The organism is Pseudonocardia sp. Cha107L01 (genome assembly GCF_052566575.1).
Map to the genome: position 1 here is coordinate 1,475,902 of NZ_CP199579.1, position 115,343 is coordinate 1,591,244.

Here is a 115,343-nt window from a genome sequence, read left to right on the forward strand (position 1 = left end):
AACGGCGTGTTGACCCAGACCTCCAGGAAGTCGCCGTCGTCGAACAGCCCGCGCGCGGCTTCCCGGTCACCGCGGAACGGCGACACCAGCGCGACGATCACCACGAGCCCGGCGTCGAACAGCAGTCGCGCCACCTCGGCGACCCGACGGACGTTCTCGGTCCGGTCGGCGGGGGCGAATCCGAGATCGGAGTTCAGCCCGCTCCGCACATTGTCTCCGTCGAGAACGTAGGTGTGCAGGCCGAGTTCGAACAGGCGGCGGTCCAGGGCGTCGGCAATGGTGGACTTGCCGGCTCCGGGCAACCTGGTGAGCCACAGGACGCGCGCCTGTTGGCCCTTCAGTCGACTCCGTGCATCGCGGTCCACGGCATAACCCTGCTCCGTGACGGGGCGCGTGCCGACCCTGTCCATTTCCGCTGGCATGTATTCCTATCAATCGGGCGGTCGAGATTCTCAGCGGATTCGATACGTTCCACGTAGGGCTTTCGCGGCCAGGTAATGGCGGCGTAGCTGCCGCAGTGCGGCGTTTCGCTGGCTGATCCGGATGGCCCTGCGGCGCCACCCGGGCTGTCGTTGCGGGGCGTGGTCACTGGCCCAATGCAGCATGCCGACCAGCGCGTGGACGGCGGTGTCGAGCAGTTCGACATCGCTGACATCGTCCGGGTGCCGTCCCGCGTCCGGCGCCGCCGGTGGGACGAGGTCCGTCAGGTCGCCAATGATCTGATAATCCCGTCGGCTGATGGTGTCAACCATCTGTCGGGACCGCTGACGGACCCAGTCAGATTCACTGTCGGGCAGCCGTAGGGGAGTGCTCGATTCACGTCCACCCATTACCGAGAGGGCCAGGAAGTCTTTCACCAGTACGTCATAGGCTGGCCACTCGAGAGTGTCCCCCATGAGGACGTTGAGCCGCCGGAGCAGATTTGTCTCGGCAATTCCCATGGACCGGTTGGACTCAACTGGCTCCTCGAGCGCGCACGTATTCGCGCCGATACCGGTCGCCCGGCTGAAGCGTGCCCACAACTCGCCGGCCGGTGCGCCGCTCGGCGGCACGGTCACCAGGTGGACCCGGTCGCCGGGGAGCTCGGTGGTCCAGGTGTCGAGTACCCGGGGAACGTCCTGCATCCGCCAGAAGAGGTTGGCGAGATAGTGCGCCGCGGGGCCGGGCGCGGACAGCTCGCGGGTGAACTCGGCGAAGGTGAGTACCTGGCGGTTCTTGATGTCTTCCTGCCACACGGCGGGGAGCTGGCGGGCCAGGTCGCGAGCGGTGAGCACGACGTGTACGTCTGCCCAGGACAGGTGCTCGAGTGCGGTACGCGCCACCGGCCCGTCGACCATGCTGAACAGCTCGTGGGACAGCACCACGTCACCGCGCCAGGCCCTGGCCTGGCCGACCAGCCGCTCCCAGGCGCCGGGGACCGCCGGGTTGAGATGCTCCTGGAAATTCGAGCGCTGCAGATCCATCACCGCGTGGAACTGCGCGTCCTTGCTCAGTCCCGGATAGAGCACGCCGGCTCGGCGGAGCGCGTCCCTGTTATTCCATAACACGTCCTGCAGATACGTGGTTCCGGTCTTCGGCGCCCCGACGTGGAGATAAACCCGCGGTCGGCGCGTGCTTACCTCTGACACAGTCGGCAGATTCCAATAGGCGTCGGACGACGCGGGTGCATCGGGAGCTCCCTCCAACACTAAGAAGGCCCTCAGGGTGACCCGGGCACGCTACCAAACCGTCCGATCCGACGCCGAACGTGGAATGGCCCGATACGGTTGAGGTCGAGGGTGTAGGGGCGACGGACGTGACCCGAGATCGAATGAGTGCTTAGCGCAGTGTTCTTGGAGTCAGATATCCGAAATATGTGCGTAACTTATGAGGATCTTCCAGGCAGCTCAGGCCGCCTACGCTGCGTCACGACACAGCGGATTCCTGTCGAGATTTCCACCGTCTGGACGAACACTGGCGAGAATCTCACACCGTCCGCAATAAAACCTTACCGATTTACTGGAGATGGAGCGGCCGGGAGATCCGTGCCCTGACTCGACCCCATCGTGTCGCCGGCTCAGGGGCTGTCGCTACCCGCCGGGACGGCGAGCCCGACGTCGCCGCCGATGTCCTCCTGTCCGGCGGCAGCCAGTACCGCGTCCAGCAGTTCGGGGTACCGGGAGTCGATGTCATCGCGGCGCAGCCGGACGAAGCAGCGGGTGCCTTCCTCGCGGGTCCAGGTGAGTCCGGCGGCACGCAGTACCCGAAGGTGGTGGCTCAGCGGGGACTTGGCCACCTGCGCGGGGTGGGCGCGGCGCGGCGCCCGGGGTGAGCGGGTTTCCGCGCCTGCGAGGTTCGCCGGTCGCCCGCCGGTGTTCGGCCGCGCCGCGGCACTGGCGGTACGCTGATGGTCGCGTCCGACACGACTTACCGACTTGCTGTGCCCGAATTCGGGCAGGATATTGCCGCAACGGGCCGTGCGATGCCAAACTCGGCAATCGTGAGCGCTCTCGCCGGCCCGGCTGTCGCACAGGACGAGCTGATCCGGCACGTGGTGACATCCACCGGGTTGGCTCCGGAGACCGCCGTCCGACTGGTCGCCGATGTACTCGCCTACTTCGGTGAGACCACCGAGCAGTTCGTTCGGCGGCGGCATTCCGAGCTGCACCGGCGCGGTCACGGCAACGCCGCGATCTGGCCGGTCATCGCCGGTGAGCTGGCGGAACGGCGGGTGGTCGCGGCGAGGCTGTCCGAGCGGCAGCTGCGGCGGGTCGTGTACGGCTGAGGTTCTGTCGGGTCGTCGGGTTCTGAACGATTGAGCCTGGTTCGGCTGAGATTTTGTACTTTGTGCGGTGGAGAGGGACCTATGTGTGGAATCGTCGGCTACATCGGCCATCGGCAGGCCGCCCCGGTACTGCTGGAAGGGTTGCGCCGGCTGGAGTACCGCGGCTACGACTCGGCGGGCCTCGCGCTCGCGGCGAGACGCCGGCTGAAGGTGCACAAGACGGCCGGGCGGGTCGAGGACCTGCGCAGGCTGGTCGATGACGCCGCCCCGGGCGCGGTCGGCATCGCGCACACCCGGTGGGCCACCCACGGCGAGGTGACCGACGTCAACGCGCACCCGCACCTCGACGCGTCCGGCCGGTTCGCGGTGGTCCACAACGGGATCGTGGAGAACGCCGACCGGCTGCGCGCCCAGCTGATCGCCGACGGCGTGGAGCTGGTGTCCGACACCGACACCGAGGCGCTGGTACACCTGATCGCCGCGCGGGCCGAGCACACCGACACGCTCGAGGGCGCGGTGCGCTCCGCGCTGGCCTCCGTCGAGGGCACCTACGGCCTGGTGGTGCTCGACTCGCAGCGCCCCGACGAGCTGGTCGTCGCGCGCAACGGCAGCCCGCTCGTGCTGGGTATCGGCGAGGGGGAGACCTTCGTCGCCTCCGACGTCGCCGCGCTGGTCCGGCACACCCAGCGCGTGGTCTACCTGGAGGACGGCGAGATCGCCACGGTGCGGGCCGACGACTTCCGCACCAGCGGGCGCGCCGAGACGGTCGAGCTGTCCGACGAGGACTACCAGCTCGGCCAGTTCGAGGACTTCATGCGCAAGGAGATGGCCGAGCAGCCCGAGGCGGTCCGCCGGGCCCTGCGCGGTCGGCTCGACTTCCGGTTCAACACGACCCACCTCGGCGGCCTGCGGCTGGACCCCCGCGAGCTGCGCGCGGTGCGCCGGGTGAAGTTCATCGGCTGCGGGTCCGCGTACTACGCAGGGCAGCTCGGTGCGACGCTGGTCGAGGAGCTGGCCCGGATGCCCGCGGACGCCGAGCCGGCCTCGGAGTTCCGCTACCGCAACCCGGTGGTCGACTCCGACACCCTGTACGTGGCGATCAGCCAGTCCGGCGAGACGCTGGACACGTTGGCCGCTGTGCAGGAGCTCAAGCGCAAGGGCGGCAACGTCATCGGCGTGGTGAACGTGGTCGGCAGCGCGGTCGCCAGGGAGTGCGGCAGCGGGGTGTTCCTGCACGCCGGGCCCGAGGTCTCGGTCGCCTCGACCAAGGCGGTCACCAACATGACGGTGACCTTTGCGATGCTCGCGCTGCTGCTCGGGCGGGTCCGCGACCTGTCGGCGGCGCAGGGCGAGCGGCTGGTCGCGGCGTTGCAGGCGTTGCCGGACCAGATCGAGGAGGTGCTGCGGACCAACGACGAGGTGGCCGTTGTGGCCAGCAAGTTCGCCACCGCCGAGCACATGTTCTTCGTCGGCCGGGTGCGGGCCTGGCCGGTGGCCCGTGAAGGCGCGCAGAAGCTGAAGGAGATCTCCTATCTCCATGCCGAGGCGTACCAGGCCGCCGAGCTCAAGCACGGCCCGCTCGCGCTGATCAACCCGGCGATGCCCAGCGTGGTGGTCGTGCCGGACGACGAGCTGCTGGCCAAGAACATCTCGACGATCGAGCAGATCAAGGCCCGCGGTGGCCCGGTGATCGCGGTGACCAACGCGACGCTGCCGGCCGGGCTGGTCGACGCCGAGCTGCGGGTGCCGGTCAACTCCCCGGAGCTGGACCCGATCCTGCTGACCATCCCGCTGCAGATGTTCGCCTACCACGTGGCCAACGCGCTGGGCCGCGACATCGACAAGCCGCGCAACCTGGCCAAGAGCGTCACGGTGGAGTGAGCACGGAGTGAGCACGGAGTGAGCACGGAGTGAGCACGGAGTGAGCGGCGGCGTCCGGGTGCGGCGTGGCGGGCGCGACGGCCGAGGATGGCCGCTGTGATCGAGGACCTGAGCCTGCGCCAGCTGTCCTACTTCGTGGCGGCCGCCGAGACCGGCACGATGACGGCGGCCGCCACCGCGCTGCACGTGTCCCAGTCGGCGGTATCGCTCGGGTTGGCCGACCTGGAGCGCCAGCTCGGTGTCCAGCTGGTGCTGCGCCGCCGGGCCAAGGGGCTGACCCTGACAGCGGCCGGCCGGGAGCTGATCGGGCCGGCGCGGGCGTTGTTGCGGCTGGCCGAGGAACTGCGCGCCGGCGCCGGCGACCTGGGTACCGCGCTGCGCGGCCGGCTGGTGATCGGCTGTTTCCAGACCATCGGGCCGTTCGTGATGCCGGCGCTGCTGGACAGTTTCCAGGAGGCGCACCCCGGCGTGGAGCTGGACTTCGTGGAGGGGTCGCTGGTCGAGCTGCAGGCGATGCTGCTGGACGGCGAGTGCGAGGTGGCGCTGCTCTACGACATGGACCTGAGCCCGGCGGTGCACCGGGAGACGGTCTACCTGACGTCCCCGCACGTGCTGCTCGCCCCGGCGCACCCCTTGGCCGCCCGCTCCGAGATCCACCTCAGCGAGCTCGCCGACCACGACATGATCATGCTCGACTTCCCGCCGAGCGAGCACCACTTCAGCCTGCTGTTGGCGGCGGCCGGGGTGGTGCCCCGGGTGCGGCACCGGACGGTGAACTTCGAGATGGTCCGCTCCCTGGTCGCCCGCGGCCACGGGTTCTCGCTGCTCATCCAGGAGCCCTCGGTCGGGGTCAGCTACGAGGGCCGGCCGCTGGTCGTCCGCCCGCTGGCCGACAGCGTCGAGCCCACGGCGGTTGTGTTGGCCTGGCCGTCCGCCGCGCCACCCACCCGGCGCGCCCGTGCCTTCGCCGACCACTGCCATCAGACACTCCGCCACGGCCCACCCTGACCTGCACCCCCGTACCGCCGTACCGCCATACCGCCGCGGATCGTTCCGGCGAGTCGGGGCTCTCAGCACCCTGAGTCGGGGTTCTCAGCACACTTGAGCAGCGTTCCTGGGTGTGCTGAGGCTCCCGACTCGATGTGCTGAGAGCCCCGACTCGCGGGGGTTTTGGGGGCGGTCACGGGGTATGAGGTTTGCTTATGTGAAACCTCAGGACTGTGCGCTTTACAGTGATTGTGGTCCAGGTCATGCTCGAGGTCGGCGATCGAGGGAGCTGCCGATGACCGCGCCGTCCGCCCGTCCGGCACACGCGAGCTTCAACCCGTTCGACGCGGCCTATCTCGCCGATCCGTACCCCCAGCTGGCCGAGTCTCCGGCCGCGTTCTACGCCCCCGAGCTGGACATGTGGGTACTCACCCGGTTCGACGACCTCGACGCGGTGTTCCGTGACCCGGTGACGTACTCCGCCTCCATCGTCCAGGATCCGCTGTTCCCGCTGAGCCAGGCGGCCCGCGCCGAGCTCGGACCGGACTTCCCGCTGCCCAGGACGATGTCCAACGCCGACCCGCCGGATCACAGCCGGATCCGCCGGATCAACCTGCAGGCGTTCTCCGCCCGGCGCACCGCCGCGCTGGAGCCCCGGGTCCGGGTGGCCGCCGCCGAGCTGATCGACGCGCTGCCGACCACCGGGTCGTTCGACCTCGTCGCCGGCCTGAGCCACCCGCTGCCGGCGTTCATGATCTTCGCTTTGATCGGGTTCCCGGCGGCTGACACCGAGCTGCTGAAGAGCTGGTGTGGAGACCGGATGGCGTTCTCCTGGGGGCACCCTGAGCCGGCCGAGCAACTCGAGATCGCTGGCAAGATGCGCCGCTACTGGGAGTACTGCACGCGGTTCGTGGCCGGTCGGATCGCCGAGCCGTGCGACGACTTCACCAGCGACCTGGTGCGGATCCACCTCGCGGACCCCGGCCAGCTCTCGCCATTGGAGATCACCAGCATCGCCTACGGGCTGAGCTTCGCCGGCCACGAGACGACGACCAACCTGACCAGCAACGCGATCCGCCGGCTGCTGGAGAACCGCGACCAGTGGGACGCACTGTGCGCCGACCCCGCGCTGATCCCGAACGCGGTGGAGGAGGTGCTCCGCTACGACACCAGCGTGATCGCCTGGCGGCGGCGCACCACCCGGGCCGTCCGGGTCGGCGACACCGACATCCCGGCCGGCGCGCGGCTGCTGTTGATGCTCGGTAGTGCCGGGCGCGACGCGGCGAGGTTCCCCGACCCGGAGCGGTTCGACGTGCACCGCGAGGACGCCGGCCGGCACCTGGCGTTCGGCAAGGGCATCCACTTCTGCCTCGGCGCGCCGCTGGCCCGGATGGAGGTCCGGATCGTGCTCGAGCTGCTCACCGCGGCTGCGCCCGACCTCGAGCTGGTGGGAGATCAGCGCCTCGACTTCCCACCGAACGTCTCGTTCCGGGGGCCCAGTCAGCTGTGGCTGCGCCGCGGCGCTCGGGCCTAGAGGCGAGCAGGCTGTTGCGTATGCCTACGCAGAGCAAAGCATTCTGAGGAGGACTCTTCATGACCACCGCGAAGCCGTTCGCATCGTCGGCCGATCTGGCCACCAAGGAGCAGACGCTGGAGGTGCTTGCCGACGGGGTCTACGCGCTGACCGCCGAGGGCGACCCCAACGTCGGCGCCATCGAGGGCGAGGACTTCCTGGTCTGCTTCGAGGCACTCGCCACCCCGGTCGCCGCCCGCGATTGGCTGGCCGTGCTGCGCCAGCACACCGACAAGCCGGTCCGCTATCTGGTACTGAGCCACTACCACGCGGTGCGGGTGCTCGGCGCGTCCGCGTTCGACGCCGAGGTCATCGTGGCGCACGAGAACACCCGGGCGCTGGTCGCCGAGCGCGGCCTGCAGGACTGGGCGAGTGAGTTCGCCCGGATGCCGCGACTGGCCAAGGCCGCCGAGTCCGTCCCCGGGCTGACCTGGCCGACGCTGACCTTCTCCGACAAGCTGACCATCGACCTCGGCGGTGACCGGGGCGACCTGGAGCTGCGCTACTGCGGCCGGGGGCACACCGAGGGCGACCTCGTGGCCTGGCTGCCCCGCCAGCGCATCCTGTTCGCCGGCGATCTGGTGGAAGCCGAGGCAGCGCTCTACACCGGCGACGCGTTCCACCGGGACTGGTCCGCCGGCACGCTGGACGCGGTCGCGGCGCTGGGCGCGGAGTCGCTGGTCGGCGGCCGGGGCGCGGTCAGCCAGGGCCGGCCGGCGGTGGCCGCGGCGATCGCGCAGACCCGCAACTTCCTGGACGTGATGATCCGTGAGGTGTCCGCCGCGCAGGCCAGGGGCGGTGCGCTGAAGGACGCGTTCGAGGCCTGCCACGCGGCGCTGGTCGACGACTACGGACGGTGGCCGATCTTCGAGCACTGCCTGCCGTTCGACGTGTCCCGGCTGTGGGACGAGCTGACCGGGGTCGAGCGGCCGGTGATCTGGACGGCCGAGCGGGACCGCGAGGTCTGGGACCAGCTGCAGTCATGACCGACAAGCACCCCGTGAGTGCGGAGTGGTCTCCCAGGACCACTCCGCGCTCACAACCGGCCGAACTCTGGCCGCTGGACCCGGTGGTGGTATTGGGCAACGGGCCGGTCGGGCAGACCGCCGCGCTCCTGCTCGCCCGTTGGGGGGTGCCGTGCGTCGTGCTCGACCGGCGTCCCGAGCGGGACCTGGTCGGCTCGAAGGCGATCTGCCAGCAGCGCGACGCCATCGACATCTGGGAGTCGGTCGGGGTCGGCGCCCGGATCGCCGCCGAGGGGGCCACCTGGACAACGTCCCGCACGTTCTTCGAGGCCGACGAGCTGTTCAGCGTGGAGTTCGCCGACCCGGGCCGCTCGCCGCTGCCGCCCTTCGTGAACATCTCCCAGTCGCGCACCGAGCAGCTGCTGGACGAGCGCATCGCCGAGGAGCCGCTGATCGAGGTGCGCTGGGGCCACCAGGTCACCTGGATCACCCAGGACCCGGCGGAGGTCACGCTGGGCGGACTGACCGCCGCCGGCCCGTTCCGACTGCGCGCGCCCTACCTGCTGGCCTGCACCGGCGCGCGGTCCGACGCGCTGCGCGAGTCCCTCGGCGTCACGCTCGACGGGCACTCTTTCGAGGACCGGTTCCTGATCTGCGACATCCGCGCCGAGCTGCCCGGCTGGGCGCGGGAGCGGCGGTTCTACTTCGACCCGGCGTGGAACCCCGGCCGGCAGGTGCTGATCCACCCGTGCCCGGACTCCACCTACCGGATCGACTGGCAGGTGCCGCCGGACTACGACCTGGACGCCGAGATGACCTCCGGCGCGCTGGACCGGCGTATCCGGGCGATCGTCGGCGACACCGGGTACGAGCTGCTCTGGCAGTCGGTGTACCGGTTCCACACCCGTTGCGTGAACCGGATGCGGGTCGGCCGGGTGCTAGTGGCCGGCGACGCGGCGCACCTGTACGCGCCGTTCGGTGCCCGCGGCCTCAACTCCGGGGTGGCCGACGCGGAGAACGCCGCGTGGAAGCTCGCCTACGTGGGTCGCGGGTGGGGGGGTCCGTCGCTGCTCGAGAGCTACCACGTCGAGCGGCACGCGGCGGCCCGGGAGAACGTCGAGGTGACGACGGCGACGATGGACTTCCTGGTGCCACAGTCGCCGGCCGCCGCCGCGCACCGCCGGGACGTGCTGACCAGGGCCCGGGACGATCCGGCCGCTCGGGCACTGGTCGACTCCGGGCGGCTGGCCGAGCCGTACTGGTACACCGAGTCGCCACTGACCACGGTCGACCCCCGTCGCCCGTTCACCGGCCGGCCGCTGCGCGGCACGGTGCCGCCGCCGACCCCCGGCGTGCTGCTGCCGGACCTACCGGTGTCCGACCCGGCCCGCTCGGGTGTCCCGGCCAGTTCGCTGCGGCGGCTGAGCAGGGACGGCCTGTTGGTGCTCGCCGCGCCTGGTGCGGGCACGGCGGAGGCGGTGGCGGTGGTCGTCGAGCTGGCGCCGGTCCCGGTCCGGGTGGCCGAGATGGCGGCGCTGAGCGGCGAGCTGGCCGGTCTGCTCGGTGCCCGGCGCGGGGAGTGGTGGGTGGTCCGGCCGGACGGGCACCTGGCGGCGGTGGTCACCGACCTCGCGCAGCTGTACCCGGCGCTGTGTCGAGCGGTCGGGCACACCGCTCCCGCCACCCCCACGGTGCACGCCGCCCCCCGCCACCTCCACCACGCCCGCGAGTCGGGGATTTCGGCAGGGCGAGTCGCGGATATTGGCAGCGTGGGTCGTCCGCTCTACTGAGAGACTGCGCTGCCATGACCGCCCCGATGTACGTGCCGCACTTCTTCGTGCGGCAGAAGATCACCCTGATGGTCAACCGCTACCAGATCTTCGCCGCCAACCCGGACGGCACCGAGGGCGAGCTGCTGGCGTTCGCCCAGCAGAAACGGATGGCGTTCAAGGAGCAGGTGACCTTCTACTCCGACGAGTCGAAGAGCCGGCCGGTGTTCTCGTTCCGGGCCCGGCAGCGGCTTGACGTGCACGCCGAACACGACGTCTACGACCAGGACGGCGTCGAGCTCGGCTACTTCCGGAAGGCGTTCGGGGCGAGCCTGGTGCGGTCGACGTGGCACCTGTCCGCCGGCGGTATCGACGCGGTCGGGCAGGAGCGGCGGCTCAGCGTCGCGATCCTGCGCCGGGTCTGGGACTTCATCCCGTTCCTCGGTGACATCTGGGTGCCGTTCGTCTTCCACTTCGACTTCACCGACAGCGCCACCGGCTCGCCGGTGCTCATCAGTGAGCGGCGCAAGTCCATCCGGGACCGGTACTCGGTGACCGTGTCCGATCCTCGGCTGGACTTCCGGGTGGCCGCCTCGATGGCGGTGGCCCTGGACGCGCTGCAGTCCCGCTGAGTCGTCAGGACTTGGTGAGCAGGTGCTCCACGAACCAGTCGCGGGCGGCGCCGGAGCTGACCTCGAAGCCCGGGCCGGTGTAGGCGTCGAAGTGCCCGCCGGCGACCAGCTGGATCTTCTTCGGCTGCGCGGCGGTCTCGAACGCGGCGGCGGCGATCTCCCCGGCGGCCAGTCGGTCGTTCGGGGCGACGACCATGAGCAGCGGCGTCGGCGAGATCAGCGGCAGGTACTTGCCCGGCTCGTAACCCCGGAAGTACTCCATGGTCAGCAGGGTCACCTCGTTGCGCCAGCCGGGCGCACGCTCCTCGGCGGTCGCGGTGAACCACCGGTAGGAGTCCGGTGTGGGCAGCGCGGACACAGCGCTCGGGTCCTCCGCGACCACCGGGATCATGGTCGGCGCGGCGCCACCGGCGATGGCCGCCCGCTCGGCGGCGAACATGGCGTCCATGCCGGCCCAGTTGTCGATCCGGACCAGCTCCCGGAAGTGCTGTGAGCCGGAGATGGCCGGTACCTGGCCGACGATCGCCTTGATCCGCCGGTCGATCGCGGCGGTCACGTAGGCGTTCGCCGCGCCGTAGCTGGAGCCCCAGAGCCCGATCCGCTCGGCGTCCACATCGGGACGGGACTGCGCGTAGGTGATCGCGTGCTGGATGAAGCGCACCTGCTGCCACGGATCGATCTCCTGGCGCGGCGTACCGGGGATCGCGTCGCTGGCGCCGAAGCCGGGGTGGTCGTACACCAGGCAGCTCAGCCCGGCGGCCGAGAACACGTCGGCGTAGCGGTCCAGCCACATCTCCTTGACCGCCGCGAAGCCGTGCTGCAGCACCACACACGGTGTCTCGCCGCCGCCCGAGCCCACGGTGTCCGCCGCGGGGTAGAACCAGCCGCGCAGAGTTGCCCCCTGCGCGGTGAACTCGATGTCTTCCCGAGCCACGTGATCCTCCTTGATCAGTCCCTGCGTCGGGTCCCATCCTGGCGGGGTGGCGCTCGGTGGGCTTGCACGTGCGTGCCGCGCGCTGGCCGCTGCCTGCCAGCTCGGGCTGGATGTGCTGAGAGCCCCGACTCAGTGTGCTGGGAGCCCCGACTCGCGGAGAAGGTCGGGGTCGGGTCGGCTCGGGGTCGGGTCGGGTCGGGTCAGGTCAGTGCTGGGCTCGGTAGTCGGAGGGGGTGGCGCCGTAGCGGGCCCGGAACGCGCGGGTGAAGTGGCTCGAGTCGGAGAAGCCCCAGCGCCGGGCGATGACCGAGATCGGCTCGCCGCGGCCGGCCAGCTCGGCGCGGGCCCTGGCGAGCCGCCGGGACCGGATCACCGCGCCGACGGTGCGCCCGGTGGACTCGAAGGTCCGGTGCACGGTGCGCACCGAGACACCGTGTGCCGCCGCGATGGATGCCGGGGTGACGGCGGTGTGGTTCGTGGCGGCGAGGTGGCGGTCGATCCAGGCCTCCATGGCGGCGCGCAACACGGGGGTCGGCGCGGTGGCAGCGGGGGAGCCGGCCGGGCGAACCGCGCCGGTGAACAGCTCCAGGGTGGCGTTGCGGGCGGCGGTGACCGCGACCGGCGTGAGCTCGTCGAGGGTGTTCGAGAGCAGGTCCAGGTAACCGGTGAGCAACCGGGTGGCCGGTGCGGACCCGTCCAGCACCACGCCGCCGGCATCCCAGGAGCGCCCGTTGACCTCGTCCAGCGCGGCGCGCGGGATCAGCAGCGTGCGCTTGGTCAGCGGCTCCCACACGGCGAACCGGGCCGGGCGCATGCTGTCCCACACCACGGCGTCGCCGGGACGCATGTCCCGATACATCTCGCCCTGCGCCAGGGTTTCCCGCCCGCGCCGGGTGACCAACACCGCGACGTACTCCTGCGAGCTCGCCGCGATCCGGGACCGCCCGCGCGTTCCGCTGCACGGGTCGCACTCGCAGTCCACCAGCGCGAGGTCGTCGATCCACTGCCGGCGCACCACGGCTCGGTAGTCGGTGCCGGTCGAGGTCACCCGCACCGCCATGTCGACGTGGGTCTCCGAGAGCAGCTCGGCCCAGCGCTCCGGGCGGTCCGGCCTGGGGACGCCGTCGAGCGAGAAGTGCTCCGTCGGTCGGCTCACGTTTCTGGCGACGCGTTGACGATGCGCAGCGCGAACCGGGTGTACTGCTCGGCGACCTCGGCGGCGGTGAAGTCTCCGTCCGGGCGGAACCAGCGCGCGATGCTGACGCACATCTCCCGGATCGCGAAGGACGCGAGTGCCGCCGAGTCCACCGTGTAGATCCCGGCGGCCACCCCGTCGGCGATCAGCCCGCGCATCGCGTGCCCGTGCTCCCGGCGCCGGCGCTGCATCTCGTCGCGGTGAGGCTGGTCGAGGCTGGCGGTGTCCCGGTTGACGACGAGGGCCTCCCGGCGGTGGGTGGCGTGCCGGCGGGCGTAGACCAGGGTGGCCCGGTACAGCCGCTCCCGAGGGTCGGAGGTGTCGGCGATGGCCCGGTGGAAGTCGGTCAGCACACCCGCGGTCGTCTCGTCGACGATGGTGCGCAGCAGTTCGTGCTTCGAGCGCATGTGGTTGTACAGGCTCGGGGTGCGGATGTTCAGCGTCTCGGCGATCTGGCTGAGCGCGGTGCCGTGGTAGCCCCGTTGGGCGAAGAGCGTCAGTGCCGCGTCCAGCACGGCCTCACTGGTCACCGTGACGCGCGTGTCTGTGCTCACTCCACCCCTCCCCCGTCGGCGCCCACCCTAGCGCCCCACTTGCGAAACTAACGCGCGTTAGTTAGCTTGCTTCTCGACTCAACGGCGAGGAGGTGGGCACCGTGATCCGGACCGAGCTGATCCGACCGGTACCCGAGCTGCTCGCCGAGCATGCCGCGCGCCGCCCCGAGCAGATCGCCTTCTTCGACGAGCACCGCCAGGTTAGCTACCGCGAGCTGGCCGCGAACACCGCCCGGCTCGCCGGGCACCTGGCCGACCTCGGCCTGGCTCCGGGCGAGGTCGCGCTGCTCTACCTGGACAACGCGGTGGAGACGGTCGAGGCGTACCTGGCCGTGCCGAGGGCCGCGGCGATCGCCGCCTGCGCCAACCCCCGGTCCGCCCCCGCCGAGGTGGCGCACATCCTGGCCGACAGCGGCGCCACCGTGGTCATCACCGACGCGGCGCACCTGGACACCGTGCGTGCCCTGGTCGCCGTCGCCGACCCGCGCCCGGTGGTCGTCACAATCGGCGGCGCGGACCCCGATACCGACACCGAGCACGACTATGCGAGCTTGCTCGCCACCCCTGAGACGTCCGCTCCCCGCGACTGTCTGGCCCTGGACGATGTGGCCTGGATGCTCTACACATCCGGCACCACCGGCCGCCCGAAGGGCGTGTATCTCACCCAGCGCGGCTGCCTGTGGGTGGTCGCCGCGTGCTGGGCGCCGATCGTCGGCCTCGGCCCGGACGATGTGGTGCTCTCACCGCTGCCGCTGTTCCACTCCTACGCACTGGACCTGTGTGTGCTCGGGGTGCTCGCCGTGGGCGCCACCGAGCGGGTGCTGCCCCGGTTCTCGGTGGACGCCGTGCTGGAGTGCCTGCGTTCCGGGCGGTACACCCTGCTGCCGGGGGTGCCGACGATGTTCCATTACCTGTTGGAGCGGAGCCGGGCGGAGGGCCGCGCCGAGATCGGCGGCCTGCGCCTGTGCGTGTCCGCCGGGGCGATCATGCCGGCCGCGCTGAACGCCGAGTTCGAGCAGGCGTTCGGGGTGCCGTTGCTGGACGGCTACGGCATCACCGAGACGTCGACCATGGTGACCATGAACTGGCCGACCGGCAGTCGGGTGATGGGCTCCTGCGGGCTGCCGCTGCCCGGGCTCACGGTTCGCCTGGTCGACCCCGCGACCGGCACCGACGTGCTACCCGGTGAGGAGGGCGAGCTCTGGGTGCAGGGCCCGAACGTCACGCCGGGGTATCACAACCTGCCGGATGCGACCAAAGCCGTGCTCGCCGACGGTTGGTACCACACCGGTGACCTGGCCCGCCGCGACGAGCACGGGTTCCTTCGGATCAGCGGCCGCACCAAGGAGCTGATCATCCGCGGCGGCGAGAACATCTACCCGGCCGAGGTGGAGGACGCGCTGCTGGCCTGCCCGGGGGTTGCCGACGCAGCCGTGGTCGGCGTGCCGCACGATGGGCTCGGCGAGGTGCCGGTGGCCTTCGTGGTGCCGCGCACCGCGCCGTTGGACTCCGCCGGGGTGCTGGCCGAGTGCGCGCTGCGGCTGTCGCACTTCAAGGTGCCAACCCAGTTGATCGAGATCGACGAGATACCGCGCACCGGGTCGGGCAAGATCCTGCGCTTCCGGTTGCGGGAAAGGCTGGCCGAGTGAAGGTCGGGGACATCGAGATCCTGCCCGTGTTCGACGGCGTCGGGCGCGAGGTGGCCGCCGAGGTACTGACCCGTCCCGGGGTGGACGACCCGTGGGCGTGTCACCCCGGCTGCGTGGACGCGGACGGTGTGCTGCGGCTGCCACTGGGCGGGTTCCTGGTGCGTACCGGGGACCGGGTCGTGCTGGTGGACGCCGGGGTCGGCGGGATCAACAACGGCAAGTACTCCGGCGGTGGCTTCCTCGACTCGCTGCGTGGCCACGGCGTCGGCCCCGAGGACGTCACCGATGTCGTGTTCACCCACCTGCACTTCGACCACGTCGGCTGGTCGACACGCAAGGGCGCCGTCGTGTTCCCGAACGCCACCTACCGCGTGCACGCCGCCGACTGGGCGCACTTCGTCACCGCGTCCGACGCCGAGGCCGGCGCGGTCCGCAAGCTCGGGCCGCTCGGGCCGCAACTGGCGCTGTTCGACGCCGACGGGCCGCTCGCGCCCGGGGTCGACGCCCGGCACACGCCAGGGCACACCCCGGGCTCGACGGTGTACGTCGTCTCCTCCGGTGGTGAGCGCGCGCTGCTGCTCGGCGACGTGGTGCACTCGGTGGTCGAGTTGGCGGAACCGGACTGGGAGGCGGTGTTCGACGTCGACCCGGCGGCCGCCCGCGCGGCCCGCAACGCGCTGGCCGACGAGGTGGCCGACACACCGGACCTGGTGATCGGGGCGCACTTCCCGGAACTGCGGTTCGGCCGGGTGCTCCGGGCCGGTGGCGACCGCCGCTTCCAGGCGATCTGAGGGAGCTGTCATGGATCTGCAACTTGCCGGACTGAACGTGCTGGTCACCGGTGCCGGCCAGGGGCTGGGGCGGGCGCTCGGGATGGGGTTCGCCGCGGAGGGCGCGAACGTGGCGTTCCACTTCAACTCCTCGGCCTCCGGGGCGGAGAAGGCGGCGGCCGAGGCCACCGAACTGGGGGTCAGGGCGATCGCGGTCGGCGGTGACCTGCGGTCGGCGGCCGACGTCGCCGAGCTGGTGGAGCGCACCGAGTCCGAGCTGGGCCCGATCGGCGTGCTGGTGAACAACGCGGCGGCCACCAAGGTGCAGCGCTTCCTCGACTCGACGCCGGCGGACTGGGCACCGCAGATCGACGTCACGGTGACCGGCACCCTGCAGCTCACCCACGCGGTGGCCAAGCGGATGGCCGAGCGCAAGGCCGGCGCGATCGTGAACCTGATGGGCGACTCCGGGCGGGTCGGCGAGTCCGGGCTGCTGGTCACCGCGACCGCGCGGTCGACCACGGTCGGGCTGACCCGGTCGCTGGCCAAGGAGCTGGCCCGGTTCGGCATCCGCACCAACGCGGTGTCCCTGGCTCTGGTGCGCACGGACAACTTCGACGAGCACTCCGGCGGCGCCGACGCCGACGACGAGCGGACCAAGAAGATCCTCGCTCAGTACCCGCTGCGCCGGCTCGGGCGCCCGGACGACATCACGCCGATGGTGCTGCTGCTGGCCTCCCCGCTGTCGTCCTGGACCACGGGTCAAGTGGTCTCGGTCAACGGCGGCTATGCGATGCCATGACCGACACCGCTGAGCCCGTGAGTGGTATTGGTCGTCATGGCGACCAATACCACTCACGGGTGCTGGGGACGAGTCCTCGGCGCAAGGAGGACCAGCGGCTGGTCACCGGGCACGGGCGGTTCGTGGGCGACCTGGTGCTGCCGAGGATGCGGCAGGTGGCGTTCCTGCGCAGCCCGGTCGCGCACGCGGAGATCACCGCGGTGCACACCGAGGCGGCCAGGGAGGCCGGCTACCGGGTGTTCACCGGTGCCGACTTCGCCGCCGTGGCACTGCGCGCGAAGTCCGCACTGCCGTCGTACGTGGAGACCGAGCAGCCGGTGCTCGCGCACACCAGGGTGCGGTTCGCCGGCGAGGCGGTGGCCGCTGTGGTGGCCGCCGACCGGTACCTGGCGGAGGACGGCTGCGAGCTGGTCGAGGTGGACTACGAGCCGCTGCCGGTGACCGTGTGCGCCTGGGCTGAGTCGGCACAGACGCCGGCCGCCCCCCTGCACGCTGACGCACCGGACAACGTGCTGCTGGCCCGCACCTTCGACGCCGGCTCGGTGACCGAGGCGTTCGCCACCGCCCACGTGGTGGTGCGCCGCGAGCTGGTCACCAACCGCCACGCCGGCAACCCGATGGAGTGCCGGGCCGGCGTTGCGCTGTGGGAGCCGGCCGACCGCAAGCTCACGTTCTGGTCGTCCACCCAGGTACCGCACCTGGTCCGCAACATGATCGCCGAGCTGCTCGAGCTCGCCGAGGGCAACGTGCGGGTGATCGCGCCGGACGTCGGCGGCGGCTTCGGGGTGAAGGCCGTGCTCTACCCGGAGGACGTGGCGCTGTGCCTGATCGCCAAGGCCATGCCGAACGTGCCGGTGAAGTGGGTGGAGGACCGGGTCGAGCACCTGGCCGCCGCCACCCACGCCCGCGACCACCGCTACCTGATCAGCGCCGGGTTCGCCGCCGACGGCACGCTGCTGGCCCTCGAGGCGGACGTGACCTGCAACGTCGGCGCCTACTCGGTGTACCCGTGGACGGCCGGCATCGAGCCGCTGATGGCCGGCGGGCTGCTCTGCGGGCCGTACAAGCTGGACAACTACCGGTGCACGGTGCGCGGGGTCGCCACCAACACCGCCCCGTCCGGCCCGTACCGGGGTGTCGCCCGCCCGTCCACGGTGTTCGCGATGGAGACGATCATGGACGAGGGGGCCCGTGCGCTGGGCATCTCCGCCGTGGACGTCCGGCGGCGCAATCTGATCAAGCCGGAGGACATCCCGTACAAGATGCCGTCGCGGCTGGTCGACGACTCCGGGCACTACGAGGAGTGCCTGACCAAGGCCCTCGACGCCCTGGGTTACGACGAGCTTCGCGCCGAGCAGCACCGCCGCCGGTCCTCGGGCGACCCGAGCGCGAAACAGATCGGCATCGGCTTCGCCTGCTACAACGAGCTGACCGGCCTCGGCCGCGCCGCCTCCGCCGGACCCCGGATGCCGTTCCGCACCGGGCACGAGGCGTGCACCGTGCGGATCAACCCGGACGGCCGGGTCACCGTGTTCTCCGGGGTCACCTCGCAGGGCCAGGGCCTGGAGACCACGATCGCGCAGATCGTGGCCGACGGCATCGGGGTGGCCTACGACGACGTCGAGGTGCGCATCGGCGACACCGAGACCGCGCTCTGGGGCTTCGGCGCGTTCTCCAGCCGGCAGGCGGTGATCGGCGGCGGCGCGGCGAACAACACCGCGCTGGCCGTGAAGGAGAAGCTGGTCACGCTGGCCGCCGGCCTGCTCGAGGCGTCCCCGGACGACCTGGTGGTGAACGCCGGACAGGTCAGCGTGGTCGGTGACCCCAGCTCGGGGATCTCGGTCGCCGAGGTCGCCAGGGTGGCCTACCTGGAGTCCAACCGGCTCCCCGACAGCGTCGAACCGGGGCTGGAGGCAACTAAGTTCTACGACCCGGTCCGGGGTGCCTTCGCGGCCGGCGCACAGGTCGCCGCCGTCGAGGTGGACCGCTCCACCGGTGAGATCCGGGTGCTCAGGTGGGCCTGTGTTGAGGACTCCGGGCGGGCGATGAACCCGCAGATCGTGCACGGGCAGATCGCCGGCTCGATCGCCCAGGGCATCGGCGGCGCCATCTATGAGCACCTGGTCTACGACGAGGTGGGCAACCTGATCACCGGCACCCTGCTCGACTACCTGATGCCGACCAGCGCCGAGGTACCCGAGCTGCTGATCGACCACGTGGAACACCCGGCGGCCAACCCGCTCGGTGTGCGCGGTGTCGGCGAAGGCGGCACGCTTGGCCCGAACGCGGTGCTGGCCGGCGCGGTGAGCGACGCGTTGGGCATTCGGATCGACACGCTGCCGCTCACCCCCGGCTCCATCTGGAAGGAACTCCAATGACGCTCGTTTCGGTGAGCTGGCACGGGCGGGTCGCGCTGGTCACCATCGACCGGCAGGCCAAGCGCAACGCGCTGACCACCGAGCTGTGCGTGCAGCTCACGGACGCGGTGCGGGGTGTGCTCGTCGCCGAGGCCCGCGCGCTGGTGCTGACCGGCGCCGGTACCAGCTTCTGCTCCGGCGCCGACCTGGACGGGGTGTACACCGCTGAGTTCCGCGAGGCCCTCTACGAGATGCTGCACACCGTCACCGAGGCGCCGGTACCGGTGCTCGCGGCGGTGAACGGCCCGGCGATCGGCGCCGGCACGCAGCTGGCGCTGGCCGCCGACCTGCGGATCGTCGCGCCGGAGGCGGTGTTCGCGGTGCCGACCGCGCGCATCGGCCTCGCGGTCGACCCGTGGACCATCCGCCGGCTCGCGCTGTTGGCCGGCAACGGGGTGGCCCGGCGGATGCTGCTGGCCTGCGAGCAGCTGTCCGCCCCGGAGGCCGTCGCCGGCGGGTTGGCGGACCGAGCCGGCACCCTCGCCGACGCGCTGGACTGGGCGGCCACCATGACCGATCTCGCGCCGCTGACCATCGCCTACAGCAAGCAGGTGCTCAACCAGGTCTTCGAGCCGGACCTCGACCCGTTCGCCGACAAGGAGCTGTACGACGCCTTCGAGGGCTGCTGGGCCAGCGACGACTTCGCCGAGGGGCGGCTGGCCCGCACGGAGAAGCGCCGACCCCGGTTCGAGGGGCGCTGACCGCCGGATGAGGTCGGGTTCTCTGTGGGTGGGTCGCCGGTGAAGCCGGCGCCGTTCGAGTATCTGCGGGCCGCCTCGGTCGACGAGGCGGTGGCCGCGTTGGCCTCGTGTGGGGCTGACGGCCGCGAAGGCAAGGTCCTGGCCGGCGGGCAGAGCCTGGTGCCGCTGCTCGCGCTGCGGATGGCGCGGCCGGACCTGCTGGTCGACATCAACCGGGTGGCCGACCTGGCCGAGGTCTCGCTCGTCGACGGGGTGCTGCACGTCGGCGCACTGACCAGGCACAGTGCGCTCGCCGGCCAGACCGGGCACCTGCTGCTCGCCGAGGCGGCCCGGTGGATCGGGCACCCGGCGATCCGGAGCAGGGGGACGGCGGCCGGCAGTCTGGCGCACGCCGACCCGTCCGCCGAGCTGCCGGTGGTCGCCGTGGCGTGTGATGCGGTGGTGTCCGTGGTGGGGCCCGCCGGGGTGCGCTCGGTGGCCGCCGCCGACCTGTTCACCGGCCCCCTGATGAGCACGCTGGCCGAGGACGAGCTGATCACCTCGGTGTCCTTCCCGGTGCCGGTGCGCTGGGGTTTCGCCGAGTTCGCCCGCAGGCACGGCGACTTCGCGCTGGTCACGGCGGTGGTGGCGGACGGGGCGATCGCACTGGGCGGGGTGTCGGCGGTACCGATGCGGTCGGCGGCCGGCGAGGACGTGCTGGCCGGCGGTGGCTCGGTCGAGGAGGTGGTGGTTGCGGTGTGTGCCGAGCTGGAACCGACGGGCGACCTGCACGCGTCGGCCCCGTACCGGCGCGCGCTGGCCGCCGAGCTGGTCGGCCGCGCGCTGCGCCAGGCCGGCGTTTCGTGAGCGATCGGAGGTTGGGCATGAAGGTGGAGCTCACGGTGAACGGCGAGCGGGTCCGGCTGGACGTGGAGCCGAGGCGCACACTGGCCGACGCGCTGCGCGAGGACTGCGGGCTCACCGGTACCCACCTGGGCTGCGAGCACGGGGTCTGCGGCGCCTGCACCGTGCTGGTCGACGACGAACCCGCGCGCGCCTGCCTGATGTTCGCGGTCCAGGCGGACGGTGCCTCGGTGACCACGGTGGAGGGGCTCGAGTCGCCGGACGGTCAGCTGGACCCGCTGCAGGAGGCGTTCGTGGCGCACCACGGGTTGCAATGCGGCTTCTGCACCCCGGGCATGTTGATCAGCGCGCTGCACCTGCTGCGCACGCACCGCGACCCGTCCCGGGAGACGATCCGGGCGGAGATGTCCGGCAATATCTGCCGCTGCACCGGTTACGCCGGCATCGTCGACGCCATCCAAGCCGCCGCCGCCCACCCCTGCTCCCGCGAGTCGGGCCTCTCAGCACACTGAGTCGCGCCTCTCAGCACCCATCCCCCGCGAGTCGGGGATTCAGCCCTGCACGGCCTTGGCGAACGCCTCCAGCTCGCGCGGCACGTCCGGTCCGGCCGGCTGGTAGGCGATCTCGGTGGCGCCCTGCTCGGCCAGTCCGGCCACCTTGTCGCGCATCGCCGCGGCGGACACCGCCAGGCCCGCGCCGACCATCACCTCGCCGGTCACGAAGGGCCGGTCCCGCTCGCTGACCACCGCGAGGTGCCCGTCGTGCAGCGCGAGATGACGCGCGTCCGCCGGCACGTCGTCGTAAGCGGCCGCCCATGCGGATCCGTTCGGCAGCCGGTCCGCCTGGCCGAACTCCAGCGCCCAGTGCAGCGCCACGCTGGCCCCGTGGCCGCCGGCGGCGATCGCCCGTTCGCTGCCGGGATCCTCGCCCTCGTCCAGCACCGTGCCGAACAACAGCACGGCGCTCCAGTCGAACCCCGGTATCGGCCTCGGCGCACCGAACACCCCGTCGCCGATGTCCCTGGCCACCGCCGTTCCCTTCGGGCCCTGGGCGCCGACCAGGATCGGGATCTCGATCGGCCGCGCCGTACCGAAGCCGGGGTGCTGCATCATCCGGATCTGGGCGCCCTCCCATTCCGTCTGCTCACCGCGAAGCAGGGCACGCAGCGTGCGGATGTAGTTCGCCACGTAGGTCCACTTCGCCGGGCGCTGACCGAGGGTGAACGCACCGGTGAACCCGGAGCCGACGGTCACCGCGACCCGCTCCCGCCCGGCGATCGAGACCAGCGTGGAGATCGCGGCGGCACTGGCCATCGGATGCCGCAGCGTCGGTACCAGCACGCCCGGGCCGAGCCGGACGCGTTCGGTGCGCTCGGCGGCGCGGCACAGCTGCACCCAGACGTCGGCGTAGAGCGCGGGCGAGTCGTAGAACCAGACGTTGCGGTAGCCCAGCTGCTCGGCGATGCGGGCGTGCTCGTGGCTGTCCAGCGACGTGTTGAAGGCGCACGACATGGTCAGGGCCACCGGGTCCCCCTCGGTACAGGTCCGCGCGACGACCTCGGTGTCGTCGATCGCCGAGCCGACCGTAGTTCCGATTAGCGGATCGCGCTCCGCGAGACGGCGGCGGCATGTCGACACCGGCTTCGCGGGGTGACCGGTCGTCGCTTTGCTCTGCGTAGGAATACGCAACAGCACACCCAGGGCGCCCAGCGACTCGACGCCTGCAAAATCCCGCGACTCGCGGGGACGCGAGCCCGCGATCCAGTGTGCTGGGAGCCCCGACTCAGTGTGCTGGGAGCCCCGACTCGCGGGGACGGAATCCCCGACTCGCCGGTGGGGTGGGCGCGATTTCCCGGTATGCGGGCGCTCGGCGTCAACTGGCTTGACCTGGAGCCCCGTTCAGGTTGCAGTGTGGGGGACATGAGTACGCAGGACGCCGCCCCAGAGACCACGCCGCCGGAGCCCACCTATGTCCGCGCGTCCACCAGCGGCGAACTGTTCGGCCCGGGGCGGCGTTCGATCACGGTCGGCGTGTTGCTGCTGATCAGCATGGTGGCGTTCGAGGCAATGGGCGTCGGTACCGCGATGCCGGCGTTGGTCGCGAGCCTCGGTGCGCTGTCGCTGTACGCCTGGCCGTTCGTGGCGTTCATGGCCGCCGGGGTGTTCGGCACCGTGCTCGGCGGACGCTGGTGCGACCTGGCCGGCCCGAGGTTGCCCTTGATCGTGGCGCCCGTGCTGTTCTCCGCCGGCCTGCTCACCGCGGCGAGCGCGGCCGGCATGCCGCAGCTCCTGGTCGGCCGGACGCTGCAGGGCCTGGGTGCGGGCAGTGTGACGGTGGCGATCTATGTGCTGGTCGCGCAGGTGTACCCGGAGCGGGTCCGGCCGGCGATGTTCGGCCTGATGTCCTCGGCCTGGGTGCTGCCCTCGTTGATCGGTCCGCCGATCTCCGGCCTGGTCACCGAGCGGCTCTCCTGGCGGTGGGTGTTCTTCGGCCTGGTGCCGGTCGCTGTGCTGGCGTTGGTGCTGGTGGTGCCGGCGGTCCGCCGGCTGGGCGCGCCGGACCCGAACCGGGCGGCCGCGCCGAAGCGCCGGGGCCTGCTCCTCGCCGCGTTCGGGGCCGCCGCCGGGGTGTCCGCGTTGACCTGGGCCGGCCAGAAACCGGACGCCACCGCTGCCATCGTGCTGGTCGTCGCACTGCTGGTACTGGTGCCGGCGACGCGGCGGCTGCTGCCGACCGGGGTGTTCCGGGCGCGGCGGGGCATCTCCACCGTGGTGGCCTGTCGAGGGCTGTGCGCGGCGCTGTTCTTCACCACGGGTTCCTACCTGCCGCTGATCCTGACCAGCACGCACCACTGGTCGCTGGCCGCCGCCGGTACCCCGCTGGTGGTCGGCGCGCTGGGCTGGTCGTCGGCGTCCTGGTGGCAGGGACGGCACCCCGACCTGTCCCGGCCTCGGCTGCTGCGCATCGGGTTCTGCCTGCTCGCGGGCGGAGCGCTGGCACTGCTGCTCGTCGCGCCGAGCTGGGGCGTGGGGTGGCTGGCGCTGCCGGTGTGGGCGTGCGCCGGTGTCGGGATGGGGCTGTCCTTCCCGTCGATCGCGTTCCTGCTGCTGCGCCAGTCCGCGCCCGGTGAGATCGGGTTCCACACCTCGGCGGCGCAGATGGCCGACCAGCTCAGCACCGCCACCATGATCGGCGCGGGTGGTGCGCTGCTTGCGCTGCTGGGTACGCCGGCGACGGCGATGCCGGTGCTGCTCGCGGTGCTCGCCGCGCTCGGCGTGCTGGGCGTGGTGCTGGCTCCCCGGACCGCGGTGCCGAACTAACGGCTCAGCCCGCGGCCGCCGAACTGACCCCGGTGCCGAACCAAGGACTCAGCCGGCGGCGAAGGGCTCGATCCAGGAGCCCGGGTGCGTCGCGGAGTCCTGGCGCGACACCGTCAGCCCGGCCGGCCACGGCACGGTGAGCGCGGTGGTCTCGCCGGGCGGGATGGTCACCAGCTGCGTCGGCACCCAGTTGCGCGAGCCGAGGCTGCCGAACGAGCCGTCCTGGTCCGACAGCACCACCAACCGCGCCGACGCGCTGGCACCCGGTTGCAGCCGCATGTCCTTGATGCCGGACTGCTGCCGGAACAGCGTGTACACCGGGCCGTTGGGATCGGCGGGTCCGTGCAGGTCGGCGCCGGGCACCCCGCGCAGCAGGCACGCCTGGCGCGAGGTGTTGGTGTAGATCAGCGGCAGGTAACCCTGCGCTGGGTCGGAGCCGACGCGCGGGCCGAGCCGCGCGGACAGCTGCGCGGTATGACAGCGGGCGACAGCCTGCGTGCTCGCGTCCGCTCCGTCCCCAGCCGCGACGGACCCGGCAGACCCGCTGGCGGACGGGCCGGCGGCGGACGAGCTGGGCGGCGCGGCGGCGGACGAGGACGGGGGCGCCACCGTGGGCGCGGGGCCGCCGCACCCGGCGAGCACGACGGTGACCAGCAACGACATCCCGATGAGCGTGCGCATGGATCCCCCAGACGAGTCGCCGCGCACGGTACTGGATCACGTACCGCGCGCGGCGGCCAACACGTCGGGGACGGGCTACTCCACGCCTTCCGGTGACGCGCCGGTGATCGACACGCCCTCGGCGACGATCTTCTCGATGTCGGCCAGGTCCGCCTCGGTGAGGTCGACGTCCGCGGCGGCCAGGCTGTTCTCGATGTTGCGCGCACTGCGGGCCCCGACGATGGCCACGTGGACCCCCGGCTGGGCGAGCACCCAGGCGGTGGCGAGCTGGCCGATGGACAGTCCGCGCGAGCCGGCGAGCTCGGCCAGCTTGTCGACCACGGCGAGGTTGCGGCGCAGCGTGTCGCCCCGGAATGCGGTCGACTTCGAGCGCCAGTCGTCGCTGTCGAAGGTGCTGTCCGGGGTGAGCTGGCCGGTCAGCAGGCCGCTGCCCAGTGGGCTGTAGGCGAGCACGCCCACGTTGTGCTTCCTCGCGTAGGGCAGCACGTCGTTCTCGATGTCGCGGCGGAACAGGTGGTACGGCGGCTGCACGGTCTCGACCGGGCGGGTCTTGTCGAAGGCGGCCATCTGCTCGTCGGTGTAGTTGGACACGCCGACGTGGCGGACCTTGCCCTCGTCGATGAGCTCCTGCAGCGCCGTGGCGGTCTCCTCGGCCGGCGTGTCCGAGTCCGGCCAGTGCACCTGGTAGAGGTCGATGTAGTCGACGTTCAGCGCGCGCAGGCTGGCTTCGACGCCGCTGCGCAGCCAGTCCCGGCGCGCGTCGCGCGGCCGGGCGGAACCCGGGTTGATGCCGCCCTTGGTGGCGATGACCAGCTGGTCCCGGTTGCTGTCCAGCTCGCTGCGCAATGCCTTGCCGAGGACCTCCTCGGACCGGCCGAAGCCGTATGCCTGCGCCGTGTCGAAGATGTTGACCCCGAGCGAGCGGGCGTGCCGGATGGCGCCGATCGCGGCGTCCTCGTCGAACGAGCCCCAGTCCCCGCCGAGCTGCCAGGTACCGAACGCGACCCGCGACACGTCCAGACCGCTCTTGCCCAGCACAATATTCCGCATCCGACTATCCCATCCTTCGACACGTAGGCGCTTACGCGAACCTGTCATGTCAGGATAACTTCTGCTGCCCCCGACCTCTCTCAGTCAGGCGGTGCTAGCGCCTGATCAGCGGTTCTTGGCCGCGTTGATGCCGAGCCAGAGTGTGTAGCCGAGCAGTCCGGCGAGGCCGGCGGTGCGCAGTGTCCGGTTGCGGTTGCGCAGGGCCAGGCCGAGCGCCAACTCGGTGGCGCCGTTGCGGTAGATCCAGGACCGGGTGTCGTCGGGGAACACCGGGGCGGTGATCGGCTCGTACAGGCCGGGCGCGACGAAGTGGCTGGCTCCGACGCCGGCGAGCAGGGTTCCGGCGGTCCGTAGTGACAGCAGTGCCATGGTGGAGTCGACTCCTTAGCGGAGCGAGCCCCGCGTCATTGCGACAAGCGTCATTGCGACAATTTCGATGAAGTGTGGCACAGGCGTCGGCATGCGACAAGGCCGCTCAGCGGCCGTCCAGGAGCGGTTGCCTGGGGTCCCAGGTGGTGCCGTCGGCGGCGTCCTTGCGGCGGCGGGCGATGCCGGACAGCGTTTCGAGGACCACGCGGTTCGCCAGGAACGAGGTGATGTCGGCGTGGTCGTAGGGCGGCGACACCTCCACCACGTCCACACCGACGACGGGCAGCTCGTAGGCGATGCGCCGGACCGAGTCGAGCAGCTCGCGGGCGGTGAGGCCGCCGGGCTCGGGGGTGCCGGTGCCGGGGGCGTGCCCGGGGTCGCAGACGTCGATGTCGACCGAGAGGAACACCCCGTCGCAGTCGTCGGTGGCGATGCCGAACGCCTCGGTGAGGCACTCGGGCAGGCCGCGGGCGACGATCTCGGTCATTTCGTAGGAACGCATTCGCTGCTCAGCCATCCAGGCGAGGGTTGCGGGTTCGGGCCAGTAGCCGCGCAGGCCGATCTGCAGGAAGCGGTCGCCGCGCAGCGCACCGGACTCGATCAGCCGGCGCATCGGCTGGCCGTGCCCGACCAGGGAGCCGAACGCGATGTCGCCGGTGTCCGCGTGCGCGTCGAAGTGGATCATCGAGATGCGGCCCTGGCCGTGGTGTTGGGCGACACCGGCGGCGTCCGGCCAGGCGATGGTGTGGTCGCCGCCGAGGATCAGTGGGATGGCCCCGGTGCGGGTCACCGCGTACACCGCCTCCTGCAGGTCGCGCACCGAGCGCTCGGCGTCGCCGGAGTACAGCTCGACGTCGCCGGCGTCGTAGACCTTCAGGTCGGCGCCCAGCCCGTCGACCCGCAGTGCCAGGGACGGGCGGGAGCCGTCGTGCGGCAGGTAGCAGGTCTGGCGGATGAACTGCGGGCCGAACCGGGTACCGGAGCGGTGCGAGGTGCCGCCGTCGAACGGGGCGCCGAGGATGACCACGTCGGCGTCGGCGTAGGTCTCCGGCTCGGCCCAGTCGCAGCGGTCCACGCCGAGGAAGGTGATGTCCGGACCGAACTGGGCGCCGTAGCGGCTCATTGCCTGACCTTTCGGACTGAGGCTCTTCCGGGGTGCGACCGGGTGGACCGCACTCGGAGGTAAGTGTCGATGATGTCGTGCAGCCTGGCGCCGTCGAAACTCGAATCGTGGCCGGCGTGCACGGTGTGCACCGGAAGCTCACGCAACCGGCGCATGGTGGCCAGGTAGGCCTCGATGTCGGAGCCGTCGAGCTCGTCCAGCAACTCGCCGTCGTAGACCACGTCGCCGCTGAACAGGGTGCCGGTGCGCTCCTCGAACAGGGCGATACCGCCGGGGCTGTGCCCGGGCAGGTGCAGCACGGTGAAGGCCCGGTCGCCGAGGTCGACGGTGTCGCCGTCGCCCAGTGCCCTGGTGACCCGGGCCGGGCGCAGCCGGTAGTCGGCGGGGTCGAAGTCCGGGTGTGGGCGCGCGGTGATCAGCAGCTCCGGGAGTGGCTCGCCCGCCGCGTCACGGTCGCGTAGACGGCCACGGCGACCCCCGGCCCGACGATCGTGGACAGGTCGGCGCCGCCCAGCGCCGCGGCGACGGGGCCGGTGAACGCGGTGCTGTTCACGCACAGCAGGGCCGCCGCGCTGCCCAGCAGCTGGGCACCGACCCCGGCCCAGTTGACGCCGTGGCGGTACCAGAACCGGCTGCCCGGCGACTCGTCGTGCAGCTCGGGGCCGTCGTAGCGGTTGCGGCGCAGCACGATGTCGGTGGCGTAGATCGCGATGCTCGGCGCCAGCAGCACGACGCTGAGCTCTAGCACGCTGCTCAGGGTGTCGATGAAGTTGGACACGAACAGCGCGTACCCGGTCAGCGCGACCCCCATCACGCCGTCCAGCAGCACGGTGCGGGCGCGGCTGGCTTTGATGCCGACCGCCTGCAGCTGCAGCCCCGAGCTGTACGCGGTGAGCACGTTGTTGGTGATCGAACCGAGCACGATGACCAGCAGGAACACCGGGTAGAACCACCGGGGCAGCAGGTGTCCGAGCGCGGTCTGCGGGTCGGTCATGTCCACCGCGGTGGCGGCCAGTACGCCCACCCCGCCGAGCACCACGGACGGCAGGAAGCCGCCGAGCGCGGTCCAGCCGGCGACGGCCTTCGGCGAGGTGTCCGCAGGCAGGTAGCGGGCGTAGTCGGCGCCGGTGCCCCAGGACAGCGGGCCGGAGGCGATGATCGTGAGCCCGGTGAACGCGGCCGCCCAGATCCCGGCGCCGTGCAGCGCGGCGCCGTCGACCACGGGCACGAACGACAGGTCGGCGTGGCGCAGGACGAACACCGCCAGCACCAGCATGCAGACCAGCAGCAGCACGGTGAACGCGCCGCTGGCCCGCACGATGGTGGCGTGCCCGTAGACGCTGATCGCCAGCGTGACCACCGCGGTGACCGCGACGATGGCGATCTTGACGCCGGTACCGGCGGGCAGGCCCAGCTGCTCGACCAGCGCGAACCCGGCCAGCGCGCCGATGGACAGGTTGATCGCCTCGTACGCGATGCAGATCAGCCAGCCCGCGACCGCCACGTTGACCCGGTTGCCCCGCACTCCGAACATGGCGCGGGTGACCACGCTGCTCGGCGTCCCGGAGCGGGAGCCGCTGATCGACAGCAGCCCGATCAGCGCCCAGAACAGGTTGCCGGCGACCACCACCAGCATCGCCTGCCAAGCGTTCAGTCCGAGCAACACCAGCGTGCCGCCGAGCACCAGATACAGATAGTTGATGTTGGACGCGGCCCAGACCACAAAAAGTTCCCGGGCGCGGCCGTGCCGCTCGGTGTCGGGCACGAAGTCGATACCCCGGGTCTCGATCTGGCCGGCCCGGTCCTGCCCGGGAGCGTTCGACCCGGTCAGGGGGTCCGCCGCCGGCGCCGTCGCGCTGTCCGATGTGGTCTGTAGCTGGGCCATGGCGGCCTCCGGAGCTGGGTGATCACGACCTTATTGGCCGCCTGAACAATTGCTTATTGGTCGGGCAGTCAATACTGTTGGGGGCGTGACGTCAAGAGCCGTGGCCGGGCACCGCCGTAAACCAGCCGAACAGCGCAAGGCCGAGATAGTCGCCGTGGCCGCCGAGCTGGCGCTGGCGAACGGGCTGGAGGCTCTGACGCTGCGCCGGGTGGCCGAGGCGCTCGGGGTGTTCCCCGGCCTGGTCAACCACTACTTCCCGGCCGTCGACGAGCTGGTCGCCGCCGCCTTCGCCGACGTCGCCGAGGCCGAGCTGCGGGACGTGTTCGAGCTGGTCGAGGTGGCCGGCCCGCCACTGGCTCAGATGCGGGCCCTGATCGGGCAGCTGGTCAGCGAGGAGCAGGACAAGGTCAGCCTGCTGTGGCTGGACGCGTGGCACACGGCGCGGCGGCGGCCGGCCCTGCACGTCGAGGTGAGCAGGCTGATGGAGGCCTGGCGGGACCGGGTCGTCGAGGTGATCGAGCGCGGTCGGGACGGCGGCGTGTTCCGGGTCGACGACCCGGCGGCCTCCGCCACCATGATCATGGCCGCGATCGACGGGATGAGCGTGCAGGCGGCCATGCGCGCGAGCCTGGACTACTCGGTGGTGCGCCGCTGGGTGGTCAGCACCGCCGAGCGTGAGCTGGGCCTACCCCCGGGAGCCCTGGCCGGCTGAGTGCGGCAGGCGCTGGTGGATCCGACCTCACGGCACGTCATGGCCAGCGGCGCTCGGCCTCCGGACCGGGCCCTCGACCGGGCCATTCGCCGCGCCACCGTACGCGCCGGCGGGGGGTGGGCTGTCCCTACTTCAGGTGTAGGGGGCCCACCGCGGGGAGTAGGGCTGGCTCGATCGTGCCGCACCGAGATCTGGCGCAGGCTTCTCACCAGCCGGAAAGACATTCCGGGATGTGCCAGGACAACGAGGCGAGGTTCCAATGTTCAGCAGCTTGTACGCCTACAAGTCGGACTCGGACAGCTACGAGGAGAGCTACGACGAGGACAGCTACGAGGAGAGCTACGACGAGAGCGACGACTCCAGCGATGACTCGTACGACGACAGCGACGACAGCGACGACTCGTACGACGACAGCGACGACGACTCGTACGACGACAGCGACTCGTAGCGACCCGCCGTGGCCCCGCGATGCGGGGTCATGAGCTCCAGAGGCCCGGCCCTGTGCGGCACGCACCAGTTCGAACGAGGAGTAAGAGATGGACGCCGCGCAGGAGCCGAGCCAGGACATCAGCACCCGGGCACGTGAGTTGCTCGAGCACACGCTTAAAGGTGCGAAGGCCAACAGCCGTCCCGACCTGATCAGCCGGTTGAAGCGGGCTCGACGCATGCTCGAGGCCGCCTCTGGTGCCGCTGACCAGGTCGGGGCGGTTCGCCAGGTGGCGGCGGAGGCGTTGCGTTCGCTGGACTCGCTCGGTGTCGACCTGCGGAGCCGCGCCGCGACCCTCGGCGACCCGGCCCGCACCGCCCAGCTGCGGGCCGAACTGGCGGACGTGCAGGCCCGCTCCGAGAGGTTCAAACTGCTGTCCCGGGAGTGGCCGCACAACATGGCGTACGGATTCGCCACGGTGAGCGCCGACGCCGAGTTCGACCTGCGTACCCGGATTCGCACCGTGGTCGGCGACACCGAGGAGACGATCGACGCCGGTGACCCCGCCAAGAACCGCGACCAGCTCGACGCGGAACTGCGCGTGCGCCTGGTCGCCGAAGCTCACCTCAGCTACCGGCGGCTGGACCGAGGTACCCGTGAGGTGGCCGCCGACCTTGCCGCCCAACTCGCGCTGCCCGCGCCGCACCGGCTACCGGCACTGCCGGTCACCCCGCCCCACCGGCTGGTCGCCGAGCTCCCGGACCGGCGCCGGCCCAGCCCGGACCGCCCACTGCAGGCGCGGCTGCTCGCCGTCCTGTTGCCGGGCTACTCCGGGATCGTGATCACCCTGGTGCTGTCCCGGCTGCTCGGCCTGCACCTGCCGGGTTGGGTGATCGGATTGGGCGCTTTGGTCGGCGCGGTGGCGCTCAGTGCCGCCAAGTCCAGCGTGGAACGGAAACGTCAGCTGGACAAGCGGCGGGCCGACGCCGCCAAGGCCGTGCGCGGGCTCACCGACGAGTTCCAGCTCGTGCTGACCAAGCAGATCCGCGACGCTGTCCGCACCGTGCAACACGAGCTCCGCCGTGTCACCGCCGCCGCCGTCGCCGAGCGCACCCCGGCACTCGCCGAGGAGCTCGAGACGGTCCGCGCCTCGGTCGAGACCGCCCGGCGCGCGCCCACCGAGCTCGTCGCCATCGCCGAGGACCTCGACGCGGTCGCCGACCTGCGTGAGCGGGCGCTGGAACTGCGGCGGCTGACCGACGGCGAACCAGGCGCCGACCTGGGCCGCCGCTCACCGCTGACCGTGGTGGCCTGACCAGCCTGCCTGTTGTTACCGAGCTGCACACCAGGCACGTTCCACGCGCCCAGAACCTGCCTCCTGTGCAGTTCGGTAACAGGAGCCGCCGGACCTCAGCCTTGGATGGCCGCAGCGGAGAGCATGGACTTGCCGGGTGCGGAGCAGGCCTGCTCGGGGAACTCGACGTACATCGCCGCGGTGTCGTCGGGGGCGTAGACGCGCAGACCGCGAGCCTGCACCGGCTTGCACTCCTCGGGCGGGTACGCGGCGGCGTTGGTGATGTTGAGCTCGCTGGTCACGTGCCTGCCGGGGGTGAGGGTGACCCGCTGCGCGCCGCTCTTCGGCTGCCGGCTCGCGGGGTCGCCGACCTGCTGGCCGTCGTCCCCGCTCACGAACGACACCCCCGGTGACCCCTGCAGCGTGCACGTCTGCTGGGACTTGTTCGTGAACTGCAGGTTGACCCCGAGGTGGCTCATGCCGGCGCCGCTGCCCGAGACGACCGCGAGCGCCAGGTCCGCGGCCTTGCACTCCTTCGGCCCGGCCGCCACCCCCGGCGTGCTCGCGTCGGGCGCGGCCGAGTCCCCGCTGCCCGGCGAGGAGGCGGACGGGGGCGGGGCGGTGGCTGACTGACCATCTCCGCAGGCGCCCAGCGTCGCCGCGACACCCACCGCGGCCACCGCGAGGATGGCTCGGCGGACGGCGATCACGAACTGTGTCGAGTTCATCCCGCCATGATCTCGGACGTCCCTCGGGCCGATGCGCGGGGACTCACCAGCCGGTCACCGAGGCCGCGGGCGCGGCCTTCTCCCAGCCTCATCGCCCCCGGCTTCGGCCCGACCAGGTGAGTGGCGAGCCACCCGCGCGGTACCAGTCCAGGGTCGCCCTGATGCCGTCGCGGTACGGCGTCGGAGCGGCGTCGAAGCGCCGAGCGAAGTCGCCGCTGTCCACGATGAACGGCTGCTCGAACTGGTAGAGGATCGCCGCGCCCTCCCTGGCCAGCGACGACACGAGGCCGAGCGCGCGGGCGGTGCGGGCGCTGATCGCGGTGACCCGGCCGGTGGTGCCCGCCTCGTCGAACACCGCGCGGACGAAGTCCCGCCCGGTGGTGGGCCGTTCGGTCGGCACGTGCCAGGCGCGGCCGACGGCGTCCGGGTGTTCGCCGAGGGTGACCAGGCCGCGCCCGAAGTCCTCGATGTAGGTCGGGGTGATCGGCAGGTCGAGGTTGCCGAACCAACGCGCTCGGCGACCGGCGGCGGCCGCGCCGAACAGCCCGCGCGCCAGCACCGACTCGACGGCGGGACCGTACAGCTCGCCGGCTCGCGCGATCGCCACCGGCACGCGGCCCTGGTCGTGCGCGCGCAGCAGTTTCTCCGCCAGCCAGGCCCGCAACACGCCCCGGTCGGACACCGGCCGCGACGGTAGGTCCTCGGTCATAGGCCGGTCGACGGCTCCGTACATCCAGGTGTCGTCAGCGAAGACGAGGCGTGCGCCCGCGGCTTCCGCGCCGGCGAGCACCGCGTCCGTCATCGGTGGGAACAGCCTGCGCCAGTCCCGGAACGGCGGCATCGCGCAGTGGTAGACCACGGTGGCGCCGGCGCAGACCTCGCGCATGCGGTCGGCGTCCGTGGCGTCCGCGCCGACGGTCTCCACGCCCGGCGGCACCGGGAAGCTCCCCCGCCGGCTGACCGCGCGGACATGGACACCCCGCTGCGCGAGCAGTCGCACGACCACCTGCCCGCTGGCTCCGCTGCCGCCGATGACAACGTGCGTCTCAGGTTGCACAGCCGTCGACACTGCCAGCACGGGCTTTCGGTCAGCCGCGGTGGCCCGCCAGCTGTCCGCAAGGTCCACACCGTCGGGTGCTGGGTCAGCGGTGGAGCTGCATGCGTGAGGTGATGTCTCCGGGTTCGCGTGGGCGGCGGTGCGGATCAGCCGCCGATGTAGGACATCTCGATGCGCGGCCCGGCTGGCGCGGGTCGGTCGCGTGGGCTCCGCGCAGCTCGGAGTACCGGTCGGTGCGGGCCCGCCAGCGGCCGGCCTTGAGGTCGGCGAGCTGGCTGTCGGTGACGCCGGAGCGCAACGCGGCGCGCAGGTCGGTGCCCGCGGTGCCCACGTCCATGAACTCGATGAACCGCACGGTGTGCCCGGTTCCGGCTCCCTTTGGTGCGGGCGAGCAGGGGGGACCGGCTGGCCCTCGGAGTCGAGGGCCAGCCGGTGAGACGGCCGGGATGCGTCGTTGCCCGGTACGGCCGCGGCGGATCTACAGACCCGCGGGCTCCGCGATCTTCTCGACGTCGACGAGGTTGTCGGAGTACACGCCCGCGTTCCCGAGCGTGCTGTGCCGGTCCGCGGTGATCGAGTTGACCGTGCTGCCGGAGCTCTTGCTCTGCCAGTGCCCGACGTTGGCCATGATCAGGCCGGGCATGAGTGCCTCGTGCAGCACGGCCGGCCCGCAGAATGTGCCGCGGTCGTTGAACACCCGCACGACCTCGCCCTCGATGATGTCCCGCTCCGCCGCGTCGGCCGGGTGGATGAACACGGTCTGGCTTCCCTGGGCGGCCTGTTTGTCAGCGGCGTTCCCGTACTGGCTGTTGAGGAACGCGTGCGGCTTGGGCGAGACGATGTTGAGTGGGTACTTCTTCGCCAGTTCCGGGTTGGAGCCCGGGGACTCGAACGGCGGCAGGTAGTCCGGCACCGGGTCGACGTAGCCGCCGTCCTGCATGCCCTCGTACATCGACCGCCACACCGGCACGACGAAGTTGCCGCCCTCGGCGAGGCTGGAGCGGAACTCGCATTTGCCCGACGGGGTCGGGAAGTTGCCGTAAGCATGCGGGGCACGTTCCTCGGGAGTGCCCACATTGAGCCGCATCCAGCCGACCTCCTTCAGCTTCTCGAAGGTGATGCCCTGCAGCGCCGGTGCGTCCCAGTCATGAAAGTCGATCAGCATCTCTTCGTCGGTGCGGTCCCAGTAGTCGTCGTCGAAGCCCATGGTCCTGGCCAGGCGACGGAACAGCTCGGAGTTCGGCACGCACTCCCCGGGCGGTTCGATGGCCGGCTGGTTGAGCGAGATGTAGAGGTGACCCCAGGTGACCATGATGTCGAGCTGCTCGGCCTGCATGGTCGCCGGCAGCACCAGGTCGGCGAACTTGGCGGTGTCGTTGATGAAGTGGTCGCTGACCACCGTGAACAGGTCCTCGCGCATGAGGCCCTGCATCGTCTTGGCCTGCGCCGGTCCCTGGGAGACCGGGTTGGAGTTGTAGACGAACAGGGACTTGATCGGTGGGTCGAGCCGCAGCTCGCCGGTCAGCGCCATGCCGAGGTCGAGTTCGTTGACCACCCGGGTGCCCTCGGGGATCCACTGCGGCATGCAGATCTTGTCGAACAGGGTGGGGAACTCCCAGATCGGCATCTCCATCGTGCCGCCGCCGACGTGGCGCCAGGCGCCGACCAGGGCGGGCAGGCAGGTGATCGCGCGAATTGCGTCACCGCCGCCGCGGCTGCGCTCGATCGCCACACCTTGGCGGATCGCGGCGGGCTGGCTGGTGGCGTACTCCCGGGCAAGGGTGCGGATGTCCTCGGCCGGGATGCCGGTGATCTCCGAGACGCGCTCCGGCGGGAAGTTCGCGGCGCGCTCGGCGAGTTCGTCGTACCCGACGGTGTAGTTCTCGACGTAGTCGGTGTCGGTGAGCCCCTGGGCGATGATCTCGTGGATCAGACCCAGGGCCAGTGCACCGTCGGTGCCCGGCCGGATCGGGATGTGCCAGTCGGCCTGCCGCGCGGTGCGGGTGCGCACCGGGTCGATCACCACGATCTTGGCGCCGTTGTCCTTGCGGGCCTTCAGCAGGAATGGCCAGCCGTGCAGGTTCGTGCTGGTCATGTTCATGCCCCACACGATGATGTACTTCGAGTAGGCCATCGACTCCACATCGAGCCCGCCGGTGCCGCCCACGGTCATGTGCCAGGCCGTGGAGGACCCGGACTCGCAGTAGGTCTTCTCCGCCACGGTCGAGCCGAGCCGGTTGAAGAACGCGTCACCGGAGGTCAGGCCGTTGATCACGCCCTGGTGGCCGAGGTAGGCGTGCGGCATGATCGCCTGGCTGCCGTACTCGTCGATGATGGATGTCCAGCGCTGTTTGATCTCAGCGAGCGCCTCGTCCCAGGTGATTCGTTCGAACTGTCCGGCGCCCTTCGGCCCGACCCTGCGCAGCGGGTGCATGAGGCGGTCGGACTGGTAGTGGTGCTCAGGGAAGTTCTTCAGCTTGACGCACAGACCGCCCTTGGTCATCGGGTGGTTCGGGTCGCCTTTGACGTCGACGAGCTTGCCGTCCTCGACGTGGTAGAGCATCGCGCAGGTGTCCGGGCAGTCGTGCGGACACGCGCCGCGGATGATTTTCAGTTCTTTGCCGGTGGGGCTGGCCTCGGGTGTGAGCGTCATCGGGAGAGTCCTCCACAGAGTCCGAGCTGGCGAATAGGTCGACCGGACAGCCGAATAGGGGCCCCAGTGAGCCAAGCCAGCGTTACGGCGATATGACACTCCGATGAAGCTGTGTAACTCTCGCGAAATTGCCGCCGACCATTCGCGATCAACACCTATAAATGCAGGTGCCGTCCGAAAACGGCACGGGTCGATGTTGTGTCGCTCGGGTAAATCCCCTGTTCAGCCACCATGTTGCGGCTCCTGGGCGTTGGGGCATCCATGTTTGCAGGTGTTTTCAATCAGCGCCACCGGATAGAGTTCTCGGGTCGGAAGCGTGAACAAGTTAGCACCGAATCAGGCACCGGCCGACGGCCCGAAATCTTCGAGTTGCACCGACAGAAGAAAGAGTGACGATGACTACCCAAACCGCCGAGTACGCCCGCTCTTTGATCACCGCGGAGGATTTCGAGCCGTTCGTGGTGGGCGGGGAGGCCATCGGTGAGGTCCACTGGATCCGAACCGAGGGCGCTGAGGGCGCGACCCTGGCCGTCGGGCTGTGGCGCTCGGAGCCGCAGAGCTTCCCGTACCCGTTCACCGCCGACGAGACGATCCACGCTCTGGAGGGTGAGCTCGTCATCGATCTGGAGAGCGGGGAGAAGGTCACCCTGCGCCCTGGTGACATCGCGTCGTTCACCAAGGGCACCAAGTCGACGTGGACGGTCACCCAGCCGTTCAAGAAGCTGTTCGTCATCAGCGGCTGACAGTGACCGCATGGTCCGGGTGGCCCTGAGGGGTCGCCGGATCGCGCGGCGTGCGGAGGAGCAACCCCAGTGACATCCACCCCGGCGCGACCCCGAACCGAGACCCCTCAGCCGACGGCCCCCGAGCGTGACCCGTCGTCCGTCGCGGTCGAGCACGTGCGCGCCGATACCGACGCCGTCGCGGCTGAGCCGGTCGGGGAAGCCTTCCGTACCTGGGTGCGCGCGTGTGCCCGCGCCGGCTGGAGCGCGGTCGGGGGTACGGAGACCGTCGCTGTCGCCTCGGCACGGGGTCGGTTGACCGCCGAACCGGTACGCGCACGCTGGTCGGTTCCGGCCTACCGCGCGGCGGCGATGGACGGCATCGCGGTCACCACCGCCAGCATCGACGCGCAGACCCGCGCAGGCGGCGCAATCGCGGCTGATCCCGCGGTGATCAGGCTGTCGCCGGAGCAGTTCGACCACGTCGACACCGGGGACCCGGTACCCGAGGACCGCGACGCGGTCGTCATGCGGGAACTGGTGACGCTCACTCCCAGCGGCCACGCGGAGCTCAGCGCCCCGGCCGACGCCGGCCGCCACATCCGCCCGGTCGGAGAGGACATCGAGGCCGGCGCGGTCGTGCTCCCGGCTGGGCACCGGGTCCGGCCGGCCGATGCGGCCGCCCTCGCCGCCGCCGGGCACGTGAGCATCCTGGTCAGGCGTCGGCCGAATGTCGCGATCCTGCCCACCGGTGACGAAATCCGTCCGGTCGGGGCGACCCTGGCACCAGGACAGATCCTCGACACCAACTCGATCATGCTCGCGGGGCTGGCCGAGGAGGCCGGCTGCCTCACCGAGACGCTGCCCATCGTCCCCGACGTACCGGACCAGATCGCCGCCGCGGTCGCCGCCGCGGCGAGAGAGGCGGACCTCGTGCTGGTCATCGCCGGGTCCAGCGCTGGCCGCGACGACCACACCTCCTCGGTCATCAGGCAGCTGGGGCGGGTCGCGGTGCACGGAGTGGCGATGCGTCCCGGTCATCCGGTCGTCCTCGGGGTGCTCGGCGGTAGCGAAGACGACGCGGACAGCCCCGGGCTCTCCGGCATCGACGACAACATCGGGGACGGCGCCGGTGTTTTTGCCGTGGTCGAGCCGAAGGGCCCGCTGCCGCGGGTCCGGCCCGGGACACCGGCGGTTCCCGTGGTGGGGATCCCCGGGTACCCGGCCTCGGCGGAGCGGGCCTACACCTGCTTCGTTCGCCCCATGCTCCATCGCATCCTCGACACCGGAGCCGCCGGCGGGGTGGAGTACGGCGTCCCGGCCCGCCTGGCCGGCCCGATCGTCTCCGCCGAGCATCTCGACGAGTATGTGCGGGTGCGGCTCGCCCGGGTCGTCGCCCCACGCACGGGGCACGCCACGCTCGTCGCTGTCGCACTGCCGAGGGGAGCGGGTGCCCTGAACACACTCGTGCAGACCGAGGCGATCCTGCGGATCCCCGCCGGCGACACCGGCTATCCCGCCGGCGCCACCGTGCGCCCGGTGCCGGTCGAGGGCGCGGCCTTCGCCACCGGCACCACCATCGTCACCGGGCTTCGTTCCCCGGCGACCGACGCCCTCGCCGACCTGCTCGGCGCCGACCTGCCGGTCGCCGCGGTGCACTGGCACACCCTCGGCGAACACTCCGCCGTGGAAGCCCTGGCCGACGGGCTCTGTCACGCCGCCGCTGTCCTGGTCGAAGTTGCGGGCGCGCTCCCCGATGAACACCTCGCCGCCGGGCTGGTCGAGCGCCTCGGCCCCATCACGCTGCTCGAACTCGCCCGCGTCGGGGCGCAGGCCGAGATGCTCGTCGTACCCGCCGCCGCGTTCGACAGCCGCGCGGTCGAGCAACTGCGCACGGCGCTCAGCTCGATGGGCTACCGGCGTGCGCTGCGCCGGCTCCGCGGCTACTCGGGGCGCGGCGCCGGGCACGAAACATGGCACGGCCCGGCGGGCGCCAACCCGACAACCGCACCTTCGGTCCCGGCGAACGGAGCCACCCAATGTGCTACACGGTGAAATCGATCGACGATGTCCGAAACCTTGTGCTCGCCACTAGGGGGCTGTCCGGGCTGTGCGACCTGCCCGCCCTGGTCACCAAGGCCTGCCGGCGTCTGTTCGACCTGATCGCCGCCGACGTCGCGGCCATCGCCATCTACGACGGCGAGGACACCCTGATCCTCGGAGCCGCCGAGGGCAGTACCGCGCCGCTGGCCGGGATCCGACTTCCCCGCGGTGCGGGGCTGGGCTGGCGCGCGCTGGAACGCAGCATGCCGACCACCACCGGCAACTGCGCCACCGACGCCGAGCACCTCGACGACCTCGTCGAGGTGCTCGTCGCCGACGACATCCGCGGGCTGGCCGCCGTGCCGATCGAGTTCGGGGGGAACTGGCTCGGGGTGATGTACGCGGGCATGCGCGGACGGCGAGTGTCGCCGCGGACCACGCTGCTGATGAACGAGTTCGGCGCCTCCCTCGCCCCGCTGATCGTCACCGCCGCACGCGCCGACCGGGCGGGACAGCTCGCGGTCGAGGAGGACCGCCAGCGCATCGCCCAACAACTCCACGACACCGCGGGACAGCTGCTGTTCAAGATCTCGATGTCCGCCAAGGAAATTCAGCAGACCGCCGCTGCCGATCCCGAAACCGCGACCCGGTCCGCCCGGGAGATCGAGGCCGACGCCGCCGAGGCCTCGGCGTACCTGCGCGAAGCCATGCACAGCCTCATGCCGACCGCCGGCGCCCTCTCGGTCACGATGCGTCGGGACGTGGCCACCTTCGCCTCCCGCACCGGCATCGCCACCGAGGTCGTCACCCTGGGCACCCCCGCCCCGGCAAAACCCGAGCTGGAGACCATCCTGCTCTCCACGTTGCGCGAGGCCCTGCACAACATCGAGAAACACGCCGGGGCCAGCGCGGTGCTCGTGTCGCTCGCCTACCAGTCCCACCAACTCGTCCTTGCCGTCGAGGACGACGGCAAGGGGCTGCCCACCGACTTCGAACTCAATCCGGTCCCCGGTCGCGGTTCCGGACTGGGCATTCCAGGGCTGCTGCAGAAGGTCAACGGGACCGGCGGCGTCCTGCGGCTGGCGGCCAACGACGACGGTGGCACCAGCCTGCGCGTCACCATCCCACTGGTGGACTGCCCGTGAGTACCCCGTCGCCGGGCTCCGCCGCGTCGACCCCGGTTGCGACGGACCGCCTCTCGATGAGCACCGTGCTGATCGCTGACGACCATCCACTCGTCGCGCACGGCATCGAAAGGGTCCTCGCCGCGACGTCCGAGTTCACGGTGATCGCCGCGTGCTACTCCGGCAAGGACACCCTCGAGATCGCTCAGCGCACCCGGCCCGACCTGATCCTGCTCGACGTGCGCCTCGGTGACCTCAACGGCTCCGACGTCTGCCGCGAGCTCGGGACCAGCACGCCGGCCGCGAAGATCGTCATGCTGACCGCCTTCGACGACACCGAGAACCTGCGGCGCTGTCTGGAAGCCGGCGCCGCGGGCGTACTCCTCAAAGGCACCCTCGACCTCGACCTCGTCCAGGCCCTGCGTGACGTCCGCGACGGTCGGATGGTCGTCGACGCCGGGATCGCCCGAGCGTTGGAAACAGCGAGCGGGCTGCTGAAGACCGATGGTGCCAGCTACCCGCAGTTGCGTCCTCGGGAAGTCGACGTGCTGCGCCTGATGGCCGCCGGCATGACGACCAAGGACATCGCGGAACAACTCGACCTCACCGTCAACACCGTCCGCAGCTACACCCAGGCACTGATGGAAAAGCTCGGCGCGCACACCCGCGTTCAGGCCATCGTCTACGCCCAGAAACTACAGCTGATCTAGGTCGTTGAAGCCGGGCCGACTCCCGGCGACGACACCGTCCTGACCTGTGGTCAGGCAGCGTTCGAGTCGGCCTGGACACGTTTGGCCCAGGTTTGCTACTCCTTCCGTGTGGCGGGCGGCGAGATCGCCTGAGGTTGCACGGACGTTCGGGTGGTTCTCCGCCGGCGCCGAAACGCTATGGGTAGGTAGGGCGACATTGGGTACGTAGGGCGACGAAACCCTCATCGGGCCCACAGTCAGTCCTCAGCCGGGGTACAGCCGACTGTGCGGGGCGGACGGGCCCACCGCGGTGTTCCGAGGAGGTAGCGGAGAGGCTTCAGACGGGTCGGCCGGTCCGGAAGGGTCTGCGTCCAGTCACTCGCGAGGCGGGTGTGTGCCATTCGGCAATTGACGCTGACCTCTTTTTGCGTGGGCTGATTCGCCTGTTGTTCCAAGCAGAAACAAAGGCATTGCCACGGGCGACTCCAGGGTCCATAGTGGTGGCTGATTTTCCGAGGTAGACGCGGAGTCAGAGGCGCACCGGCAAAACAGATCGCCGGACCGTTCGCAGCGGGAAGATTGCTTCTGATTTGTCCTGCGCTTCTTCAACCGCGAGCGGAAGTTACCGTTTCAACACATTAGAAGTTACCATTCCGACACTTTCGGGAGGGGCCATGGTAGTGGCAGACGGTGCCGAGACCCTGGCAGTCGCGCAGGCCCCTATGGCCGCCCCGTTGCTCGCCGGCGACAGTCAGGTTGCTCCATCGCCGACGATGCAGGCCTTTGCCCAGTTGCTCGCCGACATCGTCGGTGGCCAGGAGATTTCCGCGGCCAGCCACTTCTTCGATGACCTGGGGGCCGACTCGCTGTTGATGACCCGGTTCTGTGCCAGGGTCAGGAAGCGACCCGACCTGCCGTCGGTGTCGATGAAGGACATCTACCGATATCCGACGCTCGGAGCCCTGTGCGCAGCGCTCGCGGGGACCGGGGCCAGCCGCGCCGGGCCGCCGGCCCCGGCGCCGGTCGAGAAGTCACCGGAGGCCGTTCCGGCGGCCGAGGGGACGCCATTTGTGCGGGAGCCACGCCCGGTCGCGGTTGTTGCACCGGCGGAGGTTTCCTCGGTGGAACCGGAACGGCGGGGAAGCACAGCGCTTTTCCTGGTGTGCGGGGCGGCGCAACTGCTCCTGTTCTGCTGTGCCTCGCTATTCACCGCGCTGATTGCCACCGAAGGCTACGAGTGGGTGTCCACAGGTTCGGGCGTGATCGGCCGTTATGCCCGGGCGAGGCTCGAGGGCGGTACGAATTCGTTGGCCCTGGCCTATGCGTGGCTCTCGACCGGCGCCGGCGACACGCTGTCGATCTATCTCCGGTCGGTTCTGTTCACCGTCGCCAGCTTCGCGCTGCTGTGTGTATTGCCCATCGCGGCGAAGTGGCTGCTCGTCGGCCGGTGGAAGCCTCGGCGGATCCGCGTGTGGAGTCTGGGGTACCTCCGATTCTGGGTGGTCAAGTCGCTGGTCCGGACCAACCCGTTGGTGCTGTTCGTCGGGACGCCGATCTACCCGCTCTATCTGCGGGCGCTGGGCGCGAAGGTCGGACGGGGCGTAGCCGTCTTCTCCCGGACCGTGCCGGTGTGCACCGACCTGCTCACCATCGGCGACCGCGCGGTCATCCGTAAGGACACCCTGTTCGCCTGCTATCGCGCCCACGCCGGCGTCATCCAGACCGGCCGGGTCACCATCGGGGCGGACGCGCTGGTCAGTGAGGCGTCGGTGCTGGACATCGACACCTCGTTGGGACAGTCGGCTCAGCTCGGCCACGCCTCCAGCCTGCACCCGGGGCAGGCGGTGCCGGACGGTGAGCGCTGGCACGGCACCCCGGGGCGCCGGACGGAGGTCGACTTCCGGACGGTGTCGCCCACCCGGTGTGGCTGGACGCGCAGGTTCGTCTACAGCGTCGGGCAGCTGCTGAAGGTGCTGGTGGTGGCTTCGGCGGCGTTCGCCGCGGTGGTCCTGGTGACGGTCCGGGTGCCCCGCGTGGCCGCCCTGTTCGACGCGGGGCCCCGCAGCCTCACCGCCTGGTCGCACTACCGTGACACCCTTGTCGTCTCCGCCGTGCTGTTCGCGGGTGTCCTGCTCACCGGTCTCCTGGTTGTCGCCACCGTCCCGCGTCTGCTGAACCTGTTCCTGCGGACCGGCCGGGCCTACCCCCTCTACGGCTTCCGCTACGGCGTGCACCGCACGGTGGCGCGGCTGACGAACATCCGGTTCTTCACGCTGCTGTTCGGCGACAGCTCCGCCGTGGTCGGTTACCTGCGTTGGATTGGGTACCGGCTGCGGCCCGTCCAGCAGACCGGGTCGAATTTCGGCACCGAGGTCAAGCACGAGAATCCGTACTCGAGCCACGTGGGTACCGGAACGATGGTCGCCGACGGGTTGTCGATCGCCAGTGCCGACTATTCCAGCAGTTCCTTCCGGGTGTGCGAGGTGTTCATCGGGCGGGGCAACTTCCTGGGCAACCACATCGCGTATCCGTCCGGCGGCCGGACCGGCGACAACTGCCTGCTGGCCACGAAGGTGATGGTGCCGATCGACGGCGAGGTTCGCGAGGGCGTGGGATTGCTGGGCTCACCGAGCTTCGAGATCCCGCGAACGGTCGAGCGGGACCACAAGTTCGACGACCTCCGAGAAGCGGGCGAGCTGCGCCGCCGGCTGGCCGCCAAGAGGCGGCACAACGTGGCGACCATGATCCTCTTTCTGTTGGTGTACTGGCTGCACTTCGTCGGGCTCACCCTCTTAGCCACCGTCCTCGCGGTGTTCTACCGCCCGCTGGGTGTGCTGGCGGTCGGGCTCTCCATCGTGGCCGCCATGCTGTTCACCGTCGGTTACTTCGTGTTGGTCGAGCGGGCCGTCCAGCTGTTCCGGCCGATCCGGCCGCTGTACTGCTCGATCTACGACCGGCGCTTCTGGCGGCACGAACGATTCTGGAAGAGCAGCCCGGTCACCTACCAGATCATCTTCAACGGCACCCCGTTCAAGAACCTGATCTGGCGGCTGCTCGGTGTCCGGCTCGGGCGCCGCGTCTTCGACGACGGGTGCATCATCCCGGAGAAGAACCTGGTCACCATCGGTGACGACTGCACGCTCAACATGAACAGCCGGATCCAGTGCCACTCACAGGAGGACGGTGCGTTCAAGTCCGACCGCACGGAGCTCGGGTCCGGCGTCACGCTCGGGGTGTATGCGCTCGTCCATTACGGCGTCACGATCGGCGACGGTGCGGTCCTCGACGCCGATGCGTTCCTGATGAAGGGCGAGCAGGTCACCGCCCACACCTGGTGGAGCGGCAACCCGGCCGCCGAGGTGGGGCTGCCCGCGTCGGCCGCTGCCTCCCCGGCGGCGGTGCGGGCGCCGGTGCTGGCGCCGACGGAGACCAAGCCGGATCTGCTGGCCGGGACGTCAGCGGCCCGCGGCTCCGGCTCGGCCGCCGAGCTGACTGGGCAGGGGCGCGACGACGAGCTGGCCGGGTCGGGGTGCCCGACGGTGTCGAGCGAGCTGCCCGGGCCGAGGTCGGTGGAGCTGGGGTGCCCGGGGCACGTGCCCGACGTGACGATGCAGTGTCAGCTGGGCCTCCCGGTCGTGGTCGCCGGGGCCGGCGGGAGCTTCGTACGCGATGTGGACGGCAATGTGTTCGTCGACTTCGCCTCGGGTGCCGACCCGCTCCCGTTGGGGCACAACCATCCCGTCCTGACCTCGGAGATCTCCACGCGGCTGGAACAGGCTGTCTCCGGGCCGCAGGCGATCGGTTGGGTGCGGCGGGCCTCCTCCCAGGCGGAACTGTCCATGCTGCCCGCGCCGATGCGGGCGCGCATGGGGATCCAGTTCGGGACACCCGCCGGAGGCAGTTCGGTCGACGCGGCGCTGGGGCTGTGCCGGGCAGTGACCGGTCGCCGTGACGTGGTGGCGCTGGAGGGCGAGTTTTCCCTGTCGCAGGTGCTGCACGACCGCGCGGGCGCGGTGCGGCTACCCGCCGCGGTACTGATCTCGATGACCGGCGGCCTGGGTGGCGTGGTCCCGGCCCGGCGCGAGTTCGTTCACCGGGTACGGCAGATGACCCGCGAGCTCGGCATTCCGCTGGTGGTGAACGAGACCGGCACGGACGCCGGCCGCACCGGCACCTGGTTCGCGTTCGAGCAGTACGACATCGAGCCCGACGTGGTGGTCTGCTCTCGGGCGCTCACCGGCTTCGAGCGTCCGACCGCGGTGGTGCTCTACGACGTCCGCATGGCGCCGTACGCGGTGGACGCCCCCGGTGACCCCGGCAGCCGGATTGCTCTCCTGGCCGGCATCAGGATGGTCGACGTCGTCCGCCGGGACGACCTGCTGAGCAACGCCCGCGCCCGAGGCGAGCAGCTGCGTGCGCGGCTGGCCGAGCTGCGGGAACACCCGGCGGTGCTGGACGTGCACGGACGCGGGCTGATGTGGGGCATCGAGCTGATGTCACCGGTCCCGGGGCGCGGAGCGTCCCAACTGGCGGTCGACGTTCGGGCGCACATGTTGCGCGGCGGTGTGATCGTCCAGCTCAGTGGCCCGGCAAGCACGGTGCTGCGGATCCAGCCGCCGCTGACCGTCCGTGCCGAAGTGATCGACACCGCCGTGTCCGTGCTCGCCGGCGCGCTCGCGGAGGCCGCGCAATGGCCAGACGGCACCGGCTGGCGAGGCGACGGGGCGGCGGTCGGCGCCGGGGCGCACGCGGCCGAGGGACGAGCGGGTTGACGGGCATGCGGGGTCAGCGGGAGAGGGGCGCGCGATGGGGGTGCTAGCCGGGAGCGGCCGGGAGTTCTGGAGCGGTGTGCTGCGGGCCGGCGGATGCACCACGATCCCGAGGTGGGTGACCGAGCCGACAGCCGGGGTCGCCGAGGTGGCCGAGGTGGCCGTGACCGTGCCGGACGACGTGGCGACCGCGCTGAGTCGGGTGGCCGGGGAGTGCGCGGTGCCGAGGCGCTCGATGGTGCTGGCCGCGCACGCCGCGGTGCTGGCCGCGCTGTGCGGAGAGCGCCGGGTCGTCACCGGCTACGTCGCCGTGGCGGGCGGCCCGGCGTTGCCCTGTGGGCTCGACACCGGCGCCGGCTCGTGGCGGGCGCTGCTCCGCGACACCGCGCGCGTCGAGTCCGAGCTGCGCAGCCACCGGGACTTCCCGATCGAGGAGCTGACGCGTGAGCTCGGCTCGAGCGCGGTGCGGTTCGAGACGGTGTTCGACGCGGTCGGTGGTGAGGAGCGGCCCACCCAGGGCACGGCGCCGACGGGGGGCGCCGTGCTGTGGCTGGACCTGACGGATCGGGCGGGGCGGTTCCGGCTCCGGCTGCGCTACCGCACCGACGTGCTCAACGCCGGGGCCGCCGCCCGCATCGCCGGTTACCACCAGGCCGCGCTCGCGTCGATCGCCACCGCGCCGGACGCCCACCCCGCACAGCGGAGCCTGCTGTCCGCCGAGGAGCTGGCCCACCAGCTCGACGGGCTCGCCGGCCCGCGCCGGGAGCTGCCGGACGCGAGGTTGCACGAGCTGTTCGAGCGCCGGGTGGCCGCCCACCCCGACACCGTGGCCGCCGTGCAGGGCGACGTGCGGTGGACCTACCGCGAGCTCAATGCGCACGCCAACCGGCTGGGCCGGGCTCTGCTGGCGCGCGGACTCGGCCGCGAGGGCGTGGTCGCCGTGGTCACCGAGCGGACCCTCGACTGGATGGCCGCTGTCCTCGCGGTGTTCAAGGCCGGCGGTGTCTACCTGCCCATCGAGCCGCACTTCCCGGCCGAGCGGATCGCCACCACGCTGTCCCGCGCCGGCGCTCGGCTGGTGCTCACCGAGGCGGGCGGTAGCGCCACGCTGCGGTCCGCGCTGGCGTCCCTGCCCCAGGTCGACGCCGTGGACATCGACCGGGCCTGCGCGGAGCTGGCCGGCCGCCCCGGTGCCGACGCCGATCTCGGTGTCGCGGTCGGACCGGACCAGCTGGCCTACATCTACTTCACCTCCGGCTCCACCGGGACGCCGAAGGGGGCGATGTGCGAGCACGCCGGGATGCTCAACCACGTCTACGCCAAGATCGAGGACCTGGGGGTCGGCGAGGGCGCGGTGATCGCGCAGACCGCGCCGCAGTGCTTCGACATCTCGCTGTGGCAGCTGGTGGCCGCGCTGCTGGTCGGCGGGCGGACCCTGCTGGTCGAGCAGAAGGTGGTCCTGGACGTCGCGCGGTTCGTGGACACCATCGCCGACGGGCGGGTCGGGGTGCTCCAGGTCGTGCCGTCGTACCTGGAGGCCGTGCTGTCCCAGCTGGAGGCCGACCCCCGCGAGCTGCCGGACCTGCGGTGCGTGTCGGCCACCGGTGAGGCACTCAAACCGAAACTGGTGCAGCGCTGGTTCGCCGCGATGCCGGGAACGACACTGGTCAACGCCTACGGGCTGACGGAGACCTCGGACGACACCAACCACGAGGTCATGCGCGGGGTGCCGGAGTCGGCGAGCGTGCCGCTCGGGCGGTGTATCCGCAACGTGTCGGTCTACGTGGTCGACGAGCAGCTGCGCCCGGTGCCGCTCGGTGCTCCCGGACTGATCGTGTTCTCCGGGGTGTGCGTGGGCCGGGGCTACGTCAACGACCCGGAACGCACCGCGCAGGCCTACCGGACCGACCCGTACCGGCCGGGCGCACGGCTCTACCTCGGTGGCGACTACGGGCGCTGGCGCCCCCGGGGGACCCTGGAGTTCCTCGGCCGCCGGGACCACCAGGTCAAGATCCGCGGGTTCCGGATCGAGATCGGTGAGATCGAGAACGCCCTGCTGCGGGTGCCCGGCGTGCGGGACGCCGCGGTGGTGGTCCTCGAGCGTGACGGCCAGGACGCCTGTCTCGTGGCGTTCTGTGCCGGCGAGCGACCGGTGGGGACCGACGCCGTGCGCGGGCGGTTGGCCGCGTCACTTCCCGAGTACATGGTGCCCCCGGTGATCCACTGGCGCGACGCACTACCGCTCACGGCCAATAGCAAGATCGACAGAACGGCGCTGGTCGGGCTGGCGGCGGAACTCGGTGCACTCGGCGGTGCGCTCGGCGACTCCGAGGACGTGCATCGCGTGCGAGAGGCGCCGAGGACGCAGACCGAGCGGCGGCTGGCACTCGCCTGGGCGACGGTGCTCGGGGTGCCGGCCGAGGAGATCGGCCGGCGCGACCACTTCTTCGATCGCGGTGGCTCGTCGCTGTCGGCCGTGAAGTTGGCGATCGCGCTGAACCGCGCGGTCAGCCTGAAGGACATCACCCGGCACCCGGTGCTGGCCGAGCTGGCGAGCCTGGTGGACGCCGCGCCGGGCGCGGTGTTCGACGAAGCCAGGCGACCTGCCAGGCGACCTGCCAGCCGTCAGCCCACTGCCTGACCGATCGAAGGGAACACCTGCGATGTCCCCATCTCCGAGCGCGCTGCTCGACCTGAGGCCGCAACCCGGCGCGCCCCCGATCGCGCGTGCCGAGCTGGACGGCGACGCGAGCGACTGGGTGGCTGCGCATCGGGATGCGCTGCGCGGCGCGGTCACCGAGTACGGCGCGGTGCTGGTCCGCGGCCTCGGGCTGTGGGACGCGGCCGGGGTGGCTGAGGTGGCCGCCCGGCTCGGTGGCGGCCCGATGGCTGAGCGGGAGGCCTTCGCGCCCCGCACGCCGTACCCGGGCGGGGTGTACTCCTCCACCAGGTGGCCGGCGAACCAGCCGATGTGCATGCACCACGAGCTCAGTTACGCGCGCGAGTTCCCCGCCCTGATGCTGTTCGCCTGTCTGACCGCACCCGCCGAGGGCGGGGCCACCGGGGTGGCCGATGCGTCGGCGGTGCTCGAGGCGCTGCCTCCCGCGTTGGTCGAGCGGTTCGAACGGGAGGGCTGGCTGCTCACCCGCGGCTACAACGACGAGGTCGGCGCATCCTGGACGGACAGCTTTGGCACTGACGACGGTGCCGCCGGTCGTGCCGCCGTGGAGCGCTACTGCCTGGCGACCGGCATCGAGTTCCAGTGGCAGCCTGACGGCGGCCTGCGCACCCGGCAGCGCCGCCCCGCCGTTGTGCGCCACCCGGTCACGGGCCGGCGGTGCTGGTTCAACCAGATCGCCTTCCTCAACGAGTGGACCCTGGCGGACGAGGTGCGCGAGTACCTCATCGACGACTACGGGCCGGACGGGCTGCCGTTCAACACCCGCTTCGGCAACGGCGACCCGATCGACGCGCGGACCGTGGCGCTGATCGACGAGATCTATCAGGCGCACACCGCGCGTGAGCCGTGGCAGGCCGGTGACCTGCTGCTCGTCGACAACATCGGCACCGCGCACAGCCGCGAGGTGTTCACCGGCCCGCGCGAGGTACTGGTGAGCATGATCGACCCGGTCCGGCTGGACGGCCGATGAGCGACGTGCCGACCGACCCGGGTGGCACCCGCGCGGTGCCGCCGTTCGCGGTGATCTCCGGCGCCCAGGTGCAGCGGGCGCTGGCCGGGAACGAGAAGCAGATCGTGGAGCTGGTCGAGCAGACCTACCGGGTGCACGGCGACGGTGACTCGGTGAACCCGCCGTCCTACTTCCTGCGGTTCCCGGACCGTCCGTCCTCGCGGATCATCGCGCTGCCCGCCTCGCTCGGGGGGCCGTTCCGGGTCGACGGGCTGAAGTGGATCTCCAGCTTTCCCGGCAACGTGGCGGGCGGCCTCCCCCGGGCGTCCGCCGTGCTGATCCTCAACGACCACGACACCGGCTACCCGTTCGCCTGCCTGGAGAGCTCCATCATCTCCGCGACCCGGACGGCGGCCTCGGCGGCGCTGGCCGCCGACCGGCTCAGCCTGGGGCGGCCGAGGCCGACCCGGGTCGGATTCGTCGGCACCGGTCTGATCGCCCGCTACATCCACACGTTCCTCACCGGCACCGGCTGGTCGTTCGACGAGGTCGGCGTGCACGATCTGGCCACCGACAGCGCGACCGGCTTCGCCGACTACCTCCGGCGTTCGGGCGCGACCGGACGCATCACCGTGCACGACGAGCCTCGGCAGCTGATCCGGGAGAGCGACCTGATCGTCTTCGCCACCGTGGCCGGGCGGCCGCACGTGCACGAGGTGAGCTGGTTCGAGCACAACCCGCTGGTGCTGCACGTGTCGCTGCGCGACCTCGCGCCGGAGATCGTGCTGGCCAGCTGCAACATCGTCGATGACGTCGAGCACTGCCTCAAGGCCGACACCTCGCCGCACCTGGCCGAGCAGCTCACCGGGCGGCGGGACTTCCTGGCCGGCACGTTGGCCGACGTGATCGCCGGGCGGGTGGCTGTGCCGACCGATCGGGCGATCGTGTTCTCGCCGTTCGGCCTGGGCGTGCTCGATCTCGCGGTGGGCAAGTACGTCTACGACCAGGTGCACCGATCCGGCGAGCTGCACGTGGTGGACGACTTCTTCCATGAGCTGAGTCGGTACGGATGAGCGGTGCGACGCGGTGAACGGAAACAGCGGTCACGCAGGGGAGATGAGGGGGCGACGATGCCAGTCATAGCCACTCCGGATGCTTTCAACCAGGAGGATCTGTTCGTCGACCTGGGGTCGGTCGTCGGCCACTCGCTGTACCTGAAGTGTGAGGGCTTCAACTTCGCCGGGTCGATCAAGCTCAAGGCAGCCGCCGCGATGGTGGCCGCCGCCGAGTGCGAGGGGCGGTTACGGCCCGGCTCGACCCTGCTCGAGTCCTCCTCGGGGAACCTGGGCGTGGCGCTGAGCATGATCGCGGCGAGCCGCGGCTACCGCTTCCTGTGCGTGACCGACTCCCGGTGCAACCTGGCCAGCCGCCAGCTGATGGAGGCGCTGGGCAGCTGCGTCCACGTCATCGCAGAGCCCGACGCGACCGGTGGCTACCTGGCGGCGCGGATCGAGTACGTGCGCGAGCTGTGTGCCGAGGACGAGCGGTACGTCTGGCTCAACCAGTACGAGAACGCGGCCAACTGGCAGGCGCACCACCTCACCACCGCGCCGGCCATTGCCCGTCAGTTCCCCAGGCTGGACGTGCTGTTCGTCGGTGCCGGCACCACCGGGACGCTCATGGGTTGTGCCCGCTACTTCCGGGACCGCGACTCGTCGGTGCGGATCGTGGCGGTGGACAGCGTCGGGTCGGTGACCTTCGGTGGCCCACCCGGACCGCGGATGCTCCCCGGCCTGGGTACCAGCGTGCGGCCGCCGTTGCTGGACGAGTCCTATGTCGACGACGTGGTGTGCGTGGCGGAGGCCGACGCCGTCCGGACCTGCCACGACCTGGCCCGGCGTGGGTTCCTGTTCGGTGGCTCGACCGGCACGGTGGTCAGCGGCGCGACGAGTTGGTTGGCCGAGCACGACACCGACGGACTCACCGCGGTAGCCATCGCCCCCGACCTCGGCGAGCGCTACCTCGACACCGTCTACCAGACGAACTGGCTCTACGGGGTGTACGGCCACGACGTACTGGGCACCGACGACCTCAGCACCGGAACCCGGTCGGCCTGAGTTCACGGCTCGAGGACCAGGTGGGGGTGCTTACCGGCGGTCCCGGAGCTTCGGACAGGGCGGAGGCTCAGGGGGTATTGGTGGTCAGGTCCAGTGCGGGGTCTTGGTGGCTGCCCAGCTGGTCGGGGGTGAAGACCGGCACCGTGGTGGTGGGTGGGATGCCGGGGCCCTCGTAGTTGCGGCCGTCGGGGGCGATGTAGTCCTCGTTGCCGACGCTGACCGTCCAGCCGTTGGGCAGCTTCCGGTCGGGGTTGTCGGCGAACACGCCCTGGGTGGTGGTGCCGACCCGGGTGACGGCGGGCTGGCGCTGCATCATCGCCTCGATGAAGGTCTCGCCGGCGCTGATGGTCAGGTCGCTGGTGAGCAGCCGGACCGGCCCGGTGTAGTGCGGGCGGCCGGCGGTCGGCGCCACGGTGACCACCCGGGCGCGGCCGTACTTGGTCGGGTCGGTCGGGCTGTTGCGGGCGATCTTGGTGTAGGCGGGGTAGGGGTGGTCGGTCATCCGGCCGGCGAGGCTGAGCCCCAGCTCGTCGTCCCCGCCGTCGTTGTAGCGCAGATCGATGACCAGGCTCTTCCAGGCCTTCACGTGCGCGTCGGAGAACACCTCGTCCAGCACCTGGTCGAGCAGCGCCTGCCGGGCCAGATAGCTGTCCGGCTTGGTGTCCCAGTCCTGGAAGGCGGTGAGCCGCAGGTAACCGCGCCCGTCCGGGAGGTCGGCGTAGGCCAGGTTGCCGTTGCCCCAGGTGCGGATGTCCCGCACACCCAGGTCGTGCAGGTGCGCGTCGACCGCCGTCACCGCGGCCTTCTTCTTGATGCCGCCGGGACCGTCGGTGTAGCGGGTGCCCGGCCGGAAGCCCTCGTAGTTGTCGTCATCCGGCCCGCTGATCTCGATGTGCGCGTCGCCCAGCGGTTGCACCATGTTGATCATGATTTGGTAGAGCTGTGCCGGCGTGGTGTTCGCGTTGACCTGCGGGCGGTAGGTGTTGCGCAGTGCGTTCCAGTCGACGTGCTTGCGCACCGTGGAGTTGTAGTTCTCGGCCAGGTTGGCCCAGAACGTGTCGAACGTGGTCAGCGGGTCCTTGGCCATCGGGTGCGTGCACTCCGCCGGGATCGCGGGGATGGCCACCAGGTCGATGTCGGCGGCGGTGCCCAGCAGGCGCAGCTCGCCCTGGGTGGCGCTGGTGCGGCGCAGGGTCTCCTCCGGCTGGTCGTGGCGGCCGAAGGACACCGCGCCGGTCGGGTCGGCGCCGGAAACCAGGGGGCTTGGCTTCTCCGGCATGCAGCTCAGCGAGGTGGTCTCGTACGTCTGAGCCTGCCCGTTGGCCACCTCGATCACCAGGCCGTAGCCGTCGGAACGCCACACCCCGTTAACCTGCTTGGACGCTTCGGCCGCGGTAGGAGCGTTCGCCGCTTGTCCGCAGCCAGCCAGGAGGCCGGCCGTGGCCAGCAGGGACAATCCGCCAAGTCGGCGGCGGAGCATGTCCATGCCTACCAAGCTAGCGTGCGCCGGCACCCGTGGGTGATCGAACTCAGCAACCTCATATTGGGTTCACAGCACCGGCTCAGCATGGCCTGTCCGCGTCCGTCTGGCGTCGGACCCGAGTCGAGTCGTGGATGTCCTCATCCCTGGCGCGCTCGTTCTAGACGGTGCCGCTGGTTGTGGCCACGCTGGCTCTGGCTGTTCGGCCGATCGGCCCGTGACATGGTCTTCTGGACTGCCTACGGTCAGTGGTGCTGTTCGACGGCGGTGTCCGGCGGGAGGCGCTGATGGCACGGGGTGACGAGTTCTGGGCGATTGATCCCGGCGGTACTGATCGGACCGAGGACTGGCAGCAGATGCTCTCGGCCACGCATCTGCCTTGGAGCGTGAGTGTTCCGAGCGCGCCTGACGAGCCGGTGTTCGAGGCCTGGGTGCGTCGCTGGTGGATCGATGACCTGGCCTTGGTGGACTGCGAGTGCGGGCCGTGTTCGGGAACACGACAGCGACGCCAGGTCGCGGAGACCGATGGTGAATTCGTCGTTGTCCTCATCACTCGGGCTGGCCGCGAGACGGTGACTCAGGGCGACTCGGAGGCGGACCTCAGCGCTGGGGACGCGGTGGCCTGGGACAGCACGAAGCCGGCCCGGTTCGCCGTGTGGGAGACGCTGTCGAAGCGAAGCCTGTTGATCCCCCGGGCGGCACTGGACGAGGTCGGCGGCCGCGCCTGGATGACTGGCGGGGTAATGCTGAACGGACTCGCCCCCGCGACGCGACTGCTCACCACCTACCTCGACACCCTGAGTCAGGCCCTGCCGGACCTGAACTCGGCGGCCATCAGTGCCGCCCGGAACGCCACGCTGGAGCTGTTCATCGGTGCGTTGCGGACCGACGGCGACGTCCCGACCACCGGTGCGGCGCGCCCGGCATTGCGCGCGGCGATGGACCGCTTCATCGAGCAACACCTCCTCGACGACGCTGTCACTCCGGCGGCGATCGCCAACGCACACGGCGTCTCGACCCGCACCGTCAACCGCGTCTTCAACGCCACCGGTCAGACCGTCAGCGAGGTCGTCCGGGTACGTCGGCTGGCCCGCGCGCGCGACGAGCTGACCAGGTCCAACCGGCCGATCTCGGTGATCGCTCACCGGTGGGGGTTCTCCGACACCAGCCACTTCAGCCGTACGTTCAAGGCTCATTACGGCAGTTCCCCGACTGACTACCGCGGTCGCGCACAGAGTGGGGCCGGTGTTGGCGCAGCCGTTCAAGTGCCTGTCGCAGCAGTTCAACGCGGTGCGGAACGACCCTATGAGACTGGGGTCACAACGGCCCGAGGCTGAGCCGGCGCTCTCCTCCGGCCGACCGTTCAGGCTCCGGGAGGCACCAGCATGGCCAGACGTGACATCGAGTTCAATGCCGAGGGCGTGACGCTCCGAGGCTGGTTCTATCCCGCCGAGGGAGCGACTGGGCCGGCGCCGACCATCGTCATGGCGCACGGCTACTCGGCGGTCAAGGAGATGTACCTCGACCGCTACGCCGAGCATTTCGCCGCGGGCGGACTCAACGCGCTGGTGTTCGACAACCGCAACTTCGGCGCCAGCGACGGCGAACCGCGCCAGGAGATCGACCCGTGGGCCCAGGTCCGCGACTACCGCCACGCGATCACCTACGCCACCACCCTGCCCGAGACCGACGGCAACCGGATCGGAGTCTGGGGCAGCAGCTACTCCGGCGGTCACGTACTGGTCGTCGCGGCGATCGACCGTCGAGTCAAGGCCGTGGTCAGCCAGGTTCCGCTGGTCAGCGGCCATGACAATCTGCGCGCGCTGGTCCGCGCCGACTTTCTCGACGGGTTCCGCGAGATGTTCGATGCCGACCGCCTGGCCCGCTTCCAGGGCGACCCGCCCGCCATGGTGCCCGTGGTCGCCGAAGACCCCCTTGCCCCCTCCGCGTTGCCCACGCCGGACTCGTGGCAGTGGTTCACCGAAACTGGCAAGACCCGGGCCCCGTCATGGAAGAATGAGGTCACGCTGCGCAGCGTGGAGATGCTCGCCGAGTACGAGCCGGCCTCCTACATCGCCCACATCGCGCCGACACCGCTGCTGATGCTGCCCGCCCGCAATGACGTGCTGACCCCGACGGAACTGGCGATCGGGGCCTACGAGAAGGCGCGGGAACCCAAGAGGTTGCAGTTGCTCCCGGGCGGGCACTTCGACGCCTACGTCAAGGGTTTCGACGTCTCCAGCGGGCCCGCGCGTGATTGGTTCCTCGAGCATCTCGCGCCCTGACCTGTTCGGAGCCCGGCGGTCGAGGTATCGCCAAAGCATGCGCCGCCGAAGGCGCGAAGATCGTCGTCAGCGACGTCCACGAGAAGCCCAACACCGGCGGTTTCGAGGCCGACGCCACCTTGACCACCGCCGAGACCATCGAAAAGGCCGGCGGTCGAGCCGTCTACGTCAACTGCGACGTCACCAAGTCCGACGAGGTCGCCAACCCCAACCAGTCCGTCTACAACATCTCCAAGGGGTGCGCAGGCCAATCTCACCCGGTGCCTGGCCATCGAGTACGGCAAAGACGGCATCCGAGTCAACGGCATCTGCCCTACCTACGCCAAGACCTCACTGGCACGAGAGCTTTTCGACGACAAGGACTTCGACCAGGCCTTCACCGGGGTGAGCTGGCGCCGAATGCCACCAGAGTTGCAACCACGCCGAACGGCGGGCCGCTCGGGGACCCGGCGGCTCGTCGTTCCCGCTGGTCACTGGGGGAGGATGCGGGATTCGAACCCGCGAGGGCTGTAACACCCAACACGCTTTCCAAGTCTCCACGGCGCTGTCCAGCGGTGGTCGGCTCGCTCCTGGCCTGGGGCTGGACTGCTTGTCCGTGACCCGTTGGACTGCGGCGAATGCCAGTGAATGAGACCAAAAGTGAGACCGCGCGAACGATCACCGTGCCGCACCGGTCAAACGGCAGACGAGGTTCGACTGAACAGCTCATCGGGGGGTAGCGAACGAAGGATTTGCCACAATGTCACCGCCAGCTGTGGCTGACAGGCGTACTGTCCCAGACCTCATTCGCATGGACCCCGCGAATTTGCCCGGCCCTCGCGACCAGACGAGCCCTGGAGTGCTCACATGGACGCATGGTCGGCGGCGGTGCAGTTCCTGCTCATCGACAACAGAGCGCGGGTGCTCGCTGAAGCCCATCCCTTGACCGACGACGGGCAGTGCGGGCGGTGCACCCCGCCCGGCTGCACCGCAGCCGCCCTGGCGGCCGAGGCCCTATCCATACTCAGCGTCATGCGATGTCGGTGACCGTCTACCATCCAGGTGGGGACGATCGTGGCTCAGGCCCTCGATGATCTAGAAGGTCGACGTACCCACAGCACTGCGACTCGTGGCCACGATCGCATGGCACCAGGGATGGCTTTACGCCGAGCACCCCCGGGGTCTTGTAGCTACGAGGTCAAGCCCGATGCGCAATCAGCACCGTGAGCTGCTTCTCGGTGTCGGTGTCCAGGCGACCAGAGACCACCGGGCCGTCCGAGTGGTTTGCCATGGAGTCCGTACGCCAGCGAAATTACAGTTAGCTGCAATTCGACCTCTGACGTGTCGCATTCGAGGCGGAGTTGAGTTAGGCCGCCTTGACCGGCAACAGGACTGTCATATCGAGCAGGTCCAGTAGCTTGATCAAGTAGCAGGAGCATCCGGACAGATCGAATTGGTGTCCGCTGTAGTTCGCTTCGATGGCGGCGGTCTCCAGAGCCCTCAGTCCCTTAGCACCGATGAAGCTGACCGCCGACACATCGACGGTCAACCGGGCCACAGGTTGGGCGGCAGTGAGCATGTCTTGCAGGGCGCGTTCGAGTTCGGGAGCGGTCGCGACGTCGATGTCACCACGGACGTACAGGATGACGAGGCTTGGTGGTTTGACTTGCATGTGGAGCTCCAGGCCGGCCGGTTGTTCCGGCGGTGAAGCATTGACCGAAGGATCGCTCATGGCTCGTTCTCGCGTTCCTGACCCAGTCCTGGGTCATGTGGCGGCGAGAAGGCCAGAGAGTCCGCCATCGAAGTCGTGGCGGTGCGGAGGACATCCGCATGCATCTGGGCCTGACGAGCGCTCCAACCCGTGGCGTGGGTCGGAGGCCTCCCCGAGGTGGGTTGCATCCGATCCAACCGGATACCACCTGCAGTGTGCGCGCAAGAGACTGTTCTGTACACCCCGTTGGCGCCAGCCATCGCTGGGGCTTGTGTGTCGCCTCGCGATGTAGGGCCGGCTCGGCCCGCCGGCCGCGCCCGGGCCGGAGGCAGAAGGCGCGAGCCGAGTGGGCCGGCAAAGCCGGCACGCGCCACGCGCCGCCGTCGAACAGCGGTCTCGCGCCGTGTTAGCGGTTGAGCGTGGCGAGCCGAAGAGCGTGGTCGCGGCCCAGTTCGGGGTGTCGCGGCAGAGTTTGCATACCTGGCTGACCCGCTACCGGGAGAGCGGCCTGGCGGGGTTGATGGATCGATCCCACAAGCCCTCGGCCTGCCCGCATCAGGCGTCGGTGCAGGTCGAGACTGGGTCTGCGAGATGCGCCGGGAACACCCGCGTTGGGGTCCACGTCGCATCGCCCACGAGCTCGCCCTGCTCATCCCGGACGCCATGTACGCACACGGCTGCGGGGACACCTGTGCGAAGAAGCCCGGGTTCTGCCCGAAGCGGAAGTCGATCCGGCCGGAGACCAACGACACGAAGTCCCGGGCCGGCCGGCGTGCTGTCGGGCTCCCCGATGAGCTGGTGTCGCTGCTGAAGCAGCACCGGGAGGAGCAGGCCGCCGAGCGGGAGACGGCGGCCCAGCTCTGGCGAGATTCCGGGTACGTGTTCACCACTCCGCGCGGAGAGCCGGTGAACCCGAGCACTGACTACCACCACTGGAAGCGGCTCCTGGCGGCCGCCGGTCTGCGGGACGGTCGGCTGCACGACCCCCGACACACCGCCGCGACGGTGCTGCTCATCCTTGGTGTTCCTGAACGCACGGTGATGGGCCTGATGGGTTGGTCCACGACCGCGATGGCCGCTCGCTACCAGCGCATGACCGGCGCGATCCGGGGTGACGTGGCGCAGCGAGTGGGCGGCCTCATCTGGGGAGCGTCCGGGACAAGTGAGACCGAAATCGAGACCAAACGCCAGAACGCCGGGCCGCCCGCATCTGGGTTCCCGGCGTTGTCGCAGGTCGCTGGCGGAGGATGCGGGATTCGAACCCGCGAGGGCTGTAACACCCAACACGCTTTCCAATTGGGCGGCGCGGTGTTCCAGAGAGGTCAGCCCCGTCGATGACCTCGCTCGGTCGGCCGTCGACCTAGGGTCGGACTGCAGCAGATGGGGACGAATGAGACTGGAACTGAGACTGCCCTGGCTATCGTCCAGAGGTCGGTTGCCGGGCGCAGATGAAGGCTACTCAGCAGATCTACGGCTACGTGGACCGCTCGTCGGACGGGTACGTTCGGCGGGGCGTGGCGAGACCATCGTGAGGAAGACACCGCCTGTGAGCCTGACCGAAGAGACCGCCCATCGCCTCCTGGCCGTCGCCGGCGAGCAGCTCGATCTCGACGTACAGGGAGCCACCCTGATCCGGATCGGCTCGAACGCCGTCTTCCGGCTGGAGAAGCCGGTGATCGTCAGGATCGCCCGCGACCCCGGGCCACTGGATGAAGCTCGGAAACAGGTCGCGGTCGCGCGCTGGCTGGAAGATGCGGGGTACTCGGCAACGCGTGCGCTCCATGACGAGCAACCCATAGACATCGAGGGCCACGCGGTGACCGCCTGGCAGTCCGTCTCCGAGCGCGAGGAGTACGCCCCGGTCGCTCAGGTAGCTGCTCTGATCCGGCAGCTTCACGCGCTGACTCCGCCGGCTTCGCTGAAGCTCCCAAGTTTTGAACCGTTCATGCATCTAGGTGACCGGCTCGGCAACCTGGACGGCATCGACGAGAACGACGCCAAGTTCCTACGGGAGCGCGCGATTGAACTGGCGAAACAGTACGAGCGCCTCAGCTTCCCTCTGGGATACGGTCCGATCCACGGAGACGCCAACGTCGGCAACGTCATCCTGAGCGACGACGGCGACCCTGTGCTCATCGACCTCGACAGCTTCGCCAAGGGGCCCCGCGAGTGGGACCTAGTCCAGACGGCACTCTTCTACGACCGGTTCGGCTGGCACACCCGACAGGAGTACCGAACTTTCGTCGAGGTCTACGGCTTCGACATCATGACCTGGGCCGGTTACGCAACGCTTGCTGACTACCGCGAGCTCTCGATGACCCTCTGGCTGGCAGGTAAGGCTCGTGAGGACGACTCGGCGGCCCGGGAGATCAGCAAACGGGTTAGTGCCATCCAAACGGGGGGAAGCCGGCGTGAGTGGGCACCTTTTTAGTTCCTGGACCGCGGGGACGGTCATGTCGAGGGCCACAGTCTGGAGTGATCTTCACCCTGTGGCCTAGCATCGCTAAGCGATCCACAGCGCGTGTTCAACCCACAAGCCGGTTGGAACTGTCGGAGCAGGTCCATACTGTTGGCGAGGAGGCGGGCAGCCTCGCGGTGTTAGATGCAATCAGACTCACATGGACGCTGGCCAGCTGAGCTTAGGAGGTGAGCCTCGTGACTCATGGTGCACAACCCTCCACTGTCGGACAGCGAATCGCGATGCTGATCGACAACCTCGGCGTTCTCGCCACAGATGTCGAGGCTGTATTGCAACTTCCAGATAGCGTGACCCTCGATGACGTCTTAACTGACCGGCACCAGCTCACTCCTAGCGATCTTGTGGCGCTCTCCGATGTCCTAGAGGTGCCCGCCACGGTCCTGTCAGGTCAAGTCCCAATCAACCGCCATCTCGGTGTATCACTCCGACTGGGAGCACTCCAGTCTACTGAGGCCCCAAACGCGGCGCTGCAATATGCCGAGAAGCTTCTTCAATATCAGGCCCTCTTGGATTCGTGGCTTGGACGCGTATCGAACCCACTTGCCAATGTGAGTATGAGCACTGACCCGCTTTACGTACGCGCGGGCGAAGTGAGTGCGGCTAGGGTGCGAGATGGCCTCAGTCTGGGCGCTGGACCTATCGATGATTTGGTTAGCCTGGTCGAACGACTCGGCTTCCCGGTTGCATTCTTAGAACTGCCCGATAATGTAGCTGGGCTCAATGTCAGAGATGAACGGGAAGGGTACACTTCCCGGGTAATTATCATTTCGTGCCGAGAGGCATGGACAAGACAGCGTTACACGTTGGCGCACGAACTTTGTCATGCACTTTACGATGATGAGGGTCAGGTCATAGTCGATAACGTCGACTCTCCCGACCTGCTGCCCGAACGTCGCGCAGATTCGTTTGCGCGAAATCTGTTGCTCCCGAAACGCTCGCTCAAGCAGGCGATGAACGACGCCCCTGTCTATAACGGCGACCTGTTGGCTACTACTGCCCAATTAATGATTCGTTGGGGTTTGAGCCGGGAAGCAATAGCACGAACTCTCCAGTATGATGGATTCATTACAGCAAGAGACATGAATTTCATCTTAGAGCAAAGGGTGAGTGAAATCATGTCCTTGTCGGGCTTCGCAGAGACGTGGCAGCGTTTGTCCGACCGGGAAGGGGAGCCATCGGGCTCGCCCCTTCTTGTTGAACGAGCGCTTCAAGCATATAGAAACGGCTGGGTAAGCTCCCAGGTTGTTGCGGATTTGTTGGGCGCAGATCGCTCCGAAACGGAACAGGTGTTGCTGAAGCAAGGCTGGACGTAAGACTTCCCAACCGGCTAGTCGAGTCCATCGCATTTTGGGCAGCTGTTATCTTCGTTGCCGTCGCATTCGAACGCGTCTTTGGTTGTCGGTCGACAATGTGCCGGCGGAGAAGAGATGGCGAGGGAGTCGCGAAATATGCTGAGGCACTCATCGGCGCCGAGCGATGAATCCGCACAACTTATTTCCGCAATTACATCTCCAGCATGGCGCGTTGGAATCCCATGCTGCCGCGCGACGACGCTTGCCGCGCCATCATTCGACAAGAATATCTGACGCTTCCCGGTTTCAATTTTGAATCGGGAAGATAAGACGATTACCGCAGCCTCGCCGCCGTGTTTCTTAGAGGCGTCTCCGGATAGTCCTTTGAGCTGCTCTCTGATCAAATCGACATTTGGAAGATCAGTTTCTGTAAGCTCAACGACTTGCAGAGGGGGCTGCGCTACAAGTAGGTTGCGAACCGCTAGGGCTGCCGCCGCTGAACGATTATAGGCCTCAGGAGGAGAGTCCTCCTGCCTGTTTGAGAGACCGCGAAGTTCACGATCGACCGGCTGCGCTATGCGTACTCGGTTCTTATAGTGCCCGCGAAACCGCTCAGGCAGGTCGCTCCGGCTGCCGATTACGAGAAGGACGCCGGTATCCGGCCAGACTAGAGCATTGGCCCACCCACGTTGCGAGACCTCGTCGGCGACTGCGAACTGCGCACGAATTTTCGGTGCCGTAGCGGGCGGGATCAGGGGCCTTTTGCGGGGCATCATTGATGGACTAGGTGTCCGAGGAACCTCGTTCCCGCCCATTTCCCTCACCTTGTGCCGAGCGCTAGGGATATCAGTTGCAGGAATTACTCCATCAGAATGGCGGAGGCTCATCCAAGCTTCCGCCCATATCAGTGGGGCGGGTAGCGCCCTTCGCGTCGGGATTTGTAAGTTGCCAGGCGTCCCGGTCTGGGCACCATCTGGAGACCGGGCACCATTCGCAGTGAGGACCGATGGTAGTCGACCATTCATTATCTACGTGCCAATCCTCGGCTGCGCGCCTCACATCCCCGCGAGCTACAGCCGTGACCGCTGCATCTCCAACGTCCCAAGACCATACAGACTGACTATCCTTGGTTATCAATTCTAATTCGACTAGGCTGCAATCGAACCCATAGTGAGTAGCCAATCCGGATGCGAGCATGGATATCATGAACGGTACTTGTATGTGTTTGTTGTAGGCGTCATCTCTGCCGCCACCATACTGAGCTTCGGCTGTCTTAAGTTCTCGTATAATTAAGACTCCGTCACGAGCATATACGAGGTCCGGCTTCATGACTGGCACAACCTCGGCTATGTGGTCATATCCTCGAACAGTGCTCTCCTGATCCAGCACTCGTGTACCTTCGAGCCGAAGCGGGCAACCGTCGACATGGTTGACTAGATATGGATATGCGCGCGCATAATCGTCACCGGCGAGATCGTCAACCGGCGATTGACTTTCTCCGGGACTGGGCAGATCCGCCTCCGTGCAGCGAACGCCTCGGGAGTGGGCTGCTTCCAACCAATGGTGTACTAGTCGGCCGGTAGTTGCTCCTGCGCTTTCGGTTCGCTCCGCAGGAAGACGAAGGTTGGACTCAAGCAACCATTGCGCCGGACAGAGCTGGTATTGCCTCAATGCAGAAGGCGAGACTGCGCGAGATTCATGCCCGCGCCCGGACTGGCCGAGAAAACCATCAAGATTGGTCAGACTTCGACACGAGCCTGCGGCCTTGCATTTTCCGCAAGAGAGACAGGCTGATACGTGATCTTCATCGGCGAGTGCTGACGCACGTTGCCGTGTCTGATCATTGAAGAGCGTGCGCGCTTCATCCGGAGTACCGTCAAACAAGACCAAAACGATTCCGTCGTAACATCCAATCTCAACCACACGAATACGGGTTGGGGTCTCACCTCCGCGAAAATTGGCGGCGACATAGGCGGCGGAGGCTGTCCATCGACGGTCCCGAGGATCTGCGTCTCCTCTCGCGGTGCCCATGCGAAACTTTCGCACTTCGCGAATTCCGCCACTCGCCGTATAGAGAGGCGCCCAGACCCATAGCTGTCGACCGGGGGGGCCAATTTCAGGGTTTCGTGTAAGGAGGCGAAGCGGTCCCAGCTCGGACTCTATCGCCTCATGCGCGTCGATCAGATTCTCGACTGCGTGTGTCACAAATGGAACCACTTGCTTATGAATCCCTCGCAGTCGAATTCGTTTATCTAGCCAATTTCGCAACTCGTTGTAGTCTTCAATGTTGGAGGCGAGGTGCGAATCGACAAGCAAGCTTATGATGTCATCCAGAGGGAAGGGCGTGCGATTTCCCGATGGAAATATTCTCGACCATCCATCTACTTTCTTGATGCTCTGTCGAACTTTGAGCGCAAGATGACGGCCACAAGCTCCATCGTCTGCCAGATCTGACGCCCCAATGCGAACAGCGGTTCGATCTCCCACTACGTCTATCGGTGGATTCCAAGGCAAGACGACCTCCGACTAGAAGCGCGCAGGCGTCCGCCTCGATATTCCAGTAGGGTTGCGCCTTGTGCGGGGTCGCAAACTTTATCGTGGATCTAGGCGGGATCCGCAAGGTAATGCGCTCGAATGGCCTAGTGCGAGCAAAAATCGATCAGTGTCCTGAATCAACAAACGAGGTTCTGCCTCCGAGCTGACGAGGGTCAGGCCAGCACGTATGAGGCAGCACGGCCTTCAGGCGAATCGGCTTACGGCCAATTCGTTGACGTTCGACGTCCACAGTCGAGCCGTCGAGGAGTCCTCGAGAAACCTCCGCGTTGCGGTAGTTGGACCCATCGCGCCCAGGCGCTGACGGAATGACGCTACGTAGGCCGAGCAACGCGCGGACTTCAGCTGCTCGCCGATCCTGAGTGCGGTGAGGGCAGCCTTGCATACCTGTTCAGCCCCTGAGCCGTTGCCGATGGCGGCCGCGATCGCTCGCTGGATGGCAACATCGCGCGGAACCATGGCGTCGAGCCCGTTAGCTGGTGCCCCGGAGCTTGGAGAACAGGGGCACCTGCCGGGGCCAGGAACACTTGCGGCCCAGTTCTGGCAGCCCAGCTAGCTGGGACGGATCTGTGTCCATGAGCTGTATCAATTTGTCGGTCGCGGTCGATACGGTCGGCGAGTGTCTTGCGTCACTGCGAGACTTGACCCCGGGGGTCCAATGGATGCGTTCGGAGTGCTCGGCGACGTGCTCGCTGACTACGAGTCCTTCGTGCGGGGGTTCCTGAACATTCGCGACCCTGAAGTCCTGGAGAAGGTTGAGCGGGAGGTCGAAAACGGGCTGATGTGGCCAGAGCCGTGGCTGGCGCTCAACCCCGCCTTCCGACCTGGCGGCTCGGTGGGAGACCTGGTCAATCGTGGGTTGCTCCATCCGGCCGCGCGCGACATCTTTCGCTACCGCGACGACACAGATCCCATCGGCCGGGAGATCGCGTTTCACAAGCATCAGACCGATGCGATCGAGATCGCCGCGCGCCGCGAGTCCTACGTCCTGACCACGGGAACGGGGTCGGGCAAGTCGTTGTCCTACATCGTGCCGATTGTGGACCGCGTGTTGCGGGACGGCTCCGGGCACGGGGTTCGCGCGATCGTCGTCTACCCGATGAATGCCTTGGCCAACAGCCAGGTCGGTGAGCTGGAGAAGTTCCTCGGCAAGGACAAGCCGCAGGTGAGTTTCAAGCGGTACACCGGGCAAGAGAGCCAGCTCGAACGCGACGCCATCCTGGCCAGCCCCCCAGACATTTTGCTGACTAACTATGTGATGCTCGAGTTGATGCTGACCCGCCCACGGGAACGCGGGAGCCTGATCACGAGCGCGGAGAATCTGTCCTTCCTCGTCCTCGACGAGTTGCACACCTATCGCGGTCGCCAGGGCGCGGATGTCGCTATGTTGATCCGCCGGCTGCGAGGTGCCATCGGCGCCCGTCAGCTTCAGTGCGTCGGCACTTCCGCCACCCTGGCCGGCCCGGGTACCCGGGCAGCGCAGCGGGCCGAGGTCGCGGCCTTGGCGAGCCGACTGTTTGGAACGACGATCCCGGCGGCCAACATCGTGGGCGAGTCGCTGCGGCGGGCTACGGTCGGCGATACCGACCCTGACCGTCTGCGGTCTCGGATCACGCTGGCACCACCAGTTACTTACGAGGGGCTGCGCGGGGACGCCCTGGCAGTCTGGATCGAGCAAACCTTCGGGCTCGGTCAAGACGACGAGGGCAACCTCGCCCGGCGGGCCCCGGCCCGCCTACAGGTCGCCGGCGCGCAGCTGTCCGAGCTGACCGGCGCTGACCCCGCTGTCTGTGAGGCGGCGCTGCGGGACACGCTGCTGGCGGGTTCGCGGGCCCGCGACAGAGACAATCGGACGTTGTTCGCCTTCAAGCTGCATCAGTTCATCGGCAAGGGCGACACTGCCTACGTCACCCTCGACCAGCCCGGACGGCGCTACATCACCACCCAGTACCAGCGCAGTGCCCCACAAGGGCCGTCTGGACAACCGCTGTTCCCGTTGGCGTTCTGCCGCGAATGCGGCCAGGACTACCTAGTGGTGAACCGGGATCGCGGCGGGCAATCGTTCAGCCCGCGAGTTCTCAACGGGGGCACCGGGGAACAGGCCGAGGCAACCGGGGTGCTGCTGGTCCGGGACACCGACTGGCCCGACCGGTCCTCCGAGGCGCTGCTGCCCCTAGTACCGGATGACTGGGTCACCGAAGCCAGCGGCGGCGGGCCCGCGCTGGACAAGGCCCGCTGGCCGCGTATGCCCGAAGGCGTACGGGTGGACACCTTCGGCACGGTGGTCATCGACGGCGGCGTTGCGGCGGCGTTCTTCGAACGCCTGGACTTCTGCCCGACGTGCAAGACCAGCTACGAAAGCACCGCCCAGTCGGAGTTCTCCCGAGTAGCGAGCCTCGGCACCGAAGGGCGGGCCAGTGCGGTGTCGGTGCTGTCGCAGGCGGTGGTACGCACCCTGCGGGGGGCTCCTGACCTCGAGGATGAGGCGCGGAAGTTCCTCACGTTCTCCGACAACCGCCAAGACGCCAGCCTGCAGGCCGGGCATTTCAACGACTTCGTGTTGGTCGGGCTTGTCCGCTCGGCGGTGTATCAGGCCGCGCGCGCGGCGCAGCTACGTGACGCCGACGAGCCACTCACCGACGACGACCTCGGCCGTCGCGTCGTGGACAACCTCAAAGTCGAGCTCGGTGACTACGCCCGCAATCCCGACGTCGAGTACGCCGCGAAGAAGAAGGTCACCAAGGCGTTGCGGGAGTCGGTGGCCTACCGGGTGTGGGCCGATCTGCGGCGGGGTTGGCGGATCACGATGCCCAACCTCGAGCAGACCGGACAGCTGCGACTGACCTACGCCGGCCTCGAGGAGCTCGCCCACGACGAGGCGAAGTGGGCGGGGCTAGGTCTGCGGTTGGCCGGGGCAGAACCGCGGACCCGGCAGCGGATCATGCAGACGTTGTTGGATGAGATGCGACGCAACATCTGCATCGAGTCCGGCTATCTGACCGAAGACCGTTATGAGGACATCAAACGGGCCAGTGAGGAGTGGCTCCGCGCACCATGGGTGCTGACTGATGAGCAGGGTGTCTACGCGGCGACCTGCTACCCGGGCCCACGCCCCCGGGCCACCCCCGGGGTCGGCAATGACCTGTACGTGTCGGGGTTGGGCCAGTACGGGCGGTGGCTGCGTCGCCCGGAACGATTCCCCTTGCATGACCACCCCTTGAAGGTGGCTGACGCGGACGAGATCATCCGCGACCTGCTCGCGCTGATGGCGAAGGTCGGATTGCTGGCTAAGGTTGAGGAACGCAACCGGCGGACCGGCTTTCGGGTCCAGGCCGGGATCATCGAGTGGCGCGCCGGCGACGGCTCGCACCGCGCCCAGGACCCGGTTCGCACCAACACCGCCGAAGGCCGGGTGAACCCCTACTTCCGCCGCTTCTACGCCGAGACCGCCGCCGGGCTGGCTGGGTTGGAGGCCCGCGAGCACACCGCCCAGGTCACCCCGGAGCTGCGTCAGGAACGGGAGAAACGGTTCAGCGACGCGCAGCTACCGGTGCTGTACTGCTCCCCGACGATGGAGCTTGGTGTCGACATCAAGAGCCTCAACGTCGTCGGCATGCGCAACGTCCCCCCGACTCCGGCCAACTACGCGCAGCGCTCCGGTCGGGCCGGGCGTTCCGGGCAACCGGCAGTGGTGCTCACCTACTGCGCCACCGGTAACGCGCACGACAACTACTACTTCGGGCGCAGCCAAGACATGGTCGCCGGCGCCGTCGCCCCACCCAGACTGGAACTTGGTAACCAGGATCTGGTCCGGGCCCATGCGCACGCGATCTGGCTGGTCGTGATCGGCCTGGATCTCAAGGCGAGCATGACCGACCTGCTCGACGTCGGGCTGCCGGGCCAACCACTGCACGAGGACGTGACCTCGAAGTTCACCAACGCCGCTGCGGCCGGCAGAGCCGCGGCGGCGGTGCGGGCGGTGTTGCTGTCTACCCCGGAGGTGACCTCGGCGCCGTGGTGGCGCGAGGACTGGATCAAGGACACGATCAACGGGGCGCCCCACCGGTTCAAGCAGGCGCTACTGCGCTGGCGCGGTCTCTATACCGAGGCCCTCGCCGAACTCGACGCGGCCAACGACATCCTGAAGACCATCGGCGCGTCCGAGCCGTCGAAGAAACGGGCCCGCGGCCAGATCTCCGAAGCACGCGCCGCGCTGGATCTACTCAAGGGCGACATCAACGAGGTCAGCCAAGGCGACTTCTACACCTACCGCTACTTCGCCTCCGAAGGGTTCCTGCCCGGCTACTCCTTTCCCCGGCTTCCCCTCGCCGCGTTCATCCCCGCTGAACGCCGCACCCGCAACAACGGCCAAGGCGACTACGTGCAGCGCCCCCGGTTCCTCGCGATCAGCGAGTTCGGACCAAAGGCGTTCATCTACCACGAGGGCGCCCGCTATGAGGTCAACCGGGTCAGCCTGCCGGCCCGCGACGACGGCACCGGCATCAACCTGACCGAGATCAAACGCTGCGAGGCGTGCGGGTACCTGCATGACAGCAACGGCTCGACCAGCTACGAGCTCTGCGAGCACTGCGGTTCGACGTCGCTGCTGCAGATGGGGTCGATGATGAAGCTGCTCGCGGTGAAGACCCGTCGGCGGGACCGGATCAGCGCCGATGAGGAGGAACGCCAGCGGGCCGGACACGACATCGTCACCGCAGTCCGGTTCGAACCCTACGGTGAGCGGACCAGTGAGCTCACCAGCACACTCCTCGACACGGAGGGGAATGTGCTGGCGGAGCTGAGCTACGGCGACACCGCACTGATTCGCCGGATGAACGTCGGTCTGCGACGGCGTAAGGACAAGACCGAACGCGGCTACCTCCTCGACACCCTCGACGGGCGGTGGGCACCCGCCTCAGCCCTCACCCCGTCCCCGGGCGCCCCACTTGCCGATCCGGATCAGCGAATTCAACGGGTCGTGCCCTATGTCGAGGACCACCGCAACGCCCTGCTCATCCGGCTGGCTCCGCACATTCCCGCCGAGCAGCGCATGGCCGCGATGTATGCGCTGAAACGGGCCGTCGAAGCCGAGTTCCAACTGGAGAGCAACGAACTCGCGGCCGAGCCCATGCCCGGGCGTACCGGTGATCACGCCTGGTCGGTGCTGCTGATGTTCGAAGCCGCCGAAGGCGGCGCCGGTGTTCTGCGCCGTCTGGCCACCGAAACCGAGCCGATCCGGCGTGTGGCCAGGCGCGCTATCGAGCTGTTGCACTACGACCCAGACACCGGGGCTGATCTGGGCAAGGCCGAACATGCCACCGAACCGTGCGCGCAGGCCTGCTACGACTGCCTGCTCTCCTACGCCAACCAGTGGGACCACCAGTCCCTCGACCGCCACCCGGTGATCGGGCTGCTGCGGCAACTGACTCGCATCACCCTGCACGTCGACGGGACAGGCCGCGAGGACCGCGCCAGCCTGCTGGCCCGGTTGGAGAAGGACTGCAACGGCTTGGAGTCGTCGTTTCTGCGGTTCCTCGACGAGCGCGGCTATCGGCTGCCCGACGTGGCGCAGCAGATCGTCGAGGGGTTCTACGTGCGCCCCGATTTCGCCTTCCACACCCCCGGTGGCGACGTAGCGATCTTTATTGATGGCCCGGTCCACGACTCCGCCCACCAGGGCGAGCGGGATCGGGCCGCGCAGGCCCGCCTTGAGGACGAAGCGGGCTGGATGGTGCTGCGTTTTCACCACGAGGGCAACCGCACCGACGTGTGCGGGGCGCATCCCAGCTGGGCGCAGCTGGTGGCGGCCAACTCCAGCGTGTTCGGTCAGGGAAAGATCGGCTCGTGACCTCCACTGAATTCCGGCCCGGCACCTTGGTCACCGCGCGTGGACGGGACTGGCTCGTCTTGCCCGGCTCACCGCCCGGCACGCTCCTGGTCCGCCCGCTGGGTGGCCGCGACGACGAGACCACGATCCTGCTCCCGGATATCGACACCCCGGCGGCGGCGACGTTCGACATACCCGGCGTGGATGATCGTGGTGATGCGGCCCGCGCCCGGCTGCTGCGCGACGCGCTGCGACTGTCGTTTCGGGCTACTGCGGGCCCGTTCCGATCGTTTGCGGCGCTGTCGGTGAGCCCACGCAACTACCAGCTCGTGCCGCTGATGATGTCCGCGGCGCAGGACACCACTCGGCTGCTGATCGCCGATGGTGTCGGGGTCGGCAAAACCATCGAGGCCGGACTCATCGCCGCCGAGCTCCTCGCCGGCGGTGAGGCCGGGCGGCTGGCTGTGCTGTGCTCACCTCAGCTGGCCCCGCAGTGGCAGGCCGAGCTGCGGACCAAGTTCGGGATCAACGCGCAGGTGCTGCTGCCCTCGACCGCGAACCGGTTGGCGCGGTCGGTGCCGTTCGGGTCGACGGTCTACGAGCACTACCCACACCTGATCGTGTCCACTGACTACATCAAGCAGCGCAGCCGCCGCGATGAGTTCGCCCTGCTCTGCCCAGAACTGGTCATCGTCGACGAGGCGCACACCTGCATCGCCCCGACCAGCGCCGGATCGTCGCAGGCCCATCAGCGCTACACGTTGCTGCGCCGGCTCGCCGACGACCCGACACGTCACCTGCTGCTGCTCACCGCGACCCCGCACAACGGTGACGACGGCGCCTGGCAATCCCTCGTCGGCCTGCTCGACAACCGCCTCGGAGAGCTGCCGGCGGACCTGTCCGGCGCGGGGCGGGACGACGACCGCAAGTTTCTGGCCCGGTTCCTCATCCAGCGCCAACGGGCCGATATCCGCGAGTATCTGTCCGAGGACACCCCGTTCCCGAACCGGGAGCACGCGGAGGAGAGTTACCGGCTCACACCGGAGTACCGGCGACTGTTCGACCGGGTGTTGGCATACGCCCGTGAACAGGTCACCGACCCGGCGCTCAACCAGGTCCGCCGGCGGGTCCGGTGGTGGTCGGCCATCGCATTGTTGCGCTCGATCGCGTCGAGCCCCGCCGCCGCGGAGCAGACCCTGCGCAACCGCTCCGACCTCGCCAAGGTGGACAGCACCGACGTCGCGGACGCGGTCGCCGGCCCCCGTGTTCTCGATGTCGACCTCGACGAAACCCTCGAGGGGGAAGACACCGCGCTCGGTGCGGACACCTCCCCGCAGGACAACCCCGACACCACGGCCCGCCGACGCCTGCTCGGGTTCGCCGCCGAAGCCGCCGCGCTGCGCGGGGTGAAGGGCGACGCGAAACTCAAACGCCTGGTCACCATAGTCAGCGCCCTGCTCAACGACGGCTTCCAGCCGATCGTGTTCTGCCGCTACATCCCGACCGCGGAGTACGTCGCCGAACACCTCACCACCGCTCTGGCCAAACCCCACCGCGGTATTCGGGTGGTGGCAGTGACCGGCACCCTGCCCCCGGAAGAGCGCGAATCCCGGGTCACCGACCTCGGCGCGCACCCGGGGCCCCGCGTGCTCGTCGCCACGGATTGTCTGTCCGAAGGGGTGAACCTGCAGGACGGGTTCAGCGCCGTCGTTCACTACGACCTGGCCTGGAACCCCACCCGACACGAGCAACGCGAAGGTCGCGTCGACCGGTTCGGCCAGCTCGCTCCTACTGTCCGGGCCGTGACCTACTACGGCGCCGATAACAAGATCGACGGCGTCGTCCTCGACGTTCTCATTCGCCGCCACGAGTCCATCAAACGCAGCACCGGGGTCTCAGTGCCCGTCCCGGTCGACTCCAGCACCGTCATGGAGGCGATCTGGGACTCGCTGCTGCTGCGCGGTACCGAACCCGAACAGATGATGCTCGATCTCGGTGCCGCCACGTCCGCCGCGACGGCCGATGCCGTGGTGACCCAGTGGGTTGACGCGGCCGAACGGGAGAAGGCCTCCCGATCCCGGTTCCGGCAGGCCACCCTGCGTCCCGACGACGTCGAGGCGGCTCTCGCCGACGTCCGCCGCTCCCTCGGTGGCCCGGCTGACGCGGAACGGTTCACCCGCGACGCCCTGGCGTTGATGTCGGGTCAGCTTGCGGACACCGCCGATGGGTTCAGCGCGCGCACCCACACACTGCCCCGCGCGCTGCTCGATCAACTGCCGCCGACGAAGTCCGCGACCCTGCAGTTCCACCGGTCCCTACCGGCGCCGCCCGGGGAACCTCTCCTTACCCGCACCGACGATGTCGTCGGGTCCATCGCCCGCTACGTCCTCGACGCCGCCCTCAACCCGCTGCTGCCCGACAACGTGCGACCAGCACGCCGTGCCGCGGTCATCCGCACCACCGCCGTGCGAACCGTCACCACACTGCTCGTCGCACGGTTCCGGGTCGAGCTCGTCGTCCCCGGCTCACGGCACACCATCACCCAAATCGCCGAAGACGCCCAGTTCCTCGCCTTCACCGCCAGCGGTGTCGACATCTCCTGGCTCGATCAGGCCGCAACGGATGAACTGCTGCAGGCCCGGCCCACCGGCAACGTCAACGACGACCTCGCCCGCACCCAACTTCAGCGCGCCCTCGACCGCATACCTGCCCTGCACGAACACCTCATACAGCTCGGCGAGAACGTCGCCTCGGCCGCGATCGAGGCCCACCGGGCCGTACGGCGCAGCACCAGGCTGGGGTTACGTGGGCTCGACGCCCGCCTCCTGCCCCCACCCGACGTACTCGGCGTGTACGTCTACCTGCCCGACCGGAGCGGCTCATGACCACCCTGTCGACATTCCAGTCCGTCCGCACCATCGGGACCGTGCTACCCAGCGAAGCCCTCACCCGGGCCGTCGACCTGCGGATGCCCGGACAGAACGCCGAGGGTTACCAACTCACCCCTGGCATGGCCATCAACGCCGCCGTCGCCCGCGCCTGGGACGCCGCCCTCGGCGCCCACCGCGCCTGGAGAGCCGCCCTCGACCGGCTACCCGAGGGCGATCCGGCCACGAAACTGACTCGCGAACGGTGGCTGCTACCGCTGCTCTATGAACTCGGCTACGGACGCCCCGAGACTCTGTCCGCAGGCATCGACCTCCCACCCAGCCTGGGCGAGACCGAACTTGCACACTTCCCCCTCTCACACCGCCTGACATGGCCACCCGGTGACTCAACGGCTTCCGCGGCCGCGCCGCTGCACCTGCTCGGCGGAGGTGTCTCTCTGGACACCCGTACCCCCGGCGTCGCCGCGCGCGCCCCGCAGTCGATGCTGCAAGACCTGCTCAACCGCGACCGCACGTGTCTGTGGGGCCTTGTGTCCAACGGGCACACCCTGCGGATCCTGCGCGACGCGTCCAGCCTCACCAAACAGTCCTATGTCGAGTTCGACCTCGACGACATCTTCGACAACCAGCGCTACGCCGAGTTCCGGCTCTTCTTCCTCACCGTCCATGCCAGCCGACTCACCCCCATCGCCCCTAGCCGGCCGGCTTCCACGGCCGAGACCGACGAAGAGGACGAGCCCGCCGCCGCAGTACTCGCACCGGAGAGTTGCTGGTTGGAGCAATGGCGCACCGCAGCGATCACCGACGGTGCCCGAGCACTCGACGCGCTGCGCGAGGGCGTCGCCAGGGCGCTCACCCACCTCGGCACCGGGTTCGTCTCCCACCCCGCGAACCGAGACCTGATCGCGATGCTGGCCGACTCCCCGGACGCGGACAAGGACCTGCACCGCGCCCTGCTCCGCATCGCCTACCGACTCATCGTGCTCTTCGTCGCCGAAGACAGAGACCTGCTGCACAACGTCAAGACCAGCACCACCACCGCCCAAGCCCTCTACGTCGACTACTTCTCCACCGCGCGGCTGCGCACCCTCGCCGCGACCCGCACCGGAACCCAGCACACCGACCTGTGGGACGCCCACCTCATCGTCACCGACGCCCTCGCCGACGACGGGCTGGACACACTCGCCCTGCCCGGCCTCGCGGCCTCGTTGTTCTCCCGAGACAGCCTCGGCGTACTCGCCACCGCCCGACTTCCCAACCGACACCTACTCGCCGCCGTCCGGGCCCTCTCCCAAATCATCGACCCGCAGACTGGCGTCCCTCGACCAGTGGACTACCGCAACCTCGACAGCGAGGAGCTCGGCGGCGTCTACGAAGGACTGCTGGCGTACACCGCCCGTTACGACGCCGCCGCACGCACCTTCACCCTGGCCGTCGCGGCGGGGAACGACCGGAAGAAATCCGGCTCCTACTACACACCCTCCGCGCTCATAGCTCTCGTCCTGGACGAAGCCCTGGACCCGCTCATCGACGAGGCTCGCCGCGCACCCCAACAGGAATCGGCGCTGCTCGCACTCACCGTTGTCGACCCGGCCGTAGGCAGCGGACATTTCGTCGTCGCCGCCGCACGGCGCATCGCCACCGCCCTGGCGGCCGCACGAACCGGCGACATTGAACCAGGCCCACGAGCCCTGCGAAACGCCACGGCCGACGTCATCGAGCACTGCATCTACGGCGTCGATCTCAATGACCTCGCCATCGAGATCACCAAAGTCGCCCTCTGGCTCGAAGCCTTCGACAGCTCCCGCCCGCTACCATTCCTCGACAGCCACCTCAAGGTCGGCAACGCCCTGCTAGGTACCACTCCCACGCTGCTACACGAGAACATCCCCGACGCCGCCTTCACCGTCCTCACCGGCGATGACACTTCCTGGACAGCCAAGCTCAAAGGCCGCAACAAAGCCGAACGGCTGCGCGGCGCCGACCAGCTGAGCATGTTCGACGAATCCGGCATCGACGTCGAGACCACCACCCTGGCGAAGCGCGCTCGCGCGCTCGAGGACGCACGGGGCACCACGCTCGCATCAGCTCGCTCGCGCGCCGACGCGTGGCGACGCTTCGAAGCCGATCCCGAGCTCGCCGCCCGCAAACTCGTCGCTGACGCCTGGTGCGCCGCCTTCGTGCAGCCCAAATCCGAGCACCACGGCCAGGGCATCACTCACGACACACTGCGCCACATCGCCGAGTCTCCGAGCACCATCTCGCCGCCCGTACTCGCCACAGTCCGCGACCTCGCACGCCAATACCGCTTCTTCCACTGGCACCTCGAGTTCCCCAGCATCTTCACCGCACCCGAGGCAGGAGCCGCCGACGTGGACTCGGCCGCCGGCTGGCTCGGTGGATTCTCGTGCGTAGTCGGCAACCCACCCTGGGAGCGAGTAAAGATCCAGGACAAGGAGTTCTTCGCCGCCCTCGACCGGCCCGACATCGCGGACGCCAAGACCGCAGCCACACGGACGAAAATGATCGCTGCACTGGCCGATGAGGACCCGTCGCTCCACGACGCCTACCTCGCTACGCTGCGTGCCTCCGACGGCACGGCCCATATGCTCCTGCGCAGCGGACGGTATCCGCTGACTGGGCGCGGCGACGTGAATACCTACAGTGTGTTCGCAGAGACCATGCAGGCGATCACGGCGCCTGCAGGGATCGCAGGCATGATCACTCCGACGGGCCTAGCGACCGACAAGACCACTGCGCAGTTCTTCGCGGCCGCCCTCGATAACAAGAAGCTGTTGGCGTTTTACGATTTCGAGAACGAGGCCAAGATTTTCGCGGGGGTTCACAACCAATTTCGTTTCGCGGCAACGGTGCTTGCCGGAAGCGACGGACTCGCGGTCTGTACCCGATTCGCCTTCTGTACCCGTTATCTAGCCGATGTTCCTGGTCGTCGCTTCGAGCTGGCTCCCGACGAAGTGCTCGCCATCAACCCCAACACGGGCACACTTCCGATTTTCCGTACCCGGCGCGATGCTGATATCACCCTTGGCATCTACCGTCGCCACCCAGTACTCATTCACGATAATGACGCACACGGCAACCCTTGGGGCCTATCTTTCAGCACGCTGTTCCACATGGCGAACGACTCCGGGCTCTTCCACCAACCCTCCGACTTTGCCGCCGCAAAGTTCAACGGCTGGTCTTATAGGGGCGCAGAACACGAGTACCTCCCGCTGTACGAGGCGAAGATGCTCGGCCATTTCGACCACCGCTTCTCAACCTACGATGGCGCAACCCAGGCGCAGCTGAACAAAGGAACGCTCCCCCGCCTGAGCACCCCGCAACATGAGGATCCGAATCTGGAGCCGCTGGGACGCCACTGGGTGAACCGCGCGAAAGTCTCCGAGGCGCTCGGCGACCGGCAGGAACACAAATGGTTGCTCGGTTGGCGAGAAATCACCAAGGCCGACCAAATGCGCACATTCATCCCGGCTGTTCTGCCCGTCAGCGCTGTCGGACACAAGTTCCCAATCGCATTCACAGACGATCCCACTCACGGACCGCTGCTGCATGCGGTGTGGTCGTCTATGGCCTTCGACTACGTCGCCCGGCAGAAGCTCAGCGGAACAAGTATGAGCTACTTCATTGTCGAGCAGCTCGCGTGCCCGCCACCGGCGACCTTCGGACGCCGGACTCCCTGGAAGCACGACAGAACCCTCGCGGAGTGGATCCTCCCGTACGTACTTGAGCTGTCCTACACGTCGTGGCGACTCCAGCCCTACGCGCAGGAGATGAGCGACCACGGTCCACCGTTTCGGTGGGATGTCGAGCGTCGATCGTTGCTGTTGGCCGATCTCGACGCCGCGTTCTTGCACGTCTATGGCCTAAGTAGGTCCGAATCTGAGCACGTACTTGACTCGTTCCGCGTCGTTCGCAACTACGACGAACGCGACTACGACGAGTACCGCACCCGACGATTCGTCCTCGACGCATACGACCGAATGGCCATCGCCACCCGACATGGGGGCGTTGGCTGGACAGCCCTGGCCGAGGTGCCCGCTGGCGAGGGCCCACGACATCAGGTTTCACTCATCGAGCGCCCCTGAGCTCCCTGCCTGGGGCAGCGCGCTGGCCGGGTGGTCAGAACGGCAGGACGAGATTACGCGCCAGCTTAGGGCAGCGGACGCCGCCAGCCGTCCCAAGCGCTGCTCCGCGCGCGCGACCGCGGTTGCGTTTCCGGTGGCGATCGCGGCTGCTCTCGGGGGGTCGGACGACGACACCGAGCAGCGTGCCGTCCGGCCCCCGAACCCCTAGAGCCCCCGGGCTTTGGAGTTGGGAAGCTTCCTGCGCCGTTTACTTTCCGTGGGCGACCGCTAGGGCGTTAGTCGGTCTGAGCCTTTGCCAGTCGACCACAGCCGAGTAAATGCCGCCGCTTCCAGAAAGCCGTGCGTTGCGCGCGCTGGTCCCGTGGCGGCTAGACGTTGACGAAATGATGACACATACGCTGAGCAGCGTGCGGACTTCAGCTGCTCGCCGATCCTGAGCGCAGTGAGCGCGGCCTCGCAAGCCTGCTCTACCTCACCCTGGCCCAGATAGGCATCGGCGAGAACCATGGTCACGAAGAAGTCGCTCCGGACGTACTCGCCGTTCGCCCCGATCGACTGCGACGCGTAGACGCTGGCGTCGACTGCCCGGCCCAGGTCACGGTTGCAGTGGCCCAGCTCGGCTGCGAGTTCTGCGTCGTCGAAGTAGGCGAACCAGTCCGCTGGGTCGTCGTCCGGCTTGCGCCGCTCGAACTCCTGAACAGCCCCGGCCATGGCTTTGTCACAGCCGGAGGCGTCCCCAGCCATTGCCAGGGCCCTGGCCTCCATCGCGTAGAAGTGCGCCGCTGAGCAGGCTGACCCGACGCTGGCTGTGCCCATGCGAGCAGCCCTGGCCAGGTTCGCCGCTTCCCGGTGGTTCCCGAGAAAGTTGGCCTGGTGGCTCATCGCATCGAGCACGCCGGCGGCAAGCAGCCGGTCGCCGGCGGCCTCAGCCAGCTTGAGGGCCTGGACGAAGTAGCGCTGAGCGAGCCCGTGCAGGCCGGCGTCGTACGACATCCAGGCGCCGAGGAGCGTCGACTGCGAGGCGACCTTGAACAGCTCGCACCCCACGTCGCCGCTGTAGCTCCCCCGCAACAGCGCTGCGAGGTCGGTCCGCAGGAACTCGATGAGTGCTCGTCGCGCGTGGCCGCCGCCGTGGCGTCCGTCTAGCCGGTCGAACATCTCCGTTGTGCTACGCACGCCCTCGATGTCCGCGGGCCCGACCCGGCGGCCACCTTCCTGGATTCGGCGCTCGTCCGAGGTCTCGCTGACCAGCCACGACAGGGAGGCGTCGTTCCATGCGCCGACGTTCGCCGGCGCGGTCAGCAGTGCTTGAACGTTGGCCAGGTCGGCTTGCCAAAGACTGGCTGCGGCCGTGACCGCGCCCGAGACGGTGGAGGGGTACGCGAGGCCGAGATCGGCGGCGGTCGTCGCCGAGGCCGTGAAGCCGCACTCGTCCAGTCCGACCGCGCGCCCGAGACGTTTGCCGATGGCGGCCGCGATGGCTCGCTGGGTGGCTACGTCGCGCGGAAGCATTCCGTCGAGCCAGCGAGCGACGTAGGTGTGGTTGAAACTGCGCCCTGCCTGTTCTCCCACCGCCCGGGCGATCGCCTTCCGGCCGGACCCGTCTGACCTCAGCAAACCTGCCTCGCGGAACAGTGCAGCGAGCCGCTCGTTCCCCTCCATGGCTAGGGGGCTCCCAACCGAGTGTGCAAGTGTGCCCCCCTCTGTGCCCTGCTGCGATCGTCGCTGGTTGGCGATGGTGGAGTCATGACAGCGACCACCTCCCCCGGCCCCAGCGCCAGCAGCGCGCAGGCCCTAATCCGCCCCGGTACGCCTAGCCACGTCGGTGAGTCGTTCTTCCAGGCTCACGAGGTCCGACCCGACTCGTTGGACCGTAGCTCGCAGGTCGGCCAGCGCGGTGGAGATCGAGCGAATCTCCTCGCGGGTATCGATATCCTCGGTTCGATCACGGACCTGGGCGCCGGCGTTTGGCCGGATGCTCACCAGGCCCGAGTCGCGCAGCAGTCGCACTGCGGCAAGCGCGGTGTTGACGGCAACGTCGTACTCCGCCGCGAGCTGCCGGTAGGTCGGCAGCGCCGAGCCGACCGCAAACTCCCCCGCTTCAATGCGCGTCTGTAGCTGATCCGCGACCCGTCGACTCGCAGGGCGCTTGTCCTCGTCGACCTGGTCATCCGCCACGCACCAAAGCCTACGCCCCTCTGTCTTGAGACATGGGTTGACACGGTCGAGCACGCTGCCTAACGTCTTGAGACATTCGAATGTCTTGAGACATCGCACAGAAGGAGAGACATGAAGTTCCACCGCACCGCCCCGTGGCAGGACAGCGACCCACTCCGCTCCCTCCTTAATGAGGAGTCCTGCGACCAGTGGGTCAACCCGGACGGCCTCCAGCCCTGGGCGATCGACTTCCTGCGGGCGGAGGTCTACCGGGAGATCCGAGACGAGCCGGTACCCACGTCGGCGCTGCTCGACGGCTCGGCTGTCGAGGCTCGGCTCGAACGCATGACGAACCGGGCGATCGCCGCCCTCCGCACGGTGCCCACAGCTCACGCCGGCCACGAGGCCGCGCACGCATCGGCCGCCTGACCAACCCCACCCGTAGGAGCAGACATGCGCAGGGGAGTGCAAGACACGCACGAGACCGACGAGTCGCCACATCTCGTGGTGATGCCCCAGCCCGGCGGCCCTTCCGCCAAGAACGCCCGCCGGGCTGGGTCTCCCAACCACCAGCGCAACACCAGTGAGGAGATCCCGATGGTAGAGCCGGTTCCTGACCCGGCGCTGGACGCCGTAGCCCGCTATCGCCGCCGCTCGGCCGCGCTGTACGCCGAGCTGCGCGCCGAAGAGGAGCGCTTCCTGGACGCGCTCGTCGCGGCTGATAACGCTGAGTTGGCCTTGATCGACGGAGGCACGCGATGAGCGCGGCCGGGGTGATGGTCATGGTCTGTGGCCTGGCGTTCCTGGGGTTGCTGTGGACGTTCTCGGCTGGCGCCAAGGCCGGTCGGGCGGCGGAGCGCAGGCTCCGGGAGATGACGCGGCTCGGCTCGGTTCTGCTGGTCACGGCGATCGCAGCCGTCGTGATCGTGGCCATTCAGTGGCTGGTCATGCGGCAGAGCCCGGCCACGTTCACGGCTCTGGTCGTGCTCGGCGGCCCGGCGCTACTGGCCGGGGTGACGGTTGCCCGGCTTGCCGCCGTCACGACTGGTGTTCGTGGTCGTGCTCGGCGTGGGGTCCGTCGATGAACACCACGGAGGTGAAGAGCACTCGGCGGCTCGCGCGGCGATGGCCGCTGTTGCTGCTTGCCGCGCCGGCGGCGGTGTCGATCTGGGCTGGCTGGGTCGGACTGGGCACCATGGCCGGGTTCGGCCTGGTCCACCCGCTGCCCGGCATCGCGGACGGCTTCCAGCTGAACTCGGCCATCACGTTGCCGATCGGAGTCGAGGCGTACAGCGCCTACGCCCTGGGCACGTGGCTGACGACTCGGCCGATGCCGGCCACGGCACGCCGGTTCGCCGGCTGGTCCTCACTGGTCGCGCTGCTCTTGGGGCTGGTCGGGCAGGTGGTCTACCACGTGCTGACCACCCGGGGGTTGGACAAGGCCCCTCTGTCGGTCGTGGTGTTCGTGGCCTGCCTACCCGTGTTGGTGCTCGGCGCCGGCGCCACCTTGCATCACCTGCTCGGCGACGACACAGCCGGCGACGAGACCGTCCAGGGGCACTCAACGGTCCGGGCGGAGGCGGTAGTCGGCGATGACAGCGGCCCGGCTCCGGAGCCGGTTGCCGCACCGCAACCGCCGGCTCTGCAGGCGCCCCGGCCCAAGCCGAAGCCGGCTCGGCGACGGGCGGCCAAGAAGCCGACACCTCGCCCGACTGTCGAGAACTACCTGATCCAGGTCCGAGCCCAGCTCACCCCTGGTGTGGAGCCGACCGCCGCGTGGTGCCGGCAGGCGACCGGCTGCGGGGTCAGCACCTCCCACAAGCTCGCCGCCGCGCTCGCTGCCGAACGCATGGAAGTCACCAACCCACCGATGTCCGGCACCACCGCGCGCGGACAGGAGGCCGCCGCATGAACACCCATCAGTCACCAGACAGCCCAACCACAGCACCCACGGAGGACACACCAGTGAGAACCGCACGTCGTCGCAAGGCGGTCAGGGCCGGCTGGCTCCTGCTCGACGGCCTTGAGCAACTCACCGCAGCCCACGCCCAGCAACTGCTCCTTGACAGCGCCGACCGTCTCGAACACTGCGGTTGGGGCCAGGGGGAGTACTGGCCGGACGCCTGCATCGAGACTCCGTACGTCGAGGGAGACCCGTGCTGGCGCTCGGTGCCCTGGCCGTGGGCTTCGGAGTCGACACCTACCAGTGCGCGAACTGGGTATTCACCGCCCGCCCTGTCCTCGCTCTGGCGCTCGACGCCCTGGCCGCCGAGATCAACGCCAACTGTGCGGACGGGGAGTACGCCCCGGACGTCGCCGCCTGGAATGACCACCCCGAGCGCACCGCGACCGAGGTCATCACCGCGATGCGCCGGGCTGCCGGCCGGCTCGGACAACCACCGGACCCCGGTGCCGTGCTGGCCACGTTCTCCGCCCTGTTCGACACCAGCACCGAGCCCGGTGCCGGAACCGATGCTGTCGCCCTGCCTGGTGCCCCTTCCGCCAAGAACGCCCCCCAGGCCGGGCCCGCCACTGCCAACCACCAACGCAGCACCAGTGAGGACCAGCCCCATGTCTGAAAACACCATCACCCCTGGGCCTGACAAGCCGCCGGCGCCGGTCGCGAACGGCACGGCCGACGAGTCGCTGAGTACTTCTACCCAGAGGTTCGCGAACCACTCGGCCAACGCCGCCGGTGAGGCGCCGGATGCCACGGTCATCGACTTCCCCCAGCGGCCTGCCCAGGAGATCACCGGTCGGCTGTTGGACCCGGACTGGGGCGACGAGGGCCCGGTGCTCGTCGACCCGCCGGTCCCGCCGCGCCGGCGGCGTGACCCGCTGGTTGCCCCGTGGGCCGACCGGGTCCTGGAGCGCCGCCCGGTGATTGCGCCGTGGCTGCGGTCCAAGGCCGACATCGCCGCCGGCGCCCGCTGGCTGGCAGGGCTGGTGTGGCACATGACCGGCTTCCACACCGTCCGGGCCCCGCTCTACGCGGCCAAGCTCGCTGCCTGGTCACCGCGTGGTTTCGGGGTGGCGGTGTCGCGGTCGGTGCGGTGGGTGTTCGACTACGACTCCAAGCAGCTCGGACAGCACGCGATCCGGCAGGCCGACTCCGACCAGTACCTCAAGGTCACCGACGCCCGCTCCGACCGGATCCGGCTACGCCTGCGCATTGCGCTCACCGCCCTGTTCCTGGGCACCGTGGGTGTCGTCGCGCTGGACGCGTGGGCGCCGCCGCAGGCGTTGTGGCTGCTCGGCGCCCTCGCGGTCATCGGGCTGGGCTGGTTGGGGTCGCCGGCGGACCGGCCGATCACCGGGCCGTCGGTGAAGGTGGACAAGCCGACCCGCTTGACCAGCGACGTCGTCGTCCGGGCCCTCGGCGCCCTGGGAATCGCCGAGATCAACAAGGCCCTGTCCAAGGGGCCGGGTATCTCGTTCCCGGCGCCGATCACCCGGGATGGCCCCGGCTGGCGGGCCGAGGTCGACCTGCCGTACGGCGTGACGGCGGTGGACGTGATCGAGCGCCGCGAATCCCTCGCCTCCGGACTGCGCCGGCCCCTGGGCTGCGTGTGGCCCGAGCCGGCCGACGACTCCCACGCAGGGCGCCTGGTGTTGTGGGTGGGGGATCAGGACATGTCGCAGGCCAAGCCCACCAACTGGCCTCTGGCGAAGCATGGGCGGGCGGATCTGTTCAAGCCAGTCCCGTTCGGCACCAACCCGCGCGGTCGGATCGTGTCCATCTCGCTGGTGTTCGCGAACGTGCTCATCGGTGCCATGCCTCGGGTCGGGAAGACGTTCGCGCTGCGGGTGCTGCTGCTCGCGGCGGCGCTGGATCCGGGGGTGGAGCTGCGGATTTTCGAGCTCAAGGGCACCGGTGACCTGTCCATGTTGGAGGGGTGCTGTCACCGGTACGCCTCCGGTGCCGACGACGCCACCCTGGAGCACGCGATGGAGTCGCTGCGGGAGCTGTACGCCGAGCTGCTGCGCCGGGCAAAGGTGATCTCGAAGCTGCCGCGGGAGATCTGCCCGGAGAACAAGGTCACCCCCGAGCTGGCCGCACGCCGGTCGTTGGGGTTGTGGCTGGTCACCCTGGCCATCGACGAGTGCCAAGAGCTGTTCTCCCACCCGGACTTCAAGGACGAGGCCGCCCGGCTGGCCGAGGGCATCATCAAGCGCGGCCCGGCCATGGGGATCATCCTGATCCTGGCCACCCAGCGGCCCGACGCGAAGTCCCTGCCGACTGGTGTCAGCGCGAATGTGGGGATCCGGTTCTGCCTGCGGGTGATGGGCCAGACCGAGAACGACATGGTCCTGGGCACGTCCAGCTACAAGAACGGGCTGCGGGCCACGGTGTTCGGCCCTCGGGACAAGGGCATCGGCTACCTCGTCGGTGCTGGTGACAGCCCTGAGATCGCCCGGTCCGCCTACATCGACGGTCCCGGCGCCGAGGCCATCGCCGCACGGGCCCGGGGACTGCGGGAGAAGGCCGGCACCCTGACCGGGCACGCCGCCGGCGAGACCACCGAGCCCGACGCCCCGGCCCGATCGATCCTGTCCGACCTGGCCGTCGCGTTCGCCGGCGGCGAGGACCGGCTGTGGTCGGAGACGATCCTGGAGCACCTGGCCGAGCAGTGGCCCTCGGTCTACGGGGAGTGGACGAAGACGTCGCTGGCGGCGGCGCTCAAGCCCTACGGGGTCAAGCCCGGCGACGTGTGGGGCACCACCACCGACGGCCAGTCCACCACACGCCGCGGCTACCTACGGGCGGACATCGTCGAGGCGCTCAACGCACAGCGCCGCGACCCCGAAGGTGACAGCGCGTAACAGGCGCGGGGGCCTAGCGGGCGGCCCAGCGCTAGCACCCTGGGGTGCTAGGTCTAGCACCCTCCGCTAGCGCCCCGCACCCGCCGCCACCAGGTCCCTAGCGCCTAGCGCCCCACCAGGCAAAACACCCCAGAACCCGACCACACGCGGATCCCGCAGGGTCCCCGCGCCGGTCAACCACGCCCAAAAACAGTCAGCAGAAGGCAGAGATGAACACCCACCGTAATGAGCACCCTGACCGTCTCCAACGGCAGCTCAACAGTCTCACGGCCGCCGATCGTGCCCGGATCACCAGCTGGATCACCTGCGCCGAGCAGGGCTGGCACCTGTTCCCGATCGCACCGGCCCGCAAAGCCCCGCCGGTATTCGAGGACTGGCGTCGCCACGCCACCACCGACCCGGTGAGGCTGCTGCGCTACTTCGCCGCCCACCCCCACCACAACGCAGCCATCGCCTGCGGACCGTCCGGCCTGATCGTCATCGACTGCGACCAGCCCAAGGTCCCTGGCGGAGAGCCCACCGGCGCGGCGAACCTCGCCGAGCTGGCCAACCGGCACGGCCAGTCCCTGCCGCCGACCTACACCGTCAGCACACCATCCGGCGGAACACACCTGTACTTCCAAGCTCCGAAGCCGGCCGCCGGCGCGGCTCCGTTGGGCAACACCAGCCGCACCGTGGCTGCGCTGGTCGACTCCCGAGGCGACGGCGGATACGTCCTCGCCCCGGGCAGCTGGCTCGCCCCGCAACCGGCGGCCGGCGGTCGGCCCGGCCGCCCGGGAGGATCCTACGAACTCCTGGACGACACACCACCCGCACCCCTGCTCACCTGGTTACACCGGGCCCTGTCCACTGACCGCCCTATGTCCTACTCAGCGCCAGCTGAGAAGGTCGTAGCGGCGCCTCGTTCGCTCGGGCGGTACGTCGCGGCAGTCGTCCGGGACGAGCTTGACCGCGTCCACAGGGCCGGGCCCGGGCACCACAACGCGTCGGTGTTCACCGCCGCCCGCGCCCTCGGGCAGCTCGCCGCCGGCGGCGCCCTCGGCATGGCCGAAGCCGAGGCCCTGCTGACCCGGGCCGCCGCCCCGATCGCCGCCGGGCCGTGCGACTGCACCACCCGAGGACTCGCCGCGTCCATCCGATCCGGGCTCGCCTACGGCGCCCGCCGGCCCCGCCGCCTACCTGCTGTCGAGCAGCCCGACTACCGAGGAAGGCGCAGCGCATGAACATCGAACTGGAGGACACGCTGAGGGCAATCGAAACCGCCATCGAACCGGCCGATGCGGGGGAGTGCGGCAAGTGCGGAAGCCCGCTCGGCGTCTCGCCGTCGGACAACTTCTGTTCGGAGGAGTGCCAGCAAATCTGGCTCATCGAGCGCGCCATCGTGCCGGTCGAGGATCGCGGGGTTGTCCCGGACGACCAACTCCCCGAGTCGTCGCCGGCCCGGCCGTTGGACTGGCTTGGCTTGGCGCCGCCTGGCGCGGTTGGGCGCGAGGGGCACGAGGTCCTGGACGATGTTGCGGCGTTCGTGTCGCGGTTCTCGGTGTTCCCGGACGAGCACTGCGTGCCCACCCTGGCGCTGTGGTTCGCCCACACACACGCGGTCGATCAGTTCTACATCACGCCCCGGTTGGTGCTCGATTCCGCCGAGCCAGGCTCGGGCAAGACCCGCGTGTTGGAGGTCGCCGCGCTCCTGGTCGCCGCTCCTGAGATGACCATCTCGGCCAGTCCGGCGGCGCTGTTCCGTCTCGTCGCCGCCGGACCGATCACGGTGCTCTTCGACGAGGTCGATGCGATCTTCAACCAGAACGGAGGGAACAACGAGGATCTCCGTGCTCTCCTCAACGCCGGGTACAAGCGCGGCGCGACCGTGGCCCGTTGCGTCGGTGATGCCAAGGCGATGAAGGTGCAGCGCTTCCCGGTGTTCGCGCCGGCGGCGCTGGCAGGGATCGCGGGTGGCATGCCCGACACCATCACCACGCGCTCGGTCACCATCCACATGAGGCGCCGTCGGGTCGATCAACAGGTCGAGCCGTTCCGGCTGCGGAGCGTCGAACCTCAGGCAGAGCCACTGCGCCAGCAGCTCGCCACGTGGATTGCCTCGATCTCGGACCGAGTCGGTGGTGTCGAGCCGGTTATCCCCGACGGCGTCACCGACCGCGCTGCCGAGGTATGGGAGCCACTGCTGGCCATAGCGGACGCCGCCGGCGGCCATTGGCCAGACACCGCGCGTGCCGCGTGCACACATTTCGTGCTCGACACGCGCAGTGAGATCAGTTCGATCGGCATCCGGCTCCTCGCCGATCTGCGCGCGCTCTACTCGCGCCACCAGACTGACCGGCTGCCCAGTACGGCTCTGCTCGCTGAACTGAAAGAGCAGGAGGAAGCCGGCTGGGGTGACGTGGAAGGCAAGCCGCTCGATGCCCGGCGGATGGCGAAGGAATTGGGCCGCTATGGCGTCCGGGTCACCACGTTCAAATTCGGCGGGACCACCGCCAAGGGCTACGTCACCTACGCCACCGAGCGACAACTCGGGCTGATCGACGCGTGGAGTCGATACCTGCCCGCCGTGACCGCCTCCAGTCAGGTCGGTAACCGCGGTAACTCCGGTAACCGCGCAGGTGAGGCGGTCACCGATTCGGCACCGGTTACCGACGAATCGGTAACCGCCACACCCATGGAGGCGGAATGACCGGCCGACGCACCCAGCCCGGTTACCGATCCGTCGGTAACCGCCGAACTAGCGGTAACCGTCTGACCAGGGACGTTACCGAGGTCACCGCGGTTACCGACACCGGCGGTCCGGTGCTCGGAGCCACGCACGAACTTGCCGAGCTGCTGTCGCGGCTGGCTGTCCTGCTCACGTCGCAGCGGCCGGCTGCCGTCGAGGCTCAACCGACGCGGGTTATGCCGGAGCGAGTTCTGCTGACTCCCGAAGAGGCATCCGAGCACCTCGGGATCGGCCGCACCACGGTCTACGCGCTCATCAAGTCGGGCGCACTCGAGTCCGTGCAGATCGGGCGGCTCCGGCGCATTCCCACGAGCGCGGTCCACGCCTACGCAGCAGCGCTTGTCGAGCAGTCCCGCACTCAGATCGCTTGAACCGAGAGGACACCGGAATGGCACGCCGCAAGCGAGCTGAGGGCACCCGTGCGCCAAACGGCGCCTCGTCGATCTACCTCGGCAAGGACGGCTACTGGCACGGACGCGTCACCGTTGGCGTCAAGGACGACGGCCGACCTGACCGCAGACACGTCATGCGCCGGGACGAATCCGACGTCATCGACGAGGTACGCGAGCTGGAAAATCGGCGGTCGAACGGATCGCTCCGTGATGCTGGTCGGCTCTGGAAAGTCAGTGATTGGTTGACCTACTGGGTGGAGAACATCGCCGCCCCGGCAGTGCGGGACAACACGCTTTCCGGCTACCGAGTTGCGATCAACACCCACCTGATCCCAGGGATCGGTGCGCACAGGCTCGACCGACTTGAGCCAGAGCACCTGGAGCGTTTGTACGCCAAGATGATCGCCGCTGGCAGCTCGCCAGGGACGGCTCATCAGGCGCACCGAACAATCCGGACCGCACTTGGTGAGGCGGAACGTCGTGGGCGCATCACGCGCAATCCGGCGAAGCTCGCCAAGGCTCCTCGGCTGTCCGACCACGAGGTGGAGCCGTACTCAGTACATGAGGTGCAGGCGCTGCTTCGAGTGGCGGCCGAGGAGCGGAACAGTGCTCGATGGGCAATCGCACTGGCGCTCGGGCTTCGACAGGGAGAGGTCTTGGGGCTCAGGTGGTCCGACGTCGACCTGGAATCGGGAACTCTCTGGGTGCGCAGAGCAAGGCTGCGACCCACGTACGCGCACGGCTGTGGACGCAAGTCCTGCGGGAAGAAGGCCGGCTTCTGTCCGGAGCGGATCCTCGCTCGGCCGGAGACTGACGACACGAAGTCGCGCGCTGGCCGGCGGGCAGTCGGGCTACCGGCTGGGCTGGTCGAACTGCTGCGCTCGCATCGCCGCGAGCAGGACGCCGAGCGGGTGCGTGCGGCACAGCTCTGGCGCGACAGCGGCTACGTGTTCGTGTCGCCCGCCGGCGAGCCGATCAACCCGAGCACCGACTACCACCGCTGGAAGCGGCTCCTGGCCCGCGCCGGCCTCCGTGACGGCCGACTCCACGATGCTCGACACACTGCCGCGACCGTGCTGCTGATCCTCGGTGTGCCGGAGCGGGCGGTCATGGGATTGATGGGCTGGTCCACGACCGCCATGGCGGCGCGCTACCAGCACATCACGGGTGACATCCGGCACGACGTGGCGGAGCGCGTCGGCGGCCTGATCTGGGGCTCGCCGCCGGGCACATGAGACTACGACGAGCGCCCCGGGAGCCGCCGAAACGGCAGTTCCCCGGGGCGCCTAAAAACTACCGGCTGGGAGTGCGGGCTACTGGGTCCGACAGCCTGTCGTGAGATTCACTCGTTGACCCCCGCTACGAACGAAAGGGCTGTCTCACCGCAAGCTTCAGCTAACCGGGTAGTCACTTCCATCACGCCGGCTTCCACGAGTACCGCTACTGGATTTTTGGTGGCGACCACGGTAGCTCCGAGCGCTGTTAGTTCAGCGATGCATTGCGCGTCAGCCGGAGAAATCTGGGGCGCCTCGTACCTGCCGAGCGGAACTTTGTTCCCGGCACGCAGAGGAATGATCATGCCGGGGAACGGATTCTGATCAGAGTTGGCTGGGGCGCATGGCTCGTAGCTCATGCCCAGGTACTGCTGGTTAAAACACCCCTCCGACGCCACGGAGGTGCCCGTTAGGAGAAAGGTGCAGGTGGATGCAATCGTCAGTGCAATGCTGATCAAAGAAAGGTGACGCCAGAAGCGACGAACTATTCGACTCTGGCCTCGATTTCGGCTCGGAATGCGGATATTCATATCTAGCTCCCGTCGCGGCCAGCATCAGTCGAATAGACCGCGCCATAGCGAAGCACTCGGGATGCGGCTCTACAAGTCACCAAACGGGGAGGCGGGTGGGGCCATTGTGGTTGCTGCTGGCCAAGTGACCGGTCATGTCGCCGCCGGCGTGTAGTCCAACTGAGTGAGCGAGCGACTCTGCTGGAGTGACGCGGCTCCACACGTCCATGCGGCTGGTGATCTCTCAGACGATGCTCTTCGGGTCAAGTAGGAGTCGGACGACAGTCGGACCGATCCCGACGGACGCCGGGCCGTCACTGAACTGGGGGACCGCCTGACACGACCGTGCCCGGGGTCGTTCGGCGACGCATGGGTGTCGAATGAGACTGGAAATGAGACTAAACGAAGACGGCCCGCCCTACTGGGCGGACCGTCGGGGGTGTTGTCGCTGCTCAGCGCGGAGGATGCGGGATTCGAACCCGCGAGGGCTGTAACACCCAACACGCTTTCCAAGCGTGCGCCATAGGCCACTAGGCGAATCCTCCGTCGGAGAGTGTAGCGCTAGGCCTGATGGGCCCCACCCGGTGCCGCGGCGTACGCCGGACCACTACACTGGCCCACGGACCCCGCGCGGCGTCCATCCTGTGAACTCCCCCAGGGCCGGAAGGCAGCAAGGGTCAACGGGCTCTGGCGGGTGCGCGGGGTCCCCTTTTTCTCTCGGGCCCGCTTCGCCGGCCCCTCACCACTCGCTCTCCCTCGGCCCGGCTCCGAGCCGCCACCGGTGTCGTCCGGCCCTCCGGGTAGCCTCGCCGACGTGGCGCTGGCTCTGTACCGCAAGTACCGCCCGGCGACCTTCGCGGACGTGGTCGGCCAGGAACATGTCACCGAGCCGCTGCGTACCGCGCTGGCGGCCGGGCGAATCAATCATGCATACCTGTTCTCCGGTCCGCGCGGCTGCGGCAAGACGTCCAGTGCGCGCATCATGGCCCGCTCGCTGAACTGTGAGCTCGGCCCGACGCCGGACCCGTGCGGCAAGTGCCCCTCGTGCATCGCGCTGGCCCCCGAGGGCCCCGGCAACATCGATGTGATCGAGCTGGACGCCGCGTCGCACGGCGGCGTGGAGGACGCCCGCGACCTGCGCGACCGGGCGCTCTACGCGCCGGCCGAGTCGCGCTACCGCGTGTTCATCGTGGACGAGGCGCACATGGTCACCACGCAGGGCTTCAACGCCCTGCTGAAGACCGTCGAGGAGCCGCCGGAGCACCTCATCTTCGTGTTCGCGACCACCGAGCCGGAGAAGGTGCTGCCCACCATCCGCTCGCGTACCCACCACTACCCGTTCCGGCTGATCCCGCCGGGCACCCTGCGCGCGCTGCTGGAGCGGATCTGCGCGGAAGAGGGCGCGGTCGTGGCCCCTGCGGTGTACCCGCTGGTCATCAGGGCCGGCGGCGGCTCGGCGCGGGACACTCTGTCGATCCTGGACCAGCTGCTGGCCGGTGCCGGGCCGGAGGGGGTGACCTACGAGCGGGCGGTCGCGCTGCTCGGGGTCACCGACGTGGCACTGATCGACGACGCGATCGACGCACTCGCCGCCGGTGACGGTGCGGCCGTGTTCGAGGCGGTGGACCGGCTGGTCGAGGCCGGCCACGACCCACGCCGCTTCGCCGGCGACCTGCTGGACCGGCTGCGCGACCTGATGCTTATCCAGGCGGTGCCCGATGCCGCCGGTCGTGGCCTGGTCGACGCGCCGGCCGACGAGCTCGGTCGGATGGCCGACCAGGCCGCGCGACTGGGCGCCGCAACCCTGAGCCGCTACGCCGAGATCGTGCACACCGGGTTGACCGACATGCGCGGTGCCACCGCCCCCAGGCTGCTGCTGGAGCTGCTCTGCGGCCGGATGCTGCTGCCCGCCGCGTCCATCACCGACCTGGCGCTGCTGCAGCGGCTGGAGCGGATGGAGCGGCGCGCGGACATCGTCGTCGACCCGCGCCCGGAGGGTGTCGCCGAGCGGCCCGACACCGCCGCACCCCCCATCGCGGCACCCCCTGTCGCGGCACCCCCCATCGCGGCGGCTCCGGCCGCGCCGGCTCCCGCTCCGGCGGTCCCGCCGGCGCCCGCCGCGGCCGCGGCACCCTCGGCGCCGGCCGCGCGTTCCGGCGAGTCGCCATCCCGGACCTTCCAGCGCAGGTCACGGGTCGCCGAGCCGGGCGAGCAGGCGACGCCAGCCGAGTCGGCGCCGACACCCGCCGCGCCGGGCGAGGCCGCCGCGGCGCTGCCCCCGCCGCCGGTCCGCACCTCGGCCGTTCCCGCCGCCGCGCCGGCCGCTGCACCCACGCCGGCCGCGCCCCCCGTTCCCGCGCCCGCCGTTCCCGCGGCCGCCGCCCCGGCTCCGGTGCCGGCCGCCGCCCCCGCCTCCTCCTCGTCACCAGCCTCGGCGCCGGTCACCGAAGCGCCCAGCCCAGCGCCCGCCGGCTCGGCCGGCATCGACGGGGCGGCCGTCCGCCGGGCCTGGCCGGCCATCCTGGACGCGGCGAAGCAGACCAGCCGCAGCACCGGAGCGCTCCTGGTCAACGCCACGGTCAAGGCGGTCGAGGGGGACACCCTGGTCCTCGCCATCGCGGCGGCCCCGCTGGCGCGTCGGCTGTCCGAGCAGCGCAACACCGAAGTGATCAGCGGTGCGCTGCGCAGTGTGCTCGGGGTGGCCTGGCAGGTCCGCTGCGAGCATGACGGAGCCGCGGCGGGCAGTCGTGGTGACGCCGCCCCGGCCGGCAGGGGCGCCGCTCCGGCAGCCGCGCCACCTCCCGCCAGCCCGCCACCGGCGGCACCCGCACCGCCCCCGCCGCCGGTCCGGCAGGCGCCGAGCGGGCCGTCCGGGCAGGAGCCACCGCTGCCGCCGGAACCGCCGCCGTACGACGAAGAGGAAGAGATGGTCGCCGAGCCGGTGGCCGACACACCGCGCGAGCCCGCCGGCCGTGACCCTGAACAGGTGGCGATCGAGCTGCTCAGCGCCCAGTTGGGTGCCCGGGCGGTCGAAGACCGCCGTTGATCCCGGTTGGCTGAGCCGAGCAGGCGCAGACCCGGCCGACCGCTCGCCGAGTGGTACAACAGCGGGCTTCGATCATGGTCACCAGCCCGCTGACGTGCCGGTCGGTCGAGTCGACGAGACCCGTCGCGGTGCTCCGGCGATCAGCCGCCGAGCGGACCGCCGCTGCCGCCGAGCTTGGACAGTTCGGGTACGGCGGGCTTCTTGGACCGGGGCGGAGCCGTGGCGGCCGAGTCGGTGGTGTCGGACCGGTTCGTGCCGCCACTGCTCGCCGTCCCGGTCCCGGTCCCGCTGCTGGTGCCGCTGTCCGTGGTGATCTTTCTGGGCACGGCCGGCGTACTCTTCTTCGCCGCGCTGGCGGGGGCCTTCGCTCCGGTGCCGGACGACGGGTGGGTCACCGCGCCGCTGGTACCCGTCGAACCGGCGTCGGTCGAACCGGCGTCGGACGAGTCGGTGCCGCTGTTGCTGTCGTCGGTGTGCTTGGCGGCGGCGGAGTTGACCGGCGGTAGGGTCGCCAGCCACGCCAGGATGCCGACCGTGATGGCCTGCGCGTAGCGCGCCCGGCCGACCGGGTTGGAGACGGTCACCGCTTCTTTCGGGTTGCGCATGTTGGCGCACTCGACCAGCGCGATCGGCCGCTTGGACGTGTTCAGCCCGGCCAGGTCGGAGCGGGGGAACAGGCCGGACTTCCCGATGTAGGTGGACTCCGGCAGGCCGGAACCGTGCAGCGCGTCCCGCAGTGCGGTGGCCAGGGCCAGCGAGGGCGCGCCCTGGGCGGTGTTCAGCGCCGGCCGGGGGTAGGCGACATGGAAGCCGTAACCGGCGGGTGCGGCGCCGTCGGCGTGGATGGAGATCTCGGCGTCCACGTTCATCTTCGCGGCCATCTCACCGCGCACGTCCACGCACGGCCCGATGCCGGTGTCGTCCGTCCTGGTCAGTTTCGCGTTGACGCCGTTCGCCAGCAGCAGCTCGCCCACCCGCAGCGCCACGTCCCAGTTGAACTTGTGCTCGGGGTAACCGGCGTCGGTGGAGGTGCCGGTGGTGTTGCACGGCTTGGTACCGCCCCGGCCGTCCGGCACCTTCTTGTTGATCTCGGCGGAGTGCGTGGCGTTGCCACCGTTGTGACCGGGGTCGAGCAGTACGGTGCGCTTGACGGCCGCGGCGGCAGGGGCAGCGGGCGCGGCGGAGTCGGCCGCGGCGGGGTTCGTCACCGAGGCGGTCGGGGCCGGCTGGACCGGTTCGCCCCCGCAGCCCGCCAGCAGCACGGCCAGCACCGCGAGCAGCGGGAGGGTGGTCCGTCGCGCGGGTGTCACGGGTGTCACGATCGCACGCCCCCGATTGTGGCCCGGAAGCGACACCCGGTTCCGGACGCGGGGGCCGGTACCCGGACCCGCCGGGGCTACGCTGCACACCGATGTCCGAGCAGGAGGAGACACGCCCATGAGGCCAGGGCAGCCCGATATGAACATGATCCTCCAACAGGCCCAGAAGATGCAGCGCCAGCTGGCCGCCGCTCAGGAGCAGCTGGCCCAGGCCGAGGTCACCGGGCAGGCCGGTGGCGGTCTGGTGTCGGTGACCACCACGGCGGCCGGCGAGATCCGGAAGGTCACCATCGACCCGAAGGTCGTCGACCCGGAGGACGTGGAGACGCTGCAGGACCTGGTGGTCGGTGCGATCGCTGACGCGGCGCGCGCGGCCAAGGCACTGCAGGAGCAGACGATGGGGCCGCTGGCCGGCGGCCTCGGTGACATGGCCGGCGGCCTGGGCCTGCCCGGTCTCGGCGCCTGACCCCTCGGTCGGCCGCCCCGAGCGACGGATGTAACCACGGTGTTTGAAGGACCGGTCCAGGATCTGATCGACGAGCTCGGCAGGCTGCCCGGGATCGGCCCGAAGAGTGCCCAGCGCATCGCGTTCCACCTGCTCTCGGCCGACCCGGTCGATGTCACCCGGCTGCAGGACGTGCTGCAGAAGGTCAAGTTGGGCGTCCTGTTCTGCGAGGTCTGCGGCAACGTCTCGGAGAAGACCCGCTGCCGGTACTGCTCGGACGCGCGCCGGGACGCCACCCTGGTCTGCGTCGTCGAGGAGCCGAAGGACGTACTCGCCGTGGAGCGCACCAGGGAGTTCCGCGGCCGCTACCACGTGCTCGGCGGCGCACTCGACCCGTTGGCCGGCGTCGGCCCCGATCAGCTGCGGATCCGCCAGCTGGTGGCCCGGATCGGCGGCACCGGCCCGGCCGAGGACGAGACGGACATCGCCGAGATCATCGTCGCTACCGACCCGAACACCGAGGGCGAGGCGACCGCGACCTACCTGCTGCGGCTGTTGCGCGACTTCCCGGGTCTGACGGTGTCGCGACTGGCCTCCGGACTGCCGATGGGTGGCGACCTGGAGTTCGCCGACGAGCTCACTCTGGGCCGCGCATTGTCCGGCCGCCGCACTATGTGAACACCGAGTTACAACAATCTTGGTCTACCCAGGAGCACTCGGGTGCCATTACTGTCACCCGATCGTGCGGGTTTCACGCACGGTGAACGTCCACCTGGGGGAGCATCGATGCGTTCGGTCCTTGCTGTGCTCACTGCCGGCCTAGTGCTGGCCTCGCTGGTTTCCTGCGCGGCGTCGCAACGTGAGCAGGGCGGCGGAGTGCAGGACACCTTCGTGTTCGGGGTGGCGGGCGCGCCGAAGAACTTCGACCCCATCTTCAATGACGACGGCGAGAGCTTCCGGCCGCAGCGGCAGATGCTCGAAACGCTGATCGCCTACAAGCCGGGCACGGCCGAGTTGGAGCCCGGCCTGGCCACCTCGTGGACACCGTCCGACGAGGGCAAGACCTGGACCTTCGGCCTCAGGCAAGGCGTGAAGTTCCACGACGGGACGCCGTTCGACGCCGCCGCGGTATGCGCCAACTTCGACCGCTGGTTCAACGTCAAGGGCGCCGCCGCGCAGTCTCAGATGATCTACTACGGGGACATCTTCGAGGGCTTTGCGCACAACGAGGGCGACACCCAGGGGCAGCCGGTCTACAAGGATTGCCAGGCCTCCGACCCGAATACCGCGGTGCTGCACCTGAACCGGTTCAAGGGGGCGTTCCCGGGCGCATTCGGACTCACCTCGCTTTCTATTTCCAGCCCGACCGCACTCAAGCAGTACAACGCCGATCAGGTGACGCAGAGCGGTGACTCGTTCAGCTACAGCGCCTACGCCAACGAGCACCCGACCGGTACCGGGCCGTACAAGTTCGGCGGTTTCGACAAGGCGAACAACACCATCACGCTGCTGCGCAACGACGACTATTGGGGCGACAAGGCCAAGATCGCCAAGCTGATCTTCAAGATCATGCCCGATGAGAACGCCCGCAAGCAGGAGCTGCGCGCCGGCACCATCGACGGCTACGACTACCCGTCGCCGGCCGACCTGACCAGCCTGCGCAACGACGGCTTCCAGATCTTGGCCCGCAAGCCGTTCAACATCCTCTACCTGGGCATCAACCAGAAGAACAACCCGGCGCTGAAGGACCTGCGGGTGCGCCAGGCGCTGGCCTACGGCATCAACCGGGACGCCCTGGTGCGCAACAAGATGCCCGAGGGCGCGATAGTGCCCGCCAATGTGATGCCGGAGGCGGTGGCCGGCTACGCGCCGGACGCGCAGGCCTACCCGTACGACCCGGCGAAGGCCAAGGCGCTGCTCGCCGAGGCCGGCGCGAGCAACCTGAAGCTGAACTTCTACTACCCGACCGAGGTCACCCGGCCCTACATGCCGAACCCGACGGACATCTTCTCGGTGATCGCCGAGGACCTGCGCCAGATCGGCGTGACGATCAACCCGGTGCCCGAGCCGTGGAACGGCGGCTACAAGGACGACGTGCAGAAGAGCGGCAAGCAGGACCTGCACCTGCTGGGCTGGACCGGTGACTACAACGACGCCGGCAACTTCCTCGGCACCTTCTTCGGCCGGCAGAAGGCGGAGTTCGGGTTCGACACCCCCGCGTTGTTCGACGAGTTGAGCGCGGCGGACGCCACGGTGGACCAGGCCGCGCACGCGACGGCGTACCAGCAGGTGAACCGGGACATCATGGCCAAGTTCCTGCCCGCCGTGCCGCTGTCCAGCGCGCCCGCGTTCATCGTGGTCAACAAGAACGTGCACGGGTTGATCCCGAGCCCGCTGACCAACGAGGAGTTCGCTCCGGTCAGCAAGAACGCGGCCTCCTAGCACGATGTTGCGCTTCGTTGTGCGGCGGTTGCTGCAGCTGATCCCGACGATATTGCTGCTCTCGGTACTGGTGTTCGCCTGGCTGCGTAGCCTGCCGGGTGGGCCGGCCGGCGCGTTGCTCGGCGACAAGGCCACCCCGGAGAAGATCGCCCAGCTCAACCACATCCTGGGGCTGGACCAACCGATCTGGAGCCAGTACCTGCGGTTCCTCGGGCGGGCGGTGACCGGCAACTTCGGCAACTCGCTGATCACCGGCGACACCGTCATCGCCGAGATCGGCCGTGCGCTGCCGGCGACGATGGAGCTGTCGGTGACCGCGATGGTGTTCGCTGTGGGGCTGGGCGTGCCGCTCGGCTACCTGGCGGCCACCCAGCGCGGGCGGCCGCTGGACAGCGCCACCATCATGGCCACCCTGGTCGGGGTGGCGGTGCCGGTGTTCTTCCTCGGTTACCTGCTCAAGTCGGTGTTCGCGGTCAAGCTCGGCTGGCTGCCGCCGTCCGGGCGGGTGTCGATCGGCCTGGACGCCACCCGGGTCACTGGGTTCGCGGTCCTGGACGGGCTGCTGACCAGGGAGTACGACGCCAGCGACGACGCACTGCGGCACCTCCTGCTGCCCGCCATCGCGCTGGGCACCATCCCGCTGGCGGTCATCGTGCGGATCACCAGGGCGTCCGTGCTGGACGTGCTCAACGCCGACTTCGTGCGCACCGCGCAGGCCAAGGGGCTGGCCCCGCGCACGGTGCGCGGCCGGCACGTACTGCGCAACGCGCTGCTGCCGGTGTCCACCACGATCGGCCTGCAGACCGGGCTGTTGCTGGCCGGGGCGGTGCTGACCGAGAAGGTGTTCGTCTGGGGCGGCATCGGCACGCTGCTCGCCGACGGCATCAACCGCCACGACTACCCCCGGCTGCAGGCCCTGCTGTTGCTCGGCGCGCTGGTGTACGTGGTGGTCAACCTGCTGGTCGACGTGTCCTACGCGATCATCGACCCCCGCGTCCGGCTGTCATGATGACTCGACCCTGCGAGCAGGTCTCGCGCATGATGACTCAACCCTGGCAAGCAGGTTTCGCGGCATGAGTACTTTGCTGCAACGGCGCAAGGACCGGCTGGACCGCCTCGCCGTGGCCGGTGCCGAGCCGGAGGGGCAGAGCCTGGTCGCGGAGGCGCTGACCCGGCTGCGGCGCAACCCGGTGGCACTGGTCGGCGCCACGATCATCACGGTGTTCGTGCTGGTGGCGGTCCTCGCGCCGCTGCTGGCCCCGCACGGCGCGGAGGACAGCTTCGACGTGCTGCGCGCCAAGCTGCGCCCGGACCTGATCCCCGGCCCGCAGCCCGGTTTCCCGCTGGGCAGTGACCAGAACGGCGGCGACGAGCTGTCCCGGCTGATCCTGGCGTCCCAGCAGACGCTCCTGGTCGGGGTGCTGGCGACGGTGATCGGGCTGGTCGCCGGTTTGACGATCGGGGTGCTGGCCGGCGCGTTCGGTGGTTGGGTGGACTCGCTGCTGATGCGGCTGACCGACGTGCTGCTGTCCTTCCCGAGCCTGTTGCTGGCCATCTCGATCGCCGCGCTGGCGGCCAGGGCCAGCCAGACCACGGTGATCGTCGCGGTGGCCATCGTGAGCGTGCCGGTGTTCGCCCGGCTGCTGCGCGGGGCGATGCTTGCCCAGCGGTCCAGCGACTACGTGCTGGCCGCCACCTCGCTCGGGATCCGCCGCCGGCACATCGTGCTGCGGCACATGCTGCCCAACGCGGTCGGGCCGGTGATCGTGCAGGCCACCCTGGTGCTGGCCAGCTCGATCCTGGACGCCGCCGCGCTGTCCTTCCTCGGCCTCGGCGATGCCGACCCGAGGCGCGCCGAATGGGGACTGATGCTGGCCAACGCGCAGACCTACCTCGATGTCCGTCCCGAGCTGGCGTTCTACCCGGCCGCCGCGATCATCCTGGTGGCTCTCGGGTTCACCCTGTTCGGCGAAGCGCTGCGCGAGGCGCTGGACCCGAAGAGCCGGCGGTGAGCTCGGGGATGAGCGGGACGACGGGCGAGCCGCTGCTGCGGGTGCGGGACCTGCGGGTGACGTTCGGGGGCACCGGCCGGCGCCGGCGGGGCCGCACCCCGGAGACGGTCGCGGTGGACGGGGTGAGCTTCGACGTCTCGCCGGGCCAGGTGGTCGGGCTGGTCGGCGAGTCCGGCTGCGGCAAGTCGGTGACCTCGCTGGCGATCATGGGACTGCTGCCGAAGCGCGGGGTGCGGGTGACCGGCTCGGCGGCGTTCGAGGGCATCGACCTGCTCGGGCTGTCCGACTCGGCGATACGCGACCGGCGTGGCCGTGACCTGGGCATGGTGTTCCAGGACCCGCTGTCCGCGCTGAACCCGGTGGTGCCGATCGGCCTGCAGGTCACCGAGGTACTGCGCCGGCACCGTGCGATGAACGCCGCCGAGGCGAAGACCGAGGCCACCGAGCTGCTGCGCCGGGTGGGCATCCCGGACCCGGCGCGGCGGCTGACCGAGTACCCGCACCAGCTCTCCGGCGGCATGCGCCAGCGCGCCCTGATCGCCATCGCGCTGGCCTGCCGGCCCCGGCTGCTGATCGCCGACGAGCCGACGACCGCACTCGACGTCACCATCCAGGCACAGATCCTGGCGCTGCTGGCCGAGCTGGTCGCGGACACCGGCACCGCGCTGATCATGATCACCCATGACCTGGGTGTGGTGGCCGGGCTGTGTGACGAGGTGAACGTGCTCTACGGCGGCCGGGTGGTGGAACGGGCCCGGCGGCACGAGCTGTTCGCCACCCCACGCCATCCCTACACGCACGGGCTGCTGGGCTCGATCCCCCGGTTGGACGCGCCGTCCGGGGAGCGGCTGGCCGCAATCTCCGGCTCTGTGTCGGACAATCTGCCGTGGACGTCGGCGTGCGCGTTCGCGCCGCGCTGCCCCCGCGAGCTGCCCGACTGCCGAGCGGTCACCCCGCCGACCGAGGACGCGATGCAACGGCTGCTGAGCTGCCACAACCCGGTCCCGGTGCAGGTGCGGTCATGAGCGAATCCTGGGGACCGGCTTTTCGCGCGGCTAGCGGGGGACATCGATGAGCGGCGATCTGGTCGAGGTCGACGACCTGAAGGTGCACTACCCGATCAGGCGCGGCGTACTGGTGGACCGCACGGTCGGCTACGTCTACGCGGTGGACGGGGTGTCGCTGCGGATCCGCCGGGGCGAGACGTACGGGCTGGTCGGCGAGTCCGGCTGCGGCAAGTCGACCCTGGGCCGCGCGCTGCTGCGGCTGACCGAGCCCACCGGCGGGCGGGTGGTGATCGACGGCGTCGACCTGTCCGGGCTGCACGGCGAGCCGCTGCGCCGGATGCGCCGGCGGATGCAGATGGTGTTCCAGGACCCGATGTCCAGCCTGAATCCGAGGCAGTCGGTGCGCGCCATGCTGTTGGAGGGCCTGCGGGCGCACGGGTTGGACAAGGACGCGTCGGCCACCGAGGCCCGGCTGCGCGAGCTGCTGGACGCGGTCGGGCTGCCGGCCACCGCGCTGCGCCGCTACCCGCACGAGTTCTCCGGCGGGCAGCGCCAGCGCATCGGCATCGCCCGCGCGCTGTGCGTCGAGCCGGACCTGGTGGTGGCCGACGAGCCGGTGTCCGCGCTGGACGTGTCGGTGCAGGCGCAGGTGCTCAACCTGCTCGAGGATCTGCAGGCCGCGCTCGGGCTGACCTACCTGGTGATCGCGCACGACCTGGCCGTGGTGCGGCACGTGGCGGACCGGGTCGGCGTGATGTACCTGGGCGGGATCGTCGAGGAGGCGCCGGCCGGGGCGCTCTACGGCTCGCCGTGCCACCCCTACACCCGGGCGCTGCTGTCCGCGGTGCCCGTGCCGGACCCGGTGGTGGAGGACCGCCGCGAGCACCTGCTGCTCACCGGCGACCTGCCCTCACCGGCCGCACCACCGTCCGGCTGCCGGTTCCACACCCGGTGCCCGTGGCGCCAGCCCACCCGGTGCGACGACGAGCGCCCCGAGCTGCGGCTGCTGGACGGCGGCACCGAGCACCGGGCGGCGTGCCACTACGCCGAGCAGATCGCGGCCGGTGAGCTGCGCCCGCACGACGTCTCCCCGGAAGTGGTGCCCGAGGGCCTCGGCGTGACGGCCGTACCTCCGACCCCCGCCTCCGTCACCGAGGTACTCGGCCACTGAGCACGGGGCACGGGCTGTGCGAGCACGGGGCAGCCCGGCCCGTCCTGTTGTTACCGAGCTGCACAGGAGGCAGGTTTTTTGGGCGTAGAACCTGCCTGGTGTGCAGCTCGGTAACAGGAGGCCGCCGGGCTGTGCGGCCCGCAACCCGTGTGCGGCCGGGTCGGCTTAGAGGGTGGGTGGGCAGGCCGGCGGGCGGCGGGTTTGGGTCAGTGACACGCCGGCGAGGATGAGCGCGCCGCCCACCGCCTGCACGGCGGCCGGCACCTCGTCGAGCAGCAACCACGACGCCACCGCCGACGAGATCACCTCCAGCAGGCCGACCAGCGACGCCCGGGACGCGCCGATCCGGCGGATGGCACCGATGCCGGTCAGGTAGGCCACCACGGTGGAGACCAGCACCAACAGCCCCGCGGTGACCGGCCAGTCCACGTCGACGTCGGCGAGCACGACACCGACCGCGTGCGGGTCGACCGCCAGCGGCAGTAACCCGACCAACCCGACCAACCCGACGGTGACCGCGCCGACGACCATGCCGATGCCGGCCAGTACCAGTGGTGGGGTGGTGACCCCGGCCCGGTCCACGCCGTAGAGGAGCAGCCCGAAGCCGTCCCGCCGGATCGCGACGAGGACTCCGGGCCGGGTGGCCGCCAGGATTACCGCGAGCACCACCGCTGCTCCGCCCAGCCGGACCAGCACCGTTCCGGTAGCTGACCAGCCGGCGTCGATCAGGGCCTTGGCGAACGGCCCGGACAGCCCGAACGTGACCGCCGAGACGAGCGCCAAGGCCAACCCGGCGCCCACCGTGGGCGGGCCCGGGCTGACCCGGGGGCGGTACGTCGGGCTCACGTCCGGCGTACCGTCCCCGAACCTCAACGCGAGGCGCGGTTGATCGCCGACACCACCGCACGCAGCGACGCGGTGACGATCGAGTGGTCCACCCCGACGCCCCAGAGCACGTCGCCGCCCGTCGCGCACTCCACGTACGCGGCCGCGCGCGCGTCGTCGCCGGCGGTGAGCGCGTGCTCGTGGTAGTCGAGCACCCGCACGTCGAAGCCCACGGTGGCCAGCGCGTCCACGAAGGCCGCGATCGGGCCGTTGCCGGAACCGTGGATCTCGTGCTCGGTGTCCTCGACCCGCACCACCGCGACGATCTCGTCCCGGCCTTCGCCGTCGTTGGTCAGCCGGTGCCGCACCAGCTTCAGCGGGGTGGCCAGCCTGAAGTACTCGTTGTCGAAGAGGTCGCGCATCTCCTTCGGGTTGACCTCGCCGCCCTCGTCGTCCGTGATGCCCTGGACGACCTTGGAGAACTCGATCTGCAGCCGGCGCGGCAGGTCGAGCCCGTGCTCGGCCTTCATCACGTAGGCGACGCCGCCCTTGCCGGACTGGGAGTTGACCCGGATGACCGCCTCGTAGGAGCGGCCGATGTCCTTCGGGTCGATCGGCAGGTAGGGCACCGCCCAGCGGAAGTCGTCGACCGGAACCCCGGCCTCCGCCGCGTCCACCTTCATCGCGTCGAAGCCCTTGTTGATCGCGTCCTGGTGGGAACCGGAGAACGCGGTGTAGACCAGGTCGCCGCCCCACGGGTGCCGCTCGTGCACCGGCAGTTGGTTGCAGTACTCGACAGTGCGGCGGATCTCGTCGATGTCGGAGAAGTCGATCTGCGGGTCGATGCCCTGGCTGAACAGGTTCATGCCCAGCGTGACCAGGTCGACGTTGCCGGTGCGCTCACCGTTGCCGAACAGGCAGCCCTCGATCCGGTCCGCGCCGGCCTGGTAGCCCAGCTCGGCGGCGGCCACCCCGGTGCCCCGGTCGTTGTGCGGGTGCAGCGACAGGATGATGCCGTCGCGGCGGTCCAGGTGCCGGTGCATCCACTCGATGGAGTCGGCGTAGACGTTCGGGGTGGCCATCTCGACGGTCGCCGGCAGGTTGACGATCATCGGGTTGGTCGGCGTCGGCTGCCAGATCGCGGACACCGCGTTGCACACGTCCACCGCGTACTCCAGCTCGGTGCCGGTGTAGGACTCCGGCGAGTACTGGAACCGCCAGTCGGTCGACGGGTACTTCTCGCTGAACCGGGCCACGTCCTCGGCGCCGTCCGTGGCGATCTTGCGGATGCCGTCGCGGTCGGAGCGGAAGACCACCCGCCGCTGCAGGATGGACGTGGAGTTGTACAGGTGCATGACCGCGCGCGGGGCGTCCTCGCAGGCCTCGAAGGTGCGCTCGATCAGCTCGGCGCGGGCCTGGGTCAGTACCTGGATGGTCACGTCGTCCGGGATCAGGTCCTGGGTGATGATCTCGCGGACGAAGTCGAAGTCGGTCTGGCTGGCCGCCGGGAAGCCGACCTCGATCTCCTTGTAGCCCATCCGGACCAGCAGCTCGAACATCCGGCGCTTGCGGGACGGGGACATCGGGTCGATCAGAGCCTGGTTGCCGTCCCGCAGGTCCACCGCGCACCACAGCGGGGCCTTGGTGATCCGGGTGTCCGGCCACTTGCGGTCCGGCAGGGTTACCGGCTCCACGAACTCGTGGAAGGGCTTGTACCGGCGGTACGGCATCTGGCTGCCGCGCTGTGGATTCCACGGCGCCTGGTCGGCAGGGATGGGGCCGGCGGGCTTGTTCAGGCGGCTACTGGGGCTCGCGGTATACGCATCGGGCATGCTCGTCATTTCGGGCTACTCCTGGGATGTAATCCGGCGGTCTTTTCACGACTCGACCGGCGCACGCCAGAACCCGCGACGAGGGGCCGGTCGGTCAGACCCCGCCGCGGCGGCGAAGGAGCAGCTGTGCCACGTATCCGAGACTAGCCCGATCGCGGAGCCGACGTAAATCAGCCCTCCCAAAGTGTGAGACGGCCTGGTGGGCGCGCGGGGCGGTCGCAAGCTGTGAACTCACAGCGTCTCGTGACCCGACCGTGCCGTCGTTTGGACTTTCCTACCGATCAACAACCTGACACCATGACTGCCGTTCCGCCTGGGCATACCGGTGGAACGCCGAGCGCAGCCAAGGAGGTTCCGTGGCAAGAGTCGGGACACGCAGGGCGGCCGGTGCGGTAGCAACGGTGCTGCGCGTCATTGGTCTGATCATCGTTGCCATCTTGGTGATCCACATCCTGCTCACCGTGTTCGACGCCAACCCGGCGAACAGCTTCGCGACGTTCATCCGGGACGGCGCGAACATGTTCTCGCTCGGGCTGACCGACCTGTTCAGACTGGCCAACCCGAAGGCCACGGTCGCGGTCAACTACGGGCTGGCAGCGGTGATCTGGTTAGTGATCACGAGCATTGTGGTGGGGCTGGTCCGGCGTGTCGGCTGACTCCGCGCCGCCGCCGCCACCGTCGTCGAGAACCAGGTCGCGCACGTTCACACCGCGCAAGGCCCTGGGCTGGTTGGCCAGCCTCGTCAAGCTGGTGTGCGGGCTGATCGCGCTGCTGTTGGTGGTCTACATCGCGTTCACGCTCGGCAAGGCCAACCCGGCCAACGCGTGGGCGATCTTCGTGTCGACCTGGGCGCAGAAGTTCGACCTGGGGCTAGCGAACCTGTTCGCGCCGCCGAGTCCCCCCTGGCTCGCGGTGGTGCTCAACTACGGCATCCCGGCGCTCATCTGGCTGGTCATCGGCAGCTTGCTGAGCAGGCTGATCCGGCGGTTCTGAGCGGGCCCGTTCGCCGCTGGCCGGGGCTCTGTCGAGTGTGGTCGTGGCTTATTCGGCCGTTCGGCCCTGCGGCCGGGTGCGCTGGCTCTATCGTCACGGCTTATGACGGGGGTAGTGGGTCTTGGCCAGCGGGCGATGGCCGGTCAACGGGGTCCGGGGGTCGCGGCCAAAGCGGCGGCGTTCGACCAGCTGGGCATGCAGGTCACGCCGACCAACGTGCTGGGCGTCTACGGCGTGATCATGGAAGAAATGACGCGCCTGCAGTCATCGGCACAGATGTTCAAGCTCGACCATGGCGAAGGAATGCCGCTCTTGGGCGGAGACCTCGTGTCGCCCCGGGCGGCTCGTGGCTTCACTGAGGCGACCAGTCAGCTCTTGATCAAATGCCAGGCCGACATCGACGATCTAAAACGCGTGGGTTATGGGTTGGCCGAGGCGGCCCGGCTTTACGGCAAAACTGAGGAAGAGGTAAAGGCCGCGTTTGACCCCAGATCCTTCCAATATCAGCCGTCGCCTCCGCCACCGTCGGCCGGTGACGTGCCGTCGTCGTTGCGGCCCATGTTCGACTCTGGCCAGGACAGCCCACTTCCCGCCGCGTCGCTCGAGGGTCTAATGCGGGGCGGTACGCAGTGAGGAGGCGTTGGATGCGCGCCGGGTTCGGATTGATCGGCGCTCTGACCATGTTGGGGGTGGCAGCCTGCGCCGTCGCGGAGCAGTCGCCGAGTCCACCCCCACCAGCATCTCAAGCGGTGCCCGCTGGCCCGGCCTTGCCTCCCCGTCCGGTAGAGCTGCGACTTGACGGAGTCGACCCATGCTCCCTGGTCACCGTGGCACAACGTAGACAGTTGGGTGTGAACCAGGGCCAGGCCGCTCGCGGCTCGGAAAGCAGCGCGTTGAGGGGTAACAGCTGCGTGTGGTCCAACATCCCCGACAGCCCGGACAACGCTTGGTCGGGGCGGTTGGTCCTAGGTCAGGGCGCGGAGTACGCATTGGGTCGAGAGCCAATTCGGACAGTCGACGGATTCGCGGCAACCACTACGGGCTCGATGGGCTCCGATCCGGCGTACTACTGCCTGATGCTGGTGGATGTCGCGTCGGGCCAGTCGCTTGTCGCTTCGTACGACAACGGCTCGAAGGATTATCCGGGGATGAACCACAAGCTGGCCTGCGACAAGGCTCAGCAGTTGGCCTCGGACATGCTCAGCACTCTGCGAACGATCAAGCAACGGTAGGCCGGGGCCGACGATGGAAGAGATTCCGTGCTTCTACTACGACTCCATCCCGTTGGAGCAGAAGTACCAGTGGATGCGGAGCGGTCCCGGCGGAGCCGCGTCGATCGGCTTCGGTGACGGGCTGGCCCAGTTGGCGGCCGACTTTAATGCCTCCGACGCGAACATCGGCCGGAACCTGCTCCAGCGCAGGCTCGGCACCGAGTGGCAGGGACAGGCGGCAACGGCCGCCACCGAGGCGTTGAACCGGGCCGCCGCCGCGATCGCCGCCAATGCGGTGCCCAGTACCACCGGACGGGACTCCTCCCATCAGTACGGCGACTCGTTCAACGCCGCGAAGAACGCCATCCAGCCGGTGCCGGACGCCGGTCAGAACAGCTGGTGGGGTCGGCAGGCCGACGCCGCCGGAGCGTCGCTGAACGTCACCTTCGGCAGCACGTTCGGGGTGCAGTCGGACTACAGCAAGCGGCTCGCCGCCTACCGGGCTGCCGACCAGGCCGCGAACGATGCGCTGGTCAGGCACGAGACGACAACCCGAACCGTGCTCACCGCCTACCAGAACGCGATCACCGGACCGGCCGCCGCCGACGGTCCGAAGGCCGTTCCGGGCGCGACTCCGCACGGCGATGCGGGCGGGCCCGGCGCTGGCGGGTCGGGCGCTGGTACCGGCGGGAGGGGTGCGGCCGGTGGCCAGCACGGCGCCGACCCGGGTGCCGGCGCGGCGGCGAGCACGCCGCCGACTTTGCCGTCAACCGCAGCGCCGTCAACCGCAGCACCGTCAACCGCAGCGCCGTCAACCACAGCGCCGGCCACCGCGGCACCGCCAACTCCGACCCCGCGCCGGCCGGCTTCGCCCCGCTCAACGCACCAGGCGGGGGCAGTCTGATGCCCGGTCCGAGCGGCGGGTTCGTGCCGACCGGTCCAGGGTCCGGCGCCGGGTCACCGCCGCCGTCCTCGATCCCACCGCCGCTGCCTCCGCTCGGCGGCGGCTACGGCGGCTCGGGCGGTTACGGCGGTGCAGGCCCTGATCGGCACGACGGTCCCGGCGGAGCCCGGCCCAGCGGTACGGGGTACGGCGGCGCGGGGTACGGCGGTGCTGGTGGCGAGCACGGCGGCGCCGGATCCGGTGGCGGGCGACCGCTGAGTCCGCGCGGCGGCGGGTTGCCCTCGGGCGAGCCGGCCGGTCGGTTCGCCGTCGGCGGGCCGTCCGAGGGTGCCGGTCGGGCCGGTGGACCCGCCGGCATGGCGGGCGGCGGCATGGGCGGCATGGGCGGCGGCATGGGCGGGCACGGGCAGGAGCGGGAGCACCGCAACAGCGTGTTCATCCCGGACGACGAGCCGTTCCGGGTCGAGTTCGACGACGTGACCCCCTCGGTGATCGGCCTGCCGGATGAGCACTGAGCTGAGCGCCGGGCCGGCGCCGAGTACCGACTGGTCCCGGGCCGCGCGGCTGCGCCCCGTCGAGTTCCAGGCCTGCTGGGCGGCGTTGGGGCTGGGCGACACGCCGCTCGCGCTGGACCTGCGCCCGACCGGCAGCACCATCGCGGAGCGCGACCAGATCCATCGGGACGCACTCGTCGAACTGGCCCGCCGGGGGCTCGCCGACCATGCCGGGCCGTGCCTCCCGCTGGCCGGTGCGCTCCGGCTGGTCGCCACCGCCCCCTACCTGTGCGACCTGCGGCTCACCGGCTCCACGAACGGCTCGACGGAACCGGGCGGGGCGGCCGAGCTGGTCGCGGTCGGCGCGGCGGCCCGGGAGTACGGCGTTGTCGTGGCGCTCGGTGGCGGCGAGCTGACCGTGCTGCCGGTGTCCGGGCCGAGGGTGCCGATCACCCTGGTCGAGCTCATCGGCCCGCTCAACCCGGCCCGGACCCGACCGGTCAACATCCCCGCCGAACTGCTCGACCAGGCGTGCGCGAGCGTCCCCGACGGCGACCTGTGGGCACTGGCCGACCGGCTCGTGGAGTTCGGTGTACTGCCGGCCGACGCGAGCTCGGTGGCGCGCATGTGCACCGGGATCACCGCCGCCGGCCAGCTCGGCGCCACATCCCGGGTCAACGCCGCCCGGGGCAGCGCCGGCGCGGGCGGTCGGAGCCGGGAACGACGTGGGCGTTGGGTGGTCGGCTTCCACCGGGGGGAGGCCGGCGACTGCCTGCAGTTGCGCCGTCCCAGCGGCCCGGGGCGCGAGACCGTCACCATCGCCCCGATCGACGCGCAGAAGCTGCTCGCCCAGCTCAGCGAACTGCTTGACCACGTGCGCCGGCCCGGCTGAGCCGTCAGATCGCGTACGACCAGCCGGTCACCGCGTAACCACCGAACCAGGCCGAGGCCAGCGTCACCGCCACCAGCACCGCCACCGCGGTGCTCGGCCGCCGTTTGGCCAGTGCCAGCGCCGCCGGCACCAGCAGGGTGAACGCCGGCAGCAGCAGCCGTGCCTTGGAGTTCATCAGCCCGTTCGAGCCGAGGTCCATCACCAGCACCCCGGCCGCGTACACCAGCAACGGCCAGGGCAATCCCTCGCGCCGGCACTGCCGCCAGCACACCGCCAGCAGCACCAGCCCACCGGCAAGCGCCGCCACGGTGAGCACCTCGAGCACCGAACGCCCGGTGGCCAGCGTGTCCCTGGTGAACGCCAGGGTGGCCGCGCCGCCGTCGAACTTCGAGTTCCAACCGCGGCGCTGCAGGTCGAACCAGCCGGTGAGCGAACCGGTCCGGGAAGCCACGTACAGCAGGTAGCCGAGCAGCCCGAGCGGGGCGAGTAGCCCGCCCACCCAGGGCCGCCAGCCGTCCCGTCGCCCTACCGCCGCGACCAGCAGCGGGATGCCGACCGCGAGCAGCAGCGCGGCCGCCGTCGGACGTACCGTGCCGGCCAGCGCGGTGCACCAACCGGCGAGCACCCAGTCCCGGCGCAGCACCCCGACCAGCGCCCACACCGCGCAGGCGCAGAACAGCCCCTCGGAGTACGTCATGCTCCAGACCACGCCCATCGGCGCGGCGGCCACCAGCCCGACCAGCAGAAGCCCGGACCACCGGGAACCGCCCGGGACCAGCTCACCGAGCCGGGCCAGTCCCTGCGCGAGCACCAGCCCGGCGAGCAGCGACACCACGAGGCCGGCGAGCTCCAGGTCGCTGCCCGTGACGAAGCGGAGCACGCCGACCGCCGCCGGGTAACCGGGGAAGAACGCCAGCGGGGTGGTCGGGTTGCGGTGCCCGAACGCGTCCACCAGCCCGAGCGGCACGCCGTCGTAACCGCCGCCGGCGATGGCCAGCAGCCACTGGCCGTCCCACACCGACAGTCGAGTGAGTAGTTGGTCACCGTTGAGCGCGGACAGCCAGCCCAGGGTCAGCACCCCGACCAGCCGGACGGCCAACCAGACCAGCGACGGCGCGGCGGCCGCCAGGAACCGGCCGGCCCTGGCGCTGAATGCCGAGGTCGGAGTGGCCGGAACGGTCGGTGCGGAGGCGGCTGATCCGGGCTGGTCCAGGTCTACCGCCCGCTCGGTCGACGCCAACTGCCCCGAACCCCCCGTACCCCGGTTCCTCCGCCGTACTCCACTGTGGCCTGAACCATCAAGGCTAGTGCGATGCCCCCGGGTCGGTAGGCTAGGGCCCCAGCTCACACCGCGCGGCGCCCCCGGTCACCCCGGCCGGGTATCGCCCGCTGACCTGGAGGTGGCGTCGGTGGCTCTGGTCGTACAAAAGTACGGCGGATCCTCCGTACAGGATGCCGAGCGCATCAAACGGGTGGCCGAACGGATCGTGCAGACTCGCAAGGAGGGGCACGACGTCGTCGTGGTGGCCTCCGCGATGGGCGACACCACGGACGAGCTCATCGACCTGGCCGAGCAGGTGAGTCCGGCACCGCCACCGCGCGAGCTGGACATGCTGCTCACCGCCGGTGAGCGGATCTCGAACGCGTTGCTCGCGATGGCGATCCACGCGCTGGGCGCGGAGGCACGGTCGTTCACCGGCTCGCAGGCCGGCATGATCACCACGTCGAAGCACGGTGACGCGCGCATCGTGGAGGTCAATCCGGGCCGGTTGAAGGCCGCGCTGAACGATGGCGCGGTCGTGCTGGTGGCCGGTTTCCAGGGGATGAGCGGGGACAGCAAGGAGATCACCACGCTCGGCCGGGGCGGGTCGGACACCACAGCCGTGGCGCTGGCCGCCGCCCTGCAGGCCGACGTCTGCGAGATCTACACCGATGTGGACGGCGTCTACACCGCCGACCCCCGGATCGTGCCCGACGCCCAGCGGTTGCACACCGTCTGTTACGAGGAAATGCTGGAGCTGGCGGCCTGCGGCGCGAAGGTTCTGCACCTGCGAGCGGTGGAGTACGCCCGGCGGTACCACGTGCCGCTGCGCGTTCGCTCGTCGTACAACGACAAGCCCGGCACGCTCGTGTCCGGGTCGATGGAGGACATCCCGGTGGAACAGGCGATCATCAGCGGCGTCGCGCACGACCGTTCCGAGGGCAAGGTCACGGTCACCGGGGTGCCGGACACACCCGGGCATGCCGCCCGCATCTTCCGCGCGGTGGCCGACGCCGAGATCAACATCGACATGGTGCTGCAGAACATCTCGCACGCCAGCAACCGGCGCACCGACATCACCTTCACGCTGCCCCGCTCGGACGGGCCGACCGCGGTGGCCGCGCTCGAGCGGGCCAAGGCCGACATCGGCTTCGACGAGGTCTTCTACGACGGCAACGTGGGCAAGGTGTCGCTGGTCGGCGCCGGGATGCGCTCGCACCCCGGCGTGACGGCGACGTTCTGCGAAAGTCTGTCGCGCGCGGGCATCAACATCGAGACGATGAACACCTCGGAGATCCGGATCTCGGTGCTGTGCCGGGAGGACCAGCTCAACGATGCGGTGGCTGCCTTGCACGCCGCATTCGAGCTGGGTGGCGAGGAGCAGGCTGTTGTGCACGCTGGAACGGGGCGCTGAACGATGACGGTACTGGCGATTGTGGGCGCTACCGGTGCGGTGGGCTCCACGATGATCGAGATCATCGACTCGCGGGAGACGGTGCCGTGGTCGGAGATCCGGCTGGTCGCGTCGGCCCGCTCGGCCGGCAAGGTGCTGCGGGTGCGCGGCGAGGACATCACGGTGCGGGAGTTGGCGCCGGAGGTGTTCGACGGCGTGGACATCGCGATGTTCGACGTGCCGGACGAGGTCAGCGCGGTGTGGGCGCCGATCGCGGCGGAGCGCGGTGCGGTCGCGGTGGACAACTCCGGGGCGTTCCGGATGGACCCGGACGTGCCGCTGGTGGTCCCCGAAGTCAACGCGGCGGAGGCCGGCAACCGGCCGAAGGGCATCATCGCCAACCCGAACTGCACGACCCTGTCCATGATGGCCGCGATGGGTGCGCTGCACCGGGCGTTCGAGCTGCGCGAGCTGGTGGTGTCGTCCTACCAGGCCGCGTCCGGCGCCGGTCAGGCCGGCATCGACCAGCTCTACGCCGAGCTGGCCGCGGTGGCCGGCAAGCAGGTCGGGGTCAAGGCCGGTGACGTGGCCGCCGCGCTGACCGAGGCCGGGCTGCCGGTCGGGCCCGACTCCAGCTCGCCGTTCCCCGCGCCGCTGGCGCTGAACGTGGTGCCCTGGGCCGGCTCGTTGAAGGACGACGGCTGGTCGTCGGAGGAGCTGAAGGTCCGCAACGAGTCGCGGAAGATCCTCGGCATCCCCGGTCTGAAGGTGTCCGCCACCTGCGTGCGGGTGCCGGTGGTGACGACGCACGCGATGGCCGTGCACGCCACTTTCGCCTCCGAGGTGTCGGTGGACAAGGCCCGCGCGGTGCTCGCCTCGCAGCCCAGCATTGTGCTGCGCGACGATCCGGCGAAGGGGCAGTGGCCCACCCCGGCGGACACCGTCGGTGGTGACCCGACGTGGGTCGGGCGGATCCGCCAGGCGCTGGACTTCCCGAACACCCTCGAGCTGTTCGTCTGCGGCGACAACCTGCGCAAGGGTGCCGCGCTGAACACCTACGAGATTGCGGAGGTTGTGGCGGCGGGCTGACCGGGCAGGTGGGCGATCCCGCCGGGTGCCTGAACGAGTACCGGTCGCGGTCGGGAACTGAGATCGTCCTCAGGCCGTTTACCGATCAGTCAGCGCAATGTTGCGCCCCGTGTCGGACCGTGGAGCCGACGCGGGTTGTCCTGCCCTGAGTCATCGCTACGCGCCGAGGAGGCCAACCGTGAGCCTGCACGACGTTCTGTCCCGCCGTCCCAACTCAGCCCCGGTCGAGCCCGAGTTGCCTGGCCGCCCGTCCGAGCAGCTCGCTGTGGTGACCTGCATGGACTGTCGGATCCCGGTGCTCGACTCATTCGGTCTCCGGCTCGGTGAAGCACACGTGATCCGCAATGCCGGAGCGGCGGTGACCAGCGACGTGATCCGTTCGCTGTCCATCAGTCAGCGCAAGCTCGGCACCCGGGGCGTGGTGCTGATGGCGCACGCCGGGTGCGGGATGGCCACGTTCACCGACGACGAGTTCGTCGCCGAGCTGGCCCAGGACGCCGGCCAGCCGCCGACCTGGCGCCCCGGCACCTTCACCGACCCTGTCCAGCACGTCCGGTACGGCATGGCGCAGCTGTTGACCAGCCCGTTCCTGCTGTCGGACACCACTGTGCGCGGCTTCGTGCTGGACCTGAAGTCCGGCGCGGTGGACGAGGTGGAGGCGGCGGACCCCGAGGCCGTCAACAACTCGACCCCGAACCCGGACAAGGCGAACGCGGCGTCCTGAGCCCGGAGGCCGGTGGGCTCGGCGCAGTGCCGCGCTGAGCTGCCGCCGCCCGATTCGATAGGACCCGATTTCGGCAAACCGCCCACGCCGAGATGTCGGTCTGCGTACCGTTCCGATATGGCCATCAGAAGCCGCCTGTCGGCCGCGGACCTGTGCACCTCGCTGCTCGCCGTCCATAAACCGGACACCCCCTTCGTGGTTCGGGACGGGCGAGCTGAAGGTGTCGATCTGATCGCTGAGCTGCGCTTCCAGGACAAAACCTGGAACGATTTGTTCCGCGGGGTCGGTCTCAGCCGGGCGTACACCATCCGAATGCGCATCGACGAGTCGAACGCTGAGGTGCGCAAGAAAGAAAAGCTCGGCGACATCGGCTGGCGCGACGGTGAGCACTACGCCAAGCGGTTCGGCGCCACGAACACCGAGTTCGGCGAGATCAGCGAGACCATCTACGCGGCGACCTACGCGCGAAAAGGGCTGTTCAAGTTCGAGAAGGAGACCGAGTTCCGCTTCAAGACCGCGGACCTGCGGGACCCTCTGGTGCGAGCCATCTATCGCGCTGGGTGGGAGTGTCGGAACGTCACTTTTCGGAAACTGTAATCTCGGCATTCTGGCAGTGAAAGGTTCGTCGACATGGATGGCTTTTCTGTCACTCCGGAGTTTCTTTCCGCGGCGGCGTGGACAATTGTTACCACTCTGGGTAACGGCGCTATCGGCAGCTCGCCCACCCTTACCGGTGGTGGCGCCTACGGGCACGCCGAGTTGGGTAGCGCTGTCACCGAGTTCGGCTCGGCGGTCCACCTCGCCTCGACCGTGCTGGTGAAGAAGGCCGAAGATGCCTCGGCCGGCCTGCGTGACGGAGCCGAGGCCTACGCGCGGCACGAGCAGCGCAGCGCGACCGCTCTCAACGGTGCCGGCACCGGGGTCGCCACGCCCGGGGGTAGGTGATGGCCGAGCTCGGACGGACCGCCGACCCTCGGGCTCTGATACCGGGTGCGCCGGAGGTCATCGAGGCCGATGCGCACGCGCTCATCGCGCACGGCCAGCGCACCGAGCAGGTCGGTCACGGCCTCAAGCGGGTCGACGTGGGCAACTGGGCGGGCGCGGCGGGTACCGGTTTCGCCGATACCTGGTCGAAGGAGCCGCCGAAGTGGCTCAAGGTGGCGGATTCGATCGGTGCGACCACCAGCGCCATGACCACGTACGCGGGAACCCTGCGCTGGGCACAGGACCAGGCCGGCGGCGCGATCCAGCTGTGGAACCAGGGCGCGGCGGCCACTACCCGCGCCTATGAGCAGTACCAGGCGGTCTCGGCCGATGCGGCGGCGCGGAACGCGGCGGTGACGCCGTTCGTCGACCCCGGCGACCGGTACCGCCAACAGGCCACCGTGTTGCTCGCCAGGGCCCGCCAGCAACTGAAGGCGGCCGGCGACCAGGCCGCCAGGGCGATCGGCGGTACGTCGGTGGGCACGCCCGGCGCCGGACTGCGCTCCGGGGGCACCCTGAACAGCCTGGTGGACGCGGTGACCGACGGGTGGACCGCGCACGGCCAGGTCACCAGGAGCAAGCCGAACGCGGGGGCGTCCGCCGCGGTGGCTCAGGGCGGCAAGCTCGCCGAGCTCAAGGCATACGCCCAGCTGGGCGGCGCCACGTGGACCGGTTCGGTGCGCAACGGCAACCTGGCCCTCAGCGGCACGGGCGGGTTCGAGATCGGCACTCAGGCGACCGCCGCGGCCTCGTTCGGCAACGATGGGCTCGCGGCCAAGGTGGAAGTGTCGGCGGCTGCCCGAGCCTCGGTCGAGGGACACGCCGACTACGGACAGGTCGGGATCTACGGTCGGGCCGAGGGCAGCGCGGGGGTCGCTGCGAGCGCCGGGATCAAGGCCGGGAAGGACGGCGTGTCCGCGAGCGTCGGGGCCTTCGCCGGGCTGAAGGCCGAGGCCGCCGGTGGCGCCGAGGTCGGCGGTATCGCGGCCGGGGCGAAGGCCGAGGGCTGGGTCGGTGTCGGTGCGGAGGCCAAGTTCGGTTTCGAACAGGGCGAGGACGGCAAGTTCCATCTCGGGGCGAAGGCCGGTGCCGCGCTCGGCGTGGGGGGAGAGGTGGGATTCGAGGTGACCGTCGACCCGGAGAAGGTCGAGCAGACCGCCCGGGACGCGGCCGACGCCCTCGGCGCGGGGGCGCAGGCCGTCGGGCACGCCGCCGACGATGTCGGGCACGCGGTGGGCGACGTGGCCGACGACTTCGAGCACTCGGTCGGCGACATCGCCAAGAACCTCAACCTCATCCCGTAACCGGGTCCACCGGCCGGATTGGAGCAACTCACCGTGGCCACCACACTGCCCGCGCCGATCGAGTTCCGCCTGCCCGAGGGCTGGCGCCCGGCGCCCCCCGACGAGGTAGGCGCACCGGGCGCCGCGTTCGTCGGGCTGCATCCGGACCCGGACAACGGGTTCACCGCCAACATCACCGTCGACGGGGAGGGTTACACCGAAGCCGCGTCGCTGCCGGAGCTGGCCGACGCGTCGATCCGCGCGCTGCGGGAGACCGGAGCGGAAGTCTCGCTCGCCAACCGCTCGGAGGTCGGGTCGGCGGACGCCCCGGGACTCACCCAGACGCTCAGCGTCCGGGCCGCGGTCAACGGAGCACCGCGCGATCTCGTGCAGTCCCAGGTGTATCTGTCCATGGTCGACACCGAGGACCGCGGCCGCGGCGTGGTGATCCGCCTGGTGCTGACCGCGAGCGCCGAGCAGTACGCCGCCGTGCTGCCCGACTTCCAGTACTTCGTCTGGACCGTCCGCCCGGACACCGGGGAGACCTGAGCCGGCGCCGGGGCTCTCAGCTCAGGCCGCGCACCAGGCGCAGGTCCTCGGTGTGCTTGTACCAGGTCCACCGGGTCACCGGGCGCGGGTGCGGCACGCCGTCCAGCACGACCGTCGTCGCCAGGCAACCGATCTGCACCGCCCGGCCCAGCGCGGCGTTCGTCCGCCGGCCGAGCACCCCGAACCGGACCGCCCGCACGTCCACCCCGGTCGGCGCCGACGGCGTCACCACCAGTCGGCCGGCCTGCCCGCGCAGCACCAGCTGGTCGTCGCAGTAGACCACCCCGCGCACCGGCCGCAGCTCACCACGACCGAGCAACACCCCGCCGCTGTCGTCGCGGACCAGCGGCACCCGGTCCGCCTCGCCGTAGCGGGCCAGCGTGGCGGCCGCCCAGGGCGCCGTGGGCAGTCCCCAGATGTCCGCCACCGCCGAGTCCGGGTCCGACGGCAGGTACGCCACCGCGACCTCGGCCAGCCGCTCGGTGCGCAGCAACCGCAGCACCACGGCGGCGAGGTCGGCGTCGGTACCGGCCACCACCACCCGGGTCGGGGCCGGCGCGGGGGAAGGCGGTGCGAGCAGCGGGTCCAGCTCCTCGCGGCTCGGCATCGCCGCCACCGCCACCCCGGCGTCCAGCGGGGAGGGCAGCTCGGCCGTCCAGGATGGACACCTCAGCGCCAGAATCGTCATGGTTGCCCGGCCCCGTCTCGCATCGCGTCTGGCAGCGTCTCACAGCACAGATATCACCGATCGCGCCGCATTGAGTTAGTCTCTGCGGGGCCCTGCGCGGCCCTCGTTGGGTGCGGGACCAATGCCGCACCAGATCAACACCAAAGCCGGGAGTGAGGGCTGACATGCCCGCGATTGTGCTGATCGGCGCCCAGTGGGGCGACGAAGGCAAAGGAAAGGCCACCGACCTGCTCGGTGGCCAGGTCCAGTGGGTGGTGCGCTACCAGGGCGGCAACAACGCCGGCCACACGGTGGTGCTGCCGAACGGAGAGAACTTCGCGCTGCACCTGATCCCGTCCGGCATCCTCACACCGGGGGTCCGCAACGTGATCGGCAACGGTGTGGTCGTCGACCCCGGGGTGCTGATCGAGGAGCTGGCCGGGCTGGAGGCTCGCGGGGTGGACACCTCCGGGCTGATGCTGTCCGCCGACGCGCATCTGATCATGCCGTACCACATCGCGATCGATAAGGTCAGCGAGCGCTACCTGGGCAAAGCGAAGATCGGTACCACCGGGCGCGGCATCGGCCCCGCGTACCAGGACAAGATCTCCCGGGTCGGCGTGCGTGCGGCCGACCTGCTCGACTCCAAGATCCTCCGCCAGAAGGTGGAGGCCGCCCTGGAGTACAAGAACCAGGTCATGGTCAAGCTGTACAACCGGCGCGCGCTGGACATCGACGAGGTCATGGACACGGTGCAGGCCGCCGGGCGCCAGATCGAGCACCGCATCGCGGACACCCGGCTGCTGCTCAACCAGGCGCTCGACGCCGGTGAGACCGTGCTGCTGGAAGGCTCGCAGGGCACCCTGCTGGACGTCGACCACGGCACCTACCCCTTCGTGACCTCGTCCAACCCCACGGCGGGCGGCGCGGCGGTCGGCTCCGGGATCGGGCCGATGCGGATCGACCGGGTGATCGGGATCCTGAAGGCGTACACCACCCGGGTCGGCTCGGGCCCGTTCCCCACCGAGCTGAACGACGCGATGGGCGAGCACCTGCGCAAGGTCGGCGGCGAGTTCGGGGTGACCACCGGGCGGTCCCGGCGCTGCGGCTGGTTCGACGCGGTGATCGGCCGCTACGCCACCAGGGTCAACGGCATCACCGACTTCTTCCTGACCAAGCTGGACGTGCTGTCCGGGCTGGAGAAGGTGCCGGTGTGCGTGGCCTACGAGGTCAACGGCCGGCGCTGCGACGAGATGCCGATGACCCAGACCGACGTGCACCACGCGGTACCCGTGTACCAGGAGTTCCCCGGCTGGTGGGAGGACATCTCCGAGTGCCGGACGTTCGAGGACCTGCCGAAGAACGCGCGCGACTACGTGCTCGCGCTCGAGGGCATGATCGGCGCCAAGGTCTCCGCGATCGGCGTCGGCCCCGGCCGGGACCAGACCATCGAGCGCTGACCCTGTGAGTGGTATTGGCCGCCAGGGC

The 115,343-nt window shown here is 69.5% G+C and carries 96 protein-coding genes, 1 tRNA gene, 1 other RNA gene and 2 pseudogenes (1 of these 100 running past the window's edge); 71 read left to right on the top strand and 29 right to left on the bottom strand.

The window, feature by feature from the left end; translation table 11 throughout:
- From cysC to ACTXG6_RS07005, 3 genes are all read right to left on the bottom strand, one after another.
- Positions 1-365: the 5' portion of an adenylyl-sulfate kinase gene (cysC, locus tag ACTXG6_RS06995; RefSeq protein ID WP_445186941.1), read on the bottom strand. It extends 190 nt beyond the left edge of the window; the window shows 365 of its 555 coding nt (coding positions 1-365); its start codon is at positions 363-365; its stop codon lies off the left edge, out of view.
- Between the two features lie 87 nt (positions 366-452).
- A complete protein-coding gene (locus ACTXG6_RS07000) occupies positions 453-1,508 on the bottom strand; it encodes a hypothetical protein (protein ID WP_445186942.1) in 1,056 nt (351 codons plus the stop codon).
- A 548-nt stretch (positions 1,509-2,056) separates the two neighbouring features.
- A complete protein-coding gene (locus tag ACTXG6_RS07005) occupies positions 2,057-2,275 on the bottom strand; it encodes an ArsR/SmtB family transcription factor (protein WP_445186943.1) in 219 nt (72 codons plus the stop codon).
- A gap of 204 nt (positions 2,276-2,479) precedes the next feature.
- Between ACTXG6_RS07005 and ACTXG6_RS07010 the strand changes: the two genes are divergently transcribed.
- The 7 genes from ACTXG6_RS07010 (at position 2,480) to ACTXG6_RS07040 (ending at position 10,571) form a co-directional block, all read left to right on the top strand.
- On the top strand, positions 2,480-2,764 hold the full coding sequence (locus tag ACTXG6_RS07010; RefSeq protein WP_445186944.1) for a hypothetical protein: 285 nt from the start codon (positions 2,480-2,482) through the stop codon (positions 2,762-2,764).
- 81 nt (positions 2,765-2,845) lie between these two features.
- On the top strand, positions 2,846-4,645 hold the full coding sequence (gene glmS, locus ACTXG6_RS07015; protein WP_445186945.1) for a glutamine--fructose-6-phosphate transaminase (isomerizing): 1,800 nt from the start codon (positions 2,846-2,848) through the stop codon (positions 4,643-4,645).
- Positions 4,646-4,741: 96 nt separating this feature from the next.
- Positions 4,742-5,653, top strand: coding sequence for a LysR family transcriptional regulator (locus tag ACTXG6_RS07020; protein WP_445186946.1), 912 nt, complete (start codon positions 4,742-4,744; stop codon positions 5,651-5,653).
- A gap of 274 nt (positions 5,654-5,927) precedes the next feature.
- Positions 5,928-7,166 (top strand): cytochrome P450, encoded by a 1,239-nt coding sequence (locus tag ACTXG6_RS07025; RefSeq protein ID WP_445186947.1) that lies wholly within the window; start codon positions 5,928-5,930, stop codon positions 7,164-7,166.
- Positions 7,167-7,225: 59 nt separating this feature from the next.
- On the top strand, positions 7,226-8,191 hold the full coding sequence (locus ACTXG6_RS07030; RefSeq protein WP_445186948.1) for an MBL fold metallo-hydrolase: 966 nt from the start codon (positions 7,226-7,228) through the stop codon (positions 8,189-8,191).
- Positions 8,188-9,960: an FAD-dependent monooxygenase gene (locus ACTXG6_RS07035; protein WP_445186949.1), complete on the top strand. Its 1,773-nt coding sequence runs from the start codon at positions 8,188-8,190 to the stop codon at positions 9,958-9,960. The genes ACTXG6_RS07030 and ACTXG6_RS07035 overlap by 4 nt, the downstream gene beginning before the upstream one ends.
- A 14-nt stretch (positions 9,961-9,974) precedes the next feature.
- A complete protein-coding gene (locus ACTXG6_RS07040) occupies positions 9,975-10,571 on the top strand; it encodes a hypothetical protein (RefSeq protein WP_445186950.1) in 597 nt (198 codons plus the stop codon).
- Between the two features lie 4 nt (positions 10,572-10,575).
- On the opposite strand, the gene ACTXG6_RS07045 is transcribed toward ACTXG6_RS07040, so the two are convergent.
- The 3 genes from ACTXG6_RS07045 to ACTXG6_RS07055 all read right to left on the bottom strand — a co-directional run bounded on the left by ACTXG6_RS07045 (position 10,576) and on the right by ACTXG6_RS07055 (position 13,254).
- A complete protein-coding gene (locus ACTXG6_RS07045) occupies positions 10,576-11,505 on the bottom strand; it encodes an alpha/beta hydrolase (RefSeq protein WP_445186951.1) in 930 nt (309 codons plus the stop codon).
- Between the two features lie 205 nt (positions 11,506-11,710).
- A complete protein-coding gene (locus ACTXG6_RS07050) occupies positions 11,711-12,661 on the bottom strand; it encodes a helix-turn-helix domain-containing protein (protein ID WP_445186952.1) in 951 nt (316 codons plus the stop codon).
- On the bottom strand, positions 12,658-13,254 hold the full coding sequence (locus tag ACTXG6_RS07055; RefSeq protein WP_445186953.1) for a TetR/AcrR family transcriptional regulator: 597 nt from the start codon (positions 13,252-13,254) through the stop codon (positions 12,658-12,660). The genes ACTXG6_RS07050 and ACTXG6_RS07055 overlap by 4 nt, the downstream gene beginning before the upstream one ends.
- 101 nt (positions 13,255-13,355) lie before the next feature.
- On the opposite strand from ACTXG6_RS07055, the gene ACTXG6_RS07060 reads away from it, so the two are divergent.
- From ACTXG6_RS07060 to ACTXG6_RS07090, 7 genes are read left to right on the top strand one after another with little or no spacing between them, the layout of a single operon-like run.
- On the top strand, positions 13,356-14,903 hold the full coding sequence (locus ACTXG6_RS07060; RefSeq protein ID WP_445186954.1) for a class I adenylate-forming enzyme family protein: 1,548 nt from the start codon (positions 13,356-13,358) through the stop codon (positions 14,901-14,903).
- Positions 14,900-15,694 carry an MBL fold metallo-hydrolase gene (locus ACTXG6_RS07065; RefSeq protein ID WP_445186955.1) on the top strand — a complete coding sequence of 265 codons (795 nt, stop codon included), beginning with the start codon at positions 14,900-14,902 and terminating at the stop codon, positions 15,692-15,694. The genes ACTXG6_RS07060 and ACTXG6_RS07065 overlap by 4 nt, the downstream gene beginning before the upstream one ends.
- A 10-nt stretch (positions 15,695-15,704) precedes the next feature.
- Positions 15,705-16,475: an SDR family NAD(P)-dependent oxidoreductase gene (locus ACTXG6_RS07070; RefSeq protein WP_445186956.1), complete on the top strand. Its 771-nt coding sequence runs from the start codon at positions 15,705-15,707 to the stop codon at positions 16,473-16,475.
- Between the two features lie 59 nt (positions 16,476-16,534).
- Positions 16,535-18,853, top strand: coding sequence for a xanthine dehydrogenase family protein molybdopterin-binding subunit (locus ACTXG6_RS07075; RefSeq protein WP_445186957.1), 2,319 nt, complete (start codon positions 16,535-16,537; stop codon positions 18,851-18,853).
- Positions 18,850-19,593 (top strand): enoyl-CoA hydratase, encoded by a 744-nt coding sequence (locus tag ACTXG6_RS07080; RefSeq protein WP_445186958.1) that lies wholly within the window; start codon positions 18,850-18,852, stop codon positions 19,591-19,593. The genes ACTXG6_RS07075 and ACTXG6_RS07080 overlap by 4 nt, the downstream gene beginning before the upstream one ends.
- 39 nt (positions 19,594-19,632) lie before the next feature.
- Complete coding sequence (locus ACTXG6_RS07085) at positions 19,633-20,439, top strand: FAD binding domain-containing protein (RefSeq protein ID WP_445186959.1); 807 nt, start codon at positions 19,633-19,635, stop codon at positions 20,437-20,439.
- Between the two features lie 17 nt (positions 20,440-20,456).
- Positions 20,457-20,948: a (2Fe-2S)-binding protein gene (locus ACTXG6_RS07090; protein WP_445186960.1), complete on the top strand. Its 492-nt coding sequence runs from the start codon at positions 20,457-20,459 to the stop codon at positions 20,946-20,948.
- A gap of 39 nt (positions 20,949-20,987) precedes the next feature.
- On the opposite strand, the gene ACTXG6_RS07095 is transcribed toward ACTXG6_RS07090, so the two are convergent.
- Positions 20,988-22,124 (bottom strand): LLM class flavin-dependent oxidoreductase, encoded by a 1,137-nt coding sequence (locus tag ACTXG6_RS07095; protein WP_445186961.1) that lies wholly within the window; start codon positions 22,122-22,124, stop codon positions 20,988-20,990.
- A 231-nt stretch (positions 22,125-22,355) separates the two neighbouring features.
- Between ACTXG6_RS07095 and ACTXG6_RS07100 the strand changes: the two genes are divergently transcribed.
- The gene (locus ACTXG6_RS07100) at positions 22,356-23,756 is read left to right on the top strand and encodes an MFS transporter (protein ID WP_445186962.1); all 1,401 of its coding nucleotides are present in this window, start codon (positions 22,356-22,358) and stop codon (positions 23,754-23,756) included.
- A 48-nt stretch (positions 23,757-23,804) separates the two neighbouring features.
- Here ACTXG6_RS07100 and ACTXG6_RS07105 read toward each other — a convergent pair whose 3' ends face one another.
- The 6 genes from ACTXG6_RS07105 to ACTXG6_RS07130 all read right to left on the bottom strand — a co-directional run bounded on the left by ACTXG6_RS07105 (position 23,805) and on the right by ACTXG6_RS07130 (position 28,864).
- On the bottom strand, positions 23,805-24,437 hold the full coding sequence (locus ACTXG6_RS07105; RefSeq protein ID WP_445186963.1) for a DUF4232 domain-containing protein: 633 nt from the start codon (positions 24,435-24,437) through the stop codon (positions 23,805-23,807).
- A 75-nt stretch (positions 24,438-24,512) separates the two neighbouring features.
- Positions 24,513-25,487, bottom strand: coding sequence for an aldo/keto reductase (locus tag ACTXG6_RS07110; protein ID WP_445186964.1), 975 nt, complete (start codon positions 25,485-25,487; stop codon positions 24,513-24,515).
- 105 nt (positions 25,488-25,592) lie between these two features.
- On the bottom strand, positions 25,593-25,856 hold the full coding sequence (locus ACTXG6_RS07115; RefSeq protein WP_445186965.1) for a hypothetical protein: 264 nt from the start codon (positions 25,854-25,856) through the stop codon (positions 25,593-25,595).
- A 106-nt stretch (positions 25,857-25,962) separates the two neighbouring features.
- A complete protein-coding gene (speB, locus tag ACTXG6_RS07120; protein WP_445186966.1) occupies positions 25,963-26,979 on the bottom strand; it encodes an agmatinase in 1,017 nt (338 codons plus the stop codon).
- Positions 26,976-27,401, bottom strand: coding sequence for an MBL fold metallo-hydrolase (locus tag ACTXG6_RS07125; protein ID WP_445189935.1), 426 nt, complete (start codon positions 27,399-27,401; stop codon positions 26,976-26,978). Before ACTXG6_RS07125 ends, speB begins: the two co-directional genes overlap by 4 nt.
- Positions 27,395-28,864, bottom strand: a complete 1,470-nt coding sequence (locus tag ACTXG6_RS07130; protein ID WP_445186967.1) for a purine-cytosine permease family protein — start codon at positions 28,862-28,864, stop codon at positions 27,395-27,397. The genes ACTXG6_RS07125 and ACTXG6_RS07130 overlap by 7 nt, the downstream gene beginning before the upstream one ends.
- Before the next feature lie 85 nt (positions 28,865-28,949).
- On the opposite strand from ACTXG6_RS07130, the gene ACTXG6_RS07135 reads away from it, so the two are divergent.
- The 3 genes from ACTXG6_RS07135 to ACTXG6_RS07145 all read left to right on the top strand — a co-directional run bounded on the left by ACTXG6_RS07135 (position 28,950) and on the right by ACTXG6_RS07145 (position 31,318).
- Entirely contained in the window at positions 28,950-29,576 is a 627-nt protein-coding gene (locus ACTXG6_RS07135) for a TetR/AcrR family transcriptional regulator (protein WP_445186968.1), read from the top strand.
- A 259-nt stretch (positions 29,577-29,835) separates the two neighbouring features.
- Complete coding sequence (locus ACTXG6_RS07140; protein ID WP_445186969.1) at positions 29,836-30,024, top strand: hypothetical protein; 189 nt, start codon at positions 29,836-29,838, stop codon at positions 30,022-30,024.
- Between the two features lie 88 nt (positions 30,025-30,112).
- Positions 30,113-31,318, top strand: coding sequence for a hypothetical protein (locus tag ACTXG6_RS07145; RefSeq protein ID WP_445186970.1), 1,206 nt, complete (start codon positions 30,113-30,115; stop codon positions 31,316-31,318).
- 95 nt (positions 31,319-31,413) lie between these two features.
- Here ACTXG6_RS07145 and ACTXG6_RS07150 read toward each other — a convergent pair whose 3' ends face one another.
- The 4 genes from ACTXG6_RS07150 to ACTXG6_RS07165 form a co-directional block, all read right to left on the bottom strand.
- Positions 31,414-32,025 (bottom strand): DUF4232 domain-containing protein, encoded by a 612-nt coding sequence (locus tag ACTXG6_RS07150; protein WP_445186971.1) that lies wholly within the window; start codon positions 32,023-32,025, stop codon positions 31,414-31,416.
- A gap of 88 nt (positions 32,026-32,113) precedes the next feature.
- Complete coding sequence (locus tag ACTXG6_RS07155; protein WP_445186972.1) at positions 32,114-33,082, bottom strand: NAD-dependent epimerase/dehydratase family protein; 969 nt, start codon at positions 33,080-33,082, stop codon at positions 32,114-32,116.
- Positions 33,083-33,167: 85 nt separating this feature from the next.
- On the bottom strand, positions 33,168-33,437 hold the full coding sequence (locus ACTXG6_RS07160) for a hypothetical protein (protein ID WP_445186973.1): 270 nt from the start codon (positions 33,435-33,437) through the stop codon (positions 33,168-33,170).
- Positions 33,438-33,560: 123 nt separating this feature from the next.
- A complete protein-coding gene (locus ACTXG6_RS07165; protein ID WP_445186974.1) occupies positions 33,561-35,735 on the bottom strand; it encodes a molybdopterin-containing oxidoreductase family protein in 2,175 nt (724 codons plus the stop codon).
- 395 nt (positions 35,736-36,130) lie between these two features.
- Between ACTXG6_RS07165 and ACTXG6_RS07170 the strand changes: the two genes are divergently transcribed.
- From ACTXG6_RS07170 to sbnA, 9 genes are all read left to right on the top strand, one after another.
- Positions 36,131-36,478 (top strand): cupin domain-containing protein, encoded by a 348-nt coding sequence (locus ACTXG6_RS07170; RefSeq protein ID WP_445186975.1) that lies wholly within the window; start codon positions 36,131-36,133, stop codon positions 36,476-36,478.
- A gap of 69 nt (positions 36,479-36,547) precedes the next feature.
- Positions 36,548-38,512 (top strand): molybdopterin-binding protein, encoded by a 1,965-nt coding sequence (locus ACTXG6_RS07175; protein ID WP_445186976.1) that lies wholly within the window; start codon positions 36,548-36,550, stop codon positions 38,510-38,512.
- A gap of 26 nt (positions 38,513-38,538) precedes the next feature.
- Positions 38,539-39,645, top strand: coding sequence for a histidine kinase (locus ACTXG6_RS07180; protein WP_445186977.1), 1,107 nt, complete (start codon positions 38,539-38,541; stop codon positions 39,643-39,645).
- Positions 39,646-39,701: 56 nt separating this feature from the next.
- Positions 39,702-40,334, top strand: a complete 633-nt coding sequence (locus ACTXG6_RS07185) for a response regulator (RefSeq protein WP_445186978.1) — start codon at positions 39,702-39,704, stop codon at positions 40,332-40,334.
- Between the two features lie 653 nt (positions 40,335-40,987).
- Complete coding sequence (locus ACTXG6_RS07190) at positions 40,988-45,085, top strand: Pls/PosA family non-ribosomal peptide synthetase (RefSeq protein WP_445186979.1); 4,098 nt, start codon at positions 40,988-40,990, stop codon at positions 45,083-45,085.
- Between the two features lie 34 nt (positions 45,086-45,119).
- Entirely contained in the window at positions 45,120-47,723 is a 2,604-nt protein-coding gene (locus ACTXG6_RS07195) for a non-ribosomal peptide synthetase (protein ID WP_445186980.1), read from the top strand.
- Between the two features lie 22 nt (positions 47,724-47,745).
- Positions 47,746-48,732: a TauD/TfdA family dioxygenase gene (locus tag ACTXG6_RS07200; RefSeq protein WP_445186981.1), complete on the top strand. Its 987-nt coding sequence runs from the start codon at positions 47,746-47,748 to the stop codon at positions 48,730-48,732.
- The gene (sbnB, locus tag ACTXG6_RS07205; RefSeq protein ID WP_445186982.1) at positions 48,729-49,784 is read left to right on the top strand and encodes a 2,3-diaminopropionate biosynthesis protein SbnB; all 1,056 of its coding nucleotides are present in this window, start codon (positions 48,729-48,731) and stop codon (positions 49,782-49,784) included. The genes ACTXG6_RS07200 and sbnB overlap by 4 nt, the downstream gene beginning before the upstream one ends.
- 57 nt (positions 49,785-49,841) lie before the next feature.
- Positions 49,842-50,828: a 2,3-diaminopropionate biosynthesis protein SbnA gene (gene sbnA, locus ACTXG6_RS07210; protein WP_445186983.1), complete on the top strand. Its 987-nt coding sequence runs from the start codon at positions 49,842-49,844 to the stop codon at positions 50,826-50,828.
- Between the two features lie 67 nt (positions 50,829-50,895).
- Here the strand turns inward: sbnA and ACTXG6_RS07215 are convergent, their stop codons facing one another.
- The gene (locus tag ACTXG6_RS07215) at positions 50,896-52,191 is read right to left on the bottom strand and encodes a S41 family peptidase (RefSeq protein WP_445186984.1); all 1,296 of its coding nucleotides are present in this window, start codon (positions 52,189-52,191) and stop codon (positions 50,896-50,898) included.
- Between the two features lie 368 nt (positions 52,192-52,559).
- Between ACTXG6_RS07215 and ACTXG6_RS07220 the strand changes: the two genes are divergently transcribed.
- From ACTXG6_RS07220 to ACTXG6_RS07230, 3 genes and pseudogenes are all read left to right on the top strand, one after another.
- Entirely contained in the window at positions 52,560-53,645 is a 1,086-nt protein-coding gene (locus ACTXG6_RS07220) for a helix-turn-helix domain-containing protein (RefSeq protein WP_445186985.1), read from the top strand.
- A 48-nt stretch (positions 53,646-53,693) separates the two neighbouring features.
- Positions 53,694-54,593, top strand: a complete 900-nt coding sequence (locus tag ACTXG6_RS07225) for an alpha/beta hydrolase (RefSeq protein ID WP_445186986.1) — start codon at positions 53,694-53,696, stop codon at positions 54,591-54,593.
- 246 nt (positions 54,594-54,839) lie between these two features.
- Positions 54,840-55,106, top strand: a pseudogene (locus ACTXG6_RS07230) (SDR family oxidoreductase); the annotation flags it as partial.
- A gap of 832 nt (positions 55,107-55,938) precedes the next feature.
- On the opposite strand, the gene ACTXG6_RS07235 reads toward ACTXG6_RS07230, so the two are convergent.
- Positions 55,939-56,304, bottom strand: a complete 366-nt coding sequence (locus ACTXG6_RS07235; protein ID WP_445186987.1) for an STAS domain-containing protein — start codon at positions 56,302-56,304, stop codon at positions 55,939-55,941.
- Between the two features lie 325 nt (positions 56,305-56,629).
- Between ACTXG6_RS07235 and ACTXG6_RS07240 the strand changes: the two are divergent.
- The 4 genes and pseudogenes from ACTXG6_RS07240 to ACTXG6_RS07255 form a co-directional block, all read left to right on the top strand.
- Positions 56,630-56,848 (top strand): annotated as a pseudogene (locus tag ACTXG6_RS07240) (helix-turn-helix domain-containing protein); the annotation flags it as partial.
- Positions 56,849-56,874: 26 nt separating this feature from the next.
- Positions 56,875-57,621 (top strand): tyrosine-type recombinase/integrase, encoded by a 747-nt coding sequence (locus ACTXG6_RS07245; protein WP_445186988.1) that lies wholly within the window; start codon positions 56,875-56,877, stop codon positions 57,619-57,621.
- Positions 57,622-57,829: 208 nt separating this feature from the next.
- Positions 57,830-58,714 (top strand): phosphotransferase family protein, encoded by an 885-nt coding sequence (locus tag ACTXG6_RS07250; RefSeq protein ID WP_445186989.1) that lies wholly within the window; start codon positions 57,830-57,832, stop codon positions 58,712-58,714.
- Between the two features lie 269 nt (positions 58,715-58,983).
- Positions 58,984-60,075 carry an ImmA/IrrE family metallo-endopeptidase gene (locus ACTXG6_RS07255; RefSeq protein WP_445186990.1) on the top strand — a complete coding sequence of 364 codons (1,092 nt, stop codon included), beginning with the start codon at positions 58,984-58,986 and terminating at the stop codon, positions 60,073-60,075.
- 846 nt (positions 60,076-60,921) lie between these two features.
- Here the strand turns inward: ACTXG6_RS07255 and ACTXG6_RS07260 are convergent.
- A complete protein-coding gene (locus tag ACTXG6_RS07260; RefSeq protein WP_445186991.1) occupies positions 60,922-62,085 on the bottom strand; it encodes a PD-(D/E)XK nuclease family protein in 1,164 nt (387 codons plus the stop codon).
- 1,180 nt (positions 62,086-63,265) lie between these two features.
- Between ACTXG6_RS07260 and ACTXG6_RS07265 the strand changes: the two genes are divergently transcribed.
- From ACTXG6_RS07265 to ACTXG6_RS07275, 3 genes are read left to right on the top strand one after another with little or no spacing between them, the layout of a single operon-like run.
- Complete coding sequence (locus ACTXG6_RS07265) at positions 63,266-68,455, top strand: DEAD/DEAH box helicase (RefSeq protein WP_445186992.1); 5,190 nt, start codon at positions 63,266-63,268, stop codon at positions 68,453-68,455.
- Positions 68,452-71,319 carry a helicase-related protein gene (locus ACTXG6_RS07270; RefSeq protein WP_445186993.1) on the top strand — a complete coding sequence of 956 codons (2,868 nt, stop codon included), beginning with the start codon at positions 68,452-68,454 and terminating at the stop codon, positions 71,317-71,319. Before ACTXG6_RS07265 ends, ACTXG6_RS07270 begins: the two co-directional genes overlap by 4 nt.
- Positions 71,316-75,428 (top strand): Eco57I restriction-modification methylase domain-containing protein, encoded by a 4,113-nt coding sequence (locus ACTXG6_RS07275; RefSeq protein ID WP_445186994.1) that lies wholly within the window; start codon positions 71,316-71,318, stop codon positions 75,426-75,428. The genes ACTXG6_RS07270 and ACTXG6_RS07275 overlap by 4 nt, the downstream gene beginning before the upstream one ends.
- 267 nt (positions 75,429-75,695) lie before the next feature.
- Here the strand turns inward: ACTXG6_RS07275 and ACTXG6_RS07280 are convergent, their stop codons facing one another.
- Both ACTXG6_RS07280 and ACTXG6_RS07285 read right to left on the bottom strand, forming a co-directional pair.
- Positions 75,696-77,090 carry an XRE family transcriptional regulator gene (locus ACTXG6_RS07280; protein ID WP_445186995.1) on the bottom strand — a complete coding sequence of 465 codons (1,395 nt, stop codon included), beginning with the start codon at positions 77,088-77,090 and terminating at the stop codon, positions 75,696-75,698.
- Positions 77,091-77,222: 132 nt separating this feature from the next.
- Complete coding sequence (locus tag ACTXG6_RS07285) at positions 77,223-77,606, bottom strand: GntR family transcriptional regulator (RefSeq protein WP_445186996.1); 384 nt, start codon at positions 77,604-77,606, stop codon at positions 77,223-77,225.
- A 111-nt stretch (positions 77,607-77,717) separates the two neighbouring features.
- Here ACTXG6_RS07285 and ACTXG6_RS07290 point away from each other — a divergent pair, with 111 nt between their 5' ends.
- From ACTXG6_RS07290 to ACTXG6_RS07335, 10 genes are all read left to right on the top strand, one after another.
- Positions 77,718-78,014: a hypothetical protein gene (locus tag ACTXG6_RS07290; RefSeq protein ID WP_445186997.1), complete on the top strand. Its 297-nt coding sequence runs from the start codon at positions 77,718-77,720 to the stop codon at positions 78,012-78,014.
- 24 nt (positions 78,015-78,038) lie between these two features.
- Positions 78,039-78,347 (top strand): hypothetical protein, encoded by a 309-nt coding sequence (locus ACTXG6_RS07295; RefSeq protein ID WP_445186998.1) that lies wholly within the window; start codon positions 78,039-78,041, stop codon positions 78,345-78,347.
- Positions 78,344-78,670, top strand: a complete 327-nt coding sequence (locus ACTXG6_RS07300; RefSeq protein WP_445186999.1) for a hypothetical protein — start codon at positions 78,344-78,346, stop codon at positions 78,668-78,670. Before ACTXG6_RS07295 ends, ACTXG6_RS07300 begins: the two co-directional genes overlap by 4 nt.
- Positions 78,667-79,497 (top strand): hypothetical protein, encoded by an 831-nt coding sequence (locus ACTXG6_RS07305; protein WP_445187000.1) that lies wholly within the window; start codon positions 78,667-78,669, stop codon positions 79,495-79,497. Before ACTXG6_RS07300 ends, ACTXG6_RS07305 begins: the two co-directional genes overlap by 4 nt.
- 181 nt (positions 79,498-79,678) lie before the next feature.
- Positions 79,679-80,164, top strand: coding sequence for a DUF6197 family protein (locus tag ACTXG6_RS07310; protein WP_445187001.1), 486 nt, complete (start codon positions 79,679-79,681; stop codon positions 80,162-80,164).
- On the top strand, positions 80,157-82,409 hold the full coding sequence (locus ACTXG6_RS07315; protein ID WP_445187002.1) for an FtsK/SpoIIIE domain-containing protein: 2,253 nt from the start codon (positions 80,157-80,159) through the stop codon (positions 82,407-82,409). Before ACTXG6_RS07310 ends, ACTXG6_RS07315 begins: the two co-directional genes overlap by 8 nt.
- 209 nt (positions 82,410-82,618) lie before the next feature.
- The gene (locus ACTXG6_RS07320; RefSeq protein WP_445187003.1) at positions 82,619-83,632 is read left to right on the top strand and encodes a bifunctional DNA primase/polymerase; all 1,014 of its coding nucleotides are present in this window, start codon (positions 82,619-82,621) and stop codon (positions 83,630-83,632) included.
- Complete coding sequence (locus tag ACTXG6_RS07325) at positions 83,629-85,098, top strand: DUF3631 domain-containing protein (protein WP_445187004.1); 1,470 nt, start codon at positions 83,629-83,631, stop codon at positions 85,096-85,098. Before ACTXG6_RS07320 ends, ACTXG6_RS07325 begins: the two co-directional genes overlap by 4 nt.
- Entirely contained in the window at positions 85,095-85,508 is a 414-nt protein-coding gene (locus tag ACTXG6_RS07330) for a helix-turn-helix domain-containing protein (protein WP_445187005.1), read from the top strand. Before ACTXG6_RS07325 ends, ACTXG6_RS07330 begins: the two co-directional genes overlap by 4 nt.
- A gap of 155 nt (positions 85,509-85,663) precedes the next feature.
- Positions 85,664-86,764 (top strand): tyrosine-type recombinase/integrase, encoded by a 1,101-nt coding sequence (locus ACTXG6_RS07335; RefSeq protein ID WP_445189936.1) that lies wholly within the window; start codon positions 85,664-85,666, stop codon positions 86,762-86,764.
- Between the two features lie 107 nt (positions 86,765-86,871).
- Here ACTXG6_RS07335 and ACTXG6_RS07340 read toward each other — a convergent pair whose 3' ends face one another.
- On the bottom strand, positions 86,872-87,333 hold the full coding sequence (locus ACTXG6_RS07340; RefSeq protein WP_445187006.1) for a hypothetical protein: 462 nt from the start codon (positions 87,331-87,333) through the stop codon (positions 86,872-86,874).
- A 437-nt stretch (positions 87,334-87,770) separates the two neighbouring features.
- A tRNA-Ser gene (locus ACTXG6_RS07345) sits at positions 87,771-87,857 on the bottom strand.
- A 73-nt stretch (positions 87,858-87,930) separates the two neighbouring features.
- Here ACTXG6_RS07345 and ffs point away from each other — a divergent pair.
- Both ffs and ACTXG6_RS07355 read left to right on the top strand, forming a co-directional pair.
- Positions 87,931-88,025, top strand: an RNA gene (gene ffs, locus ACTXG6_RS07350) — signal recognition particle sRNA small type.
- 101 nt (positions 88,026-88,126) lie between these two features.
- A complete protein-coding gene (locus ACTXG6_RS07355) occupies positions 88,127-90,358 on the top strand; it encodes a DNA polymerase III subunit gamma and tau (protein ID WP_445187007.1) in 2,232 nt (743 codons plus the stop codon).
- Positions 90,359-90,498: 140 nt separating this feature from the next.
- Here the strand turns inward: ACTXG6_RS07355 and ACTXG6_RS07360 are convergent, their stop codons facing one another.
- Positions 90,499-91,668: an N-acetylmuramoyl-L-alanine amidase gene (locus ACTXG6_RS07360; protein WP_445187008.1), complete on the bottom strand. Its 1,170-nt coding sequence runs from the start codon at positions 91,666-91,668 to the stop codon at positions 90,499-90,501.
- A 127-nt stretch (positions 91,669-91,795) separates the two neighbouring features.
- On the opposite strand from ACTXG6_RS07360, the gene ACTXG6_RS07365 reads away from it, so the two are divergent.
- The 7 genes from ACTXG6_RS07365 to ACTXG6_RS07395 all read left to right on the top strand — a co-directional run bounded on the left by ACTXG6_RS07365 (position 91,796) and on the right by ACTXG6_RS07395 (position 98,754).
- Positions 91,796-92,143, top strand: a complete 348-nt coding sequence (locus ACTXG6_RS07365) for a YbaB/EbfC family nucleoid-associated protein (RefSeq protein WP_445187009.1) — start codon at positions 91,796-91,798, stop codon at positions 92,141-92,143.
- A gap of 39 nt (positions 92,144-92,182) precedes the next feature.
- Positions 92,183-92,800, top strand: a complete 618-nt coding sequence (recR, locus tag ACTXG6_RS07370) for a recombination mediator RecR (RefSeq protein WP_445187010.1) — start codon at positions 92,183-92,185, stop codon at positions 92,798-92,800.
- A 108-nt stretch (positions 92,801-92,908) separates the two neighbouring features.
- The gene (locus ACTXG6_RS07375) at positions 92,909-94,564 is read left to right on the top strand and encodes an ABC transporter substrate-binding protein (RefSeq protein ID WP_445187011.1); all 1,656 of its coding nucleotides are present in this window, start codon (positions 92,909-92,911) and stop codon (positions 94,562-94,564) included.
- Between the two features lie 4 nt (positions 94,565-94,568).
- The gene (locus ACTXG6_RS07380; RefSeq protein ID WP_445187012.1) at positions 94,569-95,573 is read left to right on the top strand and encodes an ABC transporter permease; all 1,005 of its coding nucleotides are present in this window, start codon (positions 94,569-94,571) and stop codon (positions 95,571-95,573) included.
- A 64-nt stretch (positions 95,574-95,637) separates the two neighbouring features.
- Positions 95,638-96,576 carry an ABC transporter permease gene (locus ACTXG6_RS07385; RefSeq protein WP_445187013.1) on the top strand — a complete coding sequence of 313 codons (939 nt, stop codon included), beginning with the start codon at positions 95,638-95,640 and terminating at the stop codon, positions 96,574-96,576.
- Positions 96,577-96,584: 8 nt separating this feature from the next.
- Positions 96,585-97,601 (top strand): ABC transporter ATP-binding protein, encoded by a 1,017-nt coding sequence (locus ACTXG6_RS07390; RefSeq protein WP_445187014.1) that lies wholly within the window; start codon positions 96,585-96,587, stop codon positions 97,599-97,601.
- A gap of 46 nt (positions 97,602-97,647) precedes the next feature.
- Complete coding sequence (locus ACTXG6_RS07395) at positions 97,648-98,754, top strand: ABC transporter ATP-binding protein (RefSeq protein ID WP_445187015.1); 1,107 nt, start codon at positions 97,648-97,650, stop codon at positions 98,752-98,754.
- A 165-nt stretch (positions 98,755-98,919) separates the two neighbouring features.
- Here the strand turns inward: ACTXG6_RS07395 and ACTXG6_RS07400 are convergent, their stop codons facing one another.
- Positions 98,920-99,600 carry an EamA family transporter gene (locus ACTXG6_RS07400; protein WP_445187016.1) on the bottom strand — a complete coding sequence of 227 codons (681 nt, stop codon included), beginning with the start codon at positions 99,598-99,600 and terminating at the stop codon, positions 98,920-98,922.
- Positions 99,601-99,623: 23 nt separating this feature from the next.
- Positions 99,624-101,420, bottom strand: coding sequence for a 2-isopropylmalate synthase (gene leuA / locus ACTXG6_RS07405; protein WP_445187017.1), 1,797 nt, complete (start codon positions 101,418-101,420; stop codon positions 99,624-99,626).
- A gap of 347 nt (positions 101,421-101,767) precedes the next feature.
- Between leuA and ACTXG6_RS07410 the strand changes: the two genes are divergently transcribed.
- From ACTXG6_RS07410 to ACTXG6_RS07440, 7 genes are all read left to right on the top strand, one after another.
- A complete protein-coding gene (locus ACTXG6_RS07410) occupies positions 101,768-102,067 on the top strand; it encodes a hypothetical protein (protein ID WP_445187018.1) in 300 nt (99 codons plus the stop codon).
- Positions 102,057-102,404 (top strand): hypothetical protein, encoded by a 348-nt coding sequence (locus ACTXG6_RS07415; RefSeq protein ID WP_445187019.1) that lies wholly within the window; start codon positions 102,057-102,059, stop codon positions 102,402-102,404. Before ACTXG6_RS07410 ends, ACTXG6_RS07415 begins: the two co-directional genes overlap by 11 nt.
- A gap of 195 nt (positions 102,405-102,599) precedes the next feature.
- Positions 102,600-103,037, top strand: a complete 438-nt coding sequence (locus ACTXG6_RS07420) for a hypothetical protein (RefSeq protein WP_445187020.1) — start codon at positions 102,600-102,602, stop codon at positions 103,035-103,037.
- Positions 103,038-103,084: 47 nt separating this feature from the next.
- Positions 103,085-103,636, top strand: a complete 552-nt coding sequence (locus tag ACTXG6_RS07425) for a DUF3558 domain-containing protein (protein ID WP_445189937.1) — start codon at positions 103,085-103,087, stop codon at positions 103,634-103,636.
- A gap of 13 nt (positions 103,637-103,649) precedes the next feature.
- Complete coding sequence (locus tag ACTXG6_RS07430) at positions 103,650-104,519, top strand: hypothetical protein (protein ID WP_445187021.1); 870 nt, start codon at positions 103,650-103,652, stop codon at positions 104,517-104,519.
- On the top strand, positions 104,519-105,034 hold the full coding sequence (locus tag ACTXG6_RS07435; RefSeq protein ID WP_445187022.1) for a hypothetical protein: 516 nt from the start codon (positions 104,519-104,521) through the stop codon (positions 105,032-105,034). The genes ACTXG6_RS07430 and ACTXG6_RS07435 overlap by 1 nt, the downstream gene beginning before the upstream one ends.
- Positions 105,024-105,905, top strand: a complete 882-nt coding sequence (locus ACTXG6_RS07440; RefSeq protein WP_445187023.1) for an ESX secretion-associated protein EspG — start codon at positions 105,024-105,026, stop codon at positions 105,903-105,905. Before ACTXG6_RS07435 ends, ACTXG6_RS07440 begins: the two co-directional genes overlap by 11 nt.
- A gap of 4 nt (positions 105,906-105,909) precedes the next feature.
- Here ACTXG6_RS07440 and ACTXG6_RS07445 read toward each other — a convergent pair whose 3' ends face one another.
- Positions 105,910-107,145: a hypothetical protein gene (locus ACTXG6_RS07445; RefSeq protein ID WP_445187024.1), complete on the bottom strand. Its 1,236-nt coding sequence runs from the start codon at positions 107,143-107,145 to the stop codon at positions 105,910-105,912.
- Positions 107,146-107,314: 169 nt separating this feature from the next.
- Here ACTXG6_RS07445 and ACTXG6_RS07450 point away from each other — a divergent pair, with 169 nt between their 5' ends.
- The 7 genes from ACTXG6_RS07450 to ACTXG6_RS07480 all read left to right on the top strand — a co-directional run bounded on the left by ACTXG6_RS07450 (position 107,315) and on the right by ACTXG6_RS07480 (position 113,188).
- Entirely contained in the window at positions 107,315-108,580 is a 1,266-nt protein-coding gene (locus tag ACTXG6_RS07450; protein WP_445187025.1) for an aspartate kinase, read from the top strand.
- 3 nt (positions 108,581-108,583) lie between these two features.
- Positions 108,584-109,648, top strand: coding sequence for an aspartate-semialdehyde dehydrogenase (locus tag ACTXG6_RS07455; protein WP_445187026.1), 1,065 nt, complete (start codon positions 108,584-108,586; stop codon positions 109,646-109,648).
- 178 nt (positions 109,649-109,826) lie between these two features.
- Positions 109,827-110,372 carry a beta-class carbonic anhydrase gene (locus ACTXG6_RS07460; RefSeq protein WP_445187027.1) on the top strand — a complete coding sequence of 182 codons (546 nt, stop codon included), beginning with the start codon at positions 109,827-109,829 and terminating at the stop codon, positions 110,370-110,372.
- 117 nt (positions 110,373-110,489) lie between these two features.
- Positions 110,490-110,969 (top strand): hypothetical protein, encoded by a 480-nt coding sequence (locus tag ACTXG6_RS07465; RefSeq protein WP_445187028.1) that lies wholly within the window; start codon positions 110,490-110,492, stop codon positions 110,967-110,969.
- 33 nt (positions 110,970-111,002) lie between these two features.
- Entirely contained in the window at positions 111,003-111,317 is a 315-nt protein-coding gene (locus ACTXG6_RS07470; RefSeq protein WP_445187029.1) for a hypothetical protein, read from the top strand.
- Positions 111,317-112,660, top strand: coding sequence for a putative T7SS-secreted protein (locus ACTXG6_RS07475; RefSeq protein ID WP_445187030.1), 1,344 nt, complete (start codon positions 111,317-111,319; stop codon positions 112,658-112,660). Before ACTXG6_RS07470 ends, ACTXG6_RS07475 begins: the two co-directional genes overlap by 1 nt.
- Positions 112,661-112,693: 33 nt before the next feature.
- Positions 112,694-113,188 carry a hypothetical protein gene (locus ACTXG6_RS07480; RefSeq protein ID WP_445187031.1) on the top strand — a complete coding sequence of 165 codons (495 nt, stop codon included), beginning with the start codon at positions 112,694-112,696 and terminating at the stop codon, positions 113,186-113,188.
- A 16-nt stretch (positions 113,189-113,204) separates the two neighbouring features.
- On the opposite strand, the gene ACTXG6_RS07485 is transcribed toward ACTXG6_RS07480, so the two are convergent.
- Positions 113,205-113,876, bottom strand: a complete 672-nt coding sequence (locus ACTXG6_RS07485; protein ID WP_445187032.1) for a hypothetical protein — start codon at positions 113,874-113,876, stop codon at positions 113,205-113,207.
- Positions 113,877-114,040: 164 nt separating this feature from the next.
- On the opposite strand from ACTXG6_RS07485, the gene ACTXG6_RS07490 reads away from it, so the two are divergent.
- Entirely contained in the window at positions 114,041-115,315 is a 1,275-nt protein-coding gene (locus tag ACTXG6_RS07490) for an adenylosuccinate synthase (RefSeq protein WP_445187033.1), read from the top strand.
- Positions 115,316-115,343: the final 28 nt, after the last annotated feature.

Coding starts and splice junctions, on each gene's coding strand:
- glmS (WP_445186945.1), top strand. CDS start 2,846: ATGTGTGGAATCGTCGGCTACATCGGCCATCGGCAGGCCGCCCCGGTA.
- ACTXG6_RS07025 (WP_445186947.1), top strand. CDS start 5,928: ATGACCGCGCCGTCCGCCCGTCCGGCACACGCGAGCTTCAACCCGTTC.
- ACTXG6_RS07030 (WP_445186948.1), top strand. CDS start 7,226: ATGACCACCGCGAAGCCGTTCGCATCGTCGGCCGATCTGGCCACCAAG.
- ACTXG6_RS07035 (WP_445186949.1), top strand. CDS start 8,188: ATGACCGACAAGCACCCCGTGAGTGCGGAGTGGTCTCCCAGGACCACT.
- ACTXG6_RS07040 (WP_445186950.1), top strand. CDS start 9,975: ATGACCGCCCCGATGTACGTGCCGCACTTCTTCGTGCGGCAGAAGATC.
- ACTXG6_RS07070 (WP_445186956.1), top strand. CDS start 15,705: ATGGATCTGCAACTTGCCGGACTGAACGTGCTGGTCACCGGTGCCGGC.
- ACTXG6_RS07080 (WP_445186958.1), top strand. CDS start 18,850: ATGACGCTCGTTTCGGTGAGCTGGCACGGGCGGGTCGCGCTGGTCACC.
- ACTXG6_RS07090 (WP_445186960.1), top strand. CDS start 20,457: ATGAAGGTGGAGCTCACGGTGAACGGCGAGCGGGTCCGGCTGGACGTG.
- ACTXG6_RS07100 (WP_445186962.1), top strand. CDS start 22,356: ATGAGTACGCAGGACGCCGCCCCAGAGACCACGCCGCCGGAGCCCACC.
- ACTXG6_RS07105 (WP_445186963.1), bottom strand. CDS start 24,437: ATGCGCACGCTCATCGGGATGTCGTTGCTGGTCACCGTCGTGCTCGCC.
- ACTXG6_RS07110 (WP_445186964.1), bottom strand. CDS start 25,487: ATGCGGAATATTGTGCTGGGCAAGAGCGGTCTGGACGTGTCGCGGGTC.
- ACTXG6_RS07115 (WP_445186965.1), bottom strand. CDS start 25,856: ATGGCACTGCTGTCACTACGGACCGCCGGAACCCTGCTCGCCGGCGTC.
- speB (WP_445186966.1), bottom strand. CDS start 26,979: ATGAGCCGCTACGGCGCCCAGTTCGGTCCGGACATCACCTTCCTCGGC.
- ACTXG6_RS07130 (WP_445186967.1), bottom strand. CDS start 28,864: ATGGCCCAGCTACAGACCACATCGGACAGCGCGACGGCGCCGGCGGCG.
- ACTXG6_RS07140 (WP_445186969.1), top strand. CDS start 29,836: ATGTTCAGCAGCTTGTACGCCTACAAGTCGGACTCGGACAGCTACGAG.
- ACTXG6_RS07145 (WP_445186970.1), top strand. CDS start 30,113: ATGGACGCCGCGCAGGAGCCGAGCCAGGACATCAGCACCCGGGCACGT.
- ACTXG6_RS07150 (WP_445186971.1), bottom strand. CDS start 32,025: ATGAACTCGACACAGTTCGTGATCGCCGTCCGCCGAGCCATCCTCGCG.
- ACTXG6_RS07165 (WP_445186974.1), bottom strand. CDS start 35,735: ATGACGCTCACACCCGAGGCCAGCCCCACCGGCAAAGAACTGAAAATC.
- ACTXG6_RS07170 (WP_445186975.1), top strand. CDS start 36,131: ATGACTACCCAAACCGCCGAGTACGCCCGCTCTTTGATCACCGCGGAG.
- ACTXG6_RS07185 (WP_445186978.1), top strand. CDS start 39,702: ATGAGCACCGTGCTGATCGCTGACGACCATCCACTCGTCGCGCACGGC.
- ACTXG6_RS07190 (WP_445186979.1), top strand. CDS start 40,988: ATGGTAGTGGCAGACGGTGCCGAGACCCTGGCAGTCGCGCAGGCCCCT.
- ACTXG6_RS07195 (WP_445186980.1), top strand. CDS start 45,120: ATGGGGGTGCTAGCCGGGAGCGGCCGGGAGTTCTGGAGCGGTGTGCTG.
- ACTXG6_RS07200 (WP_445186981.1), top strand. CDS start 47,746: ATGTCCCCATCTCCGAGCGCGCTGCTCGACCTGAGGCCGCAACCCGGC.
- sbnB (WP_445186982.1), top strand. CDS start 48,729: ATGAGCGACGTGCCGACCGACCCGGGTGGCACCCGCGCGGTGCCGCCG.
- sbnA (WP_445186983.1), top strand. CDS start 49,842: ATGCCAGTCATAGCCACTCCGGATGCTTTCAACCAGGAGGATCTGTTC.
- ACTXG6_RS07225 (WP_445186986.1), top strand. CDS start 53,694: ATGGCCAGACGTGACATCGAGTTCAATGCCGAGGGCGTGACGCTCCGA.
- ACTXG6_RS07235 (WP_445186987.1), bottom strand. CDS start 56,304: ATGAGCGATCCTTCGGTCAATGCTTCACCGCCGGAACAACCGGCCGGC.
- ACTXG6_RS07245 (WP_445186988.1), top strand. CDS start 56,875: ATGCGCCGGGAACACCCGCGTTGGGGTCCACGTCGCATCGCCCACGAG.
- ACTXG6_RS07255 (WP_445186990.1), top strand. CDS start 58,984: ATGCTGATCGACAACCTCGGCGTTCTCGCCACAGATGTCGAGGCTGTA.
- ACTXG6_RS07260 (WP_445186991.1), bottom strand. CDS start 62,085: ATGGGCACCGCGAGAGGAGACGCAGATCCTCGGGACCGTCGATGGACA.
- ACTXG6_RS07265 (WP_445186992.1), top strand. CDS start 63,266: ATGGATGCGTTCGGAGTGCTCGGCGACGTGCTCGCTGACTACGAGTCC.
- ACTXG6_RS07275 (WP_445186994.1), top strand. CDS start 71,316: ATGACCACCCTGTCGACATTCCAGTCCGTCCGCACCATCGGGACCGTG.
- ACTXG6_RS07280 (WP_445186995.1), bottom strand. CDS start 77,090: ATGGAGGGGAACGAGCGGCTCGCTGCACTGTTCCGCGAGGCAGGTTTG.
- ACTXG6_RS07290 (WP_445186997.1), top strand. CDS start 77,718: ATGAAGTTCCACCGCACCGCCCCGTGGCAGGACAGCGACCCACTCCGC.
- ACTXG6_RS07295 (WP_445186998.1), top strand. CDS start 78,039: ATGCGCAGGGGAGTGCAAGACACGCACGAGACCGACGAGTCGCCACAT.
- ACTXG6_RS07300 (WP_445186999.1), top strand. CDS start 78,344: ATGAGCGCGGCCGGGGTGATGGTCATGGTCTGTGGCCTGGCGTTCCTG.
- ACTXG6_RS07305 (WP_445187000.1), top strand. CDS start 78,667: ATGAACACCACGGAGGTGAAGAGCACTCGGCGGCTCGCGCGGCGATGG.
- ACTXG6_RS07315 (WP_445187002.1), top strand. CDS start 80,157: ATGTCTGAAAACACCATCACCCCTGGGCCTGACAAGCCGCCGGCGCCG.
- ACTXG6_RS07320 (WP_445187003.1), top strand. CDS start 82,619: ATGAACACCCACCGTAATGAGCACCCTGACCGTCTCCAACGGCAGCTC.
- ACTXG6_RS07325 (WP_445187004.1), top strand. CDS start 83,629: ATGAACATCGAACTGGAGGACACGCTGAGGGCAATCGAAACCGCCATC.
- ACTXG6_RS07330 (WP_445187005.1), top strand. CDS start 85,095: ATGACCGGCCGACGCACCCAGCCCGGTTACCGATCCGTCGGTAACCGC.
- ACTXG6_RS07335 (WP_445189936.1), top strand. CDS start 85,664: ATGCGCCGGGACGAATCCGACGTCATCGACGAGGTACGCGAGCTGGAA.
- ACTXG6_RS07340 (WP_445187006.1), bottom strand. CDS start 87,333: ATGAATATCCGCATTCCGAGCCGAAATCGAGGCCAGAGTCGAATAGTT.
- ACTXG6_RS07365 (WP_445187009.1), top strand. CDS start 91,796: ATGAGGCCAGGGCAGCCCGATATGAACATGATCCTCCAACAGGCCCAG.
- ACTXG6_RS07375 (WP_445187011.1), top strand. CDS start 92,909: ATGCGTTCGGTCCTTGCTGTGCTCACTGCCGGCCTAGTGCTGGCCTCG.
- ACTXG6_RS07380 (WP_445187012.1), top strand. CDS start 94,569: ATGTTGCGCTTCGTTGTGCGGCGGTTGCTGCAGCTGATCCCGACGATA.
- ACTXG6_RS07385 (WP_445187013.1), top strand. CDS start 95,638: ATGAGTACTTTGCTGCAACGGCGCAAGGACCGGCTGGACCGCCTCGCC.
- ACTXG6_RS07390 (WP_445187014.1), top strand. CDS start 96,585: ATGAGCGGGACGACGGGCGAGCCGCTGCTGCGGGTGCGGGACCTGCGG.
- ACTXG6_RS07395 (WP_445187015.1), top strand. CDS start 97,648: ATGAGCGGCGATCTGGTCGAGGTCGACGACCTGAAGGTGCACTACCCG.
- leuA (WP_445187017.1), bottom strand. CDS start 101,420: ATGACGAGCATGCCCGATGCGTATACCGCGAGCCCCAGTAGCCGCCTG.
- ACTXG6_RS07420 (WP_445187020.1), top strand. CDS start 102,600: ATGCAGGTCACGCCGACCAACGTGCTGGGCGTCTACGGCGTGATCATG.
- ACTXG6_RS07425 (WP_445189937.1), top strand. CDS start 103,085: ATGTTGGGGGTGGCAGCCTGCGCCGTCGCGGAGCAGTCGCCGAGTCCA.
- ACTXG6_RS07430 (WP_445187021.1), top strand. CDS start 103,650: ATGGAAGAGATTCCGTGCTTCTACTACGACTCCATCCCGTTGGAGCAG.
- ACTXG6_RS07435 (WP_445187022.1), top strand. CDS start 104,519: ATGCCCGGTCCGAGCGGCGGGTTCGTGCCGACCGGTCCAGGGTCCGGC.
- ACTXG6_RS07440 (WP_445187023.1), top strand. CDS start 105,024: ATGAGCACTGAGCTGAGCGCCGGGCCGGCGCCGAGTACCGACTGGTCC.
- ACTXG6_RS07455 (WP_445187026.1), top strand. CDS start 108,584: ATGACGGTACTGGCGATTGTGGGCGCTACCGGTGCGGTGGGCTCCACG.
- ACTXG6_RS07465 (WP_445187028.1), top strand. CDS start 110,490: ATGGCCATCAGAAGCCGCCTGTCGGCCGCGGACCTGTGCACCTCGCTG.
- ACTXG6_RS07470 (WP_445187029.1), top strand. CDS start 111,003: ATGGATGGCTTTTCTGTCACTCCGGAGTTTCTTTCCGCGGCGGCGTGG.
- ACTXG6_RS07475 (WP_445187030.1), top strand. CDS start 111,317: ATGGCCGAGCTCGGACGGACCGCCGACCCTCGGGCTCTGATACCGGGT.
- ACTXG6_RS07485 (WP_445187032.1), bottom strand. CDS start 113,876: ATGACGATTCTGGCGCTGAGGTGTCCATCCTGGACGGCCGAGCTGCCC.
- ACTXG6_RS07490 (WP_445187033.1), top strand. CDS start 114,041: ATGCCCGCGATTGTGCTGATCGGCGCCCAGTGGGGCGACGAAGGCAAA.